General features: G+C 74.4%; 93 protein-coding genes, 2 CRISPR repeat arrays and 1 other annotated feature (1 of these 96 cut by a window edge). Of the genes, 33 read left to right on the forward strand and 60 right to left on the reverse strand.

Translation table 11 applies throughout. From position 1 onward, the window contains the following. Positions 1-24 precede the first annotated feature (24 nt). On the forward strand, positions 25-873 hold the full coding sequence (locus RVR_RS28595; protein ID WP_202236795.1) for a polyphosphate kinase 2 family protein: 849 nt from the start codon (positions 25-27) through the stop codon (positions 871-873). Between the two features lie 37 nt (positions 874-910). Here RVR_RS28595 and RVR_RS28600 read toward each other — a convergent pair whose 3' ends face one another. From RVR_RS28600 to RVR_RS28615, 4 genes are all read right to left on the reverse strand, one after another. After that, positions 911-1,105, reverse strand: coding sequence for a hypothetical protein (locus RVR_RS28600; RefSeq protein ID WP_202239711.1), 195 nt, complete (start codon positions 1,103-1,105; stop codon positions 911-913). After that, complete coding sequence (gene treZ / locus RVR_RS28605; protein ID WP_202236796.1) at positions 1,102-2,856, reverse strand: malto-oligosyltrehalose trehalohydrolase; 1,755 nt, start codon at positions 2,854-2,856, stop codon at positions 1,102-1,104. Before treZ ends, RVR_RS28600 begins: the two co-directional genes overlap by 4 nt. A 179-nt stretch (positions 2,857-3,035) precedes the next feature. Further along, on the reverse strand, positions 3,036-3,947 hold the full coding sequence (locus RVR_RS28610; protein WP_202236797.1) for a GNAT family N-acetyltransferase: 912 nt from the start codon (positions 3,945-3,947) through the stop codon (positions 3,036-3,038). A gap of 360 nt (positions 3,948-4,307) precedes the next feature. Beyond that, the gene (locus RVR_RS28615) at positions 4,308-5,186 is read right to left on the reverse strand and encodes an alpha/beta fold hydrolase (protein ID WP_202236798.1); all 879 of its coding nucleotides are present in this window, start codon (positions 5,184-5,186) and stop codon (positions 4,308-4,310) included. A gap of 373 nt (positions 5,187-5,559) precedes the next feature. Between RVR_RS28615 and RVR_RS28620 the strand changes: the two genes are divergently transcribed. After that, positions 5,560-7,656 (forward strand): AfsR/SARP family transcriptional regulator, encoded by a 2,097-nt coding sequence (locus RVR_RS28620; RefSeq protein ID WP_202236799.1) that lies wholly within the window; start codon positions 5,560-5,562, stop codon positions 7,654-7,656. A gap of 188 nt (positions 7,657-7,844) precedes the next feature. Here the strand turns inward: RVR_RS28620 and treY are convergent, their stop codons facing one another. Together treY and glgX are read right to left on the reverse strand one after the other, a co-directional pair. Next, positions 7,845-10,535 carry a malto-oligosyltrehalose synthase gene (gene treY / locus RVR_RS28625; RefSeq protein WP_202236800.1) on the reverse strand — a complete coding sequence of 897 codons (2,691 nt, stop codon included), beginning with the start codon at positions 10,533-10,535 and terminating at the stop codon, positions 7,845-7,847. Positions 10,536-10,661: 126 nt separating this feature from the next. Then, a complete protein-coding gene (gene glgX / locus RVR_RS28630; protein ID WP_202236801.1) occupies positions 10,662-12,800 on the reverse strand; it encodes a glycogen debranching protein GlgX in 2,139 nt (712 codons plus the stop codon). A gap of 240 nt (positions 12,801-13,040) precedes the next feature. Here glgX and RVR_RS28635 point away from each other — a divergent pair, with 240 nt between their 5' ends. Further along, positions 13,041-14,297 carry a DUF5919 domain-containing protein gene (locus RVR_RS28635; protein WP_202236802.1) on the forward strand — a complete coding sequence of 419 codons (1,257 nt, stop codon included), beginning with the start codon at positions 13,041-13,043 and terminating at the stop codon, positions 14,295-14,297. A gap of 115 nt (positions 14,298-14,412) precedes the next feature. Further along, positions 14,413-15,108: an exonuclease domain-containing protein gene (locus RVR_RS28640; RefSeq protein WP_202236803.1), complete on the forward strand. Its 696-nt coding sequence runs from the start codon at positions 14,413-14,415 to the stop codon at positions 15,106-15,108. A gap of 206 nt (positions 15,109-15,314) precedes the next feature. Here the strand turns inward: RVR_RS28640 and RVR_RS28645 are convergent, their stop codons facing one another. From RVR_RS28645 to RVR_RS28715, 16 genes are all read right to left on the reverse strand, one after another. Beyond that, a complete protein-coding gene (locus RVR_RS28645; protein WP_202236804.1) occupies positions 15,315-16,178 on the reverse strand; it encodes an aminoglycoside phosphotransferase family protein in 864 nt (287 codons plus the stop codon). A 417-nt stretch (positions 16,179-16,595) separates the two neighbouring features. Then, positions 16,596-17,678 carry a sigma-70 family RNA polymerase sigma factor gene (locus RVR_RS28650; protein ID WP_202236805.1) on the reverse strand — a complete coding sequence of 361 codons (1,083 nt, stop codon included), beginning with the start codon at positions 17,676-17,678 and terminating at the stop codon, positions 16,596-16,598. Between the two features lie 79 nt (positions 17,679-17,757). Beyond that, positions 17,758-19,980 carry an MMPL family transporter gene (locus RVR_RS28655; protein WP_202239313.1) on the reverse strand — a complete coding sequence of 741 codons (2,223 nt, stop codon included), beginning with the start codon at positions 19,978-19,980 and terminating at the stop codon, positions 17,758-17,760. Positions 19,981-20,314: 334 nt separating this feature from the next. Beyond that, positions 20,315-21,115, reverse strand: a complete 801-nt coding sequence (locus tag RVR_RS28660) for a sirohydrochlorin chelatase (RefSeq protein ID WP_202236806.1) — start codon at positions 21,113-21,115, stop codon at positions 20,315-20,317. Positions 21,116-21,117: 2 nt separating this feature from the next. Further along, positions 21,118-22,065, reverse strand: a complete 948-nt coding sequence (locus RVR_RS28665) for an ABC transporter permease (protein ID WP_202236807.1) — start codon at positions 22,063-22,065, stop codon at positions 21,118-21,120. Next, positions 22,052-22,855 (reverse strand): ABC transporter ATP-binding protein, encoded by an 804-nt coding sequence (locus RVR_RS28670; RefSeq protein ID WP_430393191.1) that lies wholly within the window; start codon positions 22,853-22,855, stop codon positions 22,052-22,054. The genes RVR_RS28665 and RVR_RS28670 overlap by 14 nt, the downstream gene beginning before the upstream one ends. A 130-nt stretch (positions 22,856-22,985) precedes the next feature. After that, positions 22,986-24,113: an aliphatic sulfonate ABC transporter substrate-binding protein gene (locus RVR_RS28675; protein WP_202239317.1), complete on the reverse strand. Its 1,128-nt coding sequence runs from the start codon at positions 24,111-24,113 to the stop codon at positions 22,986-22,988. Positions 24,114-24,457: 344 nt separating this feature from the next. Next, on the reverse strand, positions 24,458-25,804 hold the full coding sequence (locus RVR_RS28680; RefSeq protein WP_202236808.1) for a sulfate adenylyltransferase subunit 1: 1,347 nt from the start codon (positions 25,802-25,804) through the stop codon (positions 24,458-24,460). A gap of 2 nt (positions 25,805-25,806) precedes the next feature. Beyond that, positions 25,807-26,742, reverse strand: coding sequence for a sulfate adenylyltransferase subunit CysD (gene cysD / locus RVR_RS28685; protein ID WP_202236809.1), 936 nt, complete (start codon positions 26,740-26,742; stop codon positions 25,807-25,809). 3 nt (positions 26,743-26,745) lie between these two features. Further along, entirely contained in the window at positions 26,746-27,375 is a 630-nt protein-coding gene (gene cysC, locus RVR_RS28690; RefSeq protein ID WP_272933115.1) for an adenylyl-sulfate kinase, read from the reverse strand. A 17-nt stretch (positions 27,376-27,392) separates the two neighbouring features. After that, positions 27,393-28,097, reverse strand: coding sequence for a phosphoadenylyl-sulfate reductase (locus RVR_RS28695; RefSeq protein ID WP_202239713.1), 705 nt, complete (start codon positions 28,095-28,097; stop codon positions 27,393-27,395). After that, on the reverse strand, positions 28,094-28,285 hold the full coding sequence (locus tag RVR_RS28700) for a hypothetical protein (RefSeq protein WP_202236811.1): 192 nt from the start codon (positions 28,283-28,285) through the stop codon (positions 28,094-28,096). Before RVR_RS28700 ends, RVR_RS28695 begins: the two co-directional genes overlap by 4 nt. Then, positions 28,282-30,006, reverse strand: a complete 1,725-nt coding sequence (locus RVR_RS28705) for a nitrite/sulfite reductase (protein WP_202236812.1) — start codon at positions 30,004-30,006, stop codon at positions 28,282-28,284. The genes RVR_RS28700 and RVR_RS28705 overlap by 4 nt, the downstream gene beginning before the upstream one ends. 183 nt (positions 30,007-30,189) lie before the next feature. Next, positions 30,190-30,273 (reverse strand): putative leader peptide, encoded by an 84-nt coding sequence (locus RVR_RS38975; protein ID WP_322899662.1) that lies wholly within the window; start codon positions 30,271-30,273, stop codon positions 30,190-30,192. A 220-nt stretch (positions 30,274-30,493) separates the two neighbouring features. After that, entirely contained in the window at positions 30,494-31,768 is a 1,275-nt protein-coding gene (locus RVR_RS28710; RefSeq protein ID WP_202236813.1) for a helix-turn-helix domain-containing protein, read from the reverse strand. 433 nt (positions 31,769-32,201) lie between these two features. Next, positions 32,202-33,851 carry an acyl-CoA dehydrogenase family protein gene (locus RVR_RS28715; protein WP_202236814.1) on the reverse strand — a complete coding sequence of 550 codons (1,650 nt, stop codon included), beginning with the start codon at positions 33,849-33,851 and terminating at the stop codon, positions 32,202-32,204. Between the two features lie 18 nt (positions 33,852-33,869). On the opposite strand from RVR_RS28715, the gene RVR_RS28720 reads away from it, so the two are divergent. Continuing rightward, positions 33,870-35,186: a YihY/virulence factor BrkB family protein gene (locus tag RVR_RS28720; protein ID WP_430393192.1), complete on the forward strand. Its 1,317-nt coding sequence runs from the start codon at positions 33,870-33,872 to the stop codon at positions 35,184-35,186. A gap of 83 nt (positions 35,187-35,269) precedes the next feature. Here RVR_RS28720 and RVR_RS28725 read toward each other — a convergent pair whose 3' ends face one another. From RVR_RS28725 to kdpF, 9 genes are all read right to left on the reverse strand, one after another. Then, a complete protein-coding gene (locus RVR_RS28725) occupies positions 35,270-36,556 on the reverse strand; it encodes an alginate lyase family protein (protein WP_202236816.1) in 1,287 nt (428 codons plus the stop codon). A gap of 246 nt (positions 36,557-36,802) precedes the next feature. Then, positions 36,803-38,017 (reverse strand): ABC transporter ATP-binding protein, encoded by a 1,215-nt coding sequence (locus RVR_RS28730; protein WP_202236817.1) that lies wholly within the window; start codon positions 38,015-38,017, stop codon positions 36,803-36,805. Then, positions 38,014-38,847, reverse strand: a complete 834-nt coding sequence (gene modB / locus RVR_RS28735; protein WP_237405025.1) for a molybdate ABC transporter permease subunit — start codon at positions 38,845-38,847, stop codon at positions 38,014-38,016. Before modB ends, RVR_RS28730 begins: the two co-directional genes overlap by 4 nt. Before the next feature lie 26 nt (positions 38,848-38,873). Then, entirely contained in the window at positions 38,874-39,719 is an 846-nt protein-coding gene (gene modA / locus RVR_RS28740) for a molybdate ABC transporter substrate-binding protein (protein ID WP_202239319.1), read from the reverse strand. Between the two features lie 216 nt (positions 39,720-39,935). Next, positions 39,936-40,619 (reverse strand): response regulator, encoded by a 684-nt coding sequence (locus tag RVR_RS28745; protein ID WP_202236819.1) that lies wholly within the window; start codon positions 40,617-40,619, stop codon positions 39,936-39,938. Positions 40,620-40,621: 2 nt separating this feature from the next. Continuing rightward, positions 40,622-41,236, reverse strand: a complete 615-nt coding sequence (gene kdpC, locus RVR_RS28750; RefSeq protein WP_202236820.1) for a potassium-transporting ATPase subunit KdpC — start codon at positions 41,234-41,236, stop codon at positions 40,622-40,624. A gap of 31 nt (positions 41,237-41,267) precedes the next feature. Next, the gene (kdpB, locus tag RVR_RS28755) at positions 41,268-43,421 is read right to left on the reverse strand and encodes a potassium-transporting ATPase subunit KdpB (RefSeq protein ID WP_202236821.1); all 2,154 of its coding nucleotides are present in this window, start codon (positions 43,419-43,421) and stop codon (positions 41,268-41,270) included. Next, the gene (gene kdpA, locus RVR_RS28760) at positions 43,421-45,085 is read right to left on the reverse strand and encodes a potassium-transporting ATPase subunit KdpA (RefSeq protein WP_202236822.1); all 1,665 of its coding nucleotides are present in this window, start codon (positions 45,083-45,085) and stop codon (positions 43,421-43,423) included. The genes kdpB and kdpA overlap by 1 nt, the downstream gene beginning before the upstream one ends. After that, positions 45,086-45,175 (reverse strand): K(+)-transporting ATPase subunit F, encoded by a 90-nt coding sequence (gene kdpF, locus RVR_RS28765; RefSeq protein WP_202236823.1) that lies wholly within the window; start codon positions 45,173-45,175, stop codon positions 45,086-45,088. Positions 45,176-45,752: 577 nt separating this feature from the next. Here kdpF and RVR_RS28770 point away from each other — a divergent pair. Beyond that, positions 45,753-46,445, forward strand: coding sequence for a GPP34 family phosphoprotein (locus tag RVR_RS28770; RefSeq protein WP_202236824.1), 693 nt, complete (start codon positions 45,753-45,755; stop codon positions 46,443-46,445). Positions 46,446-46,572: 127 nt separating this feature from the next. Here RVR_RS28770 and RVR_RS28775 read toward each other — a convergent pair whose 3' ends face one another. Genes RVR_RS28775 through RVR_RS28785 form a run of 3 tightly spaced genes read right to left on the reverse strand, consistent with a single transcriptional unit; the run spans position 46,573 to position 49,285 of the window. Beyond that, a complete protein-coding gene (locus tag RVR_RS28775; RefSeq protein WP_202236825.1) occupies positions 46,573-47,598 on the reverse strand; it encodes an NAD(P)-dependent oxidoreductase in 1,026 nt (341 codons plus the stop codon). Positions 47,599-47,621: 23 nt separating this feature from the next. Then, complete coding sequence (locus RVR_RS28780) at positions 47,622-48,395, reverse strand: SDR family oxidoreductase (RefSeq protein ID WP_202236826.1); 774 nt, start codon at positions 48,393-48,395, stop codon at positions 47,622-47,624. Next, positions 48,395-49,285: a dihydrodipicolinate synthase family protein gene (locus tag RVR_RS28785; RefSeq protein ID WP_202236827.1), complete on the reverse strand. Its 891-nt coding sequence runs from the start codon at positions 49,283-49,285 to the stop codon at positions 48,395-48,397. The genes RVR_RS28780 and RVR_RS28785 overlap by 1 nt, the downstream gene beginning before the upstream one ends. Positions 49,286-49,772: 487 nt before the next feature. Here RVR_RS28785 and RVR_RS28790 point away from each other — a divergent pair, with 487 nt between their 5' ends. Genes RVR_RS28790 through RVR_RS28810 form a run of 5 tightly spaced genes read left to right on the forward strand, consistent with a single transcriptional unit; the run spans position 49,773 to position 54,890 of the window. Further along, a complete protein-coding gene (locus tag RVR_RS28790) occupies positions 49,773-50,900 on the forward strand; it encodes a Gfo/Idh/MocA family protein (protein WP_202236828.1) in 1,128 nt (375 codons plus the stop codon). Then, positions 50,897-52,207: a Tm-1-like ATP-binding domain-containing protein gene (locus RVR_RS28795; RefSeq protein ID WP_202236829.1), complete on the forward strand. Its 1,311-nt coding sequence runs from the start codon at positions 50,897-50,899 to the stop codon at positions 52,205-52,207. The genes RVR_RS28790 and RVR_RS28795 overlap by 4 nt, the downstream gene beginning before the upstream one ends. Beyond that, a complete protein-coding gene (locus RVR_RS28800; protein ID WP_202236830.1) occupies positions 52,204-53,070 on the forward strand; it encodes a phosphoenolpyruvate hydrolase family protein in 867 nt (288 codons plus the stop codon). The genes RVR_RS28795 and RVR_RS28800 overlap by 4 nt, the downstream gene beginning before the upstream one ends. Continuing rightward, a complete protein-coding gene (locus tag RVR_RS28805) occupies positions 53,067-53,537 on the forward strand; it encodes a VOC family protein (RefSeq protein ID WP_202236831.1) in 471 nt (156 codons plus the stop codon). Before RVR_RS28800 ends, RVR_RS28805 begins: the two co-directional genes overlap by 4 nt. A gap of 30 nt (positions 53,538-53,567) precedes the next feature. Beyond that, positions 53,568-54,890, forward strand: coding sequence for an MFS transporter (locus RVR_RS28810; RefSeq protein ID WP_202236832.1), 1,323 nt, complete (start codon positions 53,568-53,570; stop codon positions 54,888-54,890). 176 nt (positions 54,891-55,066) lie between these two features. Here RVR_RS28810 and RVR_RS28815 read toward each other — a convergent pair whose 3' ends face one another. The 3 genes from RVR_RS28815 to RVR_RS28825 form a co-directional block, all read right to left on the reverse strand. After that, complete coding sequence (locus RVR_RS28815) at positions 55,067-55,744, reverse strand: GntR family transcriptional regulator (protein ID WP_202236833.1); 678 nt, start codon at positions 55,742-55,744, stop codon at positions 55,067-55,069. 154 nt (positions 55,745-55,898) lie between these two features. Beyond that, on the reverse strand, positions 55,899-56,384 hold the full coding sequence (locus RVR_RS28820; RefSeq protein WP_202236834.1) for a MarR family winged helix-turn-helix transcriptional regulator: 486 nt from the start codon (positions 56,382-56,384) through the stop codon (positions 55,899-55,901). Positions 56,385-56,431: 47 nt separating this feature from the next. Then, positions 56,432-58,195: a chloride channel protein gene (locus RVR_RS28825; RefSeq protein WP_202239321.1), complete on the reverse strand. Its 1,764-nt coding sequence runs from the start codon at positions 58,193-58,195 to the stop codon at positions 56,432-56,434. Positions 58,196-58,591: 396 nt separating this feature from the next. Here RVR_RS28825 and RVR_RS28830 point away from each other — a divergent pair, with 396 nt between their 5' ends. The 3 genes from RVR_RS28830 to RVR_RS28840 all read left to right on the forward strand — a co-directional run bounded on the left by RVR_RS28830 (position 58,592) and on the right by RVR_RS28840 (position 61,420). Next, the gene (locus RVR_RS28830; protein ID WP_202236835.1) at positions 58,592-58,876 is read left to right on the forward strand and encodes a dsRBD fold-containing protein; all 285 of its coding nucleotides are present in this window, start codon (positions 58,592-58,594) and stop codon (positions 58,874-58,876) included. A 135-nt stretch (positions 58,877-59,011) separates the two neighbouring features. After that, positions 59,012-60,157, forward strand: coding sequence for a cytochrome P450 (locus tag RVR_RS28835; protein WP_202236836.1), 1,146 nt, complete (start codon positions 59,012-59,014; stop codon positions 60,155-60,157). A gap of 231 nt (positions 60,158-60,388) precedes the next feature. Further along, on the forward strand, positions 60,389-61,420 hold the full coding sequence (locus RVR_RS28840) for an alpha/beta hydrolase (RefSeq protein ID WP_202236837.1): 1,032 nt from the start codon (positions 60,389-60,391) through the stop codon (positions 61,418-61,420). Positions 61,421-61,432: 12 nt separating this feature from the next. Here the strand turns inward: RVR_RS28840 and RVR_RS28845 are convergent, their stop codons facing one another. From RVR_RS28845 to RVR_RS28855, 3 genes are all read right to left on the reverse strand, one after another. Next, complete coding sequence (locus RVR_RS28845) at positions 61,433-61,993, reverse strand: CGNR zinc finger domain-containing protein (protein ID WP_202236838.1); 561 nt, start codon at positions 61,991-61,993, stop codon at positions 61,433-61,435. Between the two features lie 69 nt (positions 61,994-62,062). After that, entirely contained in the window at positions 62,063-63,823 is a 1,761-nt protein-coding gene (locus tag RVR_RS28850) for an ABC-F family ATP-binding cassette domain-containing protein (protein ID WP_202236839.1), read from the reverse strand. Positions 63,824-64,103: 280 nt separating this feature from the next. Beyond that, positions 64,104-64,298: a hypothetical protein gene (locus tag RVR_RS28855; protein WP_202236840.1), complete on the reverse strand. Its 195-nt coding sequence runs from the start codon at positions 64,296-64,298 to the stop codon at positions 64,104-64,106. A 316-nt stretch (positions 64,299-64,614) separates the two neighbouring features. Between RVR_RS28855 and RVR_RS28860 the strand changes: the two genes are divergently transcribed. Then, positions 64,615-65,340: a class I SAM-dependent methyltransferase gene (locus RVR_RS28860; protein ID WP_202236841.1), complete on the forward strand. Its 726-nt coding sequence runs from the start codon at positions 64,615-64,617 to the stop codon at positions 65,338-65,340. 84 nt (positions 65,341-65,424) lie between these two features. Here the strand turns inward: RVR_RS28860 and RVR_RS28865 are convergent, their stop codons facing one another. The 3 genes from RVR_RS28865 to RVR_RS28875 form a co-directional block, all read right to left on the reverse strand. Beyond that, the gene (locus RVR_RS28865; protein ID WP_202236842.1) at positions 65,425-66,147 is read right to left on the reverse strand and encodes a phosphatase PAP2 family protein; all 723 of its coding nucleotides are present in this window, start codon (positions 66,145-66,147) and stop codon (positions 65,425-65,427) included. Between the two features lie 147 nt (positions 66,148-66,294). Continuing rightward, the gene (locus tag RVR_RS28870; RefSeq protein WP_202236843.1) at positions 66,295-66,798 is read right to left on the reverse strand and encodes a carboxymuconolactone decarboxylase family protein; all 504 of its coding nucleotides are present in this window, start codon (positions 66,796-66,798) and stop codon (positions 66,295-66,297) included. Further along, a complete protein-coding gene (locus RVR_RS28875) occupies positions 66,795-67,259 on the reverse strand; it encodes a MerR family transcriptional regulator (protein WP_202236844.1) in 465 nt (154 codons plus the stop codon). The genes RVR_RS28870 and RVR_RS28875 overlap by 4 nt, the downstream gene beginning before the upstream one ends. A 120-nt stretch (positions 67,260-67,379) precedes the next feature. Continuing rightward, a CRISPR array of direct repeats spans positions 67,380-68,438; the repeat unit is 29 nt; unit sequence CGGACCACCCCCGCTCGCGCGGGGAGAAC. Positions 68,439-68,582: 144 nt separating this feature from the next. Here RVR_RS28875 and RVR_RS28880 point away from each other — a divergent pair. Then, the gene (locus RVR_RS28880; RefSeq protein ID WP_202236845.1) at positions 68,583-68,756 is read left to right on the forward strand and encodes a hypothetical protein; all 174 of its coding nucleotides are present in this window, start codon (positions 68,583-68,585) and stop codon (positions 68,754-68,756) included. A 292-nt stretch (positions 68,757-69,048) separates the two neighbouring features. Then, positions 69,049-69,603, forward strand: coding sequence for a hypothetical protein (locus RVR_RS28885; protein WP_202236846.1), 555 nt, complete (start codon positions 69,049-69,051; stop codon positions 69,601-69,603). Positions 69,604-69,654: 51 nt separating this feature from the next. After that, a CRISPR array of direct repeats spans positions 69,655-70,538; the repeat unit is 29 nt; unit sequence CGGACCACCCCCGCTCGCGCGGGGAGAAC. A gap of 574 nt (positions 70,539-71,112) precedes the next feature. Here the strand turns inward: RVR_RS28885 and RVR_RS28890 are convergent. Further along, positions 71,113-71,334, reverse strand: a complete 222-nt coding sequence (locus RVR_RS28890) for a hypothetical protein (protein WP_202236847.1) — start codon at positions 71,332-71,334, stop codon at positions 71,113-71,115. Positions 71,335-72,540: 1,206 nt separating this feature from the next. On the opposite strand from RVR_RS28890, the gene rsgA reads away from it, so the two are divergent. Beyond that, on the forward strand, positions 72,541-73,614 hold the full coding sequence (gene rsgA, locus RVR_RS28895) for a ribosome small subunit-dependent GTPase A (protein WP_202236848.1): 1,074 nt from the start codon (positions 72,541-72,543) through the stop codon (positions 73,612-73,614). Positions 73,615-73,655: 41 nt separating this feature from the next. Here the strand turns inward: rsgA and RVR_RS38715 are convergent, their stop codons facing one another. Further along, on the reverse strand, positions 73,656-73,787 hold the full coding sequence (locus RVR_RS38715) for a hypothetical protein (protein WP_272933116.1): 132 nt from the start codon (positions 73,785-73,787) through the stop codon (positions 73,656-73,658). Positions 73,788-74,054: 267 nt separating this feature from the next. Then, positions 74,055-75,089: a LacI family DNA-binding transcriptional regulator gene (locus RVR_RS28900; RefSeq protein WP_202236849.1), complete on the reverse strand. Its 1,035-nt coding sequence runs from the start codon at positions 75,087-75,089 to the stop codon at positions 74,055-74,057. Between the two features lie 372 nt (positions 75,090-75,461). On the opposite strand from RVR_RS28900, the gene RVR_RS28905 reads away from it, so the two are divergent. Then, the gene (locus tag RVR_RS28905; protein ID WP_202236850.1) at positions 75,462-75,860 is read left to right on the forward strand and encodes a PPOX class F420-dependent oxidoreductase; all 399 of its coding nucleotides are present in this window, start codon (positions 75,462-75,464) and stop codon (positions 75,858-75,860) included. A 30-nt stretch (positions 75,861-75,890) separates the two neighbouring features. Here RVR_RS28905 and RVR_RS28910 read toward each other — a convergent pair whose 3' ends face one another. Then, positions 75,891-76,373: a DUF456 domain-containing protein gene (locus RVR_RS28910; protein WP_202236851.1), complete on the reverse strand. Its 483-nt coding sequence runs from the start codon at positions 76,371-76,373 to the stop codon at positions 75,891-75,893. Positions 76,374-76,534: 161 nt separating this feature from the next. After that, positions 76,535-77,584 (reverse strand): helix-turn-helix domain-containing protein, encoded by a 1,050-nt coding sequence (locus RVR_RS28915; RefSeq protein ID WP_202236852.1) that lies wholly within the window; start codon positions 77,582-77,584, stop codon positions 76,535-76,537. A gap of 254 nt (positions 77,585-77,838) precedes the next feature. Here RVR_RS28915 and RVR_RS37990 point away from each other — a divergent pair, with 254 nt between their 5' ends. The 3 genes from RVR_RS37990 to RVR_RS28930 all read left to right on the forward strand — a co-directional run bounded on the left by RVR_RS37990 (position 77,839) and on the right by RVR_RS28930 (position 83,320). Next, on the forward strand, positions 77,839-80,964 hold the full coding sequence (locus tag RVR_RS37990) for a protein phosphatase 2C domain-containing protein (RefSeq protein ID WP_237405026.1): 3,126 nt from the start codon (positions 77,839-77,841) through the stop codon (positions 80,962-80,964). Further along, positions 79,231-79,291: a sequence feature (sul1 is cis-regulatory element that is thought to sense ions involved in sulfur or methionine metabolism; They are found in Alphaproteobacteria), on the forward strand. It overlaps the preceding gene by 61 nt. Before the next feature lie 28 nt (positions 80,965-80,992). Continuing rightward, positions 80,993-82,735, forward strand: a complete 1,743-nt coding sequence (locus tag RVR_RS28925; RefSeq protein WP_202236853.1) for a pyruvate dehydrogenase — start codon at positions 80,993-80,995, stop codon at positions 82,733-82,735. A 168-nt stretch (positions 82,736-82,903) separates the two neighbouring features. Further along, complete coding sequence (locus RVR_RS28930) at positions 82,904-83,320, forward strand: ATP-binding protein (protein WP_346731484.1); 417 nt, start codon at positions 82,904-82,906, stop codon at positions 83,318-83,320. A gap of 341 nt (positions 83,321-83,661) precedes the next feature. Here the strand turns inward: RVR_RS28930 and RVR_RS28935 are convergent, their stop codons facing one another. Continuing rightward, the gene (locus RVR_RS28935) at positions 83,662-84,810 is read right to left on the reverse strand and encodes a DUF2637 domain-containing protein (protein WP_202236854.1); all 1,149 of its coding nucleotides are present in this window, start codon (positions 84,808-84,810) and stop codon (positions 83,662-83,664) included. A 180-nt stretch (positions 84,811-84,990) separates the two neighbouring features. Next, a complete protein-coding gene (locus RVR_RS28940; RefSeq protein ID WP_202236855.1) occupies positions 84,991-85,812 on the reverse strand; it encodes a (2Fe-2S)-binding protein in 822 nt (273 codons plus the stop codon). A 165-nt stretch (positions 85,813-85,977) separates the two neighbouring features. On the opposite strand from RVR_RS28940, the gene RVR_RS28945 reads away from it, so the two are divergent. Next, positions 85,978-86,811, forward strand: a complete 834-nt coding sequence (locus RVR_RS28945) for a GntR family transcriptional regulator (protein WP_430393193.1) — start codon at positions 85,978-85,980, stop codon at positions 86,809-86,811. A 559-nt stretch (positions 86,812-87,370) separates the two neighbouring features. Next, positions 87,371-89,212, forward strand: a complete 1,842-nt coding sequence (asnB, locus tag RVR_RS28950; RefSeq protein ID WP_202236856.1) for an asparagine synthase (glutamine-hydrolyzing) — start codon at positions 87,371-87,373, stop codon at positions 89,210-89,212. 144 nt (positions 89,213-89,356) lie between these two features. On the opposite strand, the gene RVR_RS28955 is transcribed toward asnB, so the two are convergent. Both RVR_RS28955 and RVR_RS28960 read right to left on the reverse strand, forming a co-directional pair. Next, entirely contained in the window at positions 89,357-89,566 is a 210-nt protein-coding gene (locus RVR_RS28955) for a DUF397 domain-containing protein (protein ID WP_202236857.1), read from the reverse strand. Further along, positions 89,563-90,402 (reverse strand): helix-turn-helix domain-containing protein, encoded by an 840-nt coding sequence (locus RVR_RS28960; protein WP_202236858.1) that lies wholly within the window; start codon positions 90,400-90,402, stop codon positions 89,563-89,565. Before RVR_RS28960 ends, RVR_RS28955 begins: the two co-directional genes overlap by 4 nt. Before the next feature lie 399 nt (positions 90,403-90,801). Between RVR_RS28960 and RVR_RS28965 the strand changes: the two genes are divergently transcribed. Together RVR_RS28965 and tgmC are read left to right on the forward strand one after the other, a co-directional pair. After that, entirely contained in the window at positions 90,802-91,680 is an 879-nt protein-coding gene (locus tag RVR_RS28965; RefSeq protein ID WP_202236859.1) for a helix-turn-helix domain-containing protein, read from the forward strand. Next, positions 91,677-92,819 (forward strand): ATP-grasp peptide maturase system methyltransferase, encoded by a 1,143-nt coding sequence (gene tgmC / locus RVR_RS28970; protein ID WP_202236860.1) that lies wholly within the window; start codon positions 91,677-91,679, stop codon positions 92,817-92,819. Before RVR_RS28965 ends, tgmC begins: the two co-directional genes overlap by 4 nt. A gap of 17 nt (positions 92,820-92,836) precedes the next feature. On the opposite strand, the gene RVR_RS28975 is transcribed toward tgmC, so the two are convergent. From RVR_RS28975 to RVR_RS28985, 3 genes are all read right to left on the reverse strand, one after another. Then, positions 92,837-93,445: a TetR/AcrR family transcriptional regulator gene (locus RVR_RS28975; RefSeq protein WP_202236861.1), complete on the reverse strand. Its 609-nt coding sequence runs from the start codon at positions 93,443-93,445 to the stop codon at positions 92,837-92,839. A 197-nt stretch (positions 93,446-93,642) separates the two neighbouring features. Then, positions 93,643-94,395, reverse strand: a complete 753-nt coding sequence (locus RVR_RS28980; protein ID WP_202236862.1) for a hypothetical protein — start codon at positions 94,393-94,395, stop codon at positions 93,643-93,645. A gap of 362 nt (positions 94,396-94,757) precedes the next feature. After that, positions 94,758-96,728, reverse strand: a complete 1,971-nt coding sequence (locus RVR_RS28985) for a PucR family transcriptional regulator (protein WP_202236863.1) — start codon at positions 96,726-96,728, stop codon at positions 94,758-94,760. A gap of 552 nt (positions 96,729-97,280) precedes the next feature. Here RVR_RS28985 and RVR_RS28990 point away from each other — a divergent pair. From RVR_RS28990 to RVR_RS29020, 7 genes are all read left to right on the forward strand, one after another. Then, on the forward strand, positions 97,281-98,168 hold the full coding sequence (locus RVR_RS28990; RefSeq protein WP_202236864.1) for an FAD binding domain-containing protein: 888 nt from the start codon (positions 97,281-97,283) through the stop codon (positions 98,166-98,168). Continuing rightward, positions 98,159-98,635 carry a (2Fe-2S)-binding protein gene (locus RVR_RS28995; protein ID WP_202236865.1) on the forward strand — a complete coding sequence of 159 codons (477 nt, stop codon included), beginning with the start codon at positions 98,159-98,161 and terminating at the stop codon, positions 98,633-98,635. Before RVR_RS28990 ends, RVR_RS28995 begins: the two co-directional genes overlap by 10 nt. Positions 98,636-98,721: 86 nt before the next feature. After that, a complete protein-coding gene (pucD, locus tag RVR_RS29000; protein ID WP_202239329.1) occupies positions 98,722-101,163 on the forward strand; it encodes a xanthine dehydrogenase subunit D in 2,442 nt (813 codons plus the stop codon). A 171-nt stretch (positions 101,164-101,334) separates the two neighbouring features. Further along, entirely contained in the window at positions 101,335-102,459 is a 1,125-nt protein-coding gene (locus RVR_RS29005; protein WP_202236866.1) for an XdhC family protein, read from the forward strand. A gap of 165 nt (positions 102,460-102,624) precedes the next feature. After that, positions 102,625-103,743, forward strand: coding sequence for a winged helix DNA-binding domain-containing protein (locus RVR_RS29010; RefSeq protein WP_237405027.1), 1,119 nt, complete (start codon positions 102,625-102,627; stop codon positions 103,741-103,743). 210 nt (positions 103,744-103,953) lie between these two features. Then, positions 103,954-105,966 carry a sigma-70 family RNA polymerase sigma factor gene (locus RVR_RS29015; RefSeq protein WP_202236868.1) on the forward strand — a complete coding sequence of 671 codons (2,013 nt, stop codon included), beginning with the start codon at positions 103,954-103,956 and terminating at the stop codon, positions 105,964-105,966. A gap of 273 nt (positions 105,967-106,239) precedes the next feature. Further along, positions 106,240-110,418 (forward strand): beta-galactosidase, encoded by a 4,179-nt coding sequence (locus tag RVR_RS29020; RefSeq protein WP_202239331.1) that lies wholly within the window; start codon positions 106,240-106,242, stop codon positions 110,416-110,418. 93 nt (positions 110,419-110,511) lie between these two features. On the opposite strand, the gene RVR_RS29025 is transcribed toward RVR_RS29020, so the two are convergent. The 5 genes from RVR_RS29025 to RVR_RS29045 form a co-directional block, all read right to left on the reverse strand. Then, positions 110,512-110,916, reverse strand: coding sequence for an SAV_915 family protein (locus tag RVR_RS29025; protein WP_202236869.1), 405 nt, complete (start codon positions 110,914-110,916; stop codon positions 110,512-110,514). Between the two features lie 313 nt (positions 110,917-111,229). Further along, positions 111,230-111,928, reverse strand: a complete 699-nt coding sequence (locus RVR_RS29030; protein ID WP_202236870.1) for a TetR/AcrR family transcriptional regulator — start codon at positions 111,926-111,928, stop codon at positions 111,230-111,232. A 636-nt stretch (positions 111,929-112,564) separates the two neighbouring features. After that, the gene (locus tag RVR_RS29035; RefSeq protein WP_202236871.1) at positions 112,565-114,106 is read right to left on the reverse strand and encodes an MFS transporter; all 1,542 of its coding nucleotides are present in this window, start codon (positions 114,104-114,106) and stop codon (positions 112,565-112,567) included. A 260-nt stretch (positions 114,107-114,366) separates the two neighbouring features. After that, positions 114,367-115,062 carry a LysE family translocator gene (locus RVR_RS29040; protein ID WP_202236872.1) on the reverse strand — a complete coding sequence of 232 codons (696 nt, stop codon included), beginning with the start codon at positions 115,060-115,062 and terminating at the stop codon, positions 114,367-114,369. Between the two features lie 113 nt (positions 115,063-115,175). Next, positions 115,176-115,343, reverse strand: the 3' end of a protein-coding gene (locus RVR_RS29045; protein ID WP_202236873.1) for a helix-turn-helix transcriptional regulator. Its footprint extends 714 nt past the window's final position; only the last 168 of its 882 coding nucleotides appear in the window; its start codon lies off the right edge, out of view; the stop codon is at positions 115,176-115,178.

The following is a 115,343-nucleotide window of genomic DNA, read 5'->3' on the forward strand; positions in this document are numbered from 1 at the left end:
GCGAAGGCGCGGGAGGATCGGGGCATGGCGAAATCGTTGGGCGCGCGGCTGCGCGTGGAGCCGGGCGGCGGCCCGGTCGACCTGTCGGCGTACGACCCGCACGGCACCCCCGGCGGCCCGAAGGACAAGAAGCACGGCCTCGCCGAGATCGAGCGGATGCGGCCGAGGCTCGCCGCGCTCCAGGAGCGGCTGTTCGCGCAGAGCGCCGTCGGGGGCGACCGGCGCCGGGTGCTGCTGGTCCTCCAGGGCATGGACACCTCCGGGAAGGGCGGCACCGTCAAGCACGTCGTGTCCGGGCTGAACCCGGCCGGTCTGCGGGTGCGGGCGTTCAAGGCGCCCACCGAGGAGGAGCGGCGCCACGACTTCCTGTGGCGGGTCCGCGCCGCGCTGCCGCGGGCCGGGGAGATCGGGGTCTTCGACCGCTCGCACTACGAGGACGTGCTGATCGTCCGGGTCCACGACATGGTGCCCCGGTCGGTCTGGAGCCGCCGCTACGCCGCCATCAACCGCTTCGAGCGCTCGCTCGCCGACAGCGGGGTGACCGTGCTCAAGGTCTTCCTGCACATCAGCCCGGAGGAGCAGCGCGCCCGGCTGCTGGAGCGACTCGAACGGCCGGACAAGCACTGGAAGTTCAGCCCCACCGACGTGGCCGAGCGCGAGCGCTGGCCGGACTACCGGACGGCGTACGAGGTGGCGCTCCGGCGCTGCTCGACCGAGGCCGCGCCCTGGTACGTGGTGCCGGCCGACCGCAAGTGGTACCGCAACTGGGCCGTCAGCCGACTGCTGCTGGAGCACCTGGAACGGATCGACCCGGCCTACCCGCAGCCGGAGCTGGACGTGGCGAAGTACCGCGCGCGGCTGCTCGCCACCTGAGCCGCGGGTGGCCGCCCGGCCCGGCGCCCGGCCCGGATCAGCCCGAGCAGGCGGTGCGCTGCGCCTCCTGCCAGGCACAGACCGGGCAGAGGGTCGCGCCCTTGGTGCTGTTGGGGAACTCGGTGGGCTCCCCGCACAGCACGCAGTCGGCGCGGGGCTCCGCAGAAGCCTCCGCGGTGGCCGTCGCGTCCGCTGCGGCCGTCGCGGCGGGTTCGTCGGGGGAATCGCTCACCCGTCCACCGTACCCGGCGCGGACACGGCGTCGCGGGCGCGCAGCACGGCCGCACCGCGCGGCGGGAGCTGGACGGCCGGGCCGGGCAGGATGCGGCAGGCGGGGCGGGCCAGCAGGACGTCGCAGGGCGTGTTGAGCGGGATGCGCGCGGGGGAGTCCGAGAAGTTCACCAGCACCCGGAACGGCCCGCGGGCGATCCGCAGGGTGCGGCCGCCGGCGGTGGCCGTCACGGTGTCCAACCGGGGCGAGGCGAGCTCCGGTTCGGCCCGCCGCAGCGCGATCAGCGCCCGGTACCACTCCAGCAGCTCGCGGTGGCCGGAGGCGCCGGGCTCCGTCCAGTCCAGGCAGGAGCGGTTCCGGGTGGCCGGGTCCTGCGGGTCGGGCACGTCCTCCTCGGCCCAGCCGTGCTCGGCGAACTCCCGCCGCCGCCCCCGGGTGATGGCCGCGGCCAGCTCCGGGTCGTCGTGGTCGGTGAAGAACTGCCAGGGCGTGGCGGCCCCCCACTCCTCGCCCATGAACAGCATCGGCGTGAACGGCGAGGTGAGCACCAGCGCCGCCGCGGTGCCGAGCTGCTCCGGGGTCAGCCGGTCGCCGGTCGCGCGGTTGCCGACCTGGTCGTGGGTCTGGGCGTAGCCGAGCAGCCGGTGCGCGGGCACCGTGGACGGGCCCAGCGGGCGGCCGTGGTGGCGGCCGCGGAAGGACGACCAGGTGCCGTCGTGGAAGAAGCCGCGGGTCAGCACCTTGGCGAGCGCGGCGGGCCCCGCCGCGGCGAAGTCGCCGTAGTAGCCCTGCGCTTCGCCGGTGACCGCGGTGTGCAGGGCGTGGTGGAAGTCGTCGTTCCACTGCGCGTGCAGCCCCAGGCCGCCGGCCTCGCGCGGCGCGGTGGTGCGCGGGTCGTTCAGGTCGGACTCGGCGATCAGGAACAGCGGGCGGCCGAGCGCGGCCGACAGCCCGTCCACCGCCGTGGACAGCTCCTCCAGGAAGTGCAGCGCGCGGGTGTCGACCAGCGCGTGCACCGCGTCCAGCCGCAGCCCGTCGAGGCGGTAGTCGCGCAGCCAGGCCAGCGCGCCGCCGATCAGGAAGTCCCGCACCTCGTCCGAGCCGGGCGCGTCGAGGTTGACCGCGTCGCCCCAGGGGGTGTGGTGGCGGTCGGTGAAGTACGGCCCGAAGGGCGGCAGATGGTTGCCCGACGGGCCGAGGTGGTTGTGCACCACGTCCAGGACGACGCCCAGGCCGTGGCAGTGCGCCGCGTCGATGAAGCGCTTCATCGCCTCGGGACCGCCGTACGGCTCGTGCACCGCCCACAGCGAGACGCCTTCGTACCCCCAGCCGTTGGTGCCCGGGAAGGGGCAGACCGGCATCAGCTCGACATGGGTGATGCCGAGCCTGGCCAGGTGCGGCAGCCGCTCGACGGCCGCGTCGAAGGTGCCCTCGGGGGTGAAGGTGCCGACGTGCAGTTCGTAGAGCACCGCGCCCGGCAGGCCGCGCCCGGGCCACGGCGACGTCCAGCCGAAGGCGTCCTGGTCGACGACCGCGCTCGGGCCGTCCGGGCCGTCCGGCTGCCGCCGCGAGCGCGGGTCGGGCAGCGGCTCCCCGCCGTCGAGCCGGTACGCGTAGCGGCTGCCGTGCCCGGCCGCGGCGTCCACCCGCCACCAGCCGGCGCGCGCGGGGTCGGGCCCCATCGCGTACGGCTGCCCGTCGACCAGCGCCTCCACCTGGCGGGCGCCGGGCGCCCACACCTCGAACAGCACGCAACGGCTCCCGTCCGGCCGGAGCGTCACCGGCCCCGGCTCGTCGTCTTCCCTGCCCCGCCGGTCACACGGGGGCCCGGCCGGTGGGCCGGGCCCCGCGTGACCGGTCCGGCGGGTCCGTCGCTCCACGGCCCGCCGGACAGGCTCCAGGGCAGATGCATGCCCGCGGAGCGCCCCGTCTAGACGAAGTCCACCCGTTCCTGGGTGATCGGGTAGCCGGCGCGGGCGAAGGCGCGGGCCATCGGGAAGTTCGGCTGGTCGGTGGCCGCCGCGATCTCGGTGGCACCGAGGTCCACCAGGTCGCGGCCGCACTCGGCCAGCAGGTCGTAGGCGTAGCCGCGGCCGCGCTGCTCGGGGACGACCGCGACGAAGCCGACGCAGTGCGTCCTCGTGTTGCGCGCCGGGACGTGCAGGCCGACGAGGTCGCCCTGAGGGGTGAAGGCGACGCGCCGCCAGTCGTCGGGGGAGGGCATCCAGGACAGGATGCCGAGCGTGTCGTCGAGCGCGGCGTCCAGGCCCTCCGCGTCGAGCTTGTGCCGGTCGTGGGCGTCGAGCGTGCCGGACATGGTCCGGGCCATCACCGCGCGGAAGGCGGCGTCGTCCGGCTCGGGCCGGTACACCAGCCGGCCGGTGCGGGCCGGCAACGGGCCGTGGTCGGCGGTCCAGGTGTAGCGGTAGCGCTCCACGAGGCGGCGCATCCCGGCGGCCTCCAGCGCCGCCGCGCGCACCCGCTCGGCGGCCCGCAGCGCGGCCTGCTCGCGCCAGCCGGGCGGCAGCAGCAGGCTGTGCTCGGCCCTCAGCCGCGCGGCCCGCAGCAGGGCGACCGCGGCCTCCTGCTCGCCGTCGGCGACGTCGAACCAGTCGAGCGCCACCGGTGCGGTGTCGTCGGGCTGTGCCCACCACGCGGCGCGGGCCACCGGGGTGCCGTCGCGCAGCGCGACCCACGACCACTCCGGTCGGTACGGGCCGCCGGCGTCCAGCAGCGCGAAGTCCTCCCCGAGCAGGGCGCGGCCGAGCCGCTCCGCGACGGGGAGTGAGGTGAACAGGGCGGACTCGCCCGCGGTGAGCGGGCGGAGTACCAGATCGGACATGTGCGTCCTTCGGGAGTCAGCGGTGCGCTCCCGAAGAGGTCACGGACGTCCGGCGGACGGGCGGGAGCACGGGTCGGTGGTCCTCGGCATCGCTCTCGCCTCCTCTTCCTGGTCCTGGCCGGACGTGTCCGCCGAGCGTAGCCCGCCCGCGCCCGCGGCGCCCACCGCTTTTCCGGCCGGGCGGGGCCGTGCGACGGCCGGGCCGGGGCGGCCGGTCGCGGCGGGGCGTACGGCGCGGCCGAGGCGGGCGCCGACCGGGCGCGCGGGGGTTTTGGCGAAGGGGGCGCGAGGTCCCGGGACCCGCGGCCCCGGGGTGGCCCGGGGGCCGACGGATCGGCGGACTCGGCGGCGGTCGGAAGATCAGCGCGCCAGCAGGTCGCGCAGCGCGGCGGCCACCTCGGCCGGGGCCTGCTCCGCCATGAAGTGACCCCAGTCGACGGTGGTGTGCACCAGGTCGTCGGCCCACGCGCTCCACAGCGCCCGGGCGTCGTAGCCGAGCGCGGCGCCCCAGTCCTGCTGGAGCACGGAGACCGGCATCCGCAGCCGGTTGCCCGCGTCGCGGTCCGCCTGGTCGTGCACGACGTCGATCCCGGCGGAGGCGCGGTAGTCCGCGACGATCGACGGGACCGCGGCGCGGCAGGCGTCGAGGTAGGAGGCGCGCACGTCCGCCGGGACGGCGGCGGGGTCGGCCGCCCACGCGTCGAGGAAGTGCCCGAAGAACGCGTCCGAGGCGCCGGCGATCATCTGCTCGGGCAGGCCCGGCGGCTGCGCCATCAGGTAGAGGTGGAAGCCCACGGCGGCCGAGGTGCCGTGCATCGCCGCCCACATGTCGAGCGTGGGCAGTACGTCCAGGCAGGCCACGTGGGTGACCGCGGTCGGGTGGTCGAGCCCGGCCCGGAACGCGACCAGCGCGCCCCGGTCGTGCCCGGCCAGCGCGAACCGCTCGTGGCCGAGCGCCCGGGCGAGCGCGACCGTGTCGGCGGCCATCATGCGCTTGCCGTACGCGGTCCCGTCCGGGTCCGCGGGCTTGTCGCTCGCGCCGTAGCCGCGCAGGTCGGGGCAGATCACGGTGTGGTCCGCGGCGAGGTCGGCGGCGACGTGCCGCCACATCAGGTGCGTCTGCGGGAAGCCGTGCAGCAGTACGACGGGGCTGCCGCTGCCGCCGACCGCCACGTTCAGGGTGACGTCCTCGGCGACCTCGACGCGCCGCTGTGCGAAGTCCGGGATGGTCGGTGCCATGGTGTGTGCTTCTCTCTCGTGTCGGTCCTGCTCGATCCGCTGACAGGTCGAGCCTCGCGCGCCCGGATCAGCAACCGGTCAGCAAGCGACCGGTGACCCCGGGGGAGTCCGGCCGGCGGTGCCACACGAGCCCGGCCGGCGATGCCACACGAGTCCGGCCGGCGGTGCGGCCCGAGCCCGGCCGGCGGCCGATCGGTGGTGCGCCCGGCGGTCGATCGGTGGCCCGGGCACAGGGCCCGGGCACGGCACGAGCGGCGTCGCCCGCGCCGCCTTCCGGGGGCGCCCCCTCCGGTCCGGTGCCCTGCGGTGGCGGCGCCGGGTTTCGGTGCCACAGGTGCGGGAGGCCGGCACCCCGGGGACGTAGCGTGGGGGGATGGCGGAGGTGGCGTTCTCGGTGCTCGGGGCCGTCGTGGCGGAACGGGACGGGGAACGGGTGCCGCTGCGGGGGCCGCGGCACGCGGCCGTGGTCGGGCGGCTGCTGGTGGCCCGGCGGCGGGTGGTGCCGGTACGGCGGCTGGTCGCGGACCTGTGGGAGGAGGAGCCGCCCGCGGGGGCCGTGGGCGCCCTACAGACGTTCGTGGCGGCGCTGCGCAAGGCGTTGGAGCCGGAGCGGCCCCCGCGGGCGCCGGCGCGGCTGCTGGTGACCGAGGGCCCCGGGTACGCGCTGCGGGCGCGGGCCGACGCGGTGGACGCCTGGCGGTTCGAGGCGGCGCTGACGGAGGCCGCCGGCCTGCCGCCCGGGCCGGCGCTGGAACGGCTGGACGAAGCGCTCGGCCTGTGGCGCGGCCCCGCCTACGCCGACTTCGCCGACGCCCGGTGGGCCCGCGCCGAACGCGCCCGGCTCGCCGAACTCCGTCTCCAGGCCGAGGAGCGCAGGGCCGGGGCCAGGCTCGCGCTGGGGTCGGCCGCGGAGGCGGTGCCGGACCTGGACGCGCACCTCGCCGACCACCCGTGGCGCGAGGACGCGTGGCGGCTGCTCGCGCTGGCGCTGTACCGCACCGGCCGCCAAGGCGACGCGCTGGCGGTGCTGCGGCGGGCACGCGCCGTCCTCGTCGACCGGTTGGGGGTGGACCCGGGGCCGCGGCTGCGCCGGCTGGAGGCGGAGATCCTGGCCCAGGACCCGCACCTGGACCTTCCGGAGCCACCGGAGCCACCGGGGGTGCCTGGGGTGCCCGGGGCGGCGGGCACGGATCGGCCCCCCGGTCCCTCGGGTCCCTCCGGCACGCCCGGCACGGTCGCCGACCGGCTGTGGCGGCAGGCGGCCGCGGAGTACGACCGCACGGTCGGCGGCGGCGCCAGGGCCCGGCTGGAGTCGACCGTCGGCCTGATCCGGAACCTCGCGGTGACCGGGGGCGGCGGACTCGAAGCCGCCCGGCGGCACCGCCTCGCGGCGATCACCGCGGCGGAGGAACTGGGCGACCCCCGGCTGACCACCCGGGTCATCGGCGGCTACGACGTCCCCGCGATCTGGACCCGCGGCGACGACCCCGAGGCGGCCGGCCGGATCGTCGCGGCGGCCGAGCGGACCCTCGCCGCGTTGCCCCCCGACCCGGCCGGCGGCGCCGGCGCCGGGTACGACGCCGCGCGCTGCCGCCTGCTCGCCACCATCGCGGTGGAGATGCGCGGCACCCGCGATCCGCGGGGCCCGGAGGCGGCCCGCGCGGCCGAGGAGGCCGCGCGGGCGACGGACGACCCCGCGCTGCTCGTGTACGCGCTCAACGGCGTGTTCATGCAGTCCTGCACCCGCGCCGGCCTCGCACCGCGCCGGGACGCGGTCGGCGCCGAACTGGTCGCGCTCGCCGCCCGGCACGACCTGCCCACCTTCGAGGTGCTCGGGCACCTCATCCGGATGCAGGCGGGGGCGGCCCGTGCCGACTTCTCCGCCGCCGACGCGCACGCCGCGGCGGCGGACGGCCTGGCCGAGCGGCACGAACTGCCGCTGGTCGGGGTCTTCACCGAGTGGTACGCGGCGCTGCGGCTCGCCGCCGCCGGGCACACGGCCGGGGCCGGGGCCGCCTACCGGGCCGCCGACGCCCGTCTCGCGGGCGCGGGCATGCCGGGAGTGCGCCGTGGTCTGCTGCCGCTGGCGCTGCTCGGTCTGCACCTCGACCGGGGTGCCGGGGGCGGCGCCGGGGGCACCGCCGGGGCCGTCACGGCCGCCGCCGAGCGGGCGGACCCCGGGGCGGACTGGGGGCCGTACCGTCCCTGGGCCGAGCCGTTCCTCCTGCTGGGCGCGCGCCGCCGCGCCGATGCCCGAGAGGCGCTGCGCGCGCTGCCCGAGCCACCCGCCGACCTCACCTACGAGGCGTTGTGCTGCCTGCAAGCCGCTCTCGCCGCGGAGTTGGGCGATCAGCCCGCCCTGCGCCAGGCCCGGACCCGCCTGCTTCCCGCCGCGGGTGAGCTGGCAGGCGCGGGGAGCGGCATGTTCACGGTCGGCCCGGTGGATCGCTATCTGGGAAGGGCGGGCTGAGGGTCGGGTCGGGCGTGGGCGGCGGGGTGGCCTGTGCTCGTCCTGCGCCGGACCCCGCGCCGGGTCCGGGTCCGGGTCCCGGTTCAGGTTCGAGTCCGGGTTCGGGGGAGGGCGGGCCTTTCACGGTGGGTGGGGCGGTTCGCTGTCCGGAGGGCGGGTCGAGGGCCGGGTGCGGCGCTCCCCGGGGGCTACTCGCGGGTGAGCAGCGCCACCGGGGAGGAGGCGAGGAGGGCCGTGAGCCGGGCCTCGCCTTCGTGCACGCCGCCGCCGAGGCGGTCGCGCCAGCGGCCCGGGGGGAGGGGCAGCGTGCTGTCGCGCCAGCCGCCGGCCTCGGCCAGCCGGAGGGACAGCCGGGTCACCGCGGTCAGTGCCCCGCCGCCGCGGACGAAGGCGACGCAGTGCGCGGACGCCGGGCCCCGGGCGGTCAGCGGCGCGTAGTCCGCCCCCGGGCCGTACCACTCGGGGTGGTCGCGGCGCAGCCGCAGCGCCGCGGAGGTCAGCCGCAGCTTCACCTCGTCGGCGTCCCGAGGCGCGGCACCCTCCGAGACCCGCGCCAGGGCGCGCTCGGCGCCGGTCCTGACCCGCCCCGGCTCGGGCTCGTCGAGCGGCCCTCGGTTGTCGGGGTCCACCAGGGTGAAGACCGGGAACTCGGTGCCCTGGTAGACGTCGGGCACCCCCGGCATCGTCAGGTGCAGCAGCGCCGCGCCGAGCGCGTTCGCGGTGGCGTACGGCTCCAGCGCGGCGGCGAAGGCGCGCACGTCCGGCTGCCGCACCCCGCACGGCCCCTGCCGGACGAATTCGGCGACCGCCGCTTCGTACGCCTCGTCCTGTTCGGTCCAGGTGGTGCGCAGGCCGGCCTCGCGCACGGACTTCAGGGCGGCGGGCACCAGCCGGTCGGCGGAGCAGGAGGAGCCGAGCCCGACGGCGGTCTGGTAGACGGTGTACTCGGTGTGCCGGTCCGGCGCGGCCGCGCTTCCCGGACCGTCGGGCCCGGCGGGCGGCGGTCCGGAGGCCAGCCACTCCCGCCAGGCGTCGGGCCGCTCGGTGAGCACCGCGAGCCGCAGCCGCAGGTCACCGCCGCGCTTGGTGTCGTGGGTGGACAGCACCGTGCCGGTGGCGGGCCGGGTGCGCTGCCGCCGCGCGCAGAAGGCGTGGAAGTCCTCGGGGGGCAGCGCCGGCGTCCCCGGGCTGCGGCCGACCTCGCACAGCGGCAGCAGCGGGCCGTAGCGGTAGAACGCGGCGTCCTCCACGGACTTGGCGTGCAGCGCGGAGGCGACCTGCGGGAAGCGGACGGCGAAGTCGTCGGCGTCGGGGCCCGGGGCGCAGCCGGCGGCACCTGGGCGCCCCAGCGCGAGGTCGCGGAGCACGGCGAGCGCGGGGGCCAGGCGCGGGCCGCACTCCTCGGCCGCCTCCCGCGCGGCGCGGGCCAGCACGGCGTCGTCCGTGCCGGACGCCGGGGCGCCGGGCCTGACGTAGGTCCGGTAGACGGGCACGCGCACCAGCAGCGCGCGCAGCGCCTCCGCGAGCGCCTCCGGCGCGTACGGCGCCGGGTAAGGGGCGGCGTCCTGGCGGTCGGGCCCTCCCTGCGCCGCCGCGCGGTCCTCCTCCTCGACGGGCGCCGCCTGTCCGGCCCGCCGGGCCCGGTCCGCGCTCCGCACCAGGCGGGAGACCTCCGCGGCCAGGTCCCGCTCCACCACGCCGTCCGCGGCCCGGCGCACCGTCGGCTCCCACCGGCCGCCCTCGTCCGCCGGCACCCCGGTGAACGCCCGGTAGAAGTCCGCCACCTGCGCCGCGCCGACCGGGTCGGTGAACAGCCCGTCGATCCAGTCGAGCGCGTCGTACCCCGTGGTGCCCGCGCACCGCCAGTCCGGGGGCAGCTCCTCGCCGCGCCGGAGGATCTTCTCCACCACCGTCCAGCGGCCCCCGCTCGCCCGCTCCAGCAGCCGCAGGTAGCCCGCCGGGTCGGCCAGCCCGTCCGGGTGGTCGATCCGCAGGCCGTCCGCCACGCCCTCCCGCAGCAGCCGCAGCACCGTCGCGTGGGTCGCCTCGAACACCTCCGGGCGCTCGACGCGGACCGCGATCAGGTCGGAGATGGTGAAGAACCGGCGGTAGTTGAGGTCGGTGCGCGCCGTGCGCCAGTACGCCAGCTCGTAGTGCTGCGCGGCCACCAGTTCGGGCAGCGGCAGGTCCTCGGTGCCCGGCCGCAGCGGGAAGCGGTGCTCGTAGTACGCCAGTACCCTGCCGCCCGACCCCGACCCCGACCTGGAAGCGGAGCCGTCGTCCGACCCCGACCCCGACCCGGAAGCGGAGCCGTCGTCCGACCCCGAACCGTCCGCGGGCCCGGCGGCCCCGTCCGTGCCCTCCCGCCCGGCGCGCTTGTCCGCCACCACCGCGAGCGCGCCCAGCACGTCCGGCAGCGGCTCGCCGAGCACCGGGAGCAGGACCCGCCCGCCCCGCGCGTCCCAGTCGATGTCGAACCAGTCGGCGTACCGCGAGCCGGGGCCGTCGCGCAGCACCTCCCACAGCGGGCCGTTGAGGTGCTCGGGCGCCGGCACGGCCATGTGGTTGGGCACCACGTCCAGCACCAGGCCCATGCCGTGCGCCCGGGCGCGCGCGGACAGCTCCCGCAGCCCCTGCTCGCCGCCCAGCTCCGCCCGCACCCGCGCGTGGTCCACCACGTCGTAGCCATGCGTCGAGCCGGGCACCGCCTCCAGCACCGGCGACAGGTGCAGATGGGTGACGCCGAGCGCGGCCAGGTACGGGACCCGGGCCGCCGCGTCGGCGAAGGTGAAGCGCGGTTGCAGCTGGAGCCGGTAGGTCGAGGCGGGCACCGGGGAGGCCGGTGCGGGGACCGCGGGAGGTGCCGGGAAAACCGTCATGCGGTCTTCTCTACCCCGGATCGGCCGAACAGGCGCGCCGGGCCGCCGCGTGCGCCCCGCGGGCCGCCGCGTGCCGCCCGAAAGCCGCCCCGCGCCGCCCCACCGGGCCCCGCGCGCGCCGACGGCTCAGTCGGCCGGCCGCTGGAGCACCACGATGCTGCGGTCGGCCAGCAGCAGCCGGTCCCCGCCCCCGATCCTCTCCCCCGCGCCCGGGGGCACCCCGTCCGGACGCTCGGTGTCCACCACGAGCTGCCACTCCTTGCCGTGGTTGACCGGGAGCACGAACTCCAGGGGGCGCGGCGCCGCGTTGAACAGCAGCAGGAACGAGTCGTCGGTGATCGGCTCCCCGCGCGGGCCGGGTTCGGAGATCGCGTTGCCGTTCAGGAACACCACCAGCGACCTGGCGTGGGCCGCCTGCCAGTCCCGCTGCGTCATCTCCCGCCCGTCCGGGGTGAACCAGGCGATGTCCGACAGCTCGTCGTGGGTGCCCTGCACCGGCCGGCCGTGGAAGAAGCGGCGGCGCCGGAAGACCGGGTGGTCGCGGCGCAGCCACACCATCGTCTTGACGAACTCGTGGAGCTTCAGCGCCTCGTTGTCGGCCGCCCCGCTGCCGGCCTTCCCGGGCCAGCCGATCCACGCCAGCTCGTTGTCCTGGCAGTAGACGTTGTTGTTGCCGCGCTGGGTGCGGCCGAACTCGTCGCCGTGGCTGAGCATCGGCACGCCCTGGGAGAGCATCAGGGTGGCCACGAAGTTCCGCATCTGGCGCAGCCGCAGCGCCTGCACGGCCGGCTCCTCGGCCGGACCCTCGACGCCGCAGTTCCACGACCGGTTGTGGCTCTCGCCGTCCCGGTTGCCCTCCCCGTTGGCGTCGTTGTGCTTGTCGTTGTACGACACCAGGTCGCGCAGCGTGAAGCCGTCGTGGCAGGTGACGAAGTTGATCGAGGCGAGCGGGCGGCGGCCGTCGTCCTGGTAGAGGTCGGAGGACCCGGTCAGCCGGGAGCCGAACTCCGCCAGGGTGGCGCTCTCGCCGCGCCACAGGTCCCGCACCGTGTCGCGGAACTTGCCGTTCCACTCCGTCCACAGCGGCGGGAAGTTGCCGACCTGGTAGCCGCCCTCGCCGACGTCCCACGGCTCGGCGATCAGCTTCACCTGGGAGACCACCGGGTCCTGCTGGACCAGGTCGAAGAAGGACGACAGCCGGTCCACCTCGTGGAACTGCCGGGCGAGCGTGGCCGCGAGGTCGAACCGGAACCCGTCGACGTGCATCTCGGTCACCCAGTAGCGCAGGCTGTCCATGATGAGCTGGAGCACGTGCGGGCTGCGCATCAGCAGGCTGTTGCCGGTGCCGGTGGTGTCCGTGTAGTAGCGCTTGTCGCCGCCGAGCCGGTAGTACGACGCGTTGTCCAGGCCGCGCAGCGACAGCGTGGGGCCCAGGTGGCTGCCCTCGGCGGTGTGGTTGTAGACCACGTCGAGGATCACCTCGATGCCCGCGCGGTGCAGGGCGCGCACCGCCGTCTTGAACTCCAGCACCTGCTGGCCGCGGTCGCCCAGGGACGAGTAGCCGTTGTGCGGGGCGAAGAACCCGATGGTGTTGTAGCCCCAGTAGTTGGCGAGCCCGGCGTCGGCCAGCCGGTGGTCCTGGATGAACTGGTGCACCGGCATCAGTTCGAGGGTGGTGACCCCGAGTTCGACGAGGTGGCTGATCACCGACGGGTGCGCGAGCGCCGCGTAGGTGCCGCGGATCTCCTCCGGCAGCCCGGGGTGGGTCATCGTCAGGCCCTTGACGTGGGCCTCGTAGATGATCGTCTTGTGGTAGTCGATGCGCGGCGGGCGGTCGTCGGCCCAGTCGAAGTACGGGTTGACCACCACGGAGGACATCGTGTGCGGGGCGGAGTCCAGGTCGTTGCGGGAGTCCGGCTGCCCGAACCGGTAGCCGTAGACCGCCTCGTCCCAGTCGATCCCGCCGCTCATCGCCTTGGCGTACGGGTCCAGCAGCAGCTTCGCCGAGTTGCAGCGGTGGCCGCGCGCCGGGTCGTAGGGGCCGTGCACGCGGAAGCCGTAGCGCTGGCCGGGCATCACCCCCGGCAGGTAGGCGTGGCGGACGAAGGCGTCCGCCTCGCGCAGCTCCACCGCCGTCTCGGAGCCGTCGTCGTGCAGGAGGCACAGCTCGATCCTCGTGGCGACCTCCGAGAACACGGCGAAGTTGGTGCCCGCGCCGTCGTAGGTGGCACCGAGCGGGTACGACTGACCCGGCCAGACTTGCATGTGAGGACTCTTCCGCTCCGGGGACCGTCGCGCGGAGGGTGGCCGCGCGTCCGGGAGTGACGTTGCGAGAGCATCTTCCCATCCCGCCTCCTCCCGAGGGTGACACTGCGGCAACAGCCTGCGACGGAACGGCCGATGAGGTTGTCTGCTAGTAGTCAAGTAAGGTCGTTCCGGCTGCGGCACCCCCCGCACCGCAGTACCCTTCCTTGATCGTGGACGGGGGCGGGAGGCGGTGAGGTGGTGACGTCCGGAGGTCTGGTGCTCCCGGGTGGCGGTGAGCAGGGTGACCGGCACGTCGCGGGAGAGGTCCCGGACGACGGTGTCGCCACGCTGCCGGGCGTGGTGTCCGTCGCCGCGCCGGTGGAGACCGGCACGGAACTCGACTGGGGCGCCGACGCGTGGGCCGAGGTGCGCACCCGCGCCCGGCGGGCCGGACGCGCCTACGTCTGGCTGAACCTGGTCGAGCAGCGGCTGCGGGCCGTGGTCAACGCGGTGCTGCGGCCGATCTACGAGCCGGTGCACGGCGAGGAGTGGGTGGTCGCCGCCGCCGGGCCGGCCGGCCACGAGTGGGTGCAGCGGGCCGTGGCGGTGCGCGAGGTCAGCCGCCGCAAGGGCTTCCTGCTCGACCCCGCCGACGACAACGTGCTGAGCTTCCTGACGCTGCCGCAGTTGCGCGAGCTGCTGGTGCAGCACTGGCCGTGCTTCGAGCCGTACCTCGACGACCGCCGTGAACTCGAACTCGTTCTGGACGAGCTGGAGGTGGCCCGGCACGTCGTCTCCCGCAACCGGGCGCTGTCCCGCACCGTGCTGGACCAGGCCGAGCGGGCCTGCGCCCGGCTGCTGGAGCTGCTGGGCTCGGGCCCCTCCCACTCGGCCGCGCAGCGGCTGCCCGTGGACGCCGTGGAGGAACTGGTCGCCGACCGGTACGCCGACGTGATCGGCGTCCACCCCGACCGGGTGCGGCTGCAACGCCAGTTGCCGGTGGAGGACCTCTTCGCCGGCGCCCGTCGGCTGGACGCCGTCGGCATCGGCCTGAACCTGCTGGTGCAGAACTACTCGGGGCGGCGGCTGGTCCGTCTGGCCGAGGAGGGCTGCCGGGTGCGGCTGCTCTTCCTCAACCCCGCCAGCAGCGCGGTGCGCCGCCGCGAGCGCGAACTCGGCCTGGGGCGCGGCGAGCTGAGCCGGTCGGTGGAGATGAACATCCTGCACATGCGGCGGGTCCGCGCCCGGGTGCGCGACCAGGGCGCCTTCGAGATCCGGGTGTTCGACGAGACGCCGCGGTTCACCGCGTACCTGGTGGACGGCGACAGCGCGGGCGGCCTCGCGGTGGTGCAGACCTACCTGCGGCGGGCCCGCGGCATGGAGGTGCCGGTGATGGTGCTGCGCGGCGGCAACCGGCGGGTGGTCGGCGGCGACAAGCCGGCCGAGGGCGGCCTCTTCGAGGTCTACCGCGAGGAGTTCGAGGGCATCTGGACCGACTCCCGACCGGTCTCCTGACCCGGGCCCCTACCACGCCCCGGGCGCGCGAACGGGCCCGCCCGCCGCCGGGAGTGTCAGTGGGTCAGGCCATGATGGCAGGGCACACGGGGGAGAACGGCTGGAAGGACACGCCATGGCATGGCACGAGGATCTGCTGGTCGGCTTCGACCTGGAGACCACGGGGACCGATCCGCGGCAGGCCCGCATCGTGACCGCGGCGGTCACCGAGGTCAAGGCGGGGGAGCCGGTGCGGCACCGCGGCTGGCTCGCCGACCCGGGCGTGCCCATCCCGGCGGAGACCACCGCCATACACGGCGTCAGCACCGCGCGGGCCACCGCGGAGGGCCGGCCCGCCGCGGAGGTCGTCGCCGAGGTGGCGGACGCGCTGCGCGGGTACTGGGCCGCCCGGGTGCCGGTCGTCGTCTACAACGCGCCCTTCGACCTCACCCTGCTCGACGAGGAGTTGGCGCGGTACGCGCTGCCCCGCCTCACCGCGGGCGACGGCACCGCCGGGCCGGTGATCGACCCGCTCGTCATCGACCGCGCGCTCGACCGCTACCGGCGCGGCAAACGCACGCTGGAGGCCGCGTGCGGGGTCTACGGCGTGGTGCTCGACGGAGCCCACGAAGCGGGCGCCGACGCCCTCGCCGCGGTCCGGGTGGCCCGCGCGCTCGCGCTGCGCTTCGCCGAGGCGGGCGAGGCGGACCTGTGGGAGCTCCAGGAGAGGCAGCGGGAGTGGTACGCCGCGTGGGCGGAGGACTTCCAGGGCTGGCTGCGCCGCAAGGACGCCACCGCCGTGGTGGACCCGCACTGGCCGCTCCGCGGGTAGGTCCGGGTGCCTCCGGGGTCGTCCTGTGGGGGCCGGACCTGACGGCCCGCTGTGGCCGGTCGCGCGGTTTTCGCGCCCCTGGTCATGCTCGGCTTCTTACGCGGAGGAACCCGCGGCTGCTCAGGGGTGCGGGGAACGGCGCGATCGGCCCGACCGCGGCCGGCGGACCGCGATGTGCGGCAAGGGCATCCCGTGGACGGCCCGGGTCAGAAGGAGTACCACCGGACTGACGGGTCCTCGGCTCGCAGGGACGCGACCCTGCGGCGGAACTCGGTCCGGGCGGCGGGGCTCGCCGGGGCGTGCTGGGCGACCCAGGCGCACCCGGCCGTCTCCCGCGCGCCGCGCAGCGCCTCGTAGCCGTCCCACGTGGTGACGTCCCACCCGTAGGCGGCGGTGAAGGCGTCGTAGTCCGCGGCGGGCACCCCGTACCGGTCGCGGCTGAGCGCCTGGACCACGAGGTCGTGCTCGCGCAGGTCCGAGGAGAAGGTCTCCAGGTCCACCAGCACCGGCCCGTCCGGCCCGATGTGCACGTTGCGGGGGAGGGCGTCGCCGTGGATCGGGCCGCGCGGCAGCCTGGGCACGAGGCCGGCCGCGGCCTGCGCGAAACCGTCCCGGCGGCGGCGCAGGTAGGCCGCGTCGGCGGGGTCCACGAAGTCGCCCGCCGCCCGAAGCCACCGCTCGACCCCGGCCAGCAGATCGCGCGGCGGCAGCCCGAAGTCCGGTTCGGGCAGGGCGTGCACGAGCCGCAGCAGCGGCGCCACGTCCACCGTCCCGGCCGGCCGCAGGGACTCCGGCAGCCGCTGCCAGTACGTGATCGGGTGCCCCTCGACCAGGCGCACCTCGGACTCGGCCGAACGCACCGCGGGCACGTCGTGCTTGGCGAGCCAGTCCGCCGTGCGCACCTCGCGCCGGGCCCGGTCGAGCAGGTCGGCGCCGCGCCCCACCTTGATCACCAACCGCCCGGCGGCGAAGACCGCGTTCTCCCCGAAGGAGAGCAGGTCGGCCTCCCCGTGCCCGGCGGCGTCCAGCACCGCCCGCGCCCGGTCCTGCGTGAACACCGCGTCCGCCATGCCCAGCCTCTCGCTCCATCGCCCTGCGGCCCACCCGCGCCCGTCCGCCCGCATATGCCAGGGGAATCGGCGGGCGGAGGAGCCACGGCAAGTCTCGCACCCGCACCTGGTGAAGTCCCTCCGGGTTCCCGGGAAGTCCGCCGGAACCTGCCGCGAATACGTACCCGTCGTGCCGATGAGTTACGACCCCGGCACCGGTCGTATCACGTGACGGCCCGTCGGGGTGACCGAAACGGGACAGGAAGACCGACCGGAAACCGCGAGGCGGGACACGGGGTGAAGGAGGGGCGCATGGCGGTGCCCCTGGACGCGGCCGGGCTCGCCGCCGACCGCGGCGGCCTCGCGGCGCTGGCCCGGGTGGCACTGGCCGCGCGCCGGGCCGGACGACGGGTGCGGCTGTGCGGCGCCTCGCCCGCGCTACGTGGCCTGCTCGAACGCGCCGGGCTCGCCGGGCAGTTCGAGTGGGAGCCCGAAGAGGGGGAAGAGCCGCTCGGTGTCGAGGAACGCGTGGAGCCCGGTGACCTGCCCGGCTGAGACGTCGAGCACCTGCAACGCCCACGCCCGGTGGCCGCGGCCGGACGGGTCCCTGCGGTACTGGCCGAAACCGGGCGCGCCGCTGGCCGCGACCGGCAGCAGCCGCGAGCCCTCGCAGGCGCGGCCGGGACCGGTCAGCCACGCCCGTATCTGCTCGTGGCCGCGCAGCCACATCGGATACGGCGGCATGGACAAGGTGGCGTCCTCGTGCAGGAGGCGGGTGAGGGCGTCCAGGTCGTACCGCTCGAAGGCGTCGACATAGCGCTCCAGCAGCAACCGGTGCTCCTCGTCCATGGCGGCGGGGACGCCGCTGGGGCCGCCGCTGCGGCCCGCGGACGCCTCCGGCCCGTCCCCGTGCCCGGCGCTCACCCCGGAGCCCGCCAGGGTGGCCCTGGCGCGCTGGAGGGCGCTGTTCACCGACGCGACGGTCGTGCCGAGGAGTTCGGCGGTCTCGCTCGCCTTCCAGGCGAGCACCTCCCGCAGGATCAGCACGGCGCGCTGCCGGGGCGGCAGGTGCTGGAGCGCGGCCACGAACGCCAGCCGGATGCTCTCGCGGGAGACCACCACGTCGGCCGGGTCGCCCGACGACGGCAGCGCCCGCACGTCCGGCACCGGCTCCACCCAGTCCGCCGCCGGGGTGCGGTCGGGCAGCACCGCGTCGGCCCGCGAGGCCGGCGACAGGTCCATCGGGCGGGCCCGCCGCCTGCCGGCCCGCAGGCTGTCCAGGCAGACGTTCGTCGCGATGCGGTACAGCCACGAGCGCAGGCTCGCCCGCCCCTCGAAGCCGCCTGCTCCCCGCCAGGCACGCACCATGGTCTCCTGCACCGCGTCCTCGGCCTCGAAGGCGGAGCCGAGCATGCGGTAGCAGTACCCGGTCAGTTCGGCCCGGTGCGCCTCCAGGCGCTCCTCGATCCCGCCGCCGGTCCCGGCCGGCGCCGAGGCGCTCGCGCTCTGCCCTACGCTCATGATCCCCACGGTACCCGGGGGCACCGACAGTGCCCCCGAACCAGGGCGGCGCGGGGGCACGGTCGTCTATCGGTGCAGGTCAGACGTGGTCGGGGACCGGGCGCCGGGGCGGGTCGGCGGGGACCGGCGGCAGCGGCGGCGCCGCATCGCGCTCGGTCATGTCGGGCAGCCGGTGCATCCACCGCGGCAGGTACCAGTTCCGCTCGTCGAGCAGTGTCATGACCGCCGGCAGCAGCACCCCGCGGATGACGGTGGCGTCGATCAGCACCGCGAAGGCCAGGCCGACGCCCATCTGCTTCATGCTCTGCATCGACAGCGTCCCGAAGATCGCGAAGACCGCGACCATGATGACGGCGGCGCTGGTGACCACGCCCGCGGTGGTGGTGATGCCCTTCTCGATCGCGGCCTTGGTGCTCAGCCCGCGCATCCGCGCCTCACGTATCCGGGAGACCACGAACACGTGGTAGTCCATGCTCAGCCCGAAGAGGATCACGAAGAGGAACAGCGGCAGCCAGGCCACGACCGCGCCGCTGTCGTGCGCGCCGACCAGCGAGGCGCCCACGCCGTGCTGGAAGACCAGGGTCAGCACCCCGTAGGCCGCGCCCACCGACAGCAGGTTCAGCACGATCGAGGTCAGCGCGATGGTCAGCGACCGGAAGGACAGCAGCATCAGCAGGAAGGCGAAGACGATCACGAACCCGAACACCGGGGGCACGCTGCTGCTGATCTTGTGGGTGAAGTCCATCGAGGAGGCGGTGTCCCCGGTGATCGGGGCCCGGAGTCCCCCGACCTTCCCGAGCGTGTCGGGCCGGACGTGGTCGCGCAGCAGCCGGACGTCCGCCTCGGCCTTGCCGCGGTCGCCGCCGCCGGCGAGCGGCACGTCGATCCGCGCGAGGTTCTGCGCGGCGTGCACGGTGACGGTGACCGGGCCGGTGCTGGCCCCCGAACGGACCGCCTCGGCACGGAAGTCGGCGATGGCCGCGCGGACCTGCGGGGAGTCGATCGCGTCGGCCTTGACCACCACGTGCGCCGGGTCGGGACCGCCGGGGAAGGCGGCTTCGATGTGCTCGTAGGTCTTGATGACGGGCAGGCCGTCGCCCAGCTCCTGCTGCGTGGACAGGTTGGCGGTGTGCATGGACAGCGCCGGGATCGCGAGGGCGACCAGGGCGCCGCCGGCGACCAGGGTCGCGGCCTTGGGGTGGCGCAGCACCGGGCGCAGCACCGTCCGCCAGAACCGGCTGCCGTCGTCCGCCGTCCGGCCGCCGCCGTGGCCGCGGGACCCGCGGCCGACGAACGGCACCCGGCCCTTCTCCACCCGCTCGCCCAGCATCGACAACAGCGCCGGCAGCACCGTCACCGAACCGAACATCGCGATCGCCACCACGATCATCGTGGCCATGCCCATGGCCTTGAAGTCGCCGATGCCGGTGAAGAGCATCCCGGCCATCGCCACGATCACGGTGAACCCGGAGATCAGGATGGCCCGCCCGGAGGTGGCCGAGGCGATCCGCAGCGCGGTCCCGGCGTCATGGCCCGCGGCCCGCTCCTCGCGCTCCCGGCGCAGGTAGAACAGGCAGTAGTCGACGCCGACCGCGAGGCCGACCAGCAGCATCACCGAGTTCGCGGTGTCGCTCATCGGGACGGCGTGGCTGACCAGCGCGACCACGCCGCTCGCGCCGAGGAACGCGGTCAGCGCCAGCGCGACCGGCAGCAGCGCGGCGACCAGGGCGCCGAAGGCGATCAGCAGGATGGCCAGCGCGACCGGCACGGCGGAGTACTCGGCGGTCTTGAAGTCGCTGCCGAAGGCGTCGTCGACCGCGTGCTCGCCGCTGGCGTCGCCGAACTCCTCGATCCGCAGGCCCTGGTGGGCGTGCTGCACCTTGGCGACCGCGTCGAGCACCGGCTGCACGTGGTCGGGCGCGTCGTCGGCCGTCCCGCGCATGTCGAACCGGACCAGCGCCGAGCGGTGGTCCTTGGACACGGCCTGGGTGTCGTACGGCGAGGTGATCGCCGTCGCGAGGCCGGTGGAGCGGACCGCGGCGACCACGTCGGCGACCGCGGCGCGGACCGCCGGGTCGGTGACGCTGCCGTGCGAGGTCTGCACCAGCACCATCTCGGACGCCTTGTCCTGCAACCCGGCGTCGTCGGTGAGCGTCGCCGCCTGGGCGACCTCGCCCGGCACCGACCGGGCCTCGTCGACGTCGGAGCGGCCCACCGCCTGGCCGATCACCAGGACGGCGATGACGAAGAGCAGCCAGCCGCCGACCGCCGCCCAGCGGTGCCGGGCACTCCAACCGCCCATCGCCGCCGCGATGCCCGTTCTGCTGCCGTGTGCGCGAGCGCGACTCACGGTGTCCCCCTTGAAGGATCGTCCTGGGAGGCGGCCTGTGACCTGCCGCTCTGTCACCCACGACGCTATGGGCCCGACCGCCGCCCACCCATCCGGCCAACAGGTGACTTGGGGTGAGGAGTTCTCCCTCCCAGGGGTGGGGCTGTCCCCACCCCGGTGTGAGGGGCCGGCCCTGACGGCCGCGCCGGCTGCCCCTTACACGCGACCGCCCGCACCGCGTGACCGTCGCAGGTCGGTGCGGGTGCGGGCGGCGTCGGGAAGGGCCTCGCACGGCCCCGGGGCGCGCTCAGGCGAGGGCGAGGCGGGCGGCGGCGGAGCGGGCGGCGGCGGGGCGCCCGGCGGGGGAGCGCAGTGCCTCGTCGTAGCGGCGCAGCAGCAGCTCGGCCACCTCGGGCGCCGGTCCGAGGACGTCCGCCAGCACGTCCGCGCCCGCCTCCCGCGCGCCCCGGGCGATCCGGTCGGGCAGGAAGCCGGGCGCGAGCACGTACGGCGCCACGGCGACGGTGCGCGCACCCTCCGCGCGCAGCGCGCGGACCGCGTCCTCGGTGCGCGGCAGCGACGCGGAGGCGAAGGCGGGCCGCACGTCGCACCAGCCGGTGCGCCGCCACTCCCGCGCGAGAGCGGCGATCACCGCGCGCGCCTCCGGGTCGGAGGAGCCGGCCGACGCCAGCACGACGCCGGTACCGGCCCGGTCGCGCCGCCGCACCCCGGCCGCCCGCAACCGCCGCTCCAGGGCGGCGACCAGCAGCGGCGAGGGGCCGAGCACACCAGCGGTGCGCAGCCGCAGCCCGGGCAGCCCCGCGGCCGCATCGGCCAGCACCGCGGGGATGTCGGTCTTGGCGTGGAACGCGCGGGTCAGCAGCAGCGGCAGCGCCACCACCTCGCGCGCCCCGCCGTCCGCCATCCGCTCCAGGGCGGCCGGCACCGACGGGGCGTCGAAGTCGAGGAACGCGGTCTCCACCCGCAGCCCCGGCCGTCCCGAGGCAGCCCGGGCCGTCAGCGCCCGTACGGTCGCGGCGTGCCGCGGGTCGCGCGAGCCGTGCGCGATCACCAGCAGCGCGGGCGCTTCCGTACGGGCGGGGCGCAACGCTACCGGACCCCCGCGGTCAGGCCGCGGCTGCGCAGCACCCACCGCTCCAGCGGGCTGAAGACGATCAGGTCGATCGCGATGCCCACCACGAGGATCAGCAGGATGCCGAGGAAGACCCCGGCCATGTCGGACGCCTCGCGCATGTTCTCCAGGTAGCGGCCCAGGCCCACCCCCAGGTCCGGCGAGGAGGCGATCAGCTCGGCGGCCATCAGCGAGCGCCAGGAGAACGCCCAGCCCTGCTTCAGGCCGGCCACGTAGCCCGGCAGCGACGCGGGCAGCAGGATGAACCAGGCCCCGCGCACCCCGGTCGCGCCGATGGTGCGGCCGGCCCGCAGGTACAGCGGCGGCACCTGGTCGATGCCGGCCACCAGGCCGTTGGCGATCGACGGGACCGCGCCGAGCAGGATCACCGCGTACATCGCCGAGTCGCTCAGCCCCAGCCAGATCACCGCGGCCGGCACCCACGCCACCGACGGCAGCGACTGGAGCCCGGACAGGATCGGCCCGATGGCGGCCCGGACGAACGACACCCGCGCGACCAGCAGGCCCAGCGGGGTGCCGATCACCAGCGCGGCCAGGAAGCCGAGCAGGCCGCGCTCGACACTGGTCCAGATGATCGAGAACAGGTCGCCGGCGTTCCAGCGGTCCACCAGCTCCTGCCACACCGCGTGCGGGCTGGGCAGCTTCGTCGGGTCGGCGACCTTCCCCCAGGAGCAGAGCTGCCAGACCACCAGCACCAGCACGGCCGCGCTCAGCGGCGGCAGCACCTTCTTCAGCAGCACCTGCCCGATCGGCACCCGGGCGGTGGAGACGGTCTCCAGCGCGTCCAGGCCCGCCTCCAGGCCGGACAGGTCCCGGGCGCCCGGCTGCCGCGCGGGCGCACCCTGCCCCGCCGGCTCGTCGCCGAGCGGCGCGGTGTCCTTCGCTCCGGTGTCAGTGCTGGCCATGGCGGCGGATCTCCCCACGGAGTTCTTCGGTGATCTCGACGGACAGGTCGGCCACGCCCGCGTCCTCGATGCGGCGCGGCTGCGGGATGTCGATGGCCCACTCCCGGTTGATCCGGCCGGGCCGCGACGACAGCAGCACGACCCGCTGCGCGAGCCGGACCGCCTCGCGCACGTTGTGCGTCACGAACAGCACCGACAGGTCGGTCTCCGACCAGACCCGGGTCAGCTCGTCGTGGAGCACGTCCCGGGTGATCGCGTCGAGCGCCGCGAACGGCTCGTCCATCAGCAGGAGCTGGCTGTCCTGGGCCAGCGCCCGGGCCAGTGCCACCCGCTGCCGCATGCCGCCGGACAGCTCGTGCACCCGCTTGCCGTACGCGCCGCCGAGCCGGACCAGCGACAGCAGCCGCTCGGCCTCGGGCCTGCGCTCCTCGCGCGGCACCCCGCGCATCCGCAGCGCCAGCTCGATGTTCTTGCCCGCGGTCAGCCACGGGAACAGCGCGTGCTCCTGGAACATCAGCGCTGGCCGCCCACCAGGCGTCTCGATGCCGCCGGCCGAGGGCTCGTCGAGCCCGGCCACCAGGTTCAGCAGGGTGGACTTGCCGCACCCCGAGGCCCCCAGGAGGCAGACGAACTCGCCCGGCGCCACGTCGAGCGTGATGTCGTCCAGCACGAGCTGGCGGGCGCCGGGCCTGCCGAACGCCTTCGAAACATGGTCGATGCGCGCGGCGTACCCGGCGGGTCCCGCCGACGGTGCCGCGGGGCCGGTGAGGGTGTCGGCCATGGTGGTCACCTCCTGAGGTCCTCGGTCGCGCACGGGGCGCGGTGGATGGGTGCTGCGGTGCCTGCGACGGCTGTGCCGCCCGCCTGCGCCGCGCGGCCGGCCGGACGGCCATGTCCGGTCGGCCGCGCGGGGCGCCGGCTTACTGGGTGCCGAGCCCGGCGGCACTCACCGTCGGCTTGCCCTGCTCCTTGAGGACCTTGTTGAGCAGCGTGAGGTCGTAGATCCCGTCCAGCTTCGGCGCCTTCAGCAGGCCCGCGTCCACCGCGTGCTGCGCCTCGGCCTTGGCGGTGCTCGCCAGCGGGTCGTCCAGCACGGTGATGGACTTCCACGCCGGGTCGAGCTGGCTGGCCGGCAGCGCCTTCTGGGTCAGCGCCTTGAGCTGGTCGTTCGCGTCGGCCTTCGCCTTGTCGGGGTTGGCGTTGATCCAGGCGTTGGTCTTCACCGAACCGCGCAGCACCGCCTCCACGACGTCGGGGTGCGCCTTGAGGAACTTCTGCGAGACGATCACGTTGGTGATCACGAACTGCTTGTTCGGCCACAGCGTGCTCTCGTCGAGCAGCACCTTCGCGCCCTCGTCCACCAGCTTCGACGCGGTGGGCTCCGGCACCCACGCGCCGTCGATGGAGCCGTTGGCGTAGGCCTGCGGGGTCAGCGAGTTGTCGGTGCGCACCACCGACACGTCGCCCTTGCCGCTCTGCGCGTCGACCTTCCAGCCCTTGGACTTGATGAAGTTCAGCAGCGCCACGTCCTGGGTGTTGCCGAGCTGCGGGGTGGCGATCTTCTTGCCCTTGAGGTCCGCGACGGTCTTGATCTTCTTCGGGTTGACCACCAGCTTGACGCCGCCCGAGGCCGAACCCGAGATGATCTTGAGGTTCGAGCCGTTCGACTGGGTGTAGCCGTTGATCGACGGGGAGGGGCCGATCCAGCCGATGTCGACCGAACCGGCGTTGAGCGCCTCGATCTCCGCCGGGCCCGCGTTGAAGGTGGCCTGCTTGATCTTGGTGCCGCCCAGTTCCTGCTGGAAGAAGCCCTCCTTCAGGCCGACCAGTGCGGTGGCGTGGGTGAGGTTCGGGAAGTACCCGATCTTCACCTCGTCGGCGGAGAGCTTCTTCGCGCTCGTGCTGCCGGCGGCGGCCGGCGCGGTGGAGGCGGAGTCGTCCGACTTGTCGGAGCCGTAGCCGCACGCGGACAGCGCGCCGAAGAGGATCGGCAGGGCGGCGGCCGCGGCGACGAGTCTGCGGCGGCGGGAGGAGCGCGGGGCGGGTATGCGGAGCAGGGCAGACACGGGAGTGTCCCTTCGTAAGGCCCGGCGTGTCGCGCCCGGTGGGTCAGGGCGCGGCCGGAATGTCGTCAGGTCTTCGCGTGCCGTGCCGCGCGAGCGGGCGCGGGGCACGGCGGGTACGTCTCGGGGGTGCCGGAGCTGCCGGCGCGGTGCCGCGCGTGCGCAGGGCGCCGCGCGCGGTGGCCGCGGCGCCGGTGCGGGCCGCGGCCGGGCGGGTCAGCCCGCACATCGTGCGACCCCGCCCGTCCCGGCGCCGAGCCTGCCGCTGCCGACCCGCCCGCCTTCCTTCGCGAAGCCCGAGAAGGCTTCCTGTCCCAGGTCCGACACCGTCAGAAGTCCCATCCGTCGTCGTCCGAGGCCGGCGCCTGCGGCCGGGCCGCGAACGGCTCGCCCGCCATGCCGGCGGTCAGCGTAGCGCCGTCGGCGGGGTCGATCAGCAGGAACGAACCGGTCAACCGCGACTCGGCGTAGGCGTCGACGGGCAGCGGCTCGGCGGTGCGCAGCACCACCGCGCCGATGTCGTTGACCTCCAGCGCCGCCGGGTTCTCCTCGTGGGCCAGCCCGTGCGACAGGTCGATCCGGTACGGCAGTTCCTTCACGATCGCCTTCACCGTGCGGGTGGCGTGCTTGAGCAGCACCCGCTCGCCGACCCGCAGCGGCCGCTCGTGCAGGTGGCAGGCGGTGGCGGTGATGTCCTGGGTGACCGCCGGCGCGTGGGCGGTCGGGGCGATCAGGTCACCGCGGGAGACGTCCACGTCGTCGGAGAGCAGCACGGTCACCGACTGCGGCGCCCACGCGGTGTCCACCGGTGAGCCGAGCGCGTCGATGCCGGCGATCGTGGTGGTGCGGCCGGAGGGCAGTACCGTCACCGGGTCGCCGACCCGCAGGAGGCCGGAGGCGATCTGTCCGGCGTAGCCGCGGTAGTCCGGGTGCTCGGCGGTCTGCGGACGGATGACGTACTGCACCGGGAAGCGCGGCGGGCAGGCCGTCAGGTCGTGGCCGACCCGGACGGTCTCCAGGTGCTCCAGCACCGTCGGGCCGCCGTACCAGTGCATGTTCGCCGACGGCTCCACCACGTTGTCCCCGGCGAGCGCGGAGATCGGGATGGCCGCGACGTCCGGCACCCCCAGCGAGGCCGCGTACGCGGTGAACTCCTCGGCGATGGCGGTGAAGACGGACTCCTCGTAGCCGACCAGGTCCATCTTGTTGACGGCGAGGACCACGTGCGGGACGCGCAGCAGGGCGGCGACCGCGGCGTGCCGGCGGGTCTGCTCGACGACGCCGTTGCGGGCGTCGACGAGGACGACGGCGAGTTCGGCGGTGGAGGCGCCGGTGACCATGTTGCGGGTGTACTGCACGTGGCCGGGGGTGTCGGCGAGGATGAAGCGGCGGCGGGCGGTGGCGAAGTAGCGGTAGGCGACGTCGATGGTGATGCCCTGTTCGCGTTCGGCGCGCAGGCCGTCGGTGAGCAGGGCGAGGTCGGGTGCCTGCTGGCCGCGGACCTGGGAGGCGCGTTCCACGGCTTCGAGCTGGTCGGTGAGCACGGACTTGGAGTCGTGCAGCAGGCGTCCGACGAGGGTGGACTTGCCGTCGTCGACCGAGCCGGCGGTCGCGAACCGCAGCAGCGTGGTGGCCGACAACTGCTCGGCGGTGATCGGGCTGGTGGTGCCGGTCATGGCTAGAAGTACCCCTCGCGCTTGCGGTCTTCCATCGCGGCCTCGGACATCTTGTCGTCGGCGCGGGTGGCGCCCCGCTCGGTGAGCCGGGAGGCGGCGATCTCGGTGATCACCGCTTCGAGCGTGACGGCGTCGGAGTCGACCGCGCCGGTGCAGGACATGTCGCCGACGGTGCGGTAGCGCACCTGCCGGGTCTCCACCGGCTCGCCGGCCTTCGGGCCGCCCCAGTCGCCCGCGGTCAGCCACATGCCCGCCCGCCGGAAGACCTCCCGGCGGTGCGCGAAGTAGATCTCGGGCAGCGCGATCCGCTCCCGGGCGATGTACTGCCACACGTCCAGCTCGGTCCAGTTGGACAGCGGGAAGACCCGCACGTGCTCGCCGGGGGCGTGCCGGCCGTTGTAGAGCGACCACAGTTCCGGGCGCTGGCGGCGCGGGTCCCACTGGGAGAACTCGTCGCGCAGCGAGAAGACCCGCTCCTTGGCGCGGGCCTTCTCCTCGTCGCGCCGGCCGCCGCCGAAGACCGCGTCGAAGCGCAGCTCGCGGATGGTGTCGGTGAGCGGCACGGTCTGCAACGGGTTGCGCAGGCCGTCCGGACGCTCGCGCAGCCGCCCGTCGTCGATGTAGTCCTGCACCTTCGCGACGTGCAGCCGCAGGTGGTGCTCGGCGACCGTGCGGTCCCTGAGTTCCAGCACCTCGGGGAAGTTGTGGCCGGTGTCCACGTGCAGCAGCGCGAAGGGCACCGCCGCGGGCGCGAACGCCTTCAGCGCCAGGTGCAGCATCACGATCGAGTCCTTGCCGCCGGAGAAGAGGATCACCGGCCGCTCGAACTCGCCCGCGACCTCGCGGAAGATGTGCACCGCCTCCGACTCCAGCGCGTCCAGGTGCGTGAGCGCGTACGGACTGGCGCTCGCCCCGGTCTGCCTGGCGGTCGTCGTCATGCCCTACCTCTTCTCGCTCGCGATGCGGCCACTGGCCCCGAGATACGCGTACACGGCCGCCGCCGACTGCTCGACGGTGCTGCCCTCGGTCTCGATGCGCAGGTCGGGCCGGGCCGGGGCCTCGTACGGGTCGTCGACCCCGGTGAGCCCGGTCAGCTCGCCCGCGGCCTGCTTGGCGTACAGCCCCTTGACGTCCCGCACCGAGCAGACGTCCACCGGCGTGGCGACGTGCACCTCCACGTAGGCGGTGCCGCGGGCCTCGTGCCGCTTGCGGACCGCCTCACGGCTGTCGGCGTACGGCGCGATCACCGGGACCAGCACCAGCACGCCGTGCGAGGCGAGCAGTTCGGCGACGAAGCCGATCCGCTGCACGTTGGTGTGCCGGTCCTCGCGGCTGAAGCCGAGGCCCGCCGAGAGGAACTCGCGGATCTCGTCGCCGTCCAGCACCTCGACCCGGCGGCCCTCGGCGCGCAGCGTGCCGGCCAGCGCGGTGGCGATGGTGGTCTTGCCGGCGCTGGGCAGCCCGGTGAGCCATACGGTGGCTCCGCCGCTCATCCGGTCCTCCTGGTTCCCCGACGCGGTCGACGTCGGTGCGGTGCGACTGCGGACAGTCGCGCTCTGGGGGGTTCTCACAGGTTCGACGGCTGGATTCACAGGTGGATCCCGCACTCGGTCTTGCCGAGGCCGGCCCACCGGCCCGACCGGGCGTCCTCGCCCTCGAGCACCCGGCGGGTGCAGGGAGCGCAGCCGACCGAGGCGTAGCCGTCCATCAGCAGCGGGTTGGTGAGAACCCCGTGCTGAGCGACGTATGTTTCCACGTCTTCCTGTGTCCACCTGGCAATCGGGGCGATCTTCACCTTCTGGCGCCGCGCGTCCCACCCGACCACGGGCGTGTCGGCCCGGGTCGGGGACTCGTCACGGCGCAGCCCGGTCGCCCACGCGTCGTAGCCGCGCAGCCCGGCCTCCAGCGGGGCGACCTTGCGCAGCGCGCAGCACAGGTCGGGGTCGCGGTCGTGCAGCTTCGGGCCGTACTGCGCGTCCTGCTCGGCGACGGTCTGCTCGGGGGTGAGCGTGATCACGTTCACGTCCATCACGACCTCCACCGCGTCCCGGGTGCCGATGGTCTCCGGGAAGTGGTAGCCGGTGTCCAGGAACACGACGTCCACGCCCGGCATGGCACGCGAGGCCAGGTGCGCGACGACGGCGTCCTCCATCGAGGAGGTGACGCAGAAGCGGCGGCCGAAGGTGTCGGCGGCCCAGCGCAGCACGTCGAGTGCGGACGCCTCCTCGAGGTCGCGGCCGGCCTGTTCGGCCAGCCGCTGGAGATCCTGTGCGGTGTGCGGTGCGGTGGTCACGCTGCGCCTCCGTCGGAAGAGCCGTGCGGTGAGGGTGCCGTGAAGCCCTCGGCGAGCAGGCCGAGGAACTTCAGCTGGAATGCTCGGTTGCACGCCCGGCATTCCCAGGCGCCGTGCCCCTGCTCCGAGGGCCGCAGGTCCTCGTCGCCGCAGTAGGGGCAGTAGAACGGCGCGGCTCGCTCCGTCACGACAGTTCCTCCTCCGATGCTCTGGCCGCCCACTGGGCGAAGCGCTCGCCGTCGGCGCGGCCGGCCCGGAACCGGTTCAGCACCCGCTCGACGTAGTCGGGAAGCTGGTCGGCGGTCACCTTCAGGCCGCGGACCTTGCGGCCGAAGCCCGGGTCGAGGCCGAGGCCGCCGCCGAGGTGCACCTGGTAGCCCTCGACCTGGTTGCCGTCGGCGTCGGTGACGAGCTGGCCCTTGAGGCCGATGTCGGCGGTCTGGATGCGGGCGCAGGAGTTGGGGCAGCCGTTGATGTTGATGGCGATCGGCTCGTCGAACTCCGGCAGGCGCCGCTCCAGTTCGTCGATCAGCGAGGCGCCGCGCGCCTTCGTCTCCACGATCGCCAGCTTGCAGAACTCGATGCCGGTGCAGGCCATCGTCCCGCGTCGGAAGGGCGACGGGCGCACCTGGAGGTCGAGGGCCTCCAGTCCGGCGCTCAGCGACGCGACCCGGTCCTCCTCGACGTCCAGCACGACCAGCTTCTGGTCGGTGGTGGTGCGCAGCCGGTCCGAGCCGTGCGCGGCGGCGAGTTCGGCGACCTTCGTCAGGACGGAGCCGTCCACCCGGCCGACCCGCGGCGCGAAGCCGATGTAGTAGCGGCCGTCCTTCTGCCGGTGCACGCCGATGTGGTCGCGCCACACCTGCGCCGGCTGTTCGGGCGCCGGGCCGTCCAGCAGCGGCCGCTTCAGGTACTCGTCCTGGAGGACCTGGCGGAACCTCTCCGCGCCCCAGTCGGCGAGCAGGAACTTCAGCCGGGCGCGGCCGCGCAGCCGCCGGTAGCCGTAGTCGCGGAAGATGCCGACCACGCCGGCCCACACCTCGGGCACCTCGCCCAGCGGGACCCACGCGCCCAGCCGCACGCCCAGCTTCGGGTTGGTGGACAGGCCGCCGCCGACCCACAGGTCGAACCCGGGGCCGTGCTCGGGGTGGTCCACGCCGACGAAGGCGATGTCGTTGATCTCGTGCACCACGTCGAGCAGCGGCGAGCCGGAGATGGCGGTCTTGAACTTGCGCGGCAGGTTGGAGAACTCCTTGCTGCCGATGTACCGCTCGTGGATCTCGTCGATGGCGGGGGTGCCGTCGATGATCTCGTCCTCGGCGATGCCCGCGACGGGGGAGCCGAGGATGACCCGGGGCACGTCGCCGCACGCCTCGGTGGTGGACAGGCCCACCGCCTCCAGCCGGCGCCAGATCTCCGGCACGTCCTCGATCCGGATCCAGTGGTACTGGATGTTCTGCCGGTCGGTGAGGTCGGCGGTGCCGCGTGCGAACTCCTGGGAGATCTCGCCGATCACCCGCAGTTGGGCCACGGTCAACCGGCCGCCGTCGATGCGCACCCGCATCATGAAGTAGCTGTCGTCCAGTTCCTCGGGCTCCAGCACCGCGGTGCGGCCGCCGTCGATCCCGGGCCGGCGCTGGGTGTACAGGCCCCACCAGCGCATCCGGCCGCGCAGGTCGGCGCCGTCGATCGAGTCGAAGCCGCGGTGCGCGTAGATCGTCTCGATCCGGGTCCGGACGTTGAGACCGTCGTCGTCCTTCTTGGACTGCTCGTTGGCGTTCAGCGGGGTGAAGTGGCCCATCGCCCACTGGCCCTCGCCGCGGTGCCGTCCCGTCCGGCGACGGGCCGCCGCGGTCTTCGGGGCGGCGCTCCCGGCCGGGGGCTGGGGGGAGTCGGAGCTGGAAGCCATGGCGATGCGTCCTTCGGGCAGGCGTGTATACGGGTCGGTACGGCGCGGGGCGGCATGCCTCCCGGGACGACCCGGAGCCCGCGCGGGCGCGGGACATCACGGCTCACCGAGGACGGCAGGCGGCTTCCGCGCATCCACGACGGCGGGGACGGCGGGGTCGGCGCAGGTGGCGCCGTGAGGTGCTCAGCCCGCCGGACAGATGGCGCTGGACACGCGGCAGAAGTCGACGTGTGGCCGACCTACCAAGGCGATTCCAGTGCGTGACATGACGAAAGCGTGGCACGCAGGTGTTCGGACAGTCCACCATTATCCACCATGTGGACTACTTCATCTCGCATGTCGGTCACACGCCGATGCACCGGACCCGCGCTGGACCCGCGCTGGACCCGCGCTGGACCCGCGCTGGACCCGCGCTGGACCCGCGCTGGACCCGCGCCGGCCGGCCGCCGGGCCGCCCGGCCACCGGCCGCCCGCGCTCCGCGAGGACTCACCCGCGCTCCGCAAGGACCGCCGGGGCCAGCGAGTGGGGGAGCAGGTCGGCCGCCCGGCCCGGCCGCAGCACCTCCACCCCGACGCCGTCGGCGAAACGATACGGCCGGTGCGCCAGCACCCCTCCGAGGGTGCGGCGCAGCCGCGACATCTCCGCCCGGACCGTCACGGCGCGGCTCGGGTCGCCGAACAGGTCGGCGGCCAGTTGCGTCGCGGTGCGCCCGCCCGGGTGCAGCGCCAGCACGAACAGCAGCTCGGCGTGGCGCGGGCTCAGCCGCTGCGACCAGTGGCCGGCCTGGCCGTGCACGGTCACCTCGCCGCCCTGCGCTCCGCACAGGTCGAGCACCACGCGGTTCGCCGCCGCCGGCCGCTCCCGCTCGCCGACGCGGATCAGCCAGCCGCCCGGCAGCGGGTCCAGCTCGCACAGCCCCAGCGCCGGCAGCCAGACCTGCCCCGCGCGCACGCGCGAGGGCAGCGCGACCCGGTCGGTGCCGGCCATCCCGGTCACCGCGGCCGTCCACCCGTTGCGGTCCACCACCAGTGCCTGGCCGGAGATCCGGGACAGCAGCGGCGCCCCCACCGAGCGCAGCCGCTCCACCGCCTCCCAGTGCCGGGTGCGCAGCTCGCCCTCCGCGACCCGTGCCACCGCCGACACCAGCGCCAGTGTCGCGGGGTGCAGGCTGGTCGCCGGGCCGCTGACGTCCACCACGCCCAGCAGCCGGCCGTCCCGCGGGTCGTGCAGCGGCGCGGCCGCGCAGGTCCAGTTGTGCAGGGTGCGGACGAAGTGCTCGGCCGAGTGCACTTGCAAGGGGGTGCGGGTGACCAGCGCGGTGCCGATCGCGTTGGTGCCCACGGTGCCCTCGGCCCAGGAGGCGCCCTCGGAGAAGCCCACCCGGTCCGCGCTCCTGCGGACCGCGGGGCTGCCGTCGCGCCACAGCACCCTGCCCTCGGCGTCGGTGACGACCATGATGTGCCAGGTCGCGTCCGCGACCGACACCAGGCCGTCGCGCAGGCTCGGCAGGACCTCCGCGAGCGGCGTGGAGTGCCGGCGCTGCTCGATCTCGTCGGCGCTCAGGATCCGGTGGGCCGTGCCCGCGTCGGGGTCCACGCCCAGCCGCAGCGTCCGCGTCCACGACTCGCTGATCACCGCACGCGGCTCCGCGCACGGCGACAGGCCGGCCAGCGCGGCCTCCCGCACCGCCGCCAGCACACGCGCCGGAGTCCGCTCGCCCGTGCCCGCCGGCCGCACCGCACCGGTCGGAAGGTGTGACATCTCGCCCCCGCTCAGCCCCGTTGCCGTGTTTCGGTGGTCGGTATGCCCACGCCGTCGCGGCCCGCCGGAACGGCCGGGGCCGGGTGCAACGTTCTGCAACCCTTGCGAGCGTACGCGACTTCGACGGACAGTGACGGCACGTCACCGACCTCGCACGGATCCACCCCGTGGTCGGTGCGAGCCCGTCGGGTACGGGCCGCGTACTGGAGGTGGTGCCGAGTCGGCGCGGCGCCACCTCCACCGCACGCCCGCGCTGGCCGTCGAGCGCCCGCCCGGGGCGTTCGCCCGCCGCCTGCTCGCGGCATCATTCACCTCCCTCCCTCCGGGGCGCCGGTCCGCCCGTCCGCGCCGAGTTCCCGCCCGTTCCCGTCCGTCCGCGCCGGGCCCCCGCCCGGTCCCGCCCGGTCCCCTCCGGTCCCGCCGCCGCTCCGGCTCAGACCTCGACCGGCCGCGCCCGCTCCACCAGTGCGGCCAGGTCGGCCGAGCCGGGCAGCGTGCCGAAGGCGGTGCCCCAGTCCCGGCCCAGCCGCGACGCGCAGAACGCGTCGGCGACCGGCGCGGGCGCGAAGCGCACCAGCAGCGAGCCCTGGAAGACCAGGGCCATCCGCTCCACCACCCGCCGGGCGCGCGCCTCCACCCCCTCCAGGTCGGCGAGGTCGGCGAGCAGGTCCTTCACCGCCGCGTCCAGATGGCGGTCCGCGCCGTGCGCGAGGCCGATCTCGCCGAGGAAGGCGTCCACCGCCTGCGGCTCGCGCCCGAGTACCCGCAGCACGTCGAGCGCCTGCACGTTGCCGGAGCCCTCCCACACCGAGTTCAGCGGCGACTCCCGGAAGATCCGCGGCATGCCGGACTCCTCCACGTAGCCGTTGCCGCCCAGGCACTCCAGCGCCTCCACGGCCACCGACGGGCACCGCTTGGTGACCCAGTACTTGGTGACCGCGACCGCCAGCCGCCGCAGGGCGCGCTCGCGCGGGGTGTCCGCGTCGTAGGCCGCCGCCAGCCGCAGCACCGCGGTGGTCGCCGCCTCCGACTCCAGCGCCAGGTCCGCCAGCACGTTGCGCATCAGCGGCTTGTCGACCAGCGGCCCGCCGAACGCGCTGCGGTGGGTGGCGTGGTGCACCGCCTGCGCCACCGCCTGCCGCATCAGCGCGGCCGACCCCAGCGCGCAGTCCAGCCGGGTGGCGGCCACCATCTCGATGATCGTGGCGACCCCGCGGCCCTCCTCGCCGACCCGCCGCGCCCAGGTGCCGGCGAACTCCACCTCCGAGGAGGCGTTGGAGCGGTTGCCGAGCTTGTCCTTCAGCCGCTGGATCGCGAAGACGTTGCGGCTGCCGTCCTCCAGCACCCGCGGCACCAGGAAGCAGGTCAGCCGGTCACCTCCCGCGGCCGGCACCTGCGCCAGCACCAGGAACCCGTCCGACATCGGCGCCGAGCAGAACCACTTGTGGCCGGTCAGCGCGTAGGTGCCGTCCTCCGCGAGGGGCCGCGCGGTGGTGGAGTTCGCGCGGACGTCCGAGCCGCCCTGCTTCTCGGTCATGCCCATCCCGAACAGCGCGCCCGGCTTCTGCCCCGGCGCGACCAGCCGGGGGTCGTAGACGTGCGAGCCGAGCCGCGGCTGCCACTCGGCGGCCAGGTCCGGGTCGGCGCGCAGCGCGGGCACCGCGGCATGGGTCATCGACACCGGGCAGCCGTGCCCGGCCTCGGCCTGCGTCCACACCACGAAGCCCGCGGCGCGCCGCAGGTGCCCGTCGGGCCGCGACCAGGCGTCGGTCAGGCCCGAGGTGACCGCGTGGCCCAGCAGCCGGTGGTAGGAGGGATGGAAGTCGACCTCGTCGATCCGGTTGCCGTACCGGTCGTGGGTGCGCAGCACGGGGGTGACGGTGTTCGCCTCCTCACCCCACCGCTGCGCCTGGGCGGACCCCGCGGCCCTGCCGAGGTCGCTCAGCTCGTCGTCGATCTCCGCCAGTCGTGCCGGGGCCGCGTGCCGTGCCACGCCTTCGGCGAGCGCGCGGTCCGTTCTGTACACGTCATGGCCGACCAGGGGCGGCACCTGGTTCGTGACCGTGTGAGTGGGGGCAGTCATGCCAGCTAACGTAAGGGGGTGCAAGCAGCAGACGAAAGAAGCCATCGGAGACCGGGTCGGTGGCGCAGGGCCCGCGCGCTGTACCGGAATGTCTCCAAACGCCGGATGGCCTGGCTGCTGCTCAAGGACACGGTGGACTCCTGCATGGAGTACCGCGTCACCGGGCTCGCGGCCGAGGCGGCCTTCTTCGTCCTGCTCTCGCTGCCGCCGCTGCTGCTCGGGCTGGTCGGCGCCCTCGGGTACGTGGACACCGTGATCGGCCTCGACACGATCGACCACATCCGGCACAACATCCTCCAGGCGTCGGCCACGGTGCTGTCCGACAAGGGCGTCAACCAGCTCGTCAAGCCCCTGGTGGACGACGTCTTCCACGGCCGCCGCCCGGACCTGATCTCCATCGGTTTCCTGATCGCGCTGTGGTCCGGCTCCCGCGCGGTCAACGTCTTCGTCGACACCATCACCATCATGTACGGCCTGGAGGGCCGCCGAGGCATCGTCCGCACCCGCCTGATGTCCCTGGTGCTGTACGTGGCCGCGCTGCTGGTCGGCGCGGCGGTGCTGCCGCTGGTGGTGGTCGGGCCGGGCACGCTCACCCGGTACCTGCCGGGCGGGAGCGCCACCGAGCACATCCTGTACTGGCCGGCGGCGCTGCTGGCCTCGATCGCCTTCCTCACCACGCTGTACCACGTCTCGGTGCCGGTCAGGTCGCCCTGGTACGAGGACGTGCCCGGCGCGCTGGTGGCGCTGCTGATGTGGGTGGTGGGCAGTTTCGTGCTGCGGATCTACCTCACCCACGCCGTCGAGGGCCACACCATCTACGGGTCGCTGGCCGCGCCCGTCGCGGTGCTGCTGTGGATAGGCGTGTCCGCGTTCGCCGTGCTGGTGGGCGCGGCGGTCAACGCGGCCGTGGACCGGGTGTGGCCGTCGGTCGCCACGTCCGCGGCGCGGGAGGAGAACGCCCGGCTGCGGGAGGCCGCCGCGGCCGAGGTGGTGGCCCGCGCGGCCGCCCGGCGGGCCCGGCACGCGGCCCCCAGCACCGGCGAGGAGGAGGAGCGCGAGGCGGCGCTGCCGCCGGCGGAGTACCCGGAGCGCTGGGCCGACTTCCACCCGCACCTCGACCTGCGCGCCCGGCTGCGGCCCGGCCGCCCGGGCGCGCAGCCGCGCCGCCGGCGCCCGCCCGCGCCGGACGAGCGGATCTACCCCGGCGAGGCGGTCCCGGACCACCCGCCGGCGCCGCCGACCCCGCGCATGCCGCCGCTGCCTCCCCCGGTGCCGGCCCGGCCGCCGGTCCCGCCGCCCTACTCGCGGGGCGACGGCGGACCGCCGCCCCGCTGACCGGCGGGAGCGCGGCGCGGCACAGACGCAGGGACGGGGCGGACGCCGGGACGGGGCGGACGCAGGAACGGCGCCGGGAGCCGTCAGCTCGTCGGGACCACGTCGGGGTTGTCGGCGTTCGTCAGCGTCTCCCAGGCCACGAACAGGGAGTTCGTGCCCGCCGGCCGCTGCGACTCGGTCAGCGTCTGCGTGTTGGTCATCGCGATGCCCATCCGGTTGTGCAGGGCGTTGAACCCGACCTCCGTGACCGGCCCGAGCCCGAGGTTGAGCTGCCCGCCGCACAGCCATGACGGCGGCGTCGTGCCGAGTTCGTACTTCGACTGGAAGCCGAGCGCCTGCCGCAGCCGCTCGCCGACCTGCGGGTAGAGGTCCTGCCCCTGGATCGCCGCGGTCTCCACGACGTCGGAGATGGACGCGATGCCGTAGCCCGTGTGGGTGAAGTCCCGGCAGGTCTCCTGGGTCAGCCCGGTGACGAACGTGGACTGGCCCTGCCAGTAGCTGATGATCTGCGCCGAGGTGTTCAGCCCGCTGCCCGGCACGGTCTTGGGCAGGGAGCCGTCCGTGGACAGGTAGACGTACGCCTGCACCCGGTTGAGGTAGCGGGTGATGGCCTTGTCGTAGTCGGCGGAGTCGTTGAGGAAGACGGAGATGCCGACCGCCGCCTCCATCATCGTCAGCTCCCAGTTCCCGTTGCTGTTGGAGCCGTTGATCACCTCGGGCAGGTAGACGTCGCGCAGCATGGCGGAGAACTTCGTGATGTCCGCGGACGACCAGCCGCTGTAGGTGTAGCGGATGATCTCCGCGGCGCGCGGCCACACCGACCCCGCCCAGCCGGTCTGGAGCGGGGCGTTGCTGTTGGTGTGCTCGGTGATCGTGCCGGCCCACGCGTTCATCAGGTCGATCGACTTCTGCGCGTAGGCGCTGTTGCCGGTGATGTACCAGGCCAGCGCGTCGGTGTAGGCGGCGATGGCGTCCTGCCGCTCGTCCGTGCAGCCGTTGTCGGGATTGCTGTACGAGCCGCACTCGACGTCCGCGCGCGGCTTGGGGGTGCGGGACAGGGAGGCGTACGAACTCCCGATCATCTGGGTGTACGCGTCCTTCCACGGCTCGGCGTTCGCCTGCACCTTGCTCTTGACGTAGGCGAGTTGCGGCAGGCTGACCAGCACGCCGGGGTGGGTGAAGGTGGTCGGCGCGGCCGCCACGGCGGGGGCGGCCTGGGCGGCCGGACCGGCGGCGGAGGCGCTGCCGGCGCCCGGCAGCGCGGCGACCACGGTGCCGAGCGCGGCGGCCGCGGCGACCAGGACCGGGGCGCGGCGGAAGCGTTTGCGGCCGGCGGGGGACGGGGCGGTGGGGTGCGGGACCTTGCGCATGGGTGGGGGCTCCTTGCTCCGCGGTGGGGGGCGGGAGGTGCGGGCCGACAGGTGTAAGGAAACTTTCCTGTCCGTGGTACGCGAGGATCGCGCGGGAGGGCATCGCAGTCAAGGGGCTGAACGAAAGTCAATGTTCTGAACCCGTGGGGGCGTTGACGGCCCTCCGCGCCGCACCGCCGCGGGTCCGGAGGGAGCCGGCGGGAGGGTTGTCGTGACGGCGCCCCGGGCGCGCCGCCGGAGGGGAGGTCAGACCGGGTAGGCGTGGATGTCGGCGGGGTGGACCGCGGCCCAGACCTCCGCCCCCTCGCCCAGGGCGAGTTCCGCGACCGCGGGCGGCGCGAGGTCGGCGGCCAGGGGCAGGCCGTCCTCGGTGCCAGCGAGCGTGATCCGGAACCGGGCGCCGTGCGACTCCATGCCGGTGATCCTCGCCCGCCAGGTGGTGGCGGGGGAGGGGGCCGGCCGGTCGCGGTGGAGGGTGACCGCGCCGGGCGGGAACGCCGCGAACGCCGGGCCGGCCAACTCCCCGCCGCCGGTGAGGGTCAGGTGCGGCCCGACCCGGACGCCGCCTGCCGCGGCCTCGCCCCGGTACAGGTTCAGGCCGACCAGCCGGGCGATGTAGCCGGTGCGCGGGTGCCGGGCGACCTCCGCGGGCGGGCCCTCCTGCACCACGGCGCCGCCCTCCACCACCACCAGCCGGTCGGCGAGCACCATCGCGTCCAGCGGGTCGTGCGTGACCAGCACCGCGACCGCCTCGAACGCGGCCAGGTGGCGGCGCAGCTCGGCCCGCACGTCCAGCCGTGCCCCGGCGTCCAGGGCGGCCAGCGGCTCGTCGAGCAGCAGCAGCCGGGGCGCGGTGGCCAGCGCCCGGGCGAGTGCCACCCGCTGCGCCTGGCCGCCGGACAGCCGGCGCGGCTTGGCGTGCGCGTGGTCGGCAAGGCCCATCCGGTCCAGCAGGTCGGCGGCCAGCGCCCGCGCCTCGGACCGGCCGGCCCCGTGGCAGCGCGGCCCGAACGCCACGTTGTCCAGCGCGCTCAGGTGCGGGAAGAGCAGGTAGTCCTGGAAGATCACGCCCACCGGCCGGCGCTCCGGGGCGACCCGCACCCGCCGTCCGGGCTCCTCCAGCACCCGGCCGTCCAGCCGCAGGTGGCCGCGCGTCAGCCCGGTCAGCCCGGCCAGGGCACGCAGCGAGGTGGTCTTGCCGGCGCCGTTCGGGCCGAGCAGCGCCACCACCTCGCCGGGCGCCGCCGACAGCCGCACGTCGAGCCGGAAGTCCCCCCGGTCCACCACGAGGTGGGCGTCGAGGCCGCCACACACGACGGCGCCGCCACCCGCGTCGGTGGCACCGGCCTCGGCGCCGCCCGCCTCGATGCCGCCCGCCACCGCGCCGCCGACTACCGCGTCGCCCGCGCCCGCGTCGCCCGCGGCGTTCCGCTCCGCGCTTCCGGCCCCACCGGCGCTCATCCGGTGCCCGCCCCCGTCCAGCGGTCGCGCAGCCCCGCCAGGACCGCGACGGAGACCGCGAGCAGCACCAGGCTCAGCGCGACGGCCGCGTCCGGGTCGTTCTGGAGCGCCAGGTAGACCGACAGCGGCATGGTCTGGGTGCGGCCGGGGAAACTGCCCGCGAAGGTGATCGTGGCGCCGAACTCGCCGAGCGCGCGCGCCCAGGCCAGCACCGCGCCGGCCGCCACCCCGGGCGCGATCATCGGCAGCGTCACCCGGCGGAAGGCGGTGAAGCGGGAGGCGCCCAGCGTCGCCGCGGCCTCCTCGTACCGGCTGTCGGCGGCCCGCAGCGTCCCCTCCACGCTGATCACGAGGAACGGCATCGCCACGAACGCCTCGGCGACCACCACCCCGGTCGTGGTGAACGGCAGGGTCAGGCCGAACCACGCGTCGAGCCACTTGCCGACCACGCCGTTGCGCCCCAGCGCCAGCAGCAGCGCCACACCGCCGACCACCGGCGGCAGCACCAGCGGCAGCGTCACCAGGGCCCGGACGATCCGGCGGCCGGGGAAGCGGGTCCTGGCCAGCAGCCAGGCCAGCGGCACCCCGAGCACCAGCGCCACCGCCGTGGCCGACGTCGCCGTCTCCAGCGACAGCCGCAGCGCCTGCCACACCGCGGAACCGGTCAGCAGGTCGGGCATCCCCCGCCAGGGGGCCCGCACCAGCAGGGCCAGCAGCGGCACCAGCAGGAACGCCAGGCCGACCACGGCCGGCAGCAGCAGGGGCAGCGGAACGCCGCCGCCCCCGCCGCCGCGCGGACGCCGCGGCCGGGTCGGCGTGTCCGGCGACACGGCGCCCGCGTCCTTCGGCGCGGGCCTCACGGGTTGAGGAAGCCCGCCTGGCCCAGCACCTTCTGGCCCTCGGCGGACTTCACCAGGGAGATGAACGCGGCCGCGCCGTCCGGGTTGGGCGCGTCCTTCAGCGGCGCGATCGGGTACTCGTTGATCGCCTTCGCCGACTCGGGGAAGTTCACCCCCTGCACCTTGCCGCCGGCGCTCTTGACGTCGGTCTGGTAGACCACCGCCGCGTCGGCCTCCTTCAGCTCCACCTTCGTCAGCGCGGACTTCACGTCCTGCTCGTAGGACTTGGGGGTGAGCTTGAGGCCGCTGGCGGTGAGCGCGGTCTGCGCGGCCGCGCCGCACGGCACCGTCTTGGCGCACAGCACCACCGACAGGCCGGACCCGGTCAGGTCCTTGAGGCTGCTGATCTTCTTGGGGTTGCCCGGGAGGGTGGCGATCTCAAGCTGGTTGCGGACGAAGTCGGTGGGCGCGGCGGACGCGTCGCCCTTGTCGGTGACCGTCTTCATGGTGGCCGGGCTGGCCGCCGCGAACACGTCGGCAGGGGCGCCGCCGGTGATGCTCGCGGCGAGCTGGTCGCTGCCGCCGAAGCTGAAGACCACCTTCGTCCCCGGGTACGCCTGCTGGAAGTCCTTGCCCAGCGCGGTGAAGGACTCCTGCAGCGAGGCCGCCGCGAAGACCACCACCGTGCCGGAGACCTTCTTCGGCGCGCCGGACGCCGAAGCGGCCGACGACGGCGTGTCCGACGTCGAGGAGTCCGAGGACGACGACGAGCACGCGGCCAGGGCCAGCAGCAGTGCCGCGCCGCCGGCCGCCGCGCACACTCCCCGGGAGCGCGCGCGGTCGGTGGTCGGGGTCCGCCGCATACGTGGGGTGGTCACAGGAAACTCTCCCTCTCCGCCGGGCCGCCCGGCACGCTCCCGCGAGCCTCTGGGCACGGTCATGTGCACGATGATAGTTCCGCATCTGCCAGGAGAAAGTCTGCGGTTTCCTTGCAGAATCCAAACGTCCGCAGCCCCTCTCCTTGCTTGTGCGATCACCACCACCGCTCCGCGCGCCCGCCGGGCCCCGATCCGGCAGCCTCAGGGCTCGAACCGGTAGCCCATGCCCGGCTCGGTGACGAAGTGCCGCGGCCGGGTCGGGTCGTCCTCCAGCTTGCGGCGCAACTGCGCCATGTAGACCCGCAGGTAGTTCGTCTCCGTCCGGTACGACGGCCCCCACACGTCGCGCAGTAGCTGCTTCTGGCTGACCAGCCGGCCGGGGTTGCGCACCAGCGCCTCCAGCAGGTGCCACTCGGTGGGGGTCAGCCGGACGTCCACGCCGCGCCGGGTCGCCTTCTTCGCCGCCAGGTCCACGGTGAAGGCGGCCGTCTCCAGCCGGGCGGACGCCGGCTCCGGGTCGTGCTCGGAGCGGCGCCGCTCGGCGGCCCGCAGCCGGGCGAGCAGCTCGTCCATCGCGAACGGCTTGGTGACGTAGTCGTCCGCGCCCGCGTCCAGCGCCTCCACCTTCTCGTCGGAGCTGTGCCGGGCCGACAGCACGATGATCGGCACCCGGGTCCAGCCCCTGATCCCGGCGATCACGTCCGTGCCGTCCATGTCGGGCAGGCCGAGGTCGAGCAGGACCACGTCCGGGTGCCGGTCGGCGGCCAGCCGCAGCGCGGTGGCGCCGTCGTGGGCGGCGTCCACCTCGTACCGGCGCGCCCGCAGGTTGATCACCAGGGCCCTGACGATCTGCGGCTCGTCATCGACCACGAGGATGCGCGTCACGCTCAACCCAGCTTCGCCAGGGCCAGGTTGAGGGTGACCACATCGACGTAGGGCTCGCCCAGGAAGCCGAGCGGGCGGCCGTGGGTGTGCGCCGCCACGAGCCGCCGCACCTCGGCGGTGCCCAGGCCGCGGGCCTTCGCGACCCGGTCGACCTGCTCGGCGGCGTACGCCGTGGAGATGTCGGCGTCCAGCCCGGACCCGGAGGCGGTGACCGCGTCGGCCGGCACCCTCGCCGGACTCACCCCGTCGAACGCCGCGACCGCGGCCCGGCGCTCCTTGATGGTGGCGACCAGGTCGGGATCGTTCGGGCCGAGGTTGGACGCGCCCGAGGCCAGCGGGTCGTAGCCGCCCGCCGAGGGCCGCGGCTGGAACCATTTCGGGTCCGGCGCGGCCGCCTCGTCGGGATCGCCGGGGTGCTTCTTCGGCAGGTCGAAGTCCTGCCCGATCAGGCTGGAGCCCACGACCCTGCCGTCCAGCTCCACCCGCGAGCCGTCGGCCTTCCCCGGGAACGCCGCCTGCGCGACCCCGGTGACCAGCAGCGGGTACGCCAGCCCGCACAGCACGGTGAACACCAGCAGCATCCGCAGGGCCGCCAGGTGGTTGCGCACGATACGCATGAGGCTTCCTTCTCCTTCGCAGCCGGGCCGCTCAGCGCAGCCCGGGAATGAACTGCACGACGAGGTCGATGAGTTTGATGCCGGCGAACGGCAGGACCAGCCCGCCCAGGCCGTAGACCCGGATGTTTCGGCTGAGCAGCGCGGACGCCGAGGACGGCCGGTAGCGCACGCCGCGCAGCGCCAGCGGGATCAGCGCCACGATGATCAGCGCGTTGAAGACGATCGCCGAGGTGATCGCCGAGGTCGGGCTGTGCAGGTCCATCACGTTGAGGTGGCGCAGGCCCGGGTACACCCCGGCGAACATGGCGGGGATGATCGCGAAGTACTTCGCGACGTCGTTGGCGATCGAGAAGGTCGTCAACGCGCCCCGGGTGATCAGCAGTTGCTTGCCGATCTCGACGATCTCGATGAGCTTGGTCGGGTTGGAGTCCAGGTCGACCATGTTGCCGGCCTCCTTGGCGGCGGAGGTGCCGGTGTTCATGGCGACGCCGACGTCGGCCTGGGCGAGGGCGGGGGCGTCGTTGGTGCCGTCGCCGGTCATGGCGACGAGCTTGCCGCCGGCCTGCTCCCGCCTGATGAGGGCCATCTTGTCCTCGGGGGTGGCCTCGGCGAGGAAGTCGTCGACGCCGGCCTCCTCGGCGATGGCCTTGGCGGTGAGCGGGTTGTCGCCGGTGATCATGACGGTGCGGATGCCCATCCGGCGCAGCTCGTCGAAGCGCTCGCGCATGCCCTCCTTGACGACGTCCTTGAGGTTGATCACCCCGAGCACCGACGCGGTGGCGGCGCCGTCGCGCCGGACCACCTCGCCGACGACCAGCGGGGTGCCGCCCCCGCCGGCTATCGCGTCGACCATCGGGCCGACGTCCTCGGCCACCACGCCGCCGCTGTCCCGTACCCAGCGCAGCACCGCGGCCGCCGCGCCCTTGCGCAGGCGGCGCTCGCCGCCGTCCTCGGCGAGGTCCACCCCGCTCATCCGGGTCTGCGCGGTGAACGGCACGAACTCCGCCCGCGGCAGCCGCCCTTCGGCGCCCTCCCGCAGGCCGTGGAGCTGTTTCGCGAGCACCACGATCGAGCGGCCCTCGGGGGTCTCGTCGGCCAGCGACGCCAGTTGCGCGGCGTCGGCCAGCTCCCGTTCCGTGACGCCCCGGACCGGCAGGAAGCCGGCGGCCTGCCGGTTGCCCAGGGTGATGGTGCCGGTCTTGTCCAGCAGCAGCGTGGACACGTCGCCCGCGGCCTCGACCGCCCGCCCGGACATCGCCAGCACGTTGCGCTGCACCAGCCGGTCCATGCCCGCGATACCGATCGCCGACAGCAGCGCGCCGATCGTGGTCGGGATCAGCGCCACCACCAGCGCCACCAGGATCACCAGCGACTGCTCGGCGCCGGCGTACACCGCGAACGGCTGGAGGGTGACGACGGCGAGCAGGAAGACGACGGTCAGCGACGCGAGCAGGATGTTCAGCGCGATCTCGTTCGGCGTGCGCTGCCGCGCGGCCCCCTCCACCAGCGCGATCATCCGGTCGATGAACGTCTCGCCCGGCTTGGAGGTGATCCGCACCACGATCCGGTCCGACAGCACCGAGGTGCCGCCGGTCACCGCGCAGCGGTCGCCGCCGGACTCGCGGATCACCGGCGCGGACTCCCCGGTGATCGCCGACTCGTCCACCGACGCCACCCCCTCCACGACGTCACCGTCACCGGGGATGGTCTGCCCCGCCTCGACCACCACGTGGTCGCCCAGCCGCAGCGAGGACGCGGGGACCTCCTCCTCCGCCGCCGGCTCGCCCGCCGCGCTCCCGCCGGGGCTCCAACCGGTCAGCCGGCGGGCCACGGTGGCGGTCCTGGTCCGGCGCAGCGTCTCGGCCTGCGCCTTGCCGCGCCCCTCGGCCACGGCCTCGGAGAGGTTGGCGAACACCACGGTCAGCCACAGCCACGCGGTGATCACCCAGGCGAACACGCTCGGGTCCCGCACCGCCTCCAGCGTGGTGAGCAGCGAGCCCACCTCGACCACGAACATCACCGGGTTCCTGACCATCACCCGCGGGTCGAGCTTGCGGCACGCGTCCGGCAGCGACGCCAGCAGCCGCCGCGGGTCGAGCAGGCCGCCGAGGGCGCGCTGCCGCTCCTGGCGCCGCGGCGCGGGCCCCGGCGCCGCGAGGGATTCCGAAGTGGTCGGGGACGACATCAGTGCAGACCTTCCGCGAGCGGTCCCAGCGCGAGCGCCGGGAAGTAGGTGAGGCCGACCACGATGACGATCACCGCGGTGAGCAGGCCGACGAACTGCGGCCGGTGGGTGGGCAGGGTGCCCGCCGTCGCGGGCACCGGCTGCTGGGAGCCCAGCGAGCCGGCCAGCGCGAGCACGAACACCATCGGCAGGAACCGGCCGACGAGCATCGCCAGACCGAGCGCGGTGTTGTACCAGTCGGTGTTCACCGACAGGCCGGCGAACGCCGAGCCGTTGTTGTTCGCGGCGGAGGTGAAGGCGTAGAGCACCTCGGAGAAGCCGTGCGCGCCGGAGTTGAGCATCCCGGCCCGCTCGCCGGGCAGCGCCATCGCCAGCCCCGCGCCGACCAGCACCACCGCGGGGGTGGCGAGGATGTACAGCGACGCGAACTTCATCTCCCGGCCGCCGAGCTTCTTGCCCAGGTACTCCGGGGTCCGCCCGACCATCAGCCCGGCCACGAACACCGCGATCACCGCGAGGACCAGGATGCCGTAGAGCCCCGAGCCGGTGCCGCCCGGCGCGATCTCGCCCAGCATCATGTCGAACAGCGTCATGCCGCCGCCGAGCGGCGAGTACGAGTCGTGGAAGGAGTTGACCGCGCCGGTCGAGGTGAGCGTGGTGGACGCGGCGAAGAGCGCCGAGCCCCACACGCCGATCCGCTGCTCCTTGCCCTCCGTCATCCCGCCGGCGGCGTGGCCGGCCGCGCTGTGCACGCTGTGCAGCTCGTTGACGGTGATCACCGCCACCGACGCCGCCCAGATCAGCGCCATCACGGCGAGGATCGCCCAGCCCTGGCGCCGGTCGCCGACCATCTTCCCGAAGGTGCGCGGCAGGCAGACGGCGATCACCAGCAGCAGGTAGACCTCCACCAGGTTGGTGAACGCGTTGGGGTTCTCGAACGGGTGGGCGGAGTTGGCGTTGTAGAAGCCGCCGCCGTTGGTGCCGAGTTCCTTGATCACCTCCTGCGAGGCGACCGGGCCGCCGGTCAGGCTCTGGTGGTCGCCGACGAGCGTGGAGACCGACTGCACACCGTGCAGGTTCTGCACCACTCCGCCGGCGACCAGCACGACCGCGAAGACGCAGGCGATCGGCAGCAGCACCCGCAGCACGATCCGGGTCAGGTCCACCCAGAAGTTGCCCACCCGGTCGGTGCGCCTGCGGGTGAAGCCGCGGATCAGGGCGGCGACGACCGCGATGCCGACCGCGGCCGACACGAAGTTCTGCACCGCGAGCCCGGCCATCTGCACCAGGTGGCCCATCGTGGTCTCGCCCGAGTACGACTGCCAGTTGGTGTTGCTGACGAAGGACGCGGCGGTGTTGAAGGCCACGCCCGGCGCGACCGCCTTCATGCCGACCGCCAGCAGCAGGTGGTTCTGGAGCCGCTGCAGGCCGTACAGGAACAGCACGGAGACCGCGGAGAACGCGAGCACGCTGCGCAGGTAGACAGGCCAGCGCTGGTCGGCGTCGCCGTCCACCCCGCCGGCGCGGTAGAGCAGCCGCTCCAGCCGCAGGTGCCGGGGGGAGGTCAGCACGTGGGCCATGTAGTCGCCCAGCGGCCGGTAGGACAGGGCCAGGACGGCGAGCAGCGCGAGGATCTGCAGCCAGCCCGCGAGGGTGTCGTCCACTTAGAACCTCTCCGGGCGGATCAGGGCCACCACGAGGTAGCCGATCAGGGCCACGGCGACGACGAGGCCGACGACGTTCTCGGCGCTCACAGCCGCTCCACCCCCTTGGCCACCAGGCCGATGACGGCGAACACCACGACGGTGAGGAGGATGAACAGGAGGTCTGGCATGCGTGAGCACCCCGGGCAGTCGTTCGGAGGGGACGGGACCGCCCGCGAGCCGTGCGCCGGCTTGCGGGCGATGCCGGCCGTCTGCCGGCCGGCCCCCTCACTGAAGCCCTTCCCGGGCCGCCCGGGTGCTCCTGTTAGCGCCTTCCTGACGCGCTCACCTGCGGCCTTGACGGTGTCTTGACGCCGGCCGGGTGCGGCGGGGCCCGCCGCGCGCCGGACCCGCGCGGGGCGGGGGAGCGGGCACGGGCGAAGGCTCGGGCTTCGGCTTCGGCTTCGGGAGAAGCTCCGGCGACGGCTTCGGGTGAGGCCCTGGCCACGGTCGCGGGAGCGGCCCCGGCAGCGGGTCCGGTAGCGGCTCCGGCAGCCGTCGCGCGCGGTGCGCGCCGCGCTCCGCCGGGTCGGACGCGGCGCGGCGGCCCGGCGAGGGATAATCGGCAGGTGGGCCGGTGGGAGCACGAACGTACGCCGGCCGCCGTCGCCCGGAACGGGAAGCAGCCATGACCACAGCGCGTGATCTTCTGACCGTCACGATGGACCTGCCGTCCAGCCGGACCGTGGAGCGCGGCGACCTGTCGCTCGGACTCGCCGGCGCGGAACTGGTGGACCTGCTGCGGGCGGGCGCGGCCACCTTGGACCGGGGGCGGATCGTGCCGGGCGCGCGGCAGCCGCACACCGACCGGCCGCTCGGCGAGGCCGCGGCCGCGCTGTCCCGCACCCTGCCCTTCGAGACCGTGGACGACTGGCTGTGGCGCCGCGGGCGCGGGTTGGCGGCGGCCTACCTCGCGGTCCTCACCGAGGAGGGCGCGGTGGCCCGGCAGCGGCAGCGGCGCTGGCTGCTGTTCGGCCGCAGCCGTACGGTACTGGTGGACTCCGCCGACCGCCGCCGCGCGGCCCACCGCTGGGCGGCCGACGAGCCGGTGCTGCTCGCGCTGGCCGCCACGGTCGGCGCCACCGGGCCCGGCCCGCAGCCGCCGCCCCCGCGGCCGGACCCGTCCGTGGACCTGCCCGCGCCCGACCCCGCCGGCCCGGTGGGCCTCCCGCCCGACCTCGCCGCGCAGGTCGCCGACCCCTCCGTGGCGGCGGTGCTCGCCGCGGTCGCCCAGGCCGTCGCCGAACTGTCCGACGAGCGCCGCCGCCGCGCCGGCCGCCTCGGCGACGCCCACGCCACCACCCTCCGCCGCGGCTACTGACCGCCACCGGTGGGACCACCGCGGCCCCCGTTCGACGAGCACCCCGGGGCGGCGGCCGCGCCGCCGCCGTCGCCGGTCCGCGTGCGAGCAGCGGCCGGGGCGTCCAGGGGGCCGGGGGACCGGTCGGTCAGCCGGTGGGGGAGACCGCCGGCGGCGCCGGGGAGCGGTAGTCGGGCGTGACCACGTGGGACGGCGTGCCGCCCTGGAGCACGGTGAGGATGTCGTCCGCGAGCATGTGCGCGATGGCCACGCTGGCGCTGCCGCCGAGCCCGCCGACGTGGGGGGTGAGGAGGGTGCGCAGGTCGGGGGCGAGCAGCGGGTTGTCCGGCAGGGGCGGCTCCGTGGTGAACACGTCGACCGCCGCGCCGAACAGGTGGCCGCCGCGCAGCGCGTCGGCGAGCGCGTACTCGTCCACGACCCCGCCGCGCCCGACGTTGACGACGATGCCGCCGCGCGGGAGCAGCGCGAGCTGGTCCCGTCCGACCAGGCCGCGCGTCTGCGGGGTCAGCGGCAGGTGCACGGTGACCACGTCGGCGCCGCGCAGCGCCTCCTCCAGCGAGTCGGTGTACCTGCTGCCGGGCGGCAGCGCCTCCGGCTGCTGCGGGAACCGGTCGTAGGCGATCCCGCGCATCCCGAGCGCGGCGTGCGCCAGGCCCAGCACGCGGCGGCCGGTGTTGCCGTAGCCGAGGACGGCGATGGTCCGGCCTTCGAGGTCGAGCTGGTGCAGGTCCTGCCGGACGGAGAAGTCGCGGCGGCGCACCGCCGCGTCGAGTTCGCCGAACCGGCGGGCGACCGCGAGCGCCGCCGCCAGCGTGTGCTCGGCCACGGACGCGGCGTTGGCCCCCGGCGCGAAGAGCACCGGGATGCCGCGTGCGGTGGCGGCGGCGACGTCGATGTTGTCGACTCCGACGCCGTGCTTGGCGATCGCCCGCAGCCGGGGCGCGGCGGCGATCAGCCCGCTGTCCACCGGGTGGATCTGGCTGACGATCACCTCGGCGTCCAGGAGCGTGGCGCGCTGCCGCGCCTCGGGGAGCGACTTGTCGAGGAAGACGACGTCGGCCGCGGCGCGCAGCCGGCGCACCCCCGCGTCGTTGAGCGACTCGGTGACGACGACACGGGGGCGGGGGCCGGTGCCGGGGCCGGGGTGGGGCATGGGGGCACGCTCCTTCGGGGGGTTCACAGCGCTCGGACGAGGCCGCCGTCGACGCGGACGGCGGACCCGGTGACGTACGAGGCCCTGGCGGAGGCGAGGAAGGCGACGACGTCGCCGAACTCCTCGGGGGCGCCGTAGCGCCGGGCGGGGATGTCGCCCTGGGAGGCGCCGCGCACGGTCTCGACGTCCTTGCCGGTGCGCTGCGCGGCGGCCTCGTCGAGCGCGGCGACCCGGTCGGTGGCGATCCGGCCGGGCAGCACCAGGTTCACGGTGACGCCGTCCTGCGCGACCTCGGCGGCGAGCGTCTTGAGGTAGGCGGCCAGCGCCCAGCGTCCGATGTTGGAGGCGGCGAGGTTCGGCAGCGGGGCGGCGACCCCGGAGGAGCCGATCGCCAGGACCCGGCCCCAGCGCGCCTCGCGCATCGCGGGCAGCAGCGCGTGGACCAGGCGTACGTGCACGTCGAGCAGCGGGTCCAGGGCGCCGGTCAGGGCGTCGGCCTCCAGGTCGGCGGCGGTGCCCGGCCGCGGCCCGGGCCCGTTGAGGACCAGGATGTCCACGCCGCCGAGCTGCCGTGCCACGGCGTCCAGCAGATGGGCGGCGGGCTGCGGGCCGGTCAGGTCGACCGGGATGCCGACGGCACCGGGCAGTTCCGCGGCCACCTCCCGCACCCGGGCCTCCTGGCGTCCGCAGACGGCGACCTTGCAGCCCTCGGCGGCCAGGGCGCGGGCCGAGGCCCCGCCGAGCCCGCCGGTGGAGCCGAGGACGAGGGCGCGCTTTCCGGCGATCCGGAGGTCCATCAGCGGGTCACCAGTCCTTCCATGGCGGCGAGGTGCTCGTACAGGTTCGGTATCAGCGACGCGGGCAGCGCGGGCGCGGGCGGGCGTACGGCGGGGCCGGCGATCAGCTTGCGGTGGGCCAGGCACGCCTTGCGGATCGCGAGCCCGATGCCCGGCTGCTGCTCGAAGGCGATCAGGGGCAGGTAGGGCGCGAGCGCCTCGCGGGCCGCCGCGAAGCCGCCGGTGCGGTGCGCGTGGATGGTGGCGAGCAGGCCCTCGGGGTAGGAGAACCCGGTCATCGCGCCGGCCGCGCCGGCCTGGAGCTCGTCGATCAGGCCGATGCCGCCCAGTCCGCCGAAGACGGGCACGTCGAACCGGTCGCTCAGCGCCGCCACGCGGGCCGCGGTCGGGGCCGCCTCCGCCTTGACGGCGACGACGCCCTCCACGTCGGCGAGCGCCTCGATCTGCGCGGGCAGCGGCATGGACACGCCGCTGGCGACGGGGTAGTCCTGCACGACCAGGCCGACGCCGGTGGCGCGGTGCACGGCGTTGAGGTGGGCGGCGAGGACCGCCGGGGTGGGGCTGTTGATCTGCACCATCACGCCGGCGAGCCGGCTGCCCGCGACGCGCCGGGCGAGTTCCGCCTCCTCGATCACGGGGGCGGTCGCGAGGGTGGTGGCGCCGACCACCACGGGCAGGTCGACGGCGTCGATCACCGTGGACAGCACCCGGGTGCGCTCGGCGCCGTCGAGTCTGGCCGCCTCGCCGAAGACGCCGAGCACGGTCAGGCCCGTCACGCCGAGTTCCTCGTAGCGGCGCACCAGCGTCGCGAGGCTGTCGAGGTCGACTTCGAGGTCGTCGTGGAACGGCGTCGCCACGACGCCCCACACTCCGGCCGGGAGCTTCGTCATCCGAGTCCTTCCTGGCCGCGTGACCCGGCCGCCGGGCCGGGCCGCGCGGTGCGTACGAGCACAGCGGTGCGTTCGGGCACATCGGCATACCAGCGAGGTATGCATCTCATATCTTATACACTAGCATCGAGGCACGAGGTCGAGGCTGCACCCGATCGGTGCCGCCGTCGCTCGGGTGTCCGTCCCGGGTCGGTCGCTTCGGAGCATCCCGAAGTCGCCCGGTGGGGCCCCGCCTGTCGGCTGTCCCCGCGGGTCGTCGAGTGCGCGTGAGGCCGCTGAACTGCTCGATTGCGAAGGCAGGTTGTCGCGGACCGGCCGCCTCGGCGCCCGGGTGGCGCGGTGTGGGGCGCCGCCTGCCATCGGGTGGCCGCGAAGTTCGCGAGGGCGCGTCCGGGGTTGCGCTGAGGCGAAGACGAACTATCATGCCCTCATACATCTTATATCTCATATACCACTCGCTCAGAGGGTGGCACTGGAGGACGAGGCAATGGCGGCTCTCAGGATCGGCATCATCGGCGGCGGCTACATGGCGCGGGCGCACAGCGTCGCCCTCGCCACGCTGCCCGTCTACGTGGAGGGGCTCCCGCTCGAACCCGTCAGGGAGGTCATCTGCGACGCCACGGACGAGCTGGCCCGGGCCGCGGCCGAGGCGTACGGGTTCCGCCGCTGGTCCAGCGACTGGCGGGCGGTGGTGGAGGACCCCGACGTCGACGTGATCGACATCGTGCTGCCGAACGCCATGCACCACGAGGTGGTGCTGGCCGCCATCGCCGCGGGAAAGCACGTGACCTGCGAGAAGCCGCTGGCCAACACCGCGGCGCAGGCCGAGGAGATGACCCGCGCCGCCCAGCGGGCCGGCGTCGTCCACCAGATCGGCCTCAACTGGCGGCTGGCACCGGCCGTGCAGCAGGCCCGCCGACTGATCGAGGACGGCACGATCGGCGAGGTCCGCGACTTCCGCGGCTTCTGGCTGGCGGACTTCGGTGCCGACGACTCGGCGCCGATGACCTGGAAGTACAGCCGGGCCGGCGCCGGTTCCGGCGCGCTGGGCGACACCGGCAGCCACGTCATCGACATCGCCCGCTACCTGGTCGGCGACTTCGACTCCGTGGTGGGCCTGTCCCGCATCCACGTGCCCTTCCGCCGCGACCCGGCCACCGGCGACCCCGTCGCGGTCGACGTCGAGGACGACTCCGCCTTCCTCGCGGAGTTCTCCGGCGGCGCCTACGGCTACCTGCAGAACACCCGCTCCTCGCCGGGCCGCAAGAACCACTGCGGCTTCGAACTGCACGGCACCAAGGGCTCGCTGACCTTCGACTGGGAGCGGATGAACGAGCTGCACTTCTACGACTCCCGCGACCCCAAGGACCGCCAGGGTTTCCGCACCCTGCTGATGGGACCGGCCCACCCCTACGCCGGCCACTTCTGGCGGGTGCCCGGCTACCAGATCGGCTTCGGCGAGACCAAGACCCTCCAGTTCCTCGAACTGGTCAGGGCGATCGGCGGGGACGGACAGGTGCAGACCTCCTTCGAGGAGGGCCTGCGCGCCAAGCAGGTGGAAGAGGCGGTCGAGGCGTCGGTGGAGTCGCGCGCCTGGCAGCAGGTGCCGAGGTGACCACGCCTCCCGCGCGCCTGGCCGTCGCCGCGACCCTCGACACCAAGGGCCCGGCGGTCCGCGTGGTGCTGGACGAGCTGCGCCGCCGGGGCTGCCCCGCGCTGGTGGTCGACACCGGCACCGGCGCCCCGCGCGCCGTCGTGCCCGACATCGCGGCGCGGCAGGTGGAGCGGATCGGGCTGGACGCCCTGGGCGCCGAGCCGGGCACCGGACGCGGCCGGCTGGCGGCGATGGGCGCCGGACTGGCCGCCCTCGTGGACGAGTCGCGCCGCGCGGGGTCGATCGGCGGCCTGATGGCGATCGGTGGCGGCACCGGGGCGGGCATCTGCTCGGCCGCGCTGCGCCGGGCGCCGGTCGGCTTCCCCCGGATGCTGGTGTCCACCGGCGTCACCGACGACGTCTCCGCGCTGGTCGGGGTCGGCGACGTGCACCTCGTGCAGCCGGTCGTCGACTTCCACGGCGGCGGCGAGCTGCTGGAGGTGGTGCTGCGCCGGGCCGCCGCCGCGATGGCGGCCGTGGTGTCGCTGCCCTACCGGCCCGCCGGGGACCGCCCCCAGGTGGGCGTGACCTCCTTCGGCGTCACCGAGGCGGCCGTCGAACGCGTCGTCGCCGGCCTCGAACAGCGCGGTTTCGGGGTCTGCGTCTTCCACGCCCGCGGCTCCGGCGGCCGGGCGATGGAGGCCATGGTCGACCAGGGCGCGCTGGCCGCCGTCGTCGACCTCACCACCACCGAGCTGACCGACGAGGTCGCCGGCGGCGCCCGGTCGGCGGGTCCGCACCGCCTGGAGGCGGCGTTGCGCGCGGGCATCCCCTGCGTGCTGGCCCCCGGCGCGCTCGACGTCGTCAACTTCGGGCCGCCGGATTCGGTGCCCGAGGCGCTGGCCGACCGCCCCACGGTGCGGCACAGCCCCACCACCACGCTGGTGCGGGCCCGCGCCGCCGACGGGGAGGCGGTCGCCGAGGACATCGCCGCCAAGGTCGCGGCCGCCGCGCACCCGGAACGGGTCCGCGTCGTCGTGCCGGCCCGCGGGTTCTCCGCGCTCGACGCGCCCGGGCAGCCGTTCCACGACCCGGCGGCCGACGCGGCGTTCACCGAACGGCTGCGCCGGGTGCTGCCCGGCGGCGTGCCGGTCCGGGTGGTGGACGCCCACCTCGCGGACGGCGCCTTCGCCGCCGCCCTGCTCGCGGAGTTCGACGCCGTCGCCCGCCTCGCGGGCCTCGCACCCCCCACTGCCGGCACACCCCCCACCGCCACCACGGCCGCCACGGCCACCACCGAGGGAACCAAGGGAAGCGAAGCGACATGAACCGAAAAGTCCCCCGTGACGAGGTCCTGCGGCGGCTGCGCGCCGAGATCGCCCAGGGGCGCCAGATCGTCGGCAGCGGCGCGGGCAGCGGGCTGGTGGCCCGGATCGCGGACCGGTGCGGCGTCGACCTGCTGGTGGTCTACGCGTCGGGGAAGTTCCGCCAGGACGGCCTGCCCAGCATCATGGGCGCGCTGCCCGTCGCGAACGCCAACGACGTCATGCTCCAACTCGGCCGGGAGCGCATCTTCCCGGTGGTCCGCGACACGCCCGTGATCGGCGGGGTGTACTGCCAGGACCTGACCCGCGACATGGACGACCTGCTCGACGAGATGGCCGCCGCCGGCTACAGCGGCGTGATCAACTTCCCGACGGTCGGCCGCATCGACGGCAACTACCGCAAGGACCTGGAGGCCCTCGGGCTCGGCATCGGCCGCGAGTACGCCATGATCACCGCCGCCCGCGAGCGCGGCCTGACCACCCTGGCGTACGTCTACACCCCGGACGAGGCCGCCGAGATGGTCCGTGCCGGAGCGGACGTGGTGGTCGGGCACGCCGGTGTGACCGCGGGCGGCGAGGTCGGCATCACCGAGGAGCGCACCAAGCCGCTCGACGAGGTGGTCCGGGTCTTCTCCGCGGTCTTCGACGCCGCCCGCGCGGTCCGCGAGGACGTCGTCCTGCTCAGCCACGGCGGCCCCATCGTCGAGCCGGCGGACGCCGCGTACGTCGCCGAACGGACCGGGGCGCACGGCTTCGTGGGCGCCTCCAGCACCGAGCGCATCCCGATCGAGAAGGCGCTCACCGCCGTCTACACCGCGTTCAAGCAGCCGGCCGCAGGTGCCGGACAGGAAGGGAGCAGGGCATGAGCACCGGATTCCGGGTGCACCACATCGGCATCACCGTGAGGGACATGGACGTCTCCGAGGCGTTCTGGGAGGAACTGCTGCACACGAAGTCGGTGCGCCGCTACGTCATCGAGGGCCCGTTCATCGCCGCCATGTCCGGCTACCCCGGGGTGCGCATCCTCGGCAGCCAGGTGAACCTGCCCTCCGGCGGGTACCTCGAACTGCTCCAGTACCTCGACCGCGACCCGAGCGCGGTGGACCCCGAGACGTACCACGCGGGCAACGTCCACGTCTGCCTGGAGGTCGACGACGCCCGAGCCGAGTTCGCGCGGGCCCTGGAGCTGGGCGCGACCGCCCGGGGTCCCGAACCCGTCGTCGTGCCCTCCGGCGCCAACGCCGGCGCCGTGACCTGCTACCTGCGCACCGTCGACGGCGTCACCGTCGAACTCTTCCAGCCCCCCGCGCCCGGCGCGGGGCCCGCCGCGTGATCTCCCCATCGCACGACAAGGACGTCAGCCATGGCAACTTCGAGCCCCGCAGAGATACGTGACCCGGTGACCACCGGATCGCAGAGCAAGGAGACCCGCAAGGCGATCGTCGCCGGCACGGTGGGTTCCGTACTGGAGTGGTACGACTACTTCGCCTACGGCACGGCTGCCTCGCTCGTCTTCGGCTCCGTCTTCTTCCCCAACAGCTCCCCGAGCAACGGCACCCTGGCCTCGTTCGCCACCTTCGGGGTGGGCTTCGCCGCCCGGCCGATCGGCGGCTTCGTCTTCAGCCACTTCGGCGACCGGCTCGGCCGCAAGACGATCCTCGTGATCACGCTGCTGATGATGGGCGTGGCCACCGCGCTGATCGGCGCGCTGCCGACGTACGCGGCGATCGGCTGGTGCGCCCCGCTGCTGCTGGTGGTGCTGCGGCTGGTCCAGGGCTTCGCCGCCGGCGGTGAACTCGGCGGGGCGATCGTGCTCGCGGTCGAGCACACCACCAAGGACCGGCGGGCGTACAACACGTCGTTCATGGCCTGCGGTGTCGTCGGCGGCCTGCTGCTGTCGTCGGGCGTCTACACGCTGATCACCTACCTCACCACCGACGCGCAGTTCAAGGCGTGGGGGTGGCGGCTGCCCTTCCTGCTCAGCGTGGTGCTGGTCGCGGTCGGCATGGTGATCCGGGCCCGGGTCACCGAGTCGCCGGTCTTCGAGGAGGCGCAGGAGGCACGGGAACAGGCCAGGATGCCGATCGCCGAGGTGCTGCGGTACCACTGGAAGTCGGTGCTCGTCGTGCTGGGCGCGCGGCTGGTCGACAACGGAGTCTTCTTCGTCTACGCGACCTACCTGCTCAGCTACTCCACGCAGGACCTGGACATGGACTCGACCACGGCGCTGATCTGCCTGTCGATCTCCTGCGTGGTGGCCCTCCTGCTGATTCCGCGCTTCGCGACCCTGTCCGACCGCATCGGGCGCAAACCGGTGTTCCTGTTCGGCGCCGGGTTCTCGGTGGTGGCCGCCTTCCCGCTCTTCGGGCTGGTCAGGGTCGGCTCGCCGGTGCCGTTCACCATCGCCCTGATCCTCGGTATCTCGATCGGCTGGGGAGCGTTGACGTCGGTGGTGGGCGCGCTGTTCGCGGAGCTGTTCCCGACGCCCGTGCGCTACTCCGGGATCACCCTCGGCCGGGAGATCGGCTCGGTCTTCGCGGGCGGACTGTCGCCGTACATCGCGGCGGCCCTCTACTCCTCCTACCACTCGGTGTGGCCGATCGCGCTCTTCGCGGTCGGACTCTCGGTGATCTCGTTCGTCGCGGTCGCGGTGGGGCCGGAGACCAGGGGCCGCGTGCTGGAGTGAGCCGGTGGTGGCCGCCGCGGGCGCGGCGGCCACCACCCGGGGACGACTCCGCCCCGGCGGCCGCGGCGGCCGCCGGGGCGGAGAGGTGCGGGGGCGGGGCGGCGCGGGTCCGTCCGGGTCGGCGCAGATCCGCAGATCCGCGCGGGTCCACGCGGGGGAGGACCGCAGGGCGGGGGTCAGGCACCGCCCTCGGCCATGGCGCCCAGCACGAACGCCTGCACGTTCCTGATGTGGGTGCTCATCAGCCCGCGGGCGGCGTCCTCACGGCCGTCGATGATGGCGCCGAGGATCATCTCGTGCTCGCCCGCGGTGTAGACCACGTCGCCGCTGGCCGGGGAATCCCGCAGCCGCAGCGTCCACACCAGGTCGTACGCGTCCTCGACGCAGCCGCGCAGGTAGCTGTTGTTCGCCGCGTCGGCCACCGCGAGGTGGAAGGCCCGGTCGTGCTCCTGGAAGCCCTGCATGTCGCCGCCGCGGGCCGCCGTCATGCAGGCGGCCGCCGCACCGCGCATGGTCGCGCGCTGCTGCTCGCCCGCCTTGGCGGCCGCGAGCCGCGCGGTCTGGGCCTCGACCCCCTCGCGGAACTCGTAGGCGGCGACCAGGCGTTCGGCCGAGAGTTCGGGCACGCGGGCGCCGCGCTTGCCGTCCGCGATCACCAGTCCGGCGTGCACCAGCCGCAGGACGGCCTCGCGCACGGGCGTCTTGCTCACCTGGAGGCGCTGGGCCAGCATGTTCTCCGACACCCGGGATCCCGGTGCCAGCGACTGGGTGATGATCAGCCGGCGGATGGCGTCGTACACGACACTGGTCAGGCTCTCTGGCCTGTCGATGACGGGTTCGGGCTCGGATGGCATGGCCGTATTGTATCTCATATACAAGCAGCCTGGGTGAGTGTGGAGCCTCCCGCTGACCTGCGGTTTCGTCACGTTCTCCGGTGGCGTGGACGCCGACTGGCGCCTGCGCGGACGTCCGCCCGCGCCGGGGCCGGCCCGGGCGCGGCGCACTGTCTCACCAGGCGGGCGGGGTGGCGGTGTTGGCGGAGGGCTCGGCGCCGGCTTCGGTGAAGGCGTGCAGGGCCCCCAGGAGTTCGCGGCGGCGTACCGCGGGCATGGCCTCGACGATGCGGGCGATCTCCTTGCGGCGGCGTTCGGTGGCCTCCACGACGGTGCGGTCGCCGTCCGTGGTGAGGGAGATGAGGGTGGTGCGGCGGTCGTTGGGCACGGTGCGGCGCTCGACCATGTCCACCGCGACGAGGCGGTCGATCATGCGCATGGCGGTGGACGGTTGGACGTCCAGTTCCGCGGCGAGGGCGGAGAGGTTGAGCGGTCCTCGGCTGTGCAGCGCGACGAGCATGCGGAACTGCGGCAGGGTCAGGGAGTCCTCGACTGCCGCGAGGGAGCGGGCGGAGACGGCGACCAGGAGCCGCGAGGCGGTCAGCAGGGCGCTGACCATGGCCTCGGCGTCGTTGTCCGGCGCGGACGGTGAAGCGACCATGGCACCTTTCTACATGCCCCGGCCCGCTCCCCGCCGCGTGCCGCCGATCAGCCCTGCGCGCCCGGGGGCGGGGCGTCGGCGGTCGCCTTCCCGGGGGCGTTCCCGGGGGTGTTCGCGGGGGTGTTCGCGGCGGCGGCCGAAGCGGTGCGGTGGAGCGCGCGGAGGATGGCCTGGTGGGTGATCCAGCCGGTGAGGTGTTCTCGGGCGTCGTCGAGGACGGGCAGGCCCGCGCCTTCGGTGGTGACGAGGGCGTCGAGCGCGGCGGACAGGTCGGTGGCGGCGGTGACGGGCGCGGGGAGGTGGGCGATGGTCTGCACGGGGGCGGTGGTGTGCGCTCCGTCGGCGAGGGTTTCGGCGGCGGTGCGTGCGGTGGCGGTGCCGAGGTAGGCGCCGCCGGTGGTCACGGGGAGGACGCCGTGGGGGGAGCGGGCCAGCGCCTCGGCGGCCTCGGCCAGGGGTGTGGTGCCCTCCAGCGGGCGGGGGAGGGGTTCCATGACGGCGCCGACGGTGATCCCGGCGAGGGCCGCCTCGCCGGGGGTGTGGTCGAGGTCGATGCCGCGGCGGCGCAGTTTGAGGGTGTAGATCGTGTCGACGGACAGGGCGCGGCTGGTGAGGGTGGCCAGCACGATCGCGGTCATGAGCGGCAGGATGATCGTGTACTCGCCGGTGAGTTCGAACATGATGACCACGGCGGTGATCGGTGCGCGGGCGGCGCCGGCGAAGGCGGCGCCCATGCCGATCAGGCCGTAGGCGCCGACCGGTCCGGTGGTCCCGGGCAGGAGGTGGTGGGCGGCGGCGCCGTAGGCCGCGCCGAGGGTGGCGCCGATGAACAGGGAGGGCGCGAAGACGCCGCCGCTGCCGCCGATGCCGATGGTGAGGCTGGTCGCGAGCATCTTGCCGAGCAGGAGGACGACCAGGAAGCCGATCGCGTAGCGGCCGCCCACGGCCTTCTCCAGCACGGGGTAGCCGACGCCGTACATCTGCGGGAGGAGCAGCAGGAGGGTGCCCAGGAGGAGGCCGCCGGCCGCGGGGCGGGCCCATTCCGGGCCGCGCCAGGCCCAGTCGCAGGCGTCCTCCACGAGGTACAGGATCCGGGTGAAGCCGACCCCGACGGCGCCGGCCAGCACGCCGAGCACCGCGAACAGCAGGTACTGGGACAGGTGCGTGACGGTGAAGGCGGGCAGGTGCAGGAAGGGGTTGTCGCCGAACGCGGCGCGCCCGATGACGCTGGCGGTGACCGAGGCGAGGACCACCATGCCGAACGACTCGGCGGTGAAGTCCCGCAGGATCAGCTCCATGGCGAAGAACACGCCGGCCAGCGGGGCGTTGAAGGTGGCCGCGATGCCGCCGGCGGCGCCGCAGGCGACCAGGACCCGCATCCGGTCCTCCGCGACCCGTACGGTGCGGCCGAGCGTCGAGCCCAGCGCGGAGCCGATCTGCACGATGGGGCCCTCCCGGCCGACCGAGCCGCCGCCGCCCATGCACAGCGCCGAGGCCAGGGACTTCACCACCGCGACCTGCGGGGCGATCCGTCCGCCGCGGCGGGCGACGGCGTACATCACCTCGGGGACGCCGTGGCCGCGTGCCTCGCGGGCGAAGCGCTGGACGAGGGGGCCGTAGGCGAGGCCGGCCAGGACGGGGGCGAGCAGCACGAACCAGTGGCCCAGCCACGGCACGTGCGGGTTGGCGGCGTGTCCGGCGGCGGAGTAGTCGGTGTGCCCGGACAGGGCGCGGGTGAAGGTCGTGATCAGCCAGCGGAACGCGATCGCGCCGAGGCCCGCCCCGCAGCCGACGGCCAGGGCCAGCACCAGCAGGCCGCCCTTCGCCTCGCGCAGCACCGTCAGGAGGGCGGGCAGCCCGCGGCGTACGCGGGGAGCGGGCGGGGTTCGGAGCGGGTCGGCGGGTGAGGGGACCAGGGGGTTCGGCATTTTTGCATTATGCAACACAATTGCTTGCCCTGTGCAATCGTGGCATCGGGCAAACTCCGGGGCGGGCCGCGCGCGGGCGGGATGCGCGGCGCCCGCGCCGTGACACAGGGTGCGCGGTGTGCGCGTGCCGGTGACCGGGGGCCGGTGACCGGGGCTCCGGACTGCCCGAAAGGCCCTGTCGGCGAGCCCCTCGATGTGTTGCTGTGGAGGAGGAGCGGTGATCGCGTCCAACGGACGCGGGAACCGGTCGCGGCGCTGAGCGCTGAAGGGAGCAGGACCATGACGCAGAAGATCGCGGACGCACCGGATCACACCAGGACGTGGAACCTTCGACTCGACATCTTCGAGGACGAGGAGGGCGACACCACCGCTCACGCGGTGCTCGACACCGGCGACGGCCGGATGGACCGCTGGGCGAGCGCCCACTGCCACCCGAGGGACCGGCTCGTGCCGGAGATCGGGGACGAGTACGCCGCCGGCCGGGCGCTGCGGGAGATGGGGCAGAAGCTCATGGACCTCGGTTCCCTCGACGCCCAGGAGAACAGCCGGGGCGGCACCCGCTGAGGTCGCTGGGAGGTGACGCGGCCCTCGACGCGGACGTTCCGGGCTGAGGCCCGGGGGGACGGGTGGACGGGGGACGGGAGGTCGGGTGAACGGGGGGCCGGTGGGCGGCGCGGGGGCGGGGGCTAGGGTCGTCGCGTGGTCACCCTTGCCGAACTCGCCGAAGACCCGCATCCCCACCTGGCCGGACTGCGCGGGCACGCCCCCGTGGTGTGGCTGCCGGCGCTCGGCGGATGGATGGTCACGGGACGGGCGCAGGCTCTGGACGTCATGCGGGACGCCGCCGCGTTCACCGTGGACGACCCGCGCTTCACCACCGCGCGGGTGGTCGGCCCGAGCATGCTCTCGCTGGACGGGCCGGAACACGCCCGCCACCGCGACCCGTTCGTGGCGCCGTTCCGGCCCCGCGCGGTGCACGCCGCGTTCGGCGGGACCGTCGAGCGCGAGGCCGGCCGGCTGCTCGACGGGCTGGTGCCGCAGGGGGCGGCCGAGCTGCGCCGGGACTTCGCCGGGCCGCTGGCCGCGGTCGTGATGGCCGAGGTGCTGGGGCTGACCGGCGTCCCGGTACCGGCGATCCTGGCCTGGTACGACGCCATCGTGCGCGCCGTGGACCGGCTCACCCACGGCGAGGACGCGGGAACCGAGGGGCCGGCCGCGTACACGGCGCTGCGCGCGGCGGTCGCCGGCACCCTCGACGCCGGGTCCGCGGACTCCCTGCTGGTCAGCGCCGCCGCCGACGGCCGGCTCGGCCTGCCCGAACTGGCCTCCAACGCGGCCGTCCTGCTCTTCGGCGGCATCGAGACCACCGAGGCGATGATCGCCAACGCGCTGCTGCACGTCCTCGGCGAGGCCCCCGCCCTGGTGCCCGCCCTCCTCGCCGACCCCGAACTGCTGGACAACGCCGTCGAGGAGTCCCTCCGGCTGGAGCCCGGCGCCGCGGTGGTCGACCGGTACGCCACCCGCGACACCGACCTCGCGGGCGTCCGGATCCGCGCCGGCGACCTGGTCACCGTCTCGCTGGCCGGCGCCAACCGCGACCCGGAGGTCTTCACCGACCCGGACCGGTTCGACCCCCACCGCGCCAACGCCCGGCTCCAGTTGGCCTTCGCGCACGGCCCGCACTACTGCGTCGGCGCCCACCTGGCCCGCCTCGAAGCCCGCGTCGCGCTGCGCGCCTGCTTCGAACGGCTGCCGGGTCTGCGGCTCGACCCGGATCGGCCGAGCGCCCCGCGCGGCCTGGTCTTCCGCAAGCCGCCCACGCTCGCGGTGCGCTGGGGGCGCTGACCGCTCCGGGTGCGCGGTGGGCCCTGCGGCGCGGGCCCGTGCGGTGCGCCCGTGCGGTGCGGGCGCCGCACGTACCCCCGGAGCGGGTGCGCTTTTTGCCGGACCGGCAAGGCGGATCGCCCGCGGGCGCGCTTCGCCCGGATGATCGGGGTCCGGGCGCGGCGGCCGGAAGAGGCCGCCACGACCCCTCGACCCGGAACGGCCCCGGGCCGTCCGTACCAGGGAGGACCCATGACCCAGCGCACCGGCGACGGGCTCGGCACGCACCGGCTGCTCGCGACGCCCGCGGGCCGCACCCACGTCGTGGAGCGGGGCAGCGGCCCCCTGGTGCTGCTCGTGCACGGCTTCCCGGAGTGCTGGTACTCCTGGCGCCACCAACTGTCCGCGCTGGCCGACGCCGGCTACCGCGCGGTCGCCCTCGACGTGCGCGGCTACGGCCGGTCCTCGAAGCCCGCGGACCCCGCGGCGTACCGGATGCTGGACCTGGTGGCGGACAACGCCGCCGTGGTGGAGGCGCTGGGCGAGGAGTCGGCGGTGGTGGTCGGCCACGACTGGGGCGCGGTGATCGCGGCGAACAGCGCGCTGGTGCGCCCGGACGTCTTCCGCGCGGTGGGCCTGCTGAGCGTGCCGTACACCCCGCGCGGCGGCCCGCGGCCCAGCGAGGTCTTCGCCGGGATGGGCGGCGACGAGGAGTTCTACGTCTCCTACTTCCAGCGACCCGGCCGGGCCGAGGCCGAGATCGAACCCGACGTGCGCGGCTGGCTGGCCGGCTTCTACGCCGCGCTGTCCGCCGGCACCATGCCGCCGCCCGGGGCGCCGGACCCGCACTTCGTCGCACGCGGCGGGCGGCTGCGGGACCGCTTCCCCGCCGTCGGGAGCGCGAACGGGACCGGCGGTGCGGACCGGCGACCGGGCGCCGGACTGCCGGGGTGGCTCAGCGAGGCCGAACTCGACGTCTACGCAGAGGAGTTCGAGCGGACCGGGCTGACCGGTGCGCTGAACCGCTACCGCAGCATGGACCGCGACTGGGAGGACCTCGCCGCGTTCGACGGTGCCCCGGTCCCGCAGCCGTCTCTGTTCCTCGGCGGCTCGCTGGACGCCTCCACGACCTGGCTGGCCGACGCCATCGACGCATACCCCGTCACCCTCCCGGGGCTGGTCGCCTCCCACGTGCTCGACGGGGCGGGCCACTTCATCCAGCAGGAGCGCGCCGCCGAGGTGAACGCGCACCTCACCCGATGGCTGGCCGCGCTGCCGGGGTGAACTCCCGGCCGCTCACGCTCCCGCCCGGGCCCCCTCCGCCTTGCGCGCCCGGTACGCCGCCGCCTTGAACCGGTTGCCGCAGGACGCCATGCCGCACCACTGCCGGCGGGTCCCGCGCGAGCGGTCGACGTACACCCGGGTGCACTCCGGGTTCCCGCACTCCTTGAGCAGGTGGACGTCAGGGCCGCCGAGCAGTTCCACGGCCCGCCGCGCCACGACGGACAGCGCCTCCCCGCTGGTCGCCACGGTCCGCCGCCCCTCCGGCGTGAGCTGCGGCGCCGCGGGCCGCTCCCGGGCCGCGGCGTTGAGCACGGCCAGCGCCCCGGCGGCGTACTCCTCGCCGAGGCGCCTGGCCGTGACCAGCGCGTACACGGCCTCGCGGAGGGCCTTGGCCCGCTCGACGTCGGCCGGCCGGGCGGGGGAGACGGCGTCCACGAGGCCGGACTCCACGTACCAGGCGTCCAGCCGGTCCGGGCTCGCGAACATCTCGAACCGGGCCGAACGCCGGGCGCGCAGGGTCGCGGCGAAATCAAGGGCCGGGTCGTCGCAGACGAAGACGTGGTCGAGGTTCACGTCACCATCCTGACAGGTGACCGGTGCCGCCGCAAAGCTCTCCGCCCGGCCGGGCGGGCCGCCGCCGGGTCACCCCTGCGGTGCCCCCGTCTCCGTCAGCTCGCCGTCGGCCAGTCGCAACCACCGGTCCACGCCGATCCGTTCGAGGAACCGCTCGTCGTGGCTGACCACCACGAACGCGCCCCGGTACGCCGCCAGCGCGCTCTCCAGCCGCCCGGCGCTGACCAGGTCGAGGTTGTTCGTCGGCTCGTCCAGGAGCAGCAGTTGCGGCGCCGGCTCCGCGCACAGCACGCAGGCGAGGGTGGCCCTCAGCCGTTCCCCGCCGGAGAGTGCCCCGACCGGGAGGTGGGCGCGCGGGCCGCGGAAGAGGAAGCGGGCGAGCAGGTTCATCCGATCGGCCTCCGGGCGGTGCGGCGCGAAGGCGGCGAAGTTCTCGGCGACCGTGCGGTCCGGGTCCAGCAGGTCCAGCCGCTGGGAGAGGTACGCGATCCGCCCGTCGGCGCGCCGGACGTGCCCCCCGACCACGGCCGAGCCTCCGACCACGCCTGATCCCCCGGCCACGGCTGTTCCCCCGGCCGGGTTCGGCTCCCCGGCCGGGGTCGGCCCGCCGACGGTGTCCGGCTCCCCGGCCGGGTCCGGCCCGGCGCCGAGGCCGGCGCCGCCGTGGATCAGCCGCAGCAGCGTGGTCTTGCCCGCGCCGTTGGGGCCGGTCAGCGCGATCCGCTCCGGACCCCGCACGGTCAGGTCCAGGCCCGCGCCGCCGAACACCTCGTGCGTGCCGAGCCGCACCCGCATCCCCTCGCCGAGGAACACCGTGCGCCCTGCGGGGACTTCGGTGTCCGGCAGCTCCAGGGTGATCTGCTGGTCGTCGCGCAGGGCGCGCTCGGCGTCGTCGAGCCGGGCTTTGGCGTCGCCGACCCGGGCGGCGTGCGTCTGGCCGGCCCGGCCCGCGGACTCCTGCGCGCCGCGCTTCATGTTCCCCGCGAAGATCCGGGGCAGGCCCGCGCTCTTGAGGTTGCGGGCGGCGTTGCCCGCGCGGCGTTCGGCGCGCTCGCGGGCCTGCTGCATCTCGCGCTTCTCCCGCTTCAACTCCTGTTCCGCGCTGCGGACGTTGCGCTCGGCGACCTCCCGCTCGGCCCGCACCGCCTCCTCGTAGGCGGTGAAGTCGCCTCCGTAGGTACGCAGTTCGCCGCCGTCGAGTTCGGCGATCCGGTCCATGCGGTCGAGCAGCGCCCGGTCGTGGCTGACCAGCAGCAGGCAGCCGTGCCACTCGGCCAGCACGTCGTGGAGCCGGTGGCGGGCGTCGGGATCGAGGTTGTTGGTGGGCTCGTCGAGCAGCAACACGTCCGGCCGCCGCAGGAGTTGGGCGGCGAGGCCGAGCGACACCACCTGGCCGCCGCTGAGGGTGCCCAGCCGCCGGTCGAGGGCGAGACCGGGCAGGCCGAGCCGGTCGAGCTGCGCGCGGGTGCGCTCCTCGATGTCCCAGTCGTCGCCGATGACGGCGAAGTGCTCCTCGGCCACGTCGCCGGACTCGACCGCGTCCAGCGCCCGGACCACGGCGGCGATCCCCAGCACCTCGGCCACGGTCAGGCCGCCGGTCAGCGGGAGCGTCTGCGGCAGGTAGCCGAGGGTGCCGGTCACGGTCACCGACCCGCCGGTGGGCCGCAGTTCGCCGGCGATCAGCCGGAGCAGCGTGCTCTTGCCGGCGCCGTTGGGCGCGACCAGGCCGGTACGGCCGCCTCCCACGGTGAAGGACAGGCCGTCGAAGACCGGTGTGTCGTCCGGCCAGGAGAAGGACAGGTGAGTGCAGGTGACGGAAGCGTCGGACATGGCGGGACCTCGGGGGTGCGCGGGCAGGCGGCAGGCGCTGCCCTGCGGGCAGGGGGAAAAGACAACGACGACACGGCCACGCGGCGGCGCCGGTACGCGCCCGCCGGTGGCCGGTCAGCTCCGGGTCTCACCCGGAGATGTCGTCGTCACCCGCCATGCCCGGTCTCCTCGGGTAGGTCCACGATGTGCGCGGCGCCCGGCGCCGCACCAGGAAGTGTAGTGCCCCGCCGGCCCCGGGGCGGGGCCGCGCCGAGGGCGAGGCCCGCGCCGGCGGCGAGGATCAGAGACCCAGGTCCAGGGCGAGGCAGGAGTAGGAGATCAGCGACCTGTCGGCAGAGTACGTGTCCGCCGCCCGGTCCCGCCCCGCCACCGGGGTCTCCTCGACCATGTCCTCGTAGCGGATGCGCTCGGGCAGGCTGCCGAACCGGGCCCGCCGTGCCGCCGCCGCGCTGTCCGTCGTCCTGGTGCTCTCCATGGTCCGCCTCCGCTGCGTCCTGGCCGGCTCGCCGTGTCCTTCCCGGCTCCGGCACGCCTCCACGCTCGCATCCGCCGCGTCACCTGTCAAGGCGGTGACGAGCTTCGGCGGGGAGGCCGGAGCCGGTCCGCGTCGGGCCCGGCCGCGCGGACGCCGCGGGGACCGTTCGAGCGGGAGAGGCGCCCCACGTCGTGCGGGGACACGTGCCGCACGGTGACGGCTGCGCGTGGTGCGGCCACGCCCGGCGTCGTACCGAGGACGGGGGCTCCGCGGAAACCGGTGGCCGCGGGGCGCCGCCGCCCGTACCGTCGGCGCCATGGCTGACGAGAGCTACGGGGACGTCCGGCTGGCCGCGCTCTACGACCCGCTCGACCCCGACCGCGGGGACCTCGACGCGTATCTCGCGATCGCGGGGGAGACGGGGGCGCGCCGCGTACTGGACATCGGCTGCGGGACCGGGGTCTTCGCGCTCCTGCTGGCAGACCGCGGGATCGAGGTCGTGGGCGTGGACCCCGCGCTCGCGTCCGTCGAGGTGGCCCGTGCCAAGCCGGGCGCCGAGCGGGTGCGGTGGCTGCACGGCGACGCGACGGCGCTGCCGCCGCTGCGGGTCGACCTCGCCACGATGACGGCGAACGTCGCCCAGGCCATCGTCGACCCTGAGGTGTGGCGCGGGACACTGGCCGGGGCGCACGCGGCGCTGCGGCCCGGCGGGCACCTGGTGTTCGAGACCCGTGATCCGGCGCGGCGTGGCTGGGAGGAGTGGACCCGCGAGGAGTCCTACCGCGTGGTCGAACTGCCCGGCGTGGGGGCGGTCGAGACCTGGCACCAGCTCACCGACGTACGGCTGCCGCTGGTGTCCTTCCGTACGACCTACGTGTTCGCCGCGGACGGGCGGGTGCTGACGTCGGACTCGACGCTGCGGTTCCGCGAGCGGGAGGAGGTCGAACGCGACCTCGCCGCCGGCGGTTTCGTGGTGGAGGAGGTCCGCGGCGCACCCGACCGGCCGGGCCGGGAGTTCGTCTTCCTCGCCCGGCGTCCGTGATCCCGGAGAAGGCCCGGCGTCCCTGACGGCGGCGGACCGGTCACCGTCCCGGTCGGGGCCGTGCCGCCCCGCCCCCGGCGCTGGTCAGCGGCGGGCGTGCCGCCCGGAGCCCTGCTGCGTGTGGACGGGCGGAGCCGCCTCCGCCGACCGCCCGCCCGAGGGGGCCGCGGACCCGGCGCCGGCGTGGCGGGCGTCGATCAGGAAGGGGTTCGGCCGGAGTGTCCGCATCCGCGTGATCGTCGGGGTGGCGAGGCGGCCGATCGCCAGGCTGCTGGCGTAGGCGACCGGCAGGGCGAGCAGGGCCGACCCGAGGACGTCGTGCGGGTAGTGCGCGCCGACGTAGACCCGGGTGAAGCCTTCGAGCACCGCGACGATCGCGGCGATCGCGCTCAGCCGCCGGTCCAGCAGGAAGAGCGCCGCCACGGACGCCGCCGCCACCGTGGTGTGGCCGCTGGGGAACGCGTAGTCGTTGGGCACGGGGCAGGTCTCGACGATGAAGGCGTGCGGCATCGAACGGCACGGCCGCTGCTCGGCCACGATCTTCTTGACCACCTCGGCGCAGGCGAAGGCCACGCCCACGCTGACCGGCACGGCGAGCGCCAGCGTCATCGCGGCGCCGTCCCGCCGCCGGGCCCGCCACCAGCCCACGACCATGAGGACCGCGAAGAGCCCCAGTTGGACGTTGGTCCACCATTCGACGAACCCGTTGAGCCACCGGGTGTCACGGGCCAGGTCCGTGACCGCGGTGAACAGCGGTCCGTCGATGTGTGACCCGTTGAAGGCCAACGTTGCGGAGCCCGTGGTCATCAGCACCGTCTTTCGCAGCCGGCTCGGACCCCGTCCGTTCCCGGCCGGCCGTCACCGTGGAGGCAATATCTGTCTACACGAATGTAGACGAAGAACTCCGGGAGGCCAATTCATGAACGGCGGCCGTACTCCAGATGAACGGCCAGCCTACACGCCGCCCCCGCCGCCCTCCGGCGCGGCGTCGCGGTCGGCGAAGACCTCGCGGGCGACGGCGGTGGCGTTCAGGGCGCGGGGGAAGCCGCAGTAGACGGCGGCGTGCAGGAGGGCCTCGGTGATCTCCTCGCGGCCGAGGCCGACGTTGAGCGCGGCGCCGATGTGGACCCTGAGCTGGGGTTCGCAGCCGCCGAGGGCGGTGAGCGCGCCGAGGGTGACCAGTTGGCGGCTGCGCGGGTCGAGACCGGGGCGGTCGTAGATGTCGCCGAAGGCGAAGGCGGCGACGTGGTGGCCGAGGGCGGGGCTGATGTCGGCGAGGGAGTCGATGACGGCCTCGCCCTGGTGCCCGTCGATGCGGGCGAGGACGGACAGGCCGTGGCGGCGGCGGGCGAGGCTCTCCGGGCTGTCGATGTCGTGCTGGGCTGCGGTGTGGGTGTGGGTGTGGGTGTGGGTGTGGGTGTGGATGTCGGTGTCGGTGTCGGTGCTGGTGCCGGTCATGGCCGGGGGCCTTCCTGGTAGGTGGCGATCTTGTACTCGGCCGCGGCGAGGGAGAGTTGCAGCCGGGCGATCTGGGAGCGGAGGGTGTCGCGGTGCTCCAGGAGCATGTCCAGGCGTTCGGGGACGGTGTCCTCGCCGCGGTCGACGAGGGCGACGTAGTGGCTCAGGTCGCTGATGGGCATGCCCGAGGTGCGCATCCTGGTGAGGAACACCAGCCGGCGGACCGCCGGGGCGTCATAGCGCCGGTGCCCGGCCGCGTCCCGGGGAACGCGGACCAGACCGATCCGCTCGTAGTACCGCAGCGTGTGCGGGTTGACCCCGAGGTGCTCGGCGGTGGTCGCGATGTCCCACTCGGTCGCGTCGTCGTCGCGGGCCAGCTCGCGCAGTGCCTCGGCGGACACCCCGCCCGGGGGATCCACGGCCAGGCGCAGGGCCTGCCGCAGGGCGTCGTCGTCTTCCATACCCGGGACGGTAGGGGTGTGAGCGCGCTCGAACGCAAACGGCGGTGCCGAGCGGGCGCAGGACCCGCCGGGCGCCCCGACCGGGGCCCCTGGCGGGCGGGTAATTCGGTGGGGGAGTCCCGGACCACCCCCGCTCGCGCGGGGAGAACTGCGGCGCCTGGCTCGTGCTGAAGGGCCGGGCCGGACCCCCGCTCGCGCGGGGAGAACCCCGAGACCGTGAACGTCCGTGTCCTGCTTGTCGGACCACCCCCGCTCGCGCGGGGAGAACGCCGTCCGCCAGGCCGGCTACGCGGGTGCCAGCGGACCACCCCCGCTCGCGCGGAAAGTACTACGGAGCGATGGCATTTTCACGCCGTCCGGACCACCCCCGCTTGTGCGGGGAGAACGCGCGCTTCCCGCAGGTCTGGGACTGGGTGACCGGACCACCCCCGCTCGCGCGGGGAGAACCTGACTGCGGGGATGGTGGGGGCCACGAAGCTCGGACCACCCCCGCTCGCGCGGGGAGAACCCTCCGTCTTCGACTCGCTCACGCCTATCCCTCGGACCACCCCCGCTCGCGCGGGGAGAACGTCATGACGTGCGCCGCCCACCTCAACAGCGGCGGACCACCCCCGCTCGCGCGGGGAGAACTCCACAACACTCGAAGAGGGGGTCGAAGCGGCCGGACCACCCCCGCTCGCGCGGGGAGAACGCCCGCGCGTGGGCCGCCGCCGCGCTGCACGGCGGACCACCCCCGCTCGCGCGGGGAGAACCCTCCCCTAGCGCACCCGCTGTACATGTGAAGCGGACCACCCCCGCTCGCGCGGGGAGAACGAGGAGCGCGTCTGCTGGCCGGAGCGGATGCGGGGACCACCCCCGCTCGCGCGGGGAGAACGCGGCGAGCTGCTGCTCGCGGTCGGCGGGGAGTGGACCACCCCCGCTCGCGCGGGGAGAACCAGCGGCCCGTCCGCCGGCCGCCACGCGGGGACGGACCACCCCCGCTCGCGCGGGGAGAACCCTGCCGTCGCGGAGTCTTCGCGTGTCCGCTGCGGACCACCCCCGCTCGCGCGGGGAGAACGGCAGCGCGGCGGGGCACGGTTGCCCGGGCTGAGGACCACCCCCGCTCGCGCGGGGAGAACTCGACGGTGTTCTCGGCGAGGTGCTCCCAGCAGGGACCACCCCCGCTCGCGCGGGGAGAACCCTTCATGACCTGCGGTTTCCGGAGGGTTTTGCAATTCCTTGGGTCGCCCAGGGTTCCTTCACGTGGTCAGTCTGACAGAAGGGCCAGCGGTATCGCCCAGGGCTTTGTGTGGTGGCGGCGCCGTGTGGCAGCACGTGGCCAGAATGAGCAAGCGGTACGGACGGATCCTCCGCCACCCGGACACCCTCACCGAGTCCGTACGGCTCCAACTCAAAACCGTCCGGGCCTACTGCCCCGAACCGGACGCCCTCATCAGGCATGTCCGCTCCTTCGCGGGAATGCTCACCGAGCGCCAAGGCGAGCGCCTGCCGGACTAAATGACGCCGTTCGGCAGGACGACCTGCCCAGCCTCCACACCCTCGCCGCAGGCATCGACCAAGACCGCGACGCCGTCATCGCCGGCCTGACCCTGCCGTGGAGCTCCGGCGTCATCGAAGGCCACGTCAACCGGATCAAGATGCTCAAGTGCCGGATGTTCGGCCGGGCGGGCTTCGCCCTCCTGCGGAAGCGCGTCCTCATGTCCTGATCACCGACGGGAGGAACTCGATGGCAGCGGCGTCGGCGGATGTGTCAGCCTTCCCCTCCCAGATGCCGACGGAGAAGACTTTGATGACCAGCGACGACGCCCTCAATCAGCTCAGACACATCGCGCGCGAGAGGGCATTCGGCAGGCATGTCGGGTCCGATCGGCTCATTCAGGCAGGCCTGGACGCACTGATAGCAGGGGTCGAAAGCCCGTCCCTTGCCATGCTGGCTGGACTCCTTCGGAGCGAAGAGCCCGAAGCGCCAGAGCTCTTCGACCAAGTACTGGAGGAACTGGGACTGCTCTTTCACCCGCCCGCGGACCCTCAGGCCGCAAAGTGGGAGATGGCCTACTGGATCGCCGGTCGGATCGCCGACGGAACCCTGGATCCCACCGCCGGCACTCACCTCATCTGGGCAGACATTGCCTACGACCTCGGCTATCCCGAAGAGCTAGAACCCCTTGTGCACTGCGCGCACAACCTAGACGGCTGGGAGGAGAGCTGGGGAGTCTCCATCGAGGAACTCAACGGGGAAGCGGTTGAGGCAGCGAAGCAGTTCCTTAGCAAGAGGTCTGCAGCCGAAGCGGGTGACCAACCCGGGGCTTGTTCTCGCCACCGGGATCGGCCAACCGCGGACTGATCCACTCACTCAGCGTGGCCGAACCACACAACCTGAGCCAGAACCCGGGATCGGACCACCCCCGCTCGCGCGGGGAGAACCATGCCTCGCGCTGCTCGGTCCGGCGGTGCTGCGGACCACCCCCGTTTGCGCGGGGAGAACAGCATCCACAGCACGACCGGGTGCCTGCGGAACGGACCGCCCCCGCTCGCGCGGGGAGAACGATCACGTACGGGACGCCGGTCAGTTCGAGCGCGGACCACCCCTGCTCGCGCGGGGAGAACGAACGCGGTGATCGGCACCATGCCCTCGCACCGGACCACCCCCGCTTGCGCGGGGAGAACCGTCACGGCCTCGCCGGGTCTCCACGCCCTCACGGACCACCCCCGCTCGCGCGGGGAGAACTGCCACTACATCGACCCCGCCGAGAAGGGGATCGGACCACCCCCGCTCGCGCGGGGAGAACGACTCCACCTACGCCGACATCACCGGCGGCGCCGGACCACCCCCGCTCGCGCGGGGAGAACTGTGCGCACCAGGCCTGCTGCCAGCAGGTTGGCGGACCACCCCCGCTCGCGCGGGGAGAACTCGAGCGACATACGGACTCCTCAGGGTGTCTACGGGGACCACCCCCGCTCGCGCGGGGAGAACGCCTCGCTGTTGACCAGCAGGCGGGGGTTGTCCGGACCACCCCCGCTCGCGCGGGGAGAACGATCACGAAAGCCCCCGGCATCCGGCCGGGGGCGGACCACCCCCGCTCGCGCGGGGAGAACCGCGCCAGGGTCAGGGTGGGGGTCATACGTCACGGACCACCCCCGCTCGCGCGGGGAGAACGCCCAGGTCCGGCAGGGAGATGGTGACCGTTCCGGACCACCCCCGCTCGCGCGGGGAGAACGGCCCGGTGTCCAAAACGACGGGCTTCGCCACCGGACCACCCCCGCTCGCGCGGGGAGAACCCTTCACGACCTGCGGTTTCCGGAGGGCTTTGCAATTCCTTGGGTCGCCCAGGGTTCCTTCACGTGGTCAGTCTGACAGAAGGGCCAGCGGTATTGCCCAGGGCTCTGTGTGGTGGCGGCGCTGTGTGGCAGCACGTGGCCAGAATGGGCAAGCGGTACGGACGGAGAGTCACTTGTAGGCATCGGCGGCAGGCAGTTTTGTCTCCGTCGAATCGCGGTGCGGTTGCGGGTGGGTGTTCCAGGCGGCCGTTCGGCGAGGGGCGGGAACTTTGCTGAAGGGGTCACGTCCGCTGGAGTGGCGTCCGGTGCCACACTGCTCCGTAGGGGTTGGATGGTTGCGTCCTCGGTAGCCGGTGGGACTTGCTCCGGGGTTCGCTCCGGCATCGGGTTCGGCCGGCCGCGGAGCCTCGGCGCTGTTGCTCCTGCTGGTGCTGCCCGGAGGACTCTCGATCCCGGGGATTTTTCAGGGACTTTCGGCTCTGTCGGAGGGACTTCCGAGGGGTTTTCCGACGTACAAGAACGGAAGGCCCGACAGAGCTGAAAGACGGGAACCCGCAGGTCAGGGCCTACGGGTTCAGCACTCGATGACGTTGACGGCGAGGCCGCCGTGGGCGGTCTCCTTGAAGAGCATGCTGATCGCGTCGGCGGCCGGTAGGAAGCGCATGTTCGCGTCGTCCGGTTCGGTGGCGGACGTGGTGGAGGTCGGCGTCGGCGTCGGGGACGATCTCCTGGGTGCCGGCGGGCCCAGCCTTCGCTTGGCGCGATTCCGGATGGCCTCGTTGTCGGCCGTCTCCACGTCGACCGTGCGCCATCTACGGCCTTCGGAGTGCTGTGGCCGGTGGACTCACCGAGCCGGAGAGTTCGGCCCGCAGGGACGCTGTGGGCGCGAGCGACGCCTTGTTCTTCAGGGGCTCGTGAGGTTCGAGCGGTGCGTTTCGCGGCTGGTGGAGGTGCGAGGGCCTGCCTGCATACATCGTGATCCCGGCGGTGCCGAGTCGGTGCTTCCGGAACACCATCGGCTTCCCATACCTGGGTTGGAGGCTGTGATGGCAGAAGGTGTCCGTAGGCGACGCAGTGAGGGGCCTTGCGGGTTCTCGGCGGGTGATCAGCCGGTCGGGGCGTTCCATGTCAGTGGTCAGGTGTGTGGAAGGCCGGTTGCGCAGGCGGTGTGGCATGTGACGGGTGAGGACATGTCGTTGGCCGAGGAGGTTGGTGCGGCGCTCGGTGGGACGGTGGTGGCGCCGGTGCCGGGTCGGGGAGGGGCGGGTGGGTACGAGGTGGTGTCCGGCGGCGTGTCGGTGCCTGTGTGGGTGGACTTCACGGCTGGTGTGGACATCGGTTTTGGCTGGGGCGGGGGAGGGGTGCCGGTTCGGCGTGAAGCTGTTGGTGGGCGGTTGGGTGAGTGTCGGCGTGCTGGGGTGGTGGGGCGCGGGAGGTTGGATGTCCGGGTCCGGTTTCGGCTGGCGGAGGCACCAGGGCTGGGCTGGTTCGAGGTGCGGTCGTCCTCGTGGGATTTCGGTGAGCAGGTCGAAGCTCTGGTGAGGTCCGCTGAGTGTCGGGCGGGTGAGGCGCGGTGTGCGCTGCGGTTGGAGGTGGTGCGGTTCAGGACCTGCTCGGGCGTGGGAGCGAGTTACCTCAGGCCCCGGATCGACGTGCTCGTTGTGGAAGGGGGCGTGGGGCCGGAGCGCATGGGCCTCGCTGCGTAAGCAGGGCGCGTAATTCGGTGGCGGGGCGGTCGGGGAGGGGCTACGGTGCGGGGGTTGGCAGAGAGCGGCGCCCTGTGGGGTGGCCGCGTCGGTCGTGTGTGTGACCTGGGAGGTGTGACCCGATGGCTGTTTTTGTGAGGGGCGTTGCCCGCATTCGGCTGTTCGTGCAGTTCACCTCTGTGGTCTCCGGCTGACCTTCCTGCTGTTCGCCGCGCCTGTGGGGCGCGTGTGCCGGGGCCCTGTTCGAAGGGTTTCCCTTGTCTTTCTCTTTTCGTGATGCTTCCTCGCATGCCCTCGTGCCCTATGGGTGGGACGACGTGTGGGAGGCGGAGTTCGTGCCGTACGCCGGGCGCGGGTTGGTGCCCGGGCGGGTGGTGCGGGTGGACCGCGGGCTGTGCGACGTGTTCACGCCCGAGGGTGTGGTCCGGGCGGACACCGAGTTCGTGGTGCCCCGGGACCCGATGCGGGTGGTGTGCACGGGGGATTGGGCCGCGCTCGATCCCGCCGGTCACGACCCTCGCTTTGTGCGGGAGTTGCTGCCGCGGCGGTCCCGGTTCGTGCGGTCCACGTCGTCGAAGCGGTCCGAGGGGCAGGTGCTCGCCGCGAACCTGGAACATGTCGCGGTCTGCGTCTCGCTCGCCCTCGAACTGGACCTGGGCCGGTTGGAACGCTTCGTCTCCCTGGCCTGGGAGAGCGGCGCCCAGCCGCTGGTCGTGCTCACCAAGGCCGACCTGGTGCCCGACACCACCCACCTGCTCGCCGACGCGCAGGCCGCCGCGCCCGGGGTGCGGGTGGTGGTGGCCAGCGCCGAGAGCGGTGAAGGGCTCGACGAGCTCGGCGCGTTGCTCGCCGGAGCCAGCACGGTGCTGCTCGGTCAGTCCGGCGCGGGCAAGTCGACGCTGACCAACGCGCTGGCCGGGGTGTCCGTGCAGGAAGTGCAGGCCACCAGGGACGCCGACGGCAAGGGCCGGCACACCACGACCACCCGCGACATGGTGCCGCTGGCCGGAGGCGGGGTGCTCATCGACACCCCGGGGCTGCGCGGCGTCGGGCTCTGGGACGCCGGGACCGGGCTCGGCCAGGTGTTCGCCGAGATCGAGGAACTGGCCGAGGACTGCCGCTTCCCGGACTGCGCGCACCACGCCGAGCCGGGCTGCGCGGTGCTCGCCGCACTGGACGACGGCACCCTCCCGCAGCGCCGCCTCGACAGCTACCGCAAGCTGCTGCGCGAGAACGCCTGGATCGCCTCGCGCACCGACCAGCGGCTGCGCGCCGAGATGCGCCGCGAGTGGAAGCAGCGCTCGGCGGCCGGCCGGGAGATGTACGAGCGCAAGCGCGGCGGGGGCGGCGGCCACCGCCGCGTCTACTGACGGCGGTCGGGGCCGCCCGCCGGCTCAGCCCGACGCGCCGCTCATCCGGCGCCGCCACGACGACCGTGGCGGCGCCGGATCCCGATCGGACTGCCCTCGCTCCAGAACGAACCGATGATCAGGGCGACGACGAGTGCCACGATCACGATCCCGAGAATGACGCTGTAGGCCATGCCATGGCCTCCTCACATCCGCGCGGCCTTCACCGCATCGTCACGTTCGCTGCCTGATCGTGACGTTCCCGTTGCGGGGCGGGTTCAACCCACTTCCCAACGAGGGGCCCTGACGGACCCGTTGGCGGCCGACGTCGAGACGACGGTGGGCCGGAGGAGCAAGTGCGGGCGCACCGGGGCGAACTGACGGGTGGGCGGGGCGGTCACGCGACGGGGCACGCGCGGGTTCCGGCGGGGCCGCGCCTCCCCCGGAAGGCGGCAACCGGGTCACGCCGACGCGCGCACCACCAACTGCGTCCGCGTCACGATCGACGAGAGCGCCGGCCGGTCCGCCTCCGCGCCGCCCGCCTCGATCCTGCGCAGCAGCAGCCGCGCCATCATCCGGCCCATCTCCTCGATGTCCTGCCGGATCGTGGTCAGCGGCGGGTCGGTCCACTCGGCGACCGACACGATGTCGTCGAAACCGACCACCGCCACGTCCTCCGGCACCCGTCGGCCCCGGGTGCGCAGCAGCCTCAGCGCGCCCGAGGCCATCACGTCGGACGCCGCGAACACCCCGTCCAGGTCGGGGAAGTCGGCCAGCAGCCGGGCCATCGCCCGGGAGCCCCCGTCGGGGGTGAAGTCGCCCTCCGCGATCAGCCGCGGGTCGATGCCCGGCAGCGCGTCGCGGAAGCCGTCCAGCCGGTCCACCGAGGAGGTCTGGTCGAGCGGGCCGGCGATGTGGCCGATCCGCCGGCAACCCAGGTCCAGCAGGTGGCGGACCGCGTCGCGCGCGCCGCCGCGGTTGTCGCAGTCGACGTAGAGGGTGTCGCTGTCGGACCAGTCGGGGCGGCCGCCTATCACCGTCGGCACCCCGGCCCGGCGGGCCATCGTGGGCAGCGTGTCGTCGTCGTGCAGCGAGAAGATCAGCGCACCGTCGACGTGGCCGCCGCCCAGGTACCGGCCCACCCGGGCGTAGTCGTCGGCGCCCTCGGTGAGCAGCAGCACCAACTGGTTGTCGTGCGCGGTGAGTTCCTTGCTGATGCCGCGCACCTGCTGGGCGAAGAACGGATCGGAGAAGAACCGGGTCTCCGGCTCGGCCACGACCACCGCGATCGCGTCGTTCCGCCGCGTCACCAGCGCCCGGGCGGCCTGGTTGGGCACGTAGCCCAACTCGTCGACCGCCCGCCGGACCCGCTCGGCCAGGGGCGCGCGGACCCCCTCGCTGCCGTTGACCACGCGGGAGGCGGTCGCCCTGGACACCCCGGCGCGTGCGGCCACGGCCTCCAGGGTGGGGCGGGGCGCGAAGCTCGGGTCGGACAACGGAGGGCTCCTTCACGCGCGGATAACGAAAACTTCCGGACCATTTCGCCACGGACAGCGTATCGGGTCGGCGGGGCCGTGTGAGAGCGCTCTCTGCCGGTGTGTCCCCAGGCCGGACGCCGACCGGCCGGTACGGTGCGGCCGCACGGGCGGGCGGCCGCGGACGGACGGGGCATATGTGAAGTGGCATGTGCGGGTCGGCGGGGAGTCGGCGCAGGGCCGGGCCGGGTGCAAGGGGAGAGCCGGGGGCCCGGCCGGAGGGGCCGCTCAGCCGCGAGGGCGGGACCGGGACCATGGGCCCGGTCCCTTCGGCCGGGGTCCTTCCGCCGCGCGGCGGATGCCGGGGTCCGAGGACGGCGGGAGGATGGCCGTATGACGACCAGGAGCGCGCGGACCGAACTCAACGAGGCCGAGCTGGACTACCTGCGCGGGCAGTTCCTCGCCCGGCTGGCCACCGTCGACGCCGAGGGCCGCCCGCAGGCGAACCCGGTGGGCTTCTTCCTCCGGGAGGACGGGGCCGTGGACATCGGCGGCTTCGCGATGGGCACCACGAAGAAGTGGCGCAATGTCGCCGCCAACCCGAACGTGTCGCTCGTGGTGGACGACATGTCCCGCCCGGGCGACCCGCGCACCGCACGCGGTGTCGAGATCCGCGGCACCGCCGAGCAGGTCGAGGGTCCGCACGGCTACGGCGAGCACATGAGCCCGGAGCTGATCCGCATCCACCCGTACAAGATCATAAGCTGGGGTGTGGAGGGTCCCGCGGTCTGACCCGGGCCGGGCGCGTGCCGCCCGCCGGACCTACCCCGCGATCACCGCGCCCACCCACGCGCCGGTGACGACCAGGCACGCCATCAGCTCCACCAGGACGGACCCGCCCACCGTCCGCATCACCCGGCGGGTCGCCGTCCAGGCGGCGCGGTGCCCGCCGAGCCGGACCCGTTCGTGCACGTAGACGGTCCCCGTGAAGCCCAGCGGCGCGCCCAGCACCGGGATCAGGAAGAAGCCGGCGACGGCCACCCCGCTCGCCGTCATCACCGTGCTCCACTCGACGCCGGAGTCGCGGATCCGCCGGGACGGCATCAGCCACAGCACCACCTGGGCGACCGCCAGCAGCCCGGTGGCCCCGGCGAGGACGCCCCAGGTCAGGGTGGTGTGCTGGGAGGTGGCCCACCACAGCACCGCGGCCCAGCACAGCAGCGTCCCGGGTACGCCGGGGGCCGTCACGCCGATGACGCCCAGCAGCATCACCGCGCCGATCAGGCACAACTGTGCGGTCCCCATGAGAGCCACCCTGCCGGATTCCGGGCGCGTCCGCCGTCCGGCGACGCGCCCGGCGCACCGGTGTTACCGGATCGCGTCCCCCCGAACGGGTGCGTGACCGCCCGGTCACGCGCTGCCGACGACACGGAACGGTACGCCGGGGCGCGATCGGGGCGTCAAGATCAGGACGTGTCCGTGCGGGGCCGACCGGCCGGTCCCGGGCCGGAGGGCCCCCCGGGGGCGGCCCGCGCCCCGTCGCGGGCGATCCAGCCGCGTTCGTACGCGTGCCAGCCCAGTTGGAGGCGGGTGCTCACCCCCGCGATCTCCATCAGCCGCTTCACCCGGCGCTGCACCGTGCGCAGCCCGAGGTCGAGCTGCTTGGCGGTGGAGGTGTCGGTCAGGCCGGCCAGCAGCAGCGAGAGGATACGCAGGTCGGTGCCGTCGGGCTGGCCGTCCCGGTCCTCGGCGAGGATGCCGCCGGGCTCCAGGCGCAGCGGCATGGCCTGCCGCCACACCCCCTCGAACAGCTCCATGAGCGCTTCCAGCAGACCGCTGGCGTGCACCACCAGCGCGGCGGGCTCGGCGCGGCGGCCCAGCGGCACCATCGCGAGCGTCCGGTCGGCCACCACCAGCTTGGTCGGTACCCGGGGCACCACCCGCACCTGCTCGTCGCGGTCGAGCGCGGCGGCCAGCTCGGTGAGTCCGCTCTGCCCGGTGACCGCGTCCCGCTCCAGCACGACGCGGTACACCACCCCGCGCCGCGCGGCGTCGGCCTCGGCGTCGTTGTCCGCGCCGCTGACCGCGACCGGCTGGCCGGTGACCAGCGCGCACACCTCCGACTCGGCGCCGAACTGGAGCTGGAGGAAGCGCTGCGCCACCGCGCCCGCGCCGGTCACCACCTCGACGAGGTCGTGCACGGCGGGTTCCGCCGCCTCGGAACGGAACTCCGCGGCGAGCACGGCCGCGGCCAACTCGGCCTGCTCCAGGGCGTGCCGGCGGCTGGTCAGCAGCGCGGACAGCGCGACCGCGGGCGGCGCCACCACCCACCGACCGGGCCGGGCGGAGGACTGGGCCACGAGGCCGTGCCCCTCCAACCGGCGCAGCAACCGGGCCGCGTCCTCCTCCGTGACCGCCAACCGGTCGGCCAGCTCGCCGAGTTCCGCGGCGCCGAGCGCGACCAGTGCGCGGTACGCCGATTCCTGTGCCTCGTCGAGGCCGATGGCACCGAGCAACGAGGGCCCCTCGGGGTGGGTTGGTGCGTGGTGCCGGCAGTGGGGACGGCATGGCGGGAATGAGCCGCGGCGGTTTCCCGCCGTGGACATCCTCCCCTCCCGCGGGTGCCCTCGGCCACTGTGATCCACATCGCAGCGGGTGTCATACGCGGGGGCCCCCACGGCCGCGCCGCGCCTGGGCGGCACGACCGTGGGGGCCGGTCCGACCCGGCGTTTCGCGTTTCCCGGTCCGTCAGGCGGTGGACAATAGGGGCATGAGCCAGCAGGGCGACGAACGCGGCAGCCAAGAGGACGACTGGTGGCGGCAGTTGTACGACGAGGGGGCCGCCGCCAACGCATCGGGCGCCGGGAACGACTCCCTCGACGCGCACTTCGACTCGGCGCTCAACGCGATGACGCCGCCGCCTCCACCCCGGACCGAGACGCTGCGGTTGCGGCGGCCGACCCCGCCGCCCCCTCCGCCGTCCTGGCAGCGGCCGAGCCACCCGCCGTCCCCGCCCCCGGCTGCGCCGGCGCCGCGCCGGGAGGAGTCCGCGGTCCCGCCGTCCTGGGACCCGTGGGCGGCCGCACCGACCTTCGCGGAGCCGGCCAGGGCGCCGGAACAGCGGCGGCCTGAGGAGGAGTTGGCGCCGGCACGCGGCTCGGAGCCTGCCGCCGAGCCCGTCGCCGGAAGGGGCGCGGAGCCTGTCGGGGAGCCCGGCACCGGAAGGGGCGCGGGGCCCGTCGGGGAGCCGCGCGACGCCGAGTGGGTGGAGGAGCCGCGCGACGCCGAGCCGCCGGTTCCGCCTGCCCCGGCCGTTCCGCCGGCCCCCTCGGACCGGGAGGAGGCGGCGGCGCCGCGGCCGCGGGCCGAGCCGGACGTGGCGACCGCGCGCCCCGCGGAGCCCGCCGGACCCGGTGCGGCCCAGGACCCGGGCGGCCCCGCGGGCCCGTACGCCCCGGCGCCGCCCCGGCCCCCGGCCCCGCCCGTACCCGCCGCGCCGCCCGCACGTCCGGCCCCGTCGGCCCCCGCCTCCGAACCCCCCGAGCCCTCCGAGGCATCCACGGAGGCCCCCTCGCCCGAGCCCCCCGCGTCCGCGCCCCCCGAGGCCCCCGCGCCCGCGTCCGCCGAGACCCCCGCGCCCGAGCCCGAGAGGGGCCCCGCGTCCGCGTCCGGGCCGGACCTCGCGCCGGACGCGGGGCCCCACCCGCGTCACGCGCCCGACCCGCGCGTCGCGGACACGTACGCCCCGCCGCCCGCGACGCCCTGGGACGCCTGGGTCACCCCGCGCCGCGCGGCACCGCCGCCGTCCGCCCCGTCCGCGCCCAGCGCCCCGCCCGCGGCCGAGGGCTGGTCGTCCGGGCTCCCGCCGCGGCCGGACGCGCCGCAGCCGCCGCCCCGGCCGCCGCGCCCACCCGAGCAGCGCGAGCAGTCCGAGCAGCCCGGAGCGCAGGCGGCCCCGCCGGCCGACGCCCCGGAAGAGGAGCAGCCGATCGCGCGGCCCGTGGAGCCCGCTGACGACGCGGTGTCCGAACCGCCGGCGCCCGCTCCGGCATCGCCGTACACCGACCTGGTCGCCGATCCGGCCGCGCGGCGCCCGGCACCCACCTACCCGGACGGGCCTCCGCGTTCGGCTCCGCGCGCGCAGCCGTCAACGCCCGTACCAGAGGGACCCGTTGGCGGCTCCACGGGTGGCTCACCCGCGCCGTCCGATCCCGTGGGGCACGCGGAGCGCGGCCACGATCCGGCCGCACGGCGGTCCCGGCCCCCCGAGCCGCCCGTGCCGCCCGTGCCGTCCGCGCCGGCTCCGGAGTCCCCCTACACGGACCTGGTCGCCGATCCGGCCGCCCGGCGCGCGGCGGCCTCCGCCCGCGAGGAGGCGGAGGCGCCCGGAGCGGATGCGCCCGTCGAGGCGTCGGGCAGCGCGCACGCGGAACCCGGTGCGGGTCCGGTGGCGGGTTCGCCGTACGTGGATCTGGTCGAGGATCCGGCCGTTCGGCGTGCCGGGTCCTCCGGGGCCGCCGCCGGGGGGGCGCCGGTGCCGCCGACCGCGGACGCCCCCGGCGATCAGGTCGCGGATCAGGTCGCGGATCAGGACGCGCGGCGGGACGCACCCCCCGCGCGCGGGGCGACTCCAACGCCTGCTGAAGCGGGCCCGGTCGACGACCCGGCCACGGTGCCGCCCGCGTCGGAGGAGGAGTCGGCGGCCGAGCCGCCCGCGCCCGCGGGGCCGCCGACCGTCGTCGACGGCGTGTCCGGCGGCGAGGGTGCCGCCGGACCGGCCGGGCACGCGGGTCCCGGAGGCCGCCCGGCGGCGCAGCCGTCGCCGTACGCGGACCGTGGCGGGGAGCCGGGCCCGCCGCCCGCCGCGTTCTCCGAGCCGCCCGCCCGACCCACCGCCGCGGCCGCTCCGGCCCCCGCACCCGCCCCGGACCCCGCGGCGCCGCCGCCCCCCGGGGAGACCGTGTTCGGCGAGGGCGAGGTGCGGTGGGCGCCGGAGCTGCCGCCCGGATGGGTGCCCGCGGCCGGGCCGGTGCAGGTGGTGGACGAGGGCGGCACGGAGGTGGGCGTGGTCGGCGGCGGCCCGCCGACCTACGCCGCCGAGCCGACCGCCTGGCCCGAGGCGGACCCGGACGGGCTGGACGCGCTGGTCCCGGACACCGTGCTGGACGGGGCCGCCTACGGCGCGCTGACGCTGCGTACCGCGGCCGTGCGCGGCGACTCCGCCCGCTACCGCGGCCAGCCGCGCCGGGACGCGCTGCTGACCGCGCGGTTCGGCACCGGGGACGACGGGCTGCTGCTGGTGGCGATGGCCAGCGGCGCGCGGGGCGCCGACGACGCGCACCGTGCGGCGCAGGACGCGGTGCGGTGGATCGCCGGCGCGGTCGGCCGCAGCCGGGCCCGTCTCGCCGACGACCTGCGGGCCGCCCGCAGGGGCTCCCTGAAGTCCGGGCTGCACCGGCTGACCGACCGCTGCTACGGCCGGCTGCGCGCCCGCGGCGAGGACCTGGGCCTGGACGAGGGCGCGTACACCGCCTCGGTGCGCTGCCTGCTGCTGCCGGTCGATCCCGAGTGCCGCGTCCGGCTGTTCTTCGGGGTGGGGGAGGGCGGCCTCTTCCGCATCCGCGAGGGCGCCTGGCAGGACCTCGACGCCGATCCCGAGGAGACGTCCGCCCCGTTCCGGTTCCGGGCCACCGTCGCCCAGCCGGGTGACGCGCTGCTGATGTGCAGCGCGGGCCTGGCCGAGCCGCTGCGCGGCGAACCCGAACTCGCCGCCCACCTGGCCGGGCGCTGGGGCCGAGGCCGCGCACCGGGCCTGGCGGCGTACCTCGCGGACGCCCAGACCCGCGTCAAGGGCTACGCCGACGACCGCACGGTGGTGACCGTCTGGGATGCGTGATCGCCCCATCCGTGGGGAGATGGTCACCATGGCGAAGCAGACGGTGGCCGAGCAGTTCGTCGACATCCTGGCGCGGGCGGGGGTGCGGCGCCTGTACGGGGTGGTCGGCGACAGCCTGAACCCCGTGGTGGACGCGGTGCGCCGCAACCGCGCCGTCGACTGGGTGCACGTGCGCCACGAGGAGGCCGCGGCCTTCGCGGCCGGCGCGGAGGCGCAGCTCACCGGGCGGCTGGCGGCCTGCGCCGGCTCCTGCGGGCCGGGCAACCTGCACCTGATCAACGGGCTGTACGACGCGCACCGCTCGATGGCGCCGGTACTGGCGCTCGCCTCGCACATCCCGAGCAGCGAGATCGGCACCACCTACTTCCAGGAGACCCACCCCGACCGGCTCTTCCAGGAGTGCAGCCACTACAGCGAGCTGGTCTCGAACGCCGCCCAGATGCCCCGGGTGCTCCAGACCGCGATCCAGCACGCGGTCGGCCAGGGCGGGGTGTCCGTGATCAGCCTGCCCGGTGACATCGCGGCGCAGCAGGCACCGCAGCGCACCGAGGAGCACGCGCTGGTCACCAGCCGCCCGGCGATCCGCCCGGGGGACGCGGAGATCGACCAGTTGGCCCGGCTGGTGGACCGCGCCCAGCGGGTCACCCTCTTCTGCGGCAGCGGCACCGCGGGCGCGCACGACGAGCTGATGGAGTTCGCCCAGAAGGTCAAGTCACCGGTCGGGCACGCGCTGCGCGGCAAGGAGTGGGTGCAGTACGACAACCCCTTCGACGTCGGCATGAGCGGGCTGCTCGGCTACGGCGCCGCGTACGAGGCCATGCACGAGTGCGACCTGCTGATCCTGCTGGGCACGGACTTCCCGTACAACGCCTTCCTGCCCGACGACGTGACCCTCGTGCAGGTCGACGTGCGGCCCGAACACCTGGGCCGCCGGTCGAAGTTGGACCTCGCGGTGTGGGGGGACGCGGGCGAGACGCTGCGCTGCCTGACGCCGAGGGTGCGGGAGAAGAAGGACCGCGCCTTCCTGGACCGGATGCTGAAGAAGCACAGCGACGCGCTGGAGGGCGTCGTGAAGGCGTACACCCGCAAGGTGGACAAGCACGTGCCGATCCATCCGGAGTACGTCGCCTCGGTGCTGGACGAGGTGGCCGCCGACGACGCGGTGTTCACCGTGGACACCGGGATGTGCAACGTGTGGGCGGCGCGCTATCTGACGCCCAACGGCCGGCGGCGGGTGATCGGCTCCTTCTCGCACGGGTCGATGGCCAACGCGCTGCCGCAGGCGATCGGGGCGCAGTTCCTGGACCTGAAGCGCCAGGTGGTCTCGATGTCGGGCGACGGCGGGTTCAGCATGCTGATGGGCGACTTCCTCACCCTCGTGCAGTACGACCTGCCGGTGAAGGTGGTGCTGTTCAACAACTCCTCCCTCGGCATGGTGGAGTTGGAGATGATGGTCGAGGGCCTGCCGGCCTACGGCACCACCAACCACAACCCGGACTTCGCCGCCATCGCGCGGGCCGCGGGCGCCCACGGGGTCCGGGTGGAGCGGCCCAAGGACCTGCGCGGCGCCCTCAAGGACGCCTTCCGGCACAAGGGGCCGGCGCTGGTCGACGTCGTGACCGACCCGCACGCGCTGTCCATCCCGCCGAAGATCACCGGCGAGCAGATCGGCGGGTTCGCGCTGTCGATGGGCCGGACCGTCCTGGACGGCGGTGTCGGCAAGATGGTCCAGCTCGCCCGCGCCAACCTGCGCAACGTCCCCCGCCCGTAGGGCGCTTCGCGCCGGGTCGGGAGGGCCGCGCGGGAGGCCGGCGCGGAAGGTTCGCGCTGAGCCGAACCCTGGGATGAGTGGACGCAGTCGTGGTGGGCATTCCTATCGACAGGGGAACGAACAGGCGGCCCGAACGGGGGAAGCAGGACGAACATCACGGGGTACCGGTTGCGGCGCGCGGTACGGCGGGCGGATCTGCCCGCGGTCGCCGAGACCCGCAGGGTCCTTCGGGACAACCTGCGGGAGTGGGGCGTCTCCGCACTGGTGGACACGACGGAACTACTGGCCACCGAACTTCTCACCAACGCACTCCAGCACACCTGCGGCGGCGCCGTGCTGACCGCGACGCTCTCGCCGGAGGCGCTGCGCGCCGGCATGGCGGGGCAGTGGCTGCGGATCGAGGTCCGCGACACCGTCGCCCGCCTGCCGCGCCCGCGGCGACGGGAGGTCGATCCCGCAGGCGACCACGGCACCTCGGGGCGCGGACTGCTGCTCGTCGAGGCGCTCGCCGACGCGTGGGGCGTGCGACCGTGCCCGACCGGCGGGAAGGAGGTCTGGTTCGAGTTGCGCGCGCATCCGAACTGAGGCCGCGAACCGCTGCCTTGACCGGCTGACCGGCTGACCGACCGGCAGCCTGACCGTCTCGCCGTCTCGCCGTCTCGCCGTCTCACCGACTCGCCGCCTTCCGTCCGACGGCCCGTCCGCCTGATCACCCGATCGCGGACCCGCGGCGGACACGGGCGGCGCGGGCCGACGGCGGCAGGACCGGCGACGGCGCGGTGACCAGGCGGCGACAGCCCGGGCGCGGTACCCGCCCGGGCCCGACACCGCCCCCGGAACGGCGACGGCGTGACCGCGGGCGGACCGGTGTCCGTCCGGCAGCCACGCCACCGTGCCGCACTTCGTACGCTCAGGCGCTCAGGCGCTCAGCCGAACTGCCGCTCCAGATCCTCCAACTTGCGCTCCAGGGAGTCCAGCCGGGGCAGCGTCAGCGTGTCGTCCTCGGCGATCAGGTCGATCGTCTTCGGGCTCGACGCCGGCGTGGACGCGGGCTCCGCCGACCGGGACGCCGAAGCCGGCTGCTCCGCCGCGGAGTTGACGGCCGGCGCCGGAGCCGGCGCGCCCTCGCGGACCGGTTGGAGCGCGGGACGCGCCCGCACCGGCAGCTCGCCGGCCGGCAGCTCCACCGAAGGGGCTATTACAGGCTCCGAAGCGGGCTGGCCGCTGCCCGCGCTGCTGCTGGCGGGCAGTTCGACCTGGCGGCCGCCCCGCCCCCCGCGCGGCCACGGCCGACCCTGCCGGGTCAGCGCCTTGATCTTCGCGCGCTCCATCCGGTCGTGCTCGCGGCGGCGCAACTCGTTCTGCTCGCGCTGCCGCTTGTCCTCGCGGACCTCCTCGACCGCCTCGTCCAGCGAGCGCACGCCCTCCAGCAGCATCAGCGACCAGGCGCCGTACGTCTCGCGCGGGGCACGCAGCCATCGCACCATCCGGATCTGCGGCAACGGCCTCGGCACCAGGCCCTGTTCGCGCAGCGCCGCCCGGCGCGTCTGCTTCAGCGCGCGGTCGAAGAGCACCGCGGCCGACAGCGACATGCCGGCGAAGAACTGCGGCGCGCCGGCGTGCTCGACGCCGCGCGGCGCGTGCACCCAGTTGAACCAGGCGGCGGCGCCGGCGAACATCCACACCAGCATGCGCGAACCGAGTGCCGCGTCGCCGTGGCTGGCCTCGCGGACCGCCAGCACCGAGCAGAACATCGCCGCGCCGTCCAGACCGAACGGCACCAGGTACTCCCAGCCGTTGGTCAGACCGAGGTTCTGCCGACCGAAGCCGACCAGGCCGTGGAACGACAGGGCGGCGGCCACCGCGGCGCAGCAGAACAGCAGCACGTACGAGGCGCTGCCGTAGACCGCTTCCTTGCGGCGCCGGCGTTCCTCGCTGCGCTCCCAGGAATCGCCCTGGGTGGCGCTGTCACCGGACGCGCGGCGGTTGCGGAAGACGAAGACGCAAGCCGCGAGGACGACCAGACCGATACCGGCCGAGATCATCCAGTCCAGCGATATGTCCGTGATTCTCATATGCGATTCCTCGTGTCGCTTCCGTCGCGCTCGGGCCGTTGCGGCTGCTTACGACCGACATCATCGTGCAGAGTGCGGATGGGTGCAGACCTTACGGCACAAGAGCACGCGTACGGGTTCCCGGGTGCTCGAACTCACGTGCCAGAACGGATTAGTTGAGCGAGATCGTAGCGTGGTCGGTCAGGCCACGGACGCCCGGCGGTCGATCCGGTCCGCCACCCGCCGCCTCGGGCAGGTGGTACAGGTGTCCGCGGGACTGATGGTGTAGTAAAGGCAGCAGGTGAGGCGGGTGCGCGAGGAGGATGCGCACGGTGTGCCGGTTGACGGCCCGTCAACTGCCGTAGCCGGCTGGAAACCCGCACCGCCCGGGAAGGGGTGGATGCCGCCCGGCAGCAGCGCGGCCAGTTCGGTCACCGCCCGCTCCTCCTGGTCGAACAGCCGGCCGACGTACCAGAGCCCCTCGGTGATCTCGTCGGTGACCATGCCCCACAGCGCGTGTCGGCCGCGCCGCAGCAGCGGTCCGAAGCCCGCGAGCACCGGCGCGACGTGCTCGGCGACCGCCGCTCGCAGCTCGTCGCGGAGCGCGGCCGGGTGGTCCGCGGTGCGCGCGCCGGGCAGTGCCGCGCCCGGGTCGCCCGGAAGGCAGCTGAACGACCGGGTCCGTACGGTGATCCGGCCGCTCGCGGGCTGGAACGCCACGTCCTCCACCGGCAGCCGCGGCACCCTGCCGTGCAGGAACCACGGCACCGTGAAGAGCAGGCACGCCGGCCAGAGGTAGCGGTGCAGGGCGAGGGTCGCCGCGACGTCCGGACGCGGCGGGCGGTCGCGGCCCGGGGCCAGCTCCGCCGTGGTCTGCGTCACGAACGCCTCCAGCGCGGCGCCGCCCGCCGCGAGCTCGCCCGCGCCGATCCAGCCCGCGCCGGAGGGCGGCGGGGCGGCGGTGATCCGCAGTTGCGGGAAGACCGCGGACAGCCGGGCGTAGGAAGCGCTCGTCGCAAGCATGGTAAGGCTTACCTTAACCGCGCCCGGGAGGGTTTACGCTAGCGGCCGTACGCCGGACGGGTGAGTGCGCCGGCGCACCCGGCGGCCGGATCGCAACAGTGCAGGTCAACGGGATGTCGCGGGTCCGCGGCCGGACGTGCCCGGGCGTGTTCGGGTGTTTTTCCGGTGCCGGCCGACGCGGCCCCGTGGGCGGCTGGGAGCCGCGCCGAGCGGAGCGATCCGGGGCGACGGCGGAGATCGGCCCGCGGCGACGGCGGGGGAGAGGAGCAGGAGACGGTGGAGCCGGCCACGGCCATGGTGCCGCCCGCGCGGGTGCCCGAGCGGCTGTCCGTACGGGACCAGGTGCTCGACGGGCTGCGCGCCGCGATCGTCTCCGGGCGGCTCGCGCCCGGCTCGGTGCACTCCGCGCCGGAGCTGGCCGCGCGCTACGGCGTCTCCGCCACCCCGGTCCGCGAGGCGATGCAACTGCTCGCCCGCGAGGGTGCCGTCGAGGTGCTGCCCAACCGGGGGTTCCGCGTCGCCGAGCACACCGAGCGCGACCTCGCCGAGCTGGCGCAGGTGCGGGCGCTGCTCGAAGTCCCGGTGGTGCTCGAACTGACCCGCGCGGTGCCCGCCGACCGCTGGGAGGAGCTGCGACCGCTCGCCGACGCGGCGGTGGCGCTGGCGGCGCGCGGCGACAGCGGGGCGTACGCCGAGGCGGACCGGGCCTTCCACCGCGCGGTGCTGGGGCTGTCCGGCAACCGGCACCTGGTCGCCGTCGCGGACGAGCTGCACTGCCGTACGCAGTGGCCCGCCGCCGTGCTGCGCCGGGAGGGCGGCGTCGTCGCCGTCCGGGACCGGCTGGTCGCCGACGCCGCCGAGCACTGCGGGCTGCTCGACGCGGTGGCCGCGGGGGACGCGGAGCTGGCGGAGGCCGTGGCCCGGCGGCACTTCGGAGCGGGCGGCGGGTGCGCGGGTGCGGGCGGGGCGGAGGGCGCGGAGGGCGCTCCCGCCCGGTAGCGACGGCGCCTCTGTTCAGTAGGGCGGCTCCTCCGTTCCGTAAGGCGGCTCCTCCGTTCCGTAGGGCGGGGCCCGGACCGTGTCCGCGGCCGCCGCGGAAGCCACATCCGCCTCACGGGGTCACTCCCGCCGCAAGGGCGGCGAACCGGCCAGCGTGGCCGGAAGCGGGGTGGGAGGTATTCGGCCGTTCGCCGCGGCCCGGCGGGAGCCGCTCCCGAGGGGCGGGCCGTCCCGTTGGCGTGGATCGGGCTGTATACGAAGTGCGTCGCGGAACCCGTCCCTCCACCGTTCCGCTCCGATAGGCCCAACGCCGGGCAAAGTCATGCCCAAGCCTTTGACGGAGGGTGAGCACTGCGCGCTGCGGGCCTTGTTCATGCAGGCCATTCGCATGATGACCGAAAGTTGCTTACTGCATACACCTACCGTCTGGCGGCCGTTGACGGGTGTGCCGCGCCGGAACGACCATCCGTTTAGGTGCTCAATACACATGAATTCGTGTTGCGAGCGCGTTGCGTGCCGCGTGGACGAGCGGTCGAGTGACGAGTGGACGGAGAAGCGGATGTGCGGAATCACCGGATGGGTCTCGTACCAGCGTGACCTGGCCGGGCAGCGGCCGACGGTCGACGCGATGACCGAGACGATGTCCTGCCGGGGTCCCGACGACCGGGGCACCTGGATCAGCGGTCCGGCGGCGCTCGGCCACCGTAGGCTCGCCATCATCGACCTGCCCGGTGGCCGCCAGCCGATGACCGTCGAGGCACCCGGCGGCACCGTCGCCATGGTCTACTCCGGCGAGACCTACAACTTCACCGAGCTGCGCGCCGAGTTGGCCGGTCGCGGCCACCGGTTCACCACCGACTCGGACACCGAGGTGGTGCTGCACGGCTACCTGGAGTGGGGCGCGGCGGTCGCGGAGCGGCTGAACGGGATGTACGCCTTCGCCATCTGGGACGACCGCGAGAAGAAGCTCGTGATGGTCCGGGACCGGATGGGCATCAAGCCCTTTTACTACTACCCGACCGCCGACGGCGTGCTGTTCGGCTCCGAGCCCAAGGCGATCCTGGCCAACCCGCTCGCCGAGCGGACGGTGACGCTCGACGGGCTGCGCGAGCTGCTGGTCATGGTCAAGACGCCCGGGCACGGGTTCTGGGACGGCATGCACGAGGTGGAGCCGGGCACCGTGGTGACCGTGGACCGCTCCGGCATCCGCACCCACCGGTACTGGTCGCTGGAGACCCGGCCGCACACCGACGACAAGGAGGCGACGATCCGGCACGTGCGCACGCTGCTCGACGACATCGTGCGCCGCCAACTGGTGGCCGACGTCCCGCGCTGCACGCTGCTGTCCGGCGGGCTGGACTCCTCCGCGATGACCGCGCTGGCCGCGCAGCAGCTCGCCCGGACCGGGGAGACCGTCCGCAGCTTCGCGGTCGACTTCGTCGGGCAGGCCGAGAACTTCGTGGCCGACGAGCTGCGCGGCACCCCCGACACGCCGTTCGTGCACGACGTGGCCCGGACCTCCGGCACCGAGCACCAGGACATCGTGCTGGACTCCGACCAGCTCGCCGACCCCGAGGTGCGCTCCCGGGTGATCGCGGCCAGGGACCTGCCCGCGGGCTTCGGCGACATGGACGCGTCGCTCTACCTGCTCTTCAAGGCGATCCGCGCGCACTCGACGGTGGCGCTGTCCGGGGAGTCGGCCGACGAGGTCTTCGGCGGCTACCTCCAGTTCTTCGACCCCGAGGCGCGCAAGGGCCTCACGTTCCCCTGGCTGGAGAGCTTCGGTCGGCACTTCGGTGACGACGAGGCGATCCTCGGGGAGGACCTCAAGCACAGCCTGGACCTCGCGTCCTACGTCGCGGACTCCTACGCCACGGCCTCCGGCGAGGTGCGACGGCTCGACGGCGAGAGCGACTTCGAGTCCCGGATGCGCACCATCTCCTACCTCCACCTGACCCGGTTCGTACGCATCCTGCTCGACCGCAAGGACCGGGCGAGCATGGCGGTGGGCCTGGAGGTGCGGGTGCCGTTCTGCGACCACCGCCTGGTGGAGTACGTCTACAACGCGCCCTGGGCGCTGAAGTCCTTCGACGGGCGCGAGAAGAGCCTGCTGCGCGAGGCGACCGCCGACGTGCTGCCGCGCTCGGTCTACGACCGGGTCAAGAGCCCCTACCCGTCGACGCAGGACCCGGCGTACGCGGTCGCCCTCCAGAAGAACGTCAAGGAGGTGCTGGCGCAGCCCTCCCACCCGGTCTTCGAACTCGTCAGCCGCAGCGTGCTGGAGGAGGCGGTGCGCATCGACACCCCGCAGATCACGCAGGCGTCGCGGCGCGGCCTGGAGCGCGCCCTGGACCTGGCGCTGTGGATCGACATGTACCGCCCCACCCTGAAGCTGACCTGACCGGAGGTACGTGAGCGCGTGAAGTGACCGGCCGAACGGCCCCGTTGCCTGCGAGAGGCGACGGGGCCGTTCGGCCATACCGGGACCGGGACCGGGACCGGGACCGGGACCGGGACCGGTACCGGTGTTGGCGTCGGTACGGGCTCAGCCGAGCGGGAACTCGCCGGCCTTGACCCCCGCGACGAAGGAGGCGAACGAGGCGGCCGGGAAGGCCAGGGCCGGGCCGCCCGGGTCCTTGGAGTCGCGCACGGGGACCACGCCGCTCGAAGTGATGAGGTTGGCAGCGACCTCGACGCAGGCACCGCCATTGGAACTGTACGAGGACTTGAACCAACGAGGGGATTCGGTCGTCACGACATGCCCTTTCGTAGCTGGTGGACCATGGCCACGGACGCCGCCTGCGACAGCGCCTCGGCCTGTAGTTGATGGTAGGCCCCGAGCAGGGGCAGTACGGCGGTCGGTTCTCGGTCGAAGTGTCCCTGCGCCTGTGACTCGGCGTACAGGGCAACGGATCGGTCCGCGAGGGTGAGCAGGTAGATCGAGAGGTTGAACGAGCGGCGCGCACCCATGCTGAAGGGGGCCACCTGGACGATCCAGTGGGGCTGAGCGGCCACCTCGACCAGCCGTTGCAACTGGGCGTTCATGACCTCGGCGCCACCGACTGCGTGATGCAGAGAGCCCTCGTCCAACACGACGATCACCAGGGGCGGCCGAACCCTCACCAGCGCCGCTTGCCGGTCCATCAGGACAGCGACCCGCTCGGCGGCCTGCTCAGCCGTGATGGTGCCCCGCTGGACTTCGCCCTCTGCCATGGCTTCCGCGTACTCGCGTGTTTGCAGCAACCCCGGGATGATGCCGATCTCGAACAGCCGGATCTCCGTCGCCCTGGCCTCGTACCCGACGTACTCCGGGAAACCCTCCAGCATCGAGCCCCGCCGCATCTCGATGTGTTCGCGTTCGAACGAGTTCGCGGTGTTGGCCGTGCCGAAGGCGACGTCAAGCCGCCGTGCTGTGGAGAGGGTTGACGGCTTGCGACCAGTTTCGAGAGCCGAGATGTGCTGGCTGGAACACCCCACCCGATCGCCCAGCTCCTCCTGTTTCCACCCGTGGCGCTCCCGCCACCTGCGCACCCGCGCTCCGAACGCGGCTCGCGGGCTGCTTTCCGGGTGGAGTTCCTTGATGTTGACCATGCCGACCCCCGAACTATCCTTCATTTTCGATGATTTGAAGGGCTTCTGACAGTAGGTCAGGATAGGCGCATTCGGTGGTGGAACAACTGCTGAAAGAGGTGAGCTATGGCCATGACTCTGGCGGTGTACCGAATTGACGCGGAGTCCGGGAAGCGCGTGACCGTCAAGAAACGCCACAACGTTGCTCCGAAAAACGTGCCGACATGCTGGAGTTCCGCCTTTCCGCCCTGCTCCTGCGCACGCTGCCGCAGCCTTGAACGTGCGTAAGAACGCGAGAAGTTGACCCCTTCAACGGCTCCGCATCGATATCGGGCGGCGGGTGCGGCGGAAACTACGCACAATTACGCGCCCACCGCGCCGCCACTATGACGAAGAACACATCGCGGAGAGGAGAACCGTATGACCGGCGACGGCAAAGACAACGGGAACGGCAATGGCAGCGGCAATGGCAGCGGCAGCGGGAAGGAACTCATCGACTGGGAGCGGCTGTCCGCACGGGAGGTGTACGCGAGCGAACTCGCCTACCGGCGCAGGCAGTCCGGGATGACCCTGGTCCAACTCGCGGAACTCTGCCTGTACGAACAGTCCTACCTGCACCGCCTCGAACGCGGAACGCGCCTCGGCACCGTCGAGGCCGCCGGCGCCCTGGACCGCGTCTACGGAACCGGGATGCTCCTGGTCAAACTCTGGCACCTGGCCAAACGCGAGGTACGCGACCGGCCCTTCCTGGGCCTGGCGCCCCTGGAGGCCGAAGCCGTCGGCATCCAGGAGTACGCCCTCAGCGCCGTACCCGAACTCCTCCAGACCCGCGCCTACGCCACCGAGCAACTGCGCACCGCACGCCCCGGCAGCACCGCACTCGCCGCACGCGTCGCCGCACGGATGGCCCGGCAGGCACGCCTCACCGACCCCGAGCCCGTCCACTACCGCGCCCTGATCGACGAAGCCGTGCTCCGCCGCACGGCACGCGACCGGCACACCTGGACCGGGCAACTCGACCACCTCATCGAGGCCGCCCAACGCCCCGACATCTCCCTGCACGTGGTGCCGTTCGGCACCGGACCCCACCACATCCTCGGCTCCGTCGAACTCCTCTACTTCCCCGACGGCCGCACCGTCGCCTACACGCAAAGCAGCCTCGGCGGCCACCTCGTCGAAGAACCCGAGGACGTCGAACCCCTCCGCCTCGCCTACGACATCCTCCGCGACACCGCCCTCACCCCGACCGAATCCCTCACCTTCCTCCGCGCCCTCCGCGACCAGGCCCCCGACACGTGAGCACTTCGGCCCGGCTGCGCGCAGCGCTGGTGGAGGAACTCGTCGGCAAGGGCGCCCTCGCGGATCCCGCATGGCGCGCTGCCGCCGCGGCGATACCCCGCGAGTTGTTCACCGGGTCCTACTTCCGGCCGGTCGCGGGCAGCTTCCCGACCAGCTTCCGGCCGGTCCGGGAAGGCGAGCCCGGATGGCTGGAGGGTGTCTACTCCGACGACACGCTGATCACCCAACTGGACGGCCGTGTCCGGCCCGAGCACGTGGCCGGTGGATCGGTGACCGGCTCCCCGTCCTCGTCGTCCACCCTGCCGTCGCTGGTGCTGCGCATGTGGCAGCGGCTCGACGTCGAGGCAGGGCAGCGGATTCTGGAGATCGGAACCGGAACGGGGTACTCGACCGCGCTCGGAGCGCACGTCCTCGGCGAAGCCGGTGTCACCAGCGTCGAGTACGACCCGGTGGTGGGGGAAGCCGCCGCGGCGGCATTGGAGGCGGCCGGGTTCGCGCCCCGCCTCCTCATCGGTGACGGGCTGCGCGGAGACCCGGACGGGGGCCCGTACGACCGGTTGATCGCCACGTGCGCGGTGCGGTACATCCCGGTGCCGTGGCTGCACCAGGTGCGGCCGGGCGGAAGAATTCTGGCCACGCTTTCGGGATGGAGCTACGCCCACGCCCTCGCGCTGCTGGAAGTGACCGGCCCCGGGGAGGCCGCGGGCCGGTTCCTGCCCGGCTTCACCAGCTTCATGATCGCCCGGACCCACGACCGGCCGCCCCGGCCGGCCCTGGCGCTGCTGCCCGGGGACGAGCGGCCGAGCCGTATCGACCCCGCCAAGCTCGACGACTGGACCGGCGGTTGGGTCGCTCAGCTCGCCGTGCCCGGGGCCGAACGCCTGGGGGCGGGGGCGGAGCAGATCCTCTGGGACGTGTCCACCGGCTCGCAGGCGCGGACGGCTCACGGTGCCCACGGCGGCTGGAGCGTCGTCCAGCGTGGTCCGGTCCGCCTGTGGGACCGGGTCGAACGTGCCGTGCAACGCTGGCAGGCCGCCGGCGAGCCGCACCAGCAGGAGTTCGGCATCACCGCCTCGGTCGCCGGGCAACGCGTCTGGCTGGGGGGCGAGGACGGACCCGGGTGGGACCTCCCGATCTGACCTCCGGGGGACAGGCCCTACGGGAGGGCGGCGGCGACCGCTTCGCGGATCGGGGTGAGATCGACGTGGCGGGCGATCTCCGCCGGGTCCGGTGACGCGTCGCGGGAGGGGGTGACGCCGAACAGGGCGCGGGTGAAGAGCGGGTAGACGGTCCGGCCGATCAACTCCTCCGCGAGCGCGGCGCCGGCCTCGGGCGGCCGCCGGAGGCGCTCGGCGAGGAACGCGGCCAGCCGGTCGTGGGCGGTGGCGAAGACCGCGTCGTGGTAGCCGGCGGCCGCCTCCGGGAACCGGCCGGCCTCGGAGATGCCCAGCCGGCAGGTGCGGACCGTCGGCGTCCACAGCAGCATCTGCACCAGGCGGCCGCAGAACAGCACGGTCGCCTCGGCGGTGTCCTCGCCGTAGTCGGCGGGAGTGCCGAGCCTGCCGAGGTAGCGCTCGCGCACCAGGTCCACCACGGCGAGGAAGAGGTTGTCCTTGCTCTCGAAGTGCGCGTACAGGCTGCGCTTGGAGGTCTCGGCGCGCGCGGCCACCACGTCCATGGACGCGCGCTCGAACCCCATCTCCAGGAAGACGTCCTTCGCCGCCCACAGGATGTGGTTCCGCAGTTCCTCACCGCGCTTCGCCATGCGCCGTCCTCTCGTGGTGCCGTTCCGGACGGGGAGTGAACGGCGATGCGCGAGTTTACTTCGCCGGCACTGTGCCGGCGGGACGCCGACGGGACGGCGGCCGGCCGCCCACGGGACGCCGGCGGGGCGGCCGCGGCGCGGCCACGCCACGGCGCCGGAACCGAGACCGCAGGGCGGGCCGCGAGGCCGCGGGCGGGTCAGGTGGCGAGTTCCTCGGCCAGCCAGACCGGCACGCCTCCCAGGAGCGCGTGCAGGCGGGCCGCCTCGGCGCGCAGGCGGGCGGCCTCCGCGGGGTCCGGGCTGACGGTCGCCAGCGAGAGCAGCGCGGGCGCGGTGCCGACCAGGTGGCCGAGGGCGACGCGAATCCGCAGCGACTCCGCGAAGCCGTGCCGGGCCTCGGCGAGGTCGCCCTCCCGCACGGCGAGGCCGGCGAGGTGGCGCCAGGTCGAGGAGGTCAGGAGGGTGTCGCCGTGGGCGACCGCACCCGCGTGGGCACGGCGGTAGGCGGCGCGCGCGGCCGCCGGGTTCTCCGCGATGTTCTCGGCGACGAGCCCGCGCCGGAAGTCCAGCAGCGGCCGGCCGGGGGAGCCGGGCCCCAGCAGGGCCGCGCTGCGCCCGAACGCCGAGCGGGCCTCGTCGGCGCGGTCGTGCACCGAGAAGACGGTGGCGCCGTAGGCGAGGCAGCCGCGCTCCGAGGCGGCGGCGCCGCGCTCCTCGTCGGTGCCGGCCAGCGCCTCGGCGGTGCGCAGCGCGTCCTCCGCCTCGGCCCAGCCGTCCACCTGGTAGAAACACGCCTCGACCAGGAGTTCCGCCCTGCTCAGCGCGGTCCCGGCGTCGCCCGCCGCGAACGGCGCGAGCAGCGCCGCCGCCTCCGTCCAGCAGCCGCGTGCCCGCAGCCGCCACACATCGGGTACCCCGACCACCGATTCCGACAAGGCGGTGTCCGCCACAGCATCTCCCCCAAGCGCGTCTTCGAGCCAGTGCGAGCAAGTGCGTGTGTGCCTGTGTTGGTGTGTGCGTGTACGTGTGCCGTGCGTGTGATGCGTTGCTGCGTGTTCCGTGATTCCGTGCTGCGTTGTCGTGCGGCGCCCTGTGCCGCCGTGTTTCTCCGCGTGGTGCGGCGCCGCGCGAGGAGCTGTGCCGGAGCGCGTGCGCGTGCGCGGTGGCGGAAGTCCAGCACGCGGAAGGGGCCCGCGCCAAGGGGTCGGCGATCACTTCTTGTGAAAGGGATCACTTTCACGAGCGCACGAGCGGCGCACAAGGGGCGCACACCGCGGGCACGTCCGCCACTCGCCCCGGCCGGCCCGATCGCTCAGCTCATGCGCAGCGCGAGGAAGAAGTCGAGCTTGTCCTCCAGGCGGGCCAGGTCCCGCCCGGTGAGCTGCTCGATCCGGCCGATCCGGTACCGCAGCGTGTTGACGTGCAGGTGGAGGCGGCTCGCGCACCGGGTCCACGACCCGTCGCAGTCCAGGAACGCCACCAGCGTCGGGATCAGCTCGGCACGGTGCCTGCGGTCGTACGCGTGCAGCGGGTCGAGCAGCCGCGCGGTGAAGGCACGGCGCACGTCGTCGGGGACGAAGGGCAGCAGCAGGACGTGGGAGGCGAGTTCGTCGTGCCCCGCGACGCAGACCGGGCCGGGGCGTGCCGCGGCCACCCGGCGGGCGTGCCGCGCCTCCTCCAGCGCGCCGCGCAGCCCCTCGGGGGAGCCGACCGCCGCGCTCACCCCGACCGTCAGGCGGCCGTCGTCGGCCAGGCCGCGGGCGAGGGGGCCGCGTACGGCGGCCAGCAGCCGGTCCGCCCGCAGCGCGACGGTCCCGTCCTCCGCCGGGGCGCCGCCACCGGTGCCGGACGTGTGGCCCGGGCGCTTGGCGGTGCCCGCCGTCCCGGTGGACCCGGGTGAGTCAGCCGCGCCGCCCGTCCCCGAACGGCCCGCGCCTCCACCGCTCGCGCCCGAGTTCGCGCCGCCCGTCCCCGTGCCGCCTGAGTCCGTACTGCCCGCGCCGGTGCCGCCCGTGCCCGTCGCGCGGCTTGCGCCCGTCGCGCCGCCCGAGTTCGCGCCACCTGTGCCCGTCGCGCCGCCCGCCCCCGTACTGCCCGCCGCCGCCCCGAACACGCCGCCACGGCCGCCGCCGCGCCCCGCCGCCTCCTGCGGGACCAGCGGCACCAGCGCCATCGCCCGGTCCTCCGCGACCGCGACCGCCACCCGGTCGGCCGCGTCCGCGCCCGGCTCCGCCGGATCCGCGAGCAACTCCTCCAGCAGCGTCCGCGCGACCGGTCCCGGCGGCGCCTGGTCGCCCGCGCCCGCCCAGTCCACCCGGGCCACCACGATCTGCCACTGCGGCGCGGCCCCGGCCCCGGGCAGCAGCACCGGCGTCGCCGCCCGCAGCCGTGCCCCGATCTCCGAGGCCGCCGCGCCGCCGGCGACCAGCTCGAAGACCTCCGAGGCGAGCCGTCGCCTGACCGCCCGGGCCGCGTCGCGCCGCTCGCGCTCGACCGCGATCAGCTGCGCCACCCCGCGCAGCAGGTCCAGCCGCTCGGCCGGCCAGTCCGCGGCGTCCGCCTCGACCGCGAGGAACCAGTCCGACAGCACCGTGGCGCGGATGTCGGCGCCCCCGGCGGTCCGGACCGGGAACAGCGAGTACACCCGGCCGCCCTGCACGGCGACCCGGTACGGCGCCGGGCGTCCGGTCCGGCTCGCGGCCTGCTGCGCGCCGGCGAGTTCCGCCCGGACCGGGGCGGGCAGCGGCTGTCCGGACCCGGCGATCTCCCGGCCGGTCGAGGACAGCACCCACGCCCGCAGGTCCAGGTCGGTGCCGAGCAGGTCGAGCACCGCCTCCGGTCCGCCGCTGCCGGGACCGGCCGACATCAGCCGCCGGTGCCGGTCGACCACGGCCGCCAGGTCCCCGGCCCGCTCACCGGACACCTGCCGCACCACGTACTCGGTGACCGTCGCGAACGCCACGTGCTCGCCGACCGCGAACAGCGGCAGCCGGTGCCGGGCGCAGGCGTCGACCAGGTCCTGCGGGATGGTGCCGACCTCCGCGTCGCCCGCGGCGAGCGCGGCCACCCCGGCGGCGGCCAGCAGCCGGACGAACGGCTCGGAGTCGGCCGGCGTGTGCCGCCAGGCCAGCCCGGTGAGGACCAGCTCGCCGCCGGTCAGGTAGCGGCTCGGGTCGCGCAGGTCGGTGGTCATCACCCCGCGCACGGTCCGGTCCAGCTCGTCGCCGCCACCGAGCAGGCGCAGGCCGAGTGCGTCGGTCTCCAGCAGTGCGCTCAGCCGCATTCGTCCTCGCCTCGTCCTTGCTCGTCGGCCCGCGGGGCGTCCCCGTGGCCCGCAACGCACCGCAACGCACCGCCACGACCGCAACGCACCGCCACGGCCCGCGCGGGGCCGGTGCCGCACCCCGTCGTCCGGACCGGCGCCCGTGCCGCCCGCCGCCGCGCCCGCACGCCGCGCCCGCACGCCGCTCTGCCGCGCCCGGACTCCGTGTCCGGACTCCGCGCCCGTACACCGCGCCCGTACACCGTGTCCGTACGCCGCCGTGACCGCTACGGGTGCGCCGCCCGGCCGGGGCCGGTGATCACCGGCGCCCCCGCGCAGTGTGCGGCACCCGTGTTGCCGGTGGGATGCCGCGACGTTTCGCGACAGCCCCTTTCGGAGGAATGTACAAGACCAGGCGCCTGGCCAGCCAAGCGCTTCATGTGTTCGGTGACTGCACCCGAACGGCCCCGCGGCCGTGTACTGGCCGCACGCCGTGTGTACAAGGCAGGAACAGCCCCGCCGAGCATCCGGACCCGGCCGAGTCCTCCGGAGCGGTCCGAGAGAAGAGTCCGCATGGAATTCCTGCGCCCCGCCACCTGGCAGGAGGCGCTCGCCGCGAAGGCCGAGCACCCGGCCGCGGTCCCCATCGCCGGTGGCACGGACGTGATGGTCGAGATCAACTTCGACCACCGCAGGCCCGCACACCTGATGGACCTGAACCGCATCACCGAACTCCAGGAGTGGGAGGCCGGCGCGCGGACCGTACGCCTGGGCGCGTCCGTCCCCTACACCAGGATCATCGAGCACCTGCGCACCGAACTGCCGGGACTGGCGCTCGCCGCCCACACCGTCGCCTCCCCGCAGATCCGCAACCGCGGCGGGGTCGGCGGCAACCTCGGCACCGCCTCCCCGGCGGGCGACGCCCACCCGGCGCTGCTGGCCGGCGGCGGCCACGTGGAGGCGGAGTCGGTCCGCGGCAGCCGGATGATCCCGATCGACGACTTCTACCTCGGGGTGAAGCGCAACGCGCTGGAGCCCGACGAACTGATCCGCGCCGTCCACCTGCCCCGGGCGACCGGCCCGCAGCAGTTCTCGAAGGTCGGCACCCGCAACGCGATGGTGATCGCGGTGTGCGCCTTCGGGATCGCGCTGCACCCCGGCACGCGCACCGTGCGCACCGGCATCGGCTCGGCCGCGCCCACCCCGATCCGGGCGCGGACCGCCGAGGAGTTCCTGGCCGCCGCGCTCGACGAGGACGGGCTGTGGGAGAGCCGCCGGCCCCTGCCGCCGTCGGTGGCGGCGCAGTTCGCCGACCTGGTGGCCGGCGCCGCCAACCCGATCGACGACGTGCGGGGCACCGCCTCGTACCGCAGGCACGCGCTGGGCGTGATGGCCCGCCGCACCCTGGGATGGACCTGGCAGGAGTACCGCGGCGACCCGAGGAGCCAGTCATGCGCGTGACGATGACCGTCAACGGCCGTCCGCAGGAGGCGGACGACGTGTGGGAGGGCGAGAGCCTGCTCTACGTGCTGCGCGAGCGGATGGGGCTGCCGGGCTCCAAGAACGCCTGCGAGCAGGGGGAGTGCGGATCGTGCACGGTCCGGCTCGACGGGGTGCCGGTGTGCGCCTGCCTGGTCGCCGCCGGGCAGGCCCAGGGCCGCGAGGTGGTCACGGTGGAGGGCCTGGCCGGCCCCGACGGCCGCCTGTCCACCGTGCAGCAGGCGTTCGTGGACGCGGGCGCGGTGCAGTGCGGCTTCTGCACGCCCGGCCTCCTGGTCGCCGCCGACGAACTGCTGGAGCGCCACCCCGAGCCCTCGGACGGCGACATCCGCGAGGCGCTGTCGGGCAACCTGTGCCGCTGCACCGGCTACGAGAAGATCCTCGACGCGGTCCGCCTGGCGGCCGCCCGTACCGGACAGGCGGTGTGACGATGGCCGAGCCCTCGCCCGTACCCGGCGGCTCCGGCGGCGACGGCCGGCCGCCCGCCGCCGGCATGCCGCAGACCGCCGCCGGCATGCCGCGGACCGCCGCCGGCGCGCCGCGCACCACCGTACGGCCGCCGCGGGCCGCCGCCGTGCCCGGGCGCGCGCCGACCAGCCTCACCCAGGGCGCGGCCGGCGCCGGGGGCGGCGTCGGCGCGTCCACGCTGCGCCCCGACGGCGTCCTCAAGGTCACCGGCGAGTTCGCCTACTCCTCCGACCTGTGGCACGAGGACATGCTGTGGGGCCACACCCTGCGCAGCACCGTCGCCCACGCGCGGATCCTCGCCGTCCACACCGGCGAGGCACTCGCCACCCCCGGGGTCCACGCGGTGCTCACCTACGACGACCTGCCCACCGAGGTGCGGACCTACGGCCTGGAGATCCGGGACACCCCGGTGCTCGCGCACGGCAAGGTCCGCCACCACGGCGAGCCGGTCGCCCTCGTCGCCGCCGACCACCCCGAGACCGCCCGCCGGGCCGCCGCCAGGATCCGCGTCGAGTACGAGGAACTGCCGGTCGTCACCGACGAGGCGAGCGCGCTCGGCCCCGACGCGGTCCTGGTGCACGAGGACCGCGAGGACCACCACAGCGGTCACGTGCCGCACCCCAACGTGGTGCACCGCCAGCCGGTCGTGCGCGGCGACGCCGACGCCGCGGCCGCCCGCGCCGACGTGGTGGTGCGCGGCGAGTACGTCTTCGGCATGCAGGACCAGGCGTTCCTCGGCCCCGAGTCGGGCCTCGCGGTGCCGGCCGAGGACGGCGGTGTGGACCTCTACGTGGCCACCCAGTGGCTCCACTCCGACCTGCGGCAGATCGCGCCGGTGCTCGGCCTGCCCGAGAGCAGGGTCCGGATGACGCTGTCCGGTGTCGGCGGTGCCTTCGGCGGACGCGAGGACCTGTCGATGCAGATCCACGGCTGCCTGCTGGCGCTGCGCACCGGCCGGCCGGTGAAGATGGTCTACAACCGCTTCGAGTCGTTCTTCGGCCACGTCCACCGCCACCCGGCCCGGCTCAGCTACGAGCACGGCGCCACCCGGGACGGCCGACTCACCCACGTCCGCTGCCGGATCGTGCTGGACGGCGGCGCCTACGCCTCCTCCTCGCCGGCCGTCGTCGGCAACGCCGCCTCGCTGTCGGTCGGCCCCTACGTGGTCGACGACGTGGACCTCGAAGCGCTCGCGCTCTACACCAACAACCCGCCCTGCGGCGCCATGCGCGGCTTCGGAGCGGTACAGGCGTGCTTCGCCTACGAGGCCCAGATGGACAAGGTCGCCGCGGAACTCGGCCTGGACCCGGTGGAGTTCCGGCAGCGCAACGCCATGCGGCAGGGCAGCGTCATGCCGACCGGGCAGCGGGTCGACGCGCCCGCGCCGGTCGCCGAACTGCTGCGCCGGGTCAAGGCGATGCCGATGCCGCCGGAGCAGCAGTGGCGCACCACCGAGGGCGCCGACGTCCGCGCGCTGCCCGGCGGCCTGTCCAACACCACGCACGGCGAGGGCGTCGTGCGCGGCGTCGGCTACGCGGTCGGCATCAAGAACGTCGGCTTCTCCGAGGGCTTCGACGACTACTCGACCGCGCGGGTGCGGATCGAGGTGATCAACGGCGAGCCGGTGGCGACCGTGCACACCGCGATGGCCGAGGTCGGGCAGGGCGGCGTCACCGTGCACGCGCAGATCGCCCGCTCCGAACTCGGCGTCACCCAGGTCACCATCCAGCCCGCCGACACCCGGGTCGGCTCGGCCGGCTCCACCTCCGCCTCACGGCAGACGTACATGACCGGCGGCGCGGTGAAGAACACCTGCGAGGCCGTACGCGAGCGGGTCCTCGACATCGGCCGCCGCAGGTTCGGCACCCACCACCCGGCCTGGGCCACCGCCGAACTGCTGCTGGAGGACGGCCGGGTGGTCACCGACGGCGGGGAGGCGCTGGCCCTTGTCGCCGACGTGCTCGGGGACGAGAGCGTGGACCTGGAACTGGAGTTCAGGCACCGCCCGACCCAGGCGTTCGACCTGCGCACCGGCCAGGGCGACGGGCACGTGCAGTACAGCTTCGCCGCCCACCGTGCCGTGGTCGAGGTGGACACCGAGCTCGGCCTGGTCAAGGTGGTCGAGCTGGCCTGCGCCCAGGACGTCGGCAAGGCGCTCAACCCGCTGTCGGTGGCCGGCCAGATCCAGGGCGGCACCACGCAGGGCCTCGGCATCGCGGTCATGGAGGAGATCGTGGTCGATCCGCGGACCGCGAAGGTCCGCAACCCGTCCTTCACCGACTACCTGATCCCCACCATCCTCGACACCCCGACGATCCCCGTCGACGTGCTCGAACTCGCCGACTCGAACGCGCCGTACGGGCTGCGGGGCGTGGGGGAGGCGCCCACGCTGTCCTCGACCCCGGCCGTCCTCGCCGCCATCCGGCAGGCGACCGGACTGGAGCTGAACCGGACCCCGGTCCGGCCGGAACACCTCACCGGAACGTAGCGGCCGGGGCCGGGGCCGGGGCCGCCGGCCGGGGCCGGCTGTGGGGCAGGCTCCGGCCCCCGGCCCCGGCGGCCTCCCGGTCCGCCCGGCCCGTCCCCCCGGGGCACGACCTTCCATCGAAGCGCCGACCCGGTGTCGAGCAGCCGTACCCCTCCGAGGAGTTGAACCGCCATGCTGGACATCGCCACCGAACTGCACCGCTGGTGCGGGCGCGGCCGGCCGTTCGCCGTCGCGACGGTGCTCGCCACCGGCGGCAGCGCCCCGCGGCAGGCCGGCGCGGCCCTCGCCGTGGACGAGGAGGGCACCGCCGTCGGCAGCGTGTCCGGCGGCTGCGTCGAGGGCGCGGTCTACGAGCTGTGCCGCGAGGCGCTGTCCGGGGAGGGCCCGGCGACCGTGGTGGAGCGCTTCGGCTACTCCGACGAGGACGCCTTCGCCGTCGGCCTGACCTGTGGTGGCGAGATCGACGTCATGGTCCAGCGGATCGACCCCGGCGCGCGGCCCGAGATCGCCGACGCGCTGGCCGCCGCCGTGTGCGGACGGGCGGCGGCGGTCGCCCGGGTCGCCGACGGCCCGGCCGAACTCCTCGGCCGCGCCCTGCTGGTGCGCGCGGACGGGTCCTACGCCGGCTCGCTCGGCGACCGGGCGCGGGACCGTACGGCCGCCGGGCAGGCGCACGCGATGCTCGCGGCCGGGCGCACCGGCACCGTGGAGGTCGGGGCCGACGGGAGCCGCTGCGGGCAGCCGCTGACGCTGCTGGTGGAGTCCAGCGTGCCGCCGCCGCGGATGCTGGTCTTCGGCGCGGTCGACTTCGCGGCGGCGCTGGTGCGGGCGGGCGCGTTCCTCGGCTACGAGGTGACCGTGTGCGACGCGCGGCCGGTCTTCGCCACCGAGCGCCGCTTCCCCGGGGCCGACCGGGTCGTGGTGGAGTGGCCGCACCGCTACCTCGACGCGGAGGCGGCGGCCGGGCGGATCGACCCGCGCACCGTGGTGTGCGTGCTCACCCACGACGCGAAGTTCGACGTGCCGCTGCTGGAGCGGGCGTTGCGCCTCCCGGTGGCCTACGTCGGCGCGATGGGCTCCCGCCGCACCCACCTGCGGCGGCTCGACCGGCTCCGCGAGGCCGGGCTGCCCGAGGCCGCGCTGGGCCGGCTGCGCTCCCCGATCGGCCTCGACCTCGGCGCCCGCACCCCGGAGGAGACCGCGCTGTCGATCGCGGCGGAGGTCGTCGCCCTGCGCTACGGCGGGACCGGCCTGCCCCTGACGGGGGCGGGCACGCCCATCCACGCGGTCGCCTGAGCGGCGGGGGCGGACCTTCCGGGGCGACCCGGCCCGCCGGGGTCGCGGGTGCGGCCGGTCGGAGGCCGCCCGCCGGCGGGGCCGCCCGCCTGCGGGGTCACCCCCGGCGGGGGCACGCGGCCTCGCGGACCGGAACCGTCCGCATGGCGCCGTACCGTGGCGGACATGGTCAACGACTCCGTCCGTAGGCGCACCCTCAACCGGACCCTGCTCGCACGCCAACTCCTGCTGGAGCCCGCCGACATGGGCCCTGAGGAAGCGGTCGCGCACCTGCTGGGGCTTCAGTCGCAGAACGCCGCCTCCGCCTACCCCGGACTGTGGAGCCGGCTGGCCGGTTTCGACTTCGCCGCGCTCGGCCGGCTGCTCACCGAACGCCGCGTCGTACGGCTCGCGTTGATGCGCGACACCGTGCACCTGGTGACCGCGGCGGACGCGCTGCGGCTGCGGCCGTGGCTCCAGCCGGCCCTCGACCGGGGGCCGCGCTCGGCGCAGTGGGCCGCGGGGCTCGGCGGCGTCGAGAGGGCGGCGCTGGTGGCCGCGGGCCGGGACGCGCTGGCCGAACGGCCACTCGCGCCGGCCGAGTTGAAGGGGCTGCTCGGCCCGCGCTTCCCCCAGGCCGACCCGACCGCGCTCGTCACCGCGCTCCGGGCCTGGGCGCCGCTCGTCCAGGTGCCGCCGCGCGGGGTGTGGGGCGAGCCCGGCGCGCTGCGCTACACGTTCGCCGACGACTGGCTCGGCGCGCCGCCCGCCGACGACCCCGACCCGGCCGGGCTGGTCCGCCGCTACCTCGCCGCGTTCGGGCCCGCCGGCCCGGCCGACATGCAGAAGTGGTCCGGCCTCACCGGCCTCAAGCGGGTGTTCGCCGGCCTCGACCTGCGGACGTACCGGACCGAGGACGGGCGGGTCCTCCACGACCTGCCGGACGCCGAACTCACCGACCCCGACGTCCCCGTGGCCGCCCGCTACGTCGCCGACTTCGACAACCTCCTGCTCTCGCACGCCGACCGCACCCGGGTCCTCGGCGACGTGCCCACCTCCCGGGTGATCTCCGTCAACGGGCTCGTCAGCGGCACCGTCCTGGCCGACGGGTTCGTCGCCGGCACCTGGCGCTTCGAGAAGGCCGCGCGCGCCGAGGGGGCCGTGGCGGTCGCCGTCACCCCGTTCGCGCCGCTGCGGCCCGCCGACCGGGACACGCTGGAGGCGGAGGGCCTGCGCCTGCTCGCCGCCGCCCACGGCGACGTCCCGTGCCACCTCCGCACGGTCCGCTTCCTGCCGCTGCCCTGACGCCGGCACGGCCCCCGCCCCGCCCGGTCCGACCCGGCACGGCCCGGGACGGCCCCGTCCCGGCCGGAGTTCCGACGCCCCCGGCGCCCTGACGGCCGGTGGGCCGGGGGTTCCCGGGCCGGGGCGGAATTTTCGTTATCGGCCCGGGAGGGGCACCGTCTCCTGTTGTGTGGGGCGGGGGCCAGTCACGACGACGGAACGGCGGAGCGGATGCGTGCAGGCGATCGGAGCGGGCCCGACCCGGAGATGGTGGCCGCGGCGCGGGCGGGCGACGAGCAGGCGCTCGACCGGCTCGTGGCGCAGTGCCTGCCGCTGGTCTACAACATCGTCGGCCGCGCCCTGGACGGCAACGACGACGTGGACGACGTGGTCCAGGAGACGCTGCTGCGCGTGGTGCGGGGCCTCGCCGAACTGCGCGACCCGGCCGCCTTCCGGTCATGGCTGGTGGCGATCGCGGTCCGCCAGGTGCGCGACCGCGAGCAGGCCAGGAAGGCGTCCTGGCACCACCAGACGGGCCTGGACGCGGCCGAGCTGATACCGGACCCGGCCTCGGACTTCGCGTCGGTGACGATCCTGCGGCTGGGGCTGACCGACCAGCGCCGGGAGATCGCCGAGGCGACCCGCTGGCTGGACCACGACGACCGGACGCTGCTGGCGCTGTGGTGGCTGGAGGAGACCGGCGACATCGGCCGGTCCGAACTGGCCGACGCGCTCGGGCTGTCCCGGCAGCACGCCGCGGTGAAGGTCCAGCGGATGAAGGAGCAACTGGAGACCTCGCGGACCGTGGTGCGCGCCCTCGGCGCGGCCGAACCCTGCCCGGAGCTGCGGGAGACCGCCGGCGCCTGGGACGGCGTGCCGAGCCCGCTGTGGCGCAAGCGCTTCGCCCGGCACGTCCGGGGCTGCGACGCGTGCGGGCGGCTCGGCGGGGTGCTGCTGCCGATGGACCGGCTGCTCAGCGGGCTGCCGCTGCTGCCCGTGCCGGTGCCGTCGGCCGGGCCGCACCCGGGCCCGCTGCCGGCCCCCGGGCACCTGCCGCCGGCCGCGCACGCACCGGCCGCCCACCCCGCCGCCTCCACCCCCACGACGGCTCCCGCGGAGCCGTCCCCCGCACCCCCCACCCAGCGCACCGCTCCGCACTCCCACCCCCCACGGCGGAGCGGTGCGCACCGGGGAGCGCACCGGCTGCGGTCGCGCCTGCTGCACGGGCCGCTCGCCGGCCCGGCCGCAGCCGTCACCGCGGTCGCGGCCGTGGCGGCCGGCGCGCTGCTGGCGGTGCACCTCGCCGCCGATCCGTCGGCGCCCGCCGCCGACGCCGCCCCGTCCGCCCCGGCGGCCCGCACCGCGACGAGTGCCGCTTCCACCACCCCCGCGCCCACCACGCCTCCGAAGGCGTCCCCCACGACCCCCGCCCCGACGACCCGCACACCGACCCCGAAGGCGACGACCCGCGCAGCGGTCCCGGCGGCGCCCGCCGCGCCCGCGCCCGCCTCCACCTCGACCCGCAAGGGCGTGGGCGTCTGGACCTTCGACGGCGTGGACACCGCGCTCGCGCGGTCCGGCGCGAGCTGGTACTACACCTGGTCCACCACGCACGCCGGGATCAGCGGCCCCGGCTTCGTGCCGATGATCTGGGGGGCCGACAGCGCGAGTGCCACGGCCCTCGCCCAGGCGAAGGCGGCGGGGCCGTACCTGCTGGGGTTCAACGAGCCCGACATGTCGGGACAGGCGAACATGACGGTGGACCAGGCCCTCGCGTTGTGGCCGCAGTTGGAGTCCGCCGGCAAGGTGCTCGGCAGCCCGGCGGTCGCCTACGGCGCCGACACGTCCGGCGGCTGGCTGGACCGCTTCATGACCGGCGCCCGGCAGAAGGGCTACCGCGTCGACTTCATCACGCTGCACTGGTACGGCGGGGACTTCACCACCGCCGACGCCGTCGCCCAGCTCAGGTCCTACGTCCAGTCCGTGTACGACCGCTACCACAAGCCCGTCTGGCTCACCGAGTTCGCCCTCACCGACTTCTCCGGCGGCGCCGCGCGCTACCCGAGCGACCAGCAGCAGGCCGCGTTCCTGACGGCTGCCGCGAAGATGCTCGACGGCCTGCCCTACCTCCAGCGGTACGCCTGGTTCGGCCTCCCGGCCAAGGACGACGGGCCCAGCACCGGCCTCTTCCGCAGCGGCCCGGTCGTGACGGAGGAGGGCCGCGCCTTCGAGCAGGCCCGCTGATCCCCTTCCCGGGGAGGAGCCGCCTGCGGGCTGCGCCGGGCTTCGGGCCGCGCCCGGCCGGGCCCGCGGCCGTCGGAGTACGGACATCCGCTTCCTGTGTCCCACCTATTGTGCGGCCATGAACCCGCTCTTATTGTTCGACTCCGATTGATTCTGTTGGGAGTTGACTCTTCGGAGAGCGTGGAGGCCGCAGTGCGAAGTCACCCGGGCGACGCAGGTTCCGGCAGGACGAGGCGGCGACGGGGGCGGTGGTGGGCCGGGCTGGCCGCGGCGATGGCGATCGCCCTGTCCGCGGGCACCACCGCCCCCGCGATGGCGGTGGGCGCCGCGCACACGGCCGCCGCCAAGGCCGCCGGGGCCGCCGGCGGCACCGCGGGCACCGGCAGTGCCACGACCCCGTCCGCCACGAAACCGCACACGGTCACCTTCGACGGCTACTCCTTCCTCGTGGACGGCCGGCGCACCTACCTGTGGTCCGGCGAGTTCCACTACTTCCGGCTGCCGAGCCCCGACCTGTGGCTCGACATCTTCCAGAAGATGAAGGCCGCCGGGTTCAACGCCACCTCCCTGTACTTCGACTGGGGCTACCACTCGCCCAAGCCGGGCGTGTACGACTTCACCGGGGTGCGGGACGTCGACAGGCTCCTCGACATGGCCCAGCAGGCGGGCCTGTACGTGATCGCCCGCCCGGCGCCGTACATCAACGCGGAGGTCGACGGCGGCGGGCTGCCCGGGTGGCTGACCACCAAGGAGGAGCAGAACCGCACGGACGACCCGCAGTTCCTGAAGTACTCCGACCAGTGGCTCACCCAGATCGACCGCATCCTCGCCCGCCACCAGCTCACCAACGGCACCGGCACGGTGATCGCCTACCAGGTCGAGAACGAGTACTACGACGGCTCCGCGACGGCCCGCGCGTACATGGCGCACCTGGAGGACAAGGCCCGCGCCGACGGCATCACGGTGCCGCTGACCGGCAACAACAACGGCACCTTCAACTCCGGTGACGGCGCCCTGGACGTGGACGGCCCCGACTCCTACCCGCAGGGCTTCAACTGCTCCACCCCGACCAAGTGGAACGGCGTCCCCGACATCAGCTACGACCACCCGGCCGGGAAGCCGTTGTACACCCCGGAGTTCCAGGGCGGCGCCTTCGACCCGTGGGGCGGCCCGGGCTACGACAAGTGCGCCCAGTTGATCGACGACCAGTTCGCCGACGTGTTCTACAAGCAGAACATCGCCGTCGGCGCGACCGCCCAGAGCTTCTACATGACCTACGGCGGCACCAACTGGGGCTGGCTCGGCGAGCCGGAGAACTACACCTCCTACGACTACGGCGCCGCGATCCGCGAGACCCGCCAGCTCGACCCGAAGTACGACGAGGACAAGCTGATCGGGTACTTCACCCAGTCCGTGGCGCCGCTGACGAAGACCGACGCGATCAAGGCCGCCCCGCCGGACGACTCCGCGGTGGTGGACACCGCGCGCAGGAACCCCGACACCGGGACGCAGTTCCACGTGCTGCGGCACGCCGACTCCACGTCCACGGCCGTCGACGCGACCCACATCGCGCTGGACTTCCACGCGCAGCCGATCAAGGACACCAGCTACACCTGGGACGACCCGGACACCGCCCTCCAGTACACCGGTAGCTGGTCGCACGTGGCGAACCAGAGCTACACCGGGGGCGACTACAAGAACACCGAGACCTTCTCCGACACCGCCGGCGACTCGGTCACCGTGCCCTTCGACGGCACCGCGGTCCGCTGGATCGGGTCGAGGACCGACAACCACGGCTACGCCGACGTCTACCTCGACGGCGCCAAGGTGGCGACGGTGGACGACTCCGGCAGCGAGAACCAGGCGGTGGTGTTCCAGAAGGCCGGGCTGGCCGCGGGAGCCCACACGCTGAGGATCGTGGTGGCCGGGAACCACGCCGCGGGCTCCACCGACGACTTCGTCTCGATCGACGCCATCGACGTGCCGTCCGCCGACTCCGCCGTGCCCACCTATCCGGTGGTGCCGCAGCAGCCCGGCACCGCGATCACCCTGAACGGCCGCGACTCGCACGTCATCGTGGCCGACTACCAGCTCGGCGACTCCCGACTCCAGTACTCCACCTCCGAGATCATGACCACCGCGACCATCGGCGGCCGCGACGTCTCGGTCCTGTACGGGGACGCCGGCAGCGACGGCGAGACGGTGCTGCGGTACACCTCGAAGCCGACCGTGACCAGCACCGGGGGCAAGGTCAGCACCACCTGGGACCCGGCCACCGGAGACCTGCGGCTGAACTACACCCACCAGGGCCTGATCCGGATCGGCATCAGCGGCGGCGGCTCCCGGCCCAGCCTGCTGCTGGTCGGCGACAAGCCGACCGCGGAGACCTTCTGGCGGCAGGACACCGCGACGGGCCCCGTCCTCGTCCGCGGCAGCCACCTGTTGCGCACCGCGACCAGCCAGGACGGCGGCAGGACGGTCGCGCTCACCGGCGACAACGGCGACGACAAGGACATCGAGGTGTTCACCTCGGCCGACCGCGTCACCTGGAACGGCAGCCCGATCGCCACGGCAGCCGCGACCGCGACCGCCGCGTCCGGAACCGCCGCGTCCGGAACCGCCGCGTCCGCCGGCCGCACCGGTCGGATCCCCGTCGCCGCCCCGGTGAAGCTGCCGGCACTGACGAACTGGAAGCACGCCGAGGAGTCACCGGAGTCCGCGCCCGGCTTCGACGACTCCAGTTGGCAGACGGCCGACAAGTCGACCACCACCAGTTCCTCCGGCGTCAACTCGCTGCCGGTGCTCTACGCCGACGACTACGGCTTCCACACCGGGAACACCTGGTACCGCGGCCGCTTCCACACCGCCGCCGGCGAGACCGGCATCCACCTGGTCTCCGACTCCGGCGGCGGGGCGCAGGCCTTCTCCGCCTGGCTCAACGGCACCTTCCTGGGCAGTTCCACCACCGGCAGCGCCGACTTCGCCTTCCCGGCCGGCGCGTTGAAGTCCTCCGGCGACAACGTGGTCTCCGTGCTGACGGTCGACATGGGCCACGAGGAGGACTACAACTCCAGCAACGGCAACAAGTCCGCACGCGGCCTGACCAGCGCCTCCCTCGTCGGAGCGCCGCTCACCCCGGTCACCTGGCGGTTGCAGGGCGTGCGGGGCGGCGAGGACCTGATCGACCCGGTGCGCGGCACCCTGTCGACCGGCGGCCTCTACGGCGAGCGGGCCGGCTGGTCGCTGCCGGGCTACCCGGACGCCTCGTGGTCGGACACCACCCTGCCGGCCACCGACACCCGGCCCGGCGTGTCCTGGTACCGGACCGACGCCCGGCTGAACCTGCCGCACGGTCAGGACACCTCGCTCGGACTGACCTTCACCGACGACCCGTCCCGCAAGTACCGCGCCACGATCTTCGTGAACGGCTGGCAGGTCGGCAACTACGTCAACTACCTCGGCCCGCAGCACTCCTTCCCGGTGCCGAACGGCATCCTGAACCCCGACGGCGACAACACCATCGCCATCGCGGTGTGGAACCTGGACGGCAGCACCGGCGGGCTCGGCAAGGTCGCGCTCACCGACTACGGCAGCTACGCGTCGTCGCTGAAGGTCCGGCAGAACGCCAGCCCCGGCTACGACCCCGTGAGGTACGCGATGCCGGCGGCGCCCGGTGCCGCCACCACCCTGGACGTGCCCGACACCGCGAGGTCCGGTGCGGCGTTCACCGCCACCTCCACGGTGCGGGTCCCGGCCGGACAGCCCGCGGCCACCGCCCTGACCGCCTCGCTCGGGCTGCCCGACGGCTGGAGCGCGACGCCGGTCGGCAGCGGGACGGCGGCCCGTCTGAAGCCGGGCGGGTCGGCGACCTTCCGCTGGCAGGTCCGACCGCCGGACGGCACCCTTCCGTCCGCCGCCGTGCTCACCGCCACCACGCGCTACGACCAGCGCGGCCGTGAGGCCACCAGTTCCGACGAGCGCGTCGTCGCGTCGGTCCCGCCGGCACCGCCGTCCGGGCGGAGCGCCGTCAGCGACCTGGCGTTCCTGTCGTCCACCAACGGCTGGGGCCCGGTGGAGCGCGACACGAGCGTCGGCGAGCAGGCGGCCGGGGACGGCCGTCCGATCAGCATCGGCGGCGTCGCGTACGCCAAGGGCCTGGGCACCAACGCGGTCAGCGACGTGCAGCTCTACCTCGCCGGCGCGTGCACCCGCCTCACCGCGGACGTCGGCGTCGACGACGAGACGGGCGGAGCCGGCACGGTCACCTTCTCGGTGGTCGCCGACGGGAAGACGCTGGCCACCACCCCGACACTGCGCGGCAAGCAGGCGGCGGCGTCGATCGACGTGGACGTCACCGGGGCCCAGGTGGTGGACCTCAAGGTCGGTGACGGCGGCGACGGGAACGGCAACGACCACGGGGACTGGGCGGCGCCGACCCTGACCTGTTCGTGAACGGACGCCCCGCGCCGCGGCCGGCGGCGCGGGGCACCGGGGTGGGGGCCGACCGGGCGGCCCCGGATCGCGGCCCGGGAACCGGGCGGTGATTCAGCCGGGCGGGACGGGCAGCGAACCGCGGGCGGGCCGCGTGGCGTGCGCCCCGCCGCGCGCGGGGGCCGCGGGAGCCTCCGGCGTCTCGGCCGCGCCCCAGGAGGCCGGCGGTCGCGCGGTGAGCACCGGGTCGATCGTCACGTGCCGCGCGCCGAGCGGCTCGGCCAGCCGCCGGAGCGCCGACTCCGAGAGCCGTATCCACGGCTGCGTCGGCCCGAGCACGGACCGCAGCCGGCGGTCGGTGGTGAAGGCGACGGCGGTGCGGGTGCCGAAGGGCGTGCGCCACAGCCGTACGACGTCGCCAGCCGGGCCGCGCCGCACCGGTACGTAGAGCGCCCGGCCGGTCGCCCCCTCGGACGCGTCGGCACCGGCGACGGACGGCTGGTGCTGGCTCACGTGCATGCGTTCACGGTAACCCGCCGCCGTCGCACCGGCCGCGCCGGACCCGGTGGACGGGGCCCGGCGCGGAGCGCGCCGGTCCGCGCGCGGACCGGTCGCCCGCGGTGACCGCGCGGCGCCCGTGACCAGGCCGGAAATGCCGCCACGGCGGCGGCCCGCCGGGCACCCGGTGCGCGGATGTCGCCTGATCGGGTGAACCCGGGCCGGCCCGGTGACGGGCCGGACGTGCGCAACGTCACTGCGGGACCGGGGGCGACGGCGGGTCCGGCGCGTGGCGCGCCCGGTCCCGCCGCCTCCCGGTCCCCGGCCCCGGCCGTCAGGCGCGGGTGTCGGACACGGCCGCGAGGCCGCTCAGGTAGCCGTTCAGCACCGTCTTGAACTCCGCGGCCAGCCGCGCCTGTTCGCCGGCGGTCGCGCCCTCAAGCGCCGACAGCATCGCCTTGACGATGTGCACCACGACCTTGGCGCACCGCCGCCGGTTCGCGGCGGTCAGGTGCGGCGCGGCGGCGCCGATCACCGCCTCCATGACGCGCCCGGCGCCGGCGTCGAGGGTGGCGGCCACGGCGGTCACCCCGGTCGGGGGAGCGGTGCCGGCGAACAGCGACCCGAAGGCGGGGCTCGCCCGGCTGAGGGCCAGCACCGGGTCCACCACGCGCTCCACCAGCTCGCCCACCGGCATCCGGTCGAGCGCCGGGTCCCGGACGAACGCGAACACGGCGCGGAGCCGGGAGCGGTAGCGTTCCGTGAGGGCCCGCGCCATCGCCTCCTTGTTCGGGAAGAACTGGTAGAGGGTGCCGGGGGAGGCACCGGCCCGGGCGGCGATGCTGTTGGTCGTCGCCGACGCGTAGCCGACCGCGGCGAACTCCTCGGCCGCGGCGTCCAGGAGCTGCGCGATCCGCTTCTCGCCGCGGGCCAGCCGCCTGCGAGGCACCGCAGCGGGGCCGCCCGGGCCCGCGGCCGCGGGACGGGCACCCGGCGGGTCGGCCCGGGCGTCATGCGGCGGTGTGCGCGGCATCCACTCTCCCGGTTGCGAGCCGCGGCGGTCGCCCGTGGCGCGTGCCCCGGCTGTCCGGGAGGCGTCCGCGGCGGGCGGGCCGGCCGGCCGCCGGGCAGGTCACGGCGGCCTTCCCAGCCTAACGTGCCGCCCCAAACGGCAGGTGCCGCAAGGTGTTTGACAGTGGTGAACGTCCGCTCATAGGCTGGCGCCGTTGCGAGTGAAGACTCGTAAGTGGACTGGCCGCAGTGCGGGCATGGCCCGCTCGCATCCGCGGCCGAGCGGTCCCCCGGACCCGTGGTGCCGTCACACCCCGTACGTGGCAGCCCCCCGGAATCCGGACGTGGCGGGCGCCTGCTCAGCGCCGGACGCCGGGACCGCTCGCACGGCCCCGCCCCGCCTCCTCGTGAGGCCGGGGCGGGGCCGTACTCGTCCGTCCGCGTACCCGTCCGTGCGCCGGAACGCGTCCGTGCGCCGGAGCCCCGCGACGCGCCACCGCCCCGCCGGTGCGCACGGGGGTGACGCACCGACGGGGCGGCGGTGTTGTCCAGGGGGCTTGGCGGCCGGGTGTCCCGTCCCCACGATGACCCGGTGGCCAGCCCCCCGGTGCCCCGGCTGCTTCCGCTCGGTTCGCGCCGGGGGGTCGGGGTGCCCTGCCTACATGTGCACGGCTTGCGGCTCGCCCTCGCCCGACAGCTCCGGGCGGCCGCTGCGGAACATTACCGCGGCGAGCACGGTGCCGACGGCGAAGAACGCCGCGGACCACCAGTAGGCCGTCGCGTAGCTGTGCAGCTGCGCGTGGGCGACCACCAGCTTGGCGGGCGGGTTGCTGGTCGCGTGGTGCGTGATGTAGCTGGTCGCGGCGCTGGCGGCCAGCGTGTTCAGCAGCGCGGTGCCGATCGAACCGCCCACCTGCTGGAGGGTGTTGACCGCCGCGGAGGCGACACCCGCGTCGTCGGCGTGCACGCCGGCGGTGGCCACGCTCATCACGGTCGGCATCACCAGGCCGAGGCCGAAGCCGATCACGACCAGCGGGGGCAGCACGTCGGGCGCGTAGGAGCTGCCGAGGTCCAGCCGGGTCAGCCAGGCCATGCCGACGGCGGCCAGCGCCATGCCCACCGGGACGATCGGACGGGGTCCGAACTTCGGCAGCAGGTTGTTCGTCGCGAGCTGCGCGGCGACCATGAGCGCGCCGATCATCGGCAGGAAGGCCAGGCCGGTCTTCACCGGGTTGTAGGACAGCGAGAGCTGGAGGTAGTAGGTGAGGAACAGGAAGACGCCGAACATGCCGATGCCGGAGATCCCGAGGATTGCGAAGGACGCGCCGCGGTTGCGGTCGAGCAGCACGCGCAGCGGCAGCAGCGGGTGCGCGACACGCGCCTGGGACCAGCCGAAGGCCGCCACCAGCACCACGCCGAGGACCAGGAAGCCCCAGGTCAGCGGGGAGCCCCAGTGGTGGCTGTCGGCGTTGGAGAAGCCGTAGACGATGCTGAACAGGCCGGCGGTGACCAGGATCGTGCCGGGCACGTCCAGCCGCGGCCGGTCGGCCGGGGCGCCCTTGCGGAGCAGCGCCATGCCGCCGAGGAAGGCGATGACGGCGAAGATCAGGTTGACGTAGAGCGTCCAGCGCCAGCTCAGGTGCTCGGTGAGCACACCGCCGAGCAGCAGGCCGATGCCGCCGCCGGCGCCGGCGATGGCGCCGTAGATGCCGAACGCCTTGGCGCGCTCCTTGGCGTCGGTGAACGTGGTGTTCAGCAGGGACAGCGCGGCCGGCGCGAGCATCGCGGCGAACAGGCCCTGGAGGGCGCGGCCGCTGACCAGGATCCCGAAGTTCGGGGCGGCGCCGGCCAGCGCGGAGGCGACGGCGAAGCCGACGACGCCGGTCAGGAAGACGACCTTCCGGCCGATCAGGTCGGCCAGCCGCCCGCCGAGCAGCAGCAGGCTGCCGAAGGCGAGCGAGTAGGCGGTGACGATCCACTGCCGGTTGCCGTCGCTGAAGCCGAGCGCTTCCTGGGCGGAGGGAAGGGCGATGTTCACAACCGTGGCGTCGAGGACGACCATGAGCTGCGCTATCGCGATCACCGTGAGGATCCACCAGCGGTGGGACGGATGCTCCTCCGGAGCCTGCTTGTCCAGCGCGACCGGGCGGCCCGGTGCCGAATCGCCGACGTTCACGCCGGATGCGGACTGAGTCGACATGGGTGTGACTCCTGGAAGTGGGACGGGGTGGGAGTGGGACGGGCGGCGAACCGCCAGGAAGAACGAAACGGTTTCGTACTCCGGCTTACTCGATCGACCGTACGACTCGGCATATCGAAACGCAAACGTTTCGTTGGCCTCGGTGGTGTGCGACTGCTCACAGCAAAGGGGGTCAACCCGGGCCCGGGCCGCCGGCGTCTTCCTGTCAGCGTGCTGTGCGCCGCCTCCGCCGGGGCTCCGGCCGCCGACCGGACCGCCGCTCAGGAGTCCGCGCGACCGGTCACCGCGACCACCACGCCCAGCCCGATCATCGCCAGGCCGCCGGTGCCGCCGATGGCCGCCATGCGCCGCGGCGAGCGGGCGAACCAGGCACGGGCCGCCGACGCGGTCAGCGCCCACGCGCTGTCGCAGACCAGGGCGAGCACCGTGAACACCAGGCCGAGCAGCAGCATCTGCCGGTGCACCCCGCCCGCGTCGCGGTCCACGAACTGGGGGAGCACCGCGGCGAAGAAGATGCAGGTCTTCGGGTTCGTCACGCCCACGACGAAGCCGTCCCACAGGGTGCGTGCGTCACTGCGGACCCGCCGCGGCCGCACGGCCCCCGTCGGAGCGGCCGCACCCTCCTCCGCCTCGGGCACGGCGGTCGCCGCCGAGAGGTCCGCGCGGTGGCGCCACGCCTTCACGCCCAGGAAGGCCAGGTAGACCGCGCCGACGAGCTTCACGGTCGTGAAGACCGCGGCCGAGGTGGCCATCACCTCGCCGAGGCCCAACGAGACGGCCGCGGCCAGCAGGTACGCGCCGATCGCGTTGCCCACGACGCTGCCCAGCGCGGTGCGGCGGCCGTGCGCCAGCGCCCGGCCGAGGACGAACAGCACGCTGGGGCCGGGTATCAGCACCAGCACCAGCGAGATTCCGGCGAAGCCGAGCAGACGGTCGACCGACACGGCGAACTCCATTCAACGGCAGGGGGCTTCCGCGTGAGCGTAGGCCGCCCGGGGCGCCGCGTCCCGCGGGTTTCCGGAACCTCCGCCACTGCGTACCGGCCCGGCTCCCGGAGTGCGGGGGCGCCCTACGGCAGGAGGCCGGCGCGCCTGGCGGCGACCACCGCTTCCAGGCGGGTGTGCGCCCCCAACTTCCGCATGGCCGACCGCAGGTAGCTCTTCACCGTCTCGGGCCGCAACCGCAGCCGCGCCGCGGCGGCGGCATTGGTCGCGCCGGAGGAGATGGAGCTGAGGAC

This window comes from Streptomyces sp. SN-593, from assembly GCF_016756395.1.
In the GTDB taxonomy this organism is placed as follows: domain Bacteria; phylum Actinomycetota; class Actinomycetes; order Streptomycetales; family Streptomycetaceae; genus Actinacidiphila; species Actinacidiphila reveromycinica.

Excerpts from the sequence above, each read along its gene's own strand:
- RVR_RS29005 (WP_202236866.1), top strand. The coding sequence starts at position 101,335 with ATGCTGGACATCGCCACCGAACTGCACCGCTGGTGCGGGCGCGGCCGG.
- RVR_RS28610 (WP_202236797.1), bottom strand. The coding sequence starts at position 3,947 with ATGTCCGATCTGGTACTCCGCCCGCTCACCGCGGGCGAGTCCGCCCTG.
- RVR_RS28935 (WP_202236854.1), bottom strand. The coding sequence starts at position 84,810 with ATGAGAATCACGGACATATCGCTGGACTGGATGATCTCGGCCGGTATC.
- RVR_RS28870 (WP_202236843.1), bottom strand. The coding sequence starts at position 66,798 with ATGACCGGCACCAGCACCGACACCGACACCGACATCCACACCCACACC.
- RVR_RS28730 (WP_202236817.1), bottom strand. The coding sequence starts at position 38,017 with ATGAGCGCCGGTGGGGCCGGAAGCGCGGAGCGGAACGCCGCGGGCGAC.
- pucD (WP_202239329.1), top strand. The coding sequence starts at position 98,722 with ATGCCGCGGACCGCCGCCGGCGCGCCGCGCACCACCGTACGGCCGCCG.
- RVR_RS28785 (WP_202236827.1), bottom strand. The coding sequence starts at position 49,285 with ATGACGAAGCTCCCGGCCGGAGTGTGGGGCGTCGTGGCGACGCCGTTC.
- RVR_RS28800 (WP_202236830.1), top strand. The coding sequence starts at position 52,204 with ATGAACCGAAAAGTCCCCCGTGACGAGGTCCTGCGGCGGCTGCGCGCC.
- RVR_RS28885 (WP_202236846.1), top strand. The coding sequence starts at position 69,049 with ATGACCAGCGACGACGCCCTCAATCAGCTCAGACACATCGCGCGCGAG.
- RVR_RS28775 (WP_202236825.1), bottom strand. The coding sequence starts at position 47,598 with ATGCCCCACCCCGGCCCCGGCACCGGCCCCCGCCCCCGTGTCGTCGTC.
- RVR_RS28615 (WP_202236798.1), bottom strand. The coding sequence starts at position 5,186 with ATGGCACCGACCATCCCGGACTTCGCACAGCGGCGCGTCGAGGTCGCC.
- RVR_RS28855 (WP_202236840.1), bottom strand. The coding sequence starts at position 64,298 with ATGGAGAGCACCAGGACGACGGACAGCGCGGCGGCGGCACGGCGGGCC.
- RVR_RS28995 (WP_202236865.1), top strand. The coding sequence starts at position 98,159 with ATGCGCGTGACGATGACCGTCAACGGCCGTCCGCAGGAGGCGGACGAC.
- RVR_RS29035 (WP_202236871.1), bottom strand. The coding sequence starts at position 114,106 with ATGTCGACTCAGTCCGCATCCGGCGTGAACGTCGGCGATTCGGCACCG.
- RVR_RS28940 (WP_202236855.1), bottom strand. The coding sequence starts at position 85,812 with ATGCTTGCGACGAGCGCTTCCTACGCCCGGCTGTCCGCGGTCTTCCCG.
- RVR_RS28810 (WP_202236832.1), top strand. The coding sequence starts at position 53,568 with ATGGCAACTTCGAGCCCCGCAGAGATACGTGACCCGGTGACCACCGGA.
- RVR_RS29040 (WP_202236872.1), bottom strand. The coding sequence starts at position 115,062 with ATGGAGTTCGCCGTGTCGGTCGACCGTCTGCTCGGCTTCGCCGGAATC.
- RVR_RS28790 (WP_202236828.1), top strand. The coding sequence starts at position 49,773 with ATGGCGGCTCTCAGGATCGGCATCATCGGCGGCGGCTACATGGCGCGG.
- RVR_RS38975 (WP_322899662.1), bottom strand. The coding sequence starts at position 30,273 with ATGTCACGCACTGGAATCGCCTTGGTAGGTCGGCCACACGTCGACTTC.
- RVR_RS28640 (WP_202236803.1), top strand. The coding sequence starts at position 14,413 with ATGGCATGGCACGAGGATCTGCTGGTCGGCTTCGACCTGGAGACCACG.
- kdpC (WP_202236820.1), bottom strand. The coding sequence starts at position 41,236 with ATGCGTATCGTGCGCAACCACCTGGCGGCCCTGCGGATGCTGCTGGTG.
- RVR_RS28925 (WP_202236853.1), top strand. The coding sequence starts at position 80,993 with ATGGCGAAGCAGACGGTGGCCGAGCAGTTCGTCGACATCCTGGCGCGG.
- RVR_RS28830 (WP_202236835.1), top strand. The coding sequence starts at position 58,592 with ATGACGCAGAAGATCGCGGACGCACCGGATCACACCAGGACGTGGAAC.
- RVR_RS28650 (WP_202236805.1), bottom strand. The coding sequence starts at position 17,678 with ATGAGCGTAGGGCAGAGCGCGAGCGCCTCGGCGCCGGCCGGGACCGGC.
- RVR_RS29010 (WP_237405027.1), top strand. The coding sequence starts at position 102,625 with ATGGTCAACGACTCCGTCCGTAGGCGCACCCTCAACCGGACCCTGCTC.
- RVR_RS28905 (WP_202236850.1), top strand. The coding sequence starts at position 75,462 with ATGACGACCAGGAGCGCGCGGACCGAACTCAACGAGGCCGAGCTGGAC.
- RVR_RS28850 (WP_202236839.1), bottom strand. The coding sequence starts at position 63,823 with ATGTCCGACGCTTCCGTCACCTGCACTCACCTGTCCTTCTCCTGGCCG.
- RVR_RS28725 (WP_202236816.1), bottom strand. The coding sequence starts at position 36,556 with ATGCGCAAGGTCCCGCACCCCACCGCCCCGTCCCCCGCCGGCCGCAAA.
- RVR_RS28880 (WP_202236845.1), top strand. The coding sequence starts at position 68,583 with ATGAGCAAGCGGTACGGACGGATCCTCCGCCACCCGGACACCCTCACC.
- RVR_RS28965 (WP_202236859.1), top strand. The coding sequence starts at position 90,802 with ATGACCGGCGACGGCAAAGACAACGGGAACGGCAATGGCAGCGGCAAT.
- RVR_RS28595 (WP_202236795.1), top strand. The coding sequence starts at position 25 with ATGGCGAAATCGTTGGGCGCGCGGCTGCGCGTGGAGCCGGGCGGCGGC.
- RVR_RS28840 (WP_202236837.1), top strand. The coding sequence starts at position 60,389 with ATGACCCAGCGCACCGGCGACGGGCTCGGCACGCACCGGCTGCTCGCG.
- RVR_RS38715 (WP_272933116.1), bottom strand. The coding sequence starts at position 73,787 with ATGGCCTACAGCGTCATTCTCGGGATCGTGATCGTGGCACTCGTCGTC.
- RVR_RS28815 (WP_202236833.1), bottom strand. The coding sequence starts at position 55,744 with ATGCCATCCGAGCCCGAACCCGTCATCGACAGGCCAGAGAGCCTGACC.
- asnB (WP_202236856.1), top strand. The coding sequence starts at position 87,371 with ATGTGCGGAATCACCGGATGGGTCTCGTACCAGCGTGACCTGGCCGGG.
- RVR_RS28990 (WP_202236864.1), top strand. The coding sequence starts at position 97,281 with ATGGAATTCCTGCGCCCCGCCACCTGGCAGGAGGCGCTCGCCGCGAAG.
- RVR_RS28710 (WP_202236813.1), bottom strand. The coding sequence starts at position 31,768 with ATGTCACACCTTCCGACCGGTGCGGTGCGGCCGGCGGGCACGGGCGAG.
- RVR_RS28985 (WP_202236863.1), bottom strand. The coding sequence starts at position 96,728 with ATGCGGCTGAGCGCACTGCTGGAGACCGACGCACTCGGCCTGCGCCTG.
- RVR_RS28865 (WP_202236842.1), bottom strand. The coding sequence starts at position 66,147 with ATGACCACGGGCTCCGCAACGTTGGCCTTCAACGGGTCACACATCGAC.
- RVR_RS28655 (WP_202239313.1), bottom strand. The coding sequence starts at position 19,980 with ATGGGCGGTTGGAGTGCCCGGCACCGCTGGGCGGCGGTCGGCGGCTGG.
- modA (WP_202239319.1), bottom strand. The coding sequence starts at position 39,719 with ATGCGGCGGACCCCGACCACCGACCGCGCGCGCTCCCGGGGAGTGTGC.
- RVR_RS28805 (WP_202236831.1), top strand. The coding sequence starts at position 53,067 with ATGAGCACCGGATTCCGGGTGCACCACATCGGCATCACCGTGAGGGAC.
- RVR_RS28910 (WP_202236851.1), bottom strand. The coding sequence starts at position 76,373 with ATGGGGACCGCACAGTTGTGCCTGATCGGCGCGGTGATGCTGCTGGGC.
- RVR_RS28715 (WP_202236814.1), bottom strand. The coding sequence starts at position 33,851 with ATGACTGCCCCCACTCACACGGTCACGAACCAGGTGCCGCCCCTGGTC.
- glgX (WP_202236801.1), bottom strand. The coding sequence starts at position 12,800 with ATGCAAGTCTGGCCGGGTCAGTCGTACCCGCTCGGTGCCACCTACGAC.
- RVR_RS29025 (WP_202236869.1), bottom strand. The coding sequence starts at position 110,916 with ATGCACGTGAGCCAGCACCAGCCGTCCGTCGCCGGTGCCGACGCGTCC.
- kdpB (WP_202236821.1), bottom strand. The coding sequence starts at position 43,421 with ATGTCGTCCCCGACCACTTCGGAATCCCTCGCGGCGCCGGGGCCCGCG.
- RVR_RS28975 (WP_202236861.1), bottom strand. The coding sequence starts at position 93,445 with ATGGCGAAGCGCGGTGAGGAACTGCGGAACCACATCCTGTGGGCGGCG.
- RVR_RS37990 (WP_237405026.1), top strand. The coding sequence starts at position 77,839 with ATGAGCCAGCAGGGCGACGAACGCGGCAGCCAAGAGGACGACTGGTGG.
- RVR_RS28875 (WP_202236844.1), bottom strand. The coding sequence starts at position 67,259 with ATGGAAGACGACGACGCCCTGCGGCAGGCCCTGCGCCTGGCCGTGGAT.
- RVR_RS28705 (WP_202236812.1), bottom strand. The coding sequence starts at position 30,006 with ATGGCTTCCAGCTCCGACTCCCCCCAGCCCCCGGCCGGGAGCGCCGCC.
- RVR_RS28780 (WP_202236826.1), bottom strand. The coding sequence starts at position 48,395 with ATGGACCTCCGGATCGCCGGAAAGCGCGCCCTCGTCCTCGGCTCCACC.
- RVR_RS29020 (WP_202239331.1), top strand. The coding sequence starts at position 106,240 with ATGGCGATCGCCCTGTCCGCGGGCACCACCGCCCCCGCGATGGCGGTG.
- RVR_RS28665 (WP_202236807.1), bottom strand. The coding sequence starts at position 22,065 with ATGGCCAGCACTGACACCGGAGCGAAGGACACCGCGCCGCTCGGCGAC.
- cysD (WP_202236809.1), bottom strand. The coding sequence starts at position 26,742 with ATGACGACGACCGCCAGGCAGACCGGGGCGAGCGCCAGTCCGTACGCG.
- RVR_RS28680 (WP_202236808.1), bottom strand. The coding sequence starts at position 25,804 with ATGACCGGCACCACCAGCCCGATCACCGCCGAGCAGTTGTCGGCCACC.
- RVR_RS28860 (WP_202236841.1), top strand. The coding sequence starts at position 64,615 with ATGGCTGACGAGAGCTACGGGGACGTCCGGCTGGCCGCGCTCTACGAC.
- RVR_RS29015 (WP_202236868.1), top strand. The coding sequence starts at position 103,954 with ATGCGTGCAGGCGATCGGAGCGGGCCCGACCCGGAGATGGTGGCCGCG.
- RVR_RS28620 (WP_202236799.1), top strand. The coding sequence starts at position 5,560 with ATGGCGGAGGTGGCGTTCTCGGTGCTCGGGGCCGTCGTGGCGGAACGG.
- RVR_RS28770 (WP_202236824.1), top strand. The coding sequence starts at position 45,753 with ATGACCACAGCGCGTGATCTTCTGACCGTCACGATGGACCTGCCGTCC.
- RVR_RS28645 (WP_202236804.1), bottom strand. The coding sequence starts at position 16,178 with ATGGCGGACGCGGTGTTCACGCAGGACCGGGCGCGGGCGGTGCTGGAC.
- RVR_RS28960 (WP_202236858.1), bottom strand. The coding sequence starts at position 90,402 with ATGGTCAACATCAAGGAACTCCACCCGGAAAGCAGCCCGCGAGCCGCG.
- treY (WP_202236800.1), bottom strand. The coding sequence starts at position 10,535 with ATGACGGTTTTCCCGGCACCTCCCGCGGTCCCCGCACCGGCCTCCCCG.
- RVR_RS28820 (WP_202236834.1), bottom strand. The coding sequence starts at position 56,384 with ATGGTCGCTTCACCGTCCGCGCCGGACAACGACGCCGAGGCCATGGTC.
- RVR_RS29030 (WP_202236870.1), bottom strand. The coding sequence starts at position 111,928 with ATGCCGCGCACACCGCCGCATGACGCCCGGGCCGACCCGCCGGGTGCC.